The organism is Paenibacillus sp. LS1 (genome assembly GCF_026013365.1).
Classification (GTDB): Bacteria; Bacillota; Bacilli; order Paenibacillales; family Paenibacillaceae; genus Paenibacillus.
Genome location: NZ_JAPDOE010000004.1, coordinates 173,015 through 288,357, shown reverse-complemented (window position 1 = coordinate 288,357; position 115,343 = coordinate 173,015). Strand labels below are relative to the sequence as shown.

Below are 115,343 nucleotides of genomic sequence, written 5' to 3'. Positions count from 1 at the left end.
CCGGGGAGTGTTACATTTTGCTCAGTTACCTTCATGTATCCTTCGGTAAAACCTGACTTATCCTTCTCAATCTGGACGAGTCCGCTGTAGTGGGTAATTGGACCATACACTTCAATGCGATCCCCCACGTCAACTTGATTCTTCGCTCGGACTACAATGCCAGCTTCTTCGTCTTGAATATAATAATTCGTGAATTCTCCGGAGAGTTCACTGTACGTTACGACACCTGAAACGGCTACATTTGTATTTGGTGCAAGGACTCTCGCATCAGCAATGGATATGATTCCAGTCTCGTCTGCTTCCTGTACTTCTGAGTTATTCGTCTCAGCTGGTTCCTCACTTTCAGTTAAATCACCATCTTCGTTAATTGGTGACTCTGTCCCCTCCAGGTCTGACGATTCTTCAGTTGGGACTGCATCCGGTATGGAGGTCTCCTGCTCACTTGTTTGCGGTTGTTCAGTTACAACATTTTCCTCATCAGCATATGCAGTGCTACTTAATCCACCTATTGGTGCCGCACCTGTAATGACAAGAACGAAAACCAGAAACCCTTGTGCCCAACGTTTCACTTGCTTGTTGCTCATTCGTCCTACCCCCATGTTTTCAACTTGGCAATCATTTGTTCAGACAGCTTGTACATTAGTTCAAATATAAGATAACTGAATAACCGACTCATGTAAACATCATTTCTTCATTATGAAAGAAAATAGAACATGTACATTACATAAATAAATCATTTTCTCTTCTTCAAGGCTAAATAGGACTAATTTAAGATCAAAATTATGTCTTTTTGATCTTTTTGAGTCATGTTTATGTGCACATTAAACCATTTACGTTATATAAATTAACATATAAGATAAGAATCGTTTATTATTTCGACATTTAATGACAGCATCTATCTATCCCTTTTTAAGAAAAATCAGACTTAAGTCTTATAGATTTTCAAGACAAAGGCATAACAATACGACGATCAGGATTGATCGCCGTATCTTTATTTTGAAATTACCTACAATTATTTCTTCACCGTACTGTTATATTGTGCAATCTTGTCTGTAATTTGTTTGGCTGCGGCATCCAATGCTTCCTGTGGTGTACCTTGTCCATTCAGGACCGTTTCAATCGCTCCTTCGACAAGTTGTCTGGCTTCTGGGAATACACCCATTAATGCCCCGGATGTTGCTGTCGAATCCGCGGAAGCGTGCAATTGATCGACTGCTGTCTGGAATTGCGGGTACTTCGCCATATTATCCTTTAAAACTTGCTCATTGTAGGCTGCTGTCGTAATAGGGAAATATCCTGTCGCAACACTCCAATTTGCTTGTACCTCTGGTGTAGCCAAGTACTTGATGAACTCCCATGCCGCTTGCTGTTGTGCTTCGGATTTGTTGTTCATGATGTACAAGCTCGCTCCACCCACCACAACACCGCCTTCTTTGGCATCAGCTGGACGAGGCAAGAAGCCTGTTCCCAGTTCAAACTTGCCACCTGAACCTTCTACGATTTTACGCAAGCCAGCCGTAGAATCGAGGGTCATACCGATTTGCTGTGCGGTAAATGCTGCTGTCGTATCGTCTGTGCTACGTCCCAGATTGGAGAGGGTTTTCTCATCGATCATCTTTTTCCACCACGTTAATGTCTTCACTCCAGCTTCGGAGTTCAACATTGACTCTGTAGCCGCTTCGGTTCTTCCGTTTCCATTGTTTACATAATCTGCATTCTGGTTCGCAAAGAACTGTTCCATAAACCAGCCGTAGATCGCCATGGATGCACCTGGCTTACCGTCTTTCGCCAATGCTTTTGCCGCTTGTTCAAACTCTTCATACGTCTTCGGCGGGTTCTCCGGGTCCAGACCTGCTGCTTTGAACATATCCTTGTTGTAATACAGGATCGGGTTGGATGTGTTAAACGGCATCGCGTTCAATTTGCCATCGATGGTGTAGTATCGGATGATGTTCGGCTCCAGTTGGGACAGGTCGAACTGATCCTTGTCGATGAATTGTTGTACTGGTGTAATCATGCCCGAATCGATCATGAACTTGCTACCGATCTCGTAGACCTGGATAATGTCAGGACCGCTGTCTGAGCCCATGGATGCTTTGAGTTTGTTCAGACTCTCATCGTACTTCCCTTGATAGATGGGCTTCACCTGAATTTCCGGATGGCTAGCGTTAAAGTCGGAAGCGAGTTGATTAATGGCTTTCTCCCCTGCGCCAGACATGGAATGCCACCACGTCAATTGTGTTGTTTCAGCGGCGGCCGCTTCTGCTGGTGCGCCACTTGCCGGGCTGCTTGTTTCTGCTTTCGTTCCGCAAGCGGAGATGACCAACATGAGTGCAGCCAGCATTAATGTGAATGTTCCTCTTTTTTTCAAACGAAATCGCTCTCCTTTTATATGGCTCGCTTCAACATAAAATCTTGGAGATGACGCGGCGTGGCCGTTACGGTTACGAATCGTTCTTTCGATCGCTGTTATCCCTGGATTTTTTCCATTCCCCTTTGAAGGGGAAAATCCCGGAATAAAGGCGAACGCTTTGGCTTCTTCAGAATCGATTTCGTCCCCTCCACTACTACCGCGCTTTCTCCTCTCAAGATCTTATTTCAAGACGCGAGCCTTGTTTATTCGCTCCTGGTATCCAATCCTTAGACCTTGTACGAAGATACAAGGTTTAATTCAAAACCTCTAATCAAAACCTCTAAATCAAAATCTTTAGATCAAAATCTTTAGATCAAAACCTTCAGAGCTTCTGCTTCAATTAAATAGTTTCAAAACCTTACTCCTTACCCCTTCAGCGCGCCTGCGGCCATTCCGCGGACAAGCTGTTTCAACCCGAAAATCAATAACAGTAAGGATGGTAGAATGACCATCGCTGTTCCGGCAAATACCAGATTCCACGCTGTGGATTCCTGGAACTCCAGCATCGAGATTCCGATCTGTGCGGTTCTCATTTCCGGTGTGTTTGTCACCAGCAGCGGCCAGAGATACGAATTATACATACTTAAGAATGAATAGATTGCCAGTGTTCCAAGTGCCGGACGGGACAATGGCAAGACGTGCGATATGAAATAGTGAATATGACCACAACCGTCGATCCTCGCCGCCTCGAACAATTCCTTGGGTAGCTGCATGAAGAACTGTCTCAGCAGGAATGTACCAAACGCCGTTGCCAGAAATGGCACCGTAAGCCCCTGGTAACTATCCAGCCAGCCCCAGCTGCGAACCGTAAGGTAATTTGGGATCATCGTTACTTCCCATGGAATCATCATTGTTGCGACAAACATGCTGAAGATGACGTTTTTGCCTTTGAACTGCATCTTCGCAAACGCATAGGCTGCCATACTCGCTGTAATCAATTGACCAAGCGTCGTCAGTCCTGCGACAAGAAAGGTATTGCCGATAAATCGACCGATCGGAACAATATCGAACACTTCGCTAAAGTTGGACAGATCGATTGAATTTGGAATGATATGCGGCGGATAAGCGCTCGCATCTTCCGGCGTCATAACGGCCATGAAAAAGGTGTACATCACCGGATACAGCACAAGCGCTGCACAGATCGTCAGTAATACATACAACAGCGTTTTGGTCCATGTCGCACTCATTGGTAATGCACTTTCCTTTCTACCCATTTGAACTGGATCAGAGTCAGCAGCATAATTACCACGAACAGGATCAGTGCCTGCGCACTACCTGTACCAAAGCGGAAATTAACGAAGGCTTCCTGATAGATGGAATAGACGAAAACATTCGTACTGTCCATCGGGCCACCCCGGGTTAGAATGTTGATCTGACCGAACGATTGAAAAGCGCCAATGATCGATACGACCGTAACAAAGAATAACGTTGGTGACAGTAGCGGCATCGAGATTTTGCGAAACGTCAGCAAGGGTCCTGCGCCGTCAATCTTGGCACTCTCGTAGATCTCATCCGGGATGCCCGCCAAACCACTGGATAGAATAATGTAGTTGAATCCAAGATTCATCCAGATCGTCATGATGGAAATTGAGATCAATGCCCAATCCGGGCTGGTAAGCCAAGGAATTGGATCGATGCCTACTTTGCCAAGCAGATAATTCAGCATGCCCAGGGTCGGATGGAACAGAAACTTCCAGATCACCGCTGACGAACCGACGGATAACACCACCGGCAGAGAGAATACAAATTGGAACACACGCATTCCCTTGAATCGGTTGTGAGTCAGTGCAGCCAGAATCAGAGCAGCCAGCATACCCGTAGGCACTGTAAACAGGACAAATAGTAATGTCACTTTCATCCCTTGCATAAACAGTCCCGACTGGAACACCGCCTTGAAGTTATCCAGCCCCACGTAAGCCGCAATCTGTCCCGTAGGATCTGTGGAATGCAGACTCAGGTACACGGACTTAAACATCGGGTAAAACAGAAACACTGCAAACAAAAGCAGCGATGGTGCCAGGAAACCATAGGCCAGCATATTCTCCCGCATTCGCTGCACACGCAGCGAGACTGTCCGGCGCTCACTCGTACCGGATACGCGCCGTTTGGCGGCGGGCAAGCTGATCCGGTTATCAAGCTCACTCATCGGATTTTCTTCCCCCTTGTTTCACGCATTCAGTGTGTGTGAAATGCTACATCCACTTCAGCACCACGTTATCTAGTGTAAGAGTCGAATGTCACAGCAAAATCCGTTCTGAATCAACGTAACGTTAATCATGGACAAGGGGCTTTACGCAAATGTGCATCAATTCAAAAGCGAAATCCAAATCGGATTTCACGACAAAAAACCGCAAGAACTCCCCTGTTTGGAGATGTCCCTGCGGCTCGGTGTGTAAATGGAATATGAACATTTGCCTATTAATAAAAGCGGCTCATTTTACATTAATCTGTAAATCTTCCAAACGGGGTGAAGCGATTAACCCTTCGAGTTAACGATTAAGATGATATGGCACCGTGGTGACAATCACGTCTTTGTAATTGATCAGATAAGCCCGGATCATGAAGCTGGTCTGGTTGTGCAGTACATTTTGCCACCAGTGCTTGGTGATGAATTGTGGAATCAGAATGGTGATATGATCGGTCTCGGCCGTTTTCCACTCTACGGTATCAATGAATTTCTTCAGCGGCCCCATAATGCTACGGTACCTCGATTTGATCACGACCAGACGGACGCCTGGGTTCCATTCTTCCCACTTCTGCTCCATCTTGCGTATCGCCTCATCATCGAATCCAATGTACAGTGCGACCACGTGATCCGACATCGTCTGGGCGTAACTGATCGTATTCATGACGACCCGGGTAATGCCTGCAACAGGAATGACAATGGTATTGCCTTTTTTGGCTGGCTTATCAACCTGAATATCAATCCGCAGCTCATCGGCAATGTTGCAATAGTGACGGTGAATACGCATGAACACATAGACCACGAGCGGCAAAAAGATAAAGATGACCCATGTCTGCGTGAACTTGGTGAAAATAAAGATCAGGGTAATCGATAATGTAGTCAGCATACCGACTGTATTAACGAGCAGTTTCATCTGCCAGCCTGATGGTTTGACTTTGATCCAGCGAATCATCATGCCAAGCTGTGACAGAGTAAATGGAATGAACACCCCTACCGCATAGAGCGGAATCAGGCTTTCCGTATTCCCTTTGAACCCGACCACCAGCAGCGCAGACATCACACTGAGAAAAATAATCCCGTTGGAGAAGCCAAGACGGTCACCTCTGACCATGAACATATGGGGCATATATTTGTCTTTCGCCATCATGAAGGACAACAACGGGAAGGCCGAATACGCCGTATTGGCTGCCAGGAACAGGATCAGTGCCGTCACACCCTGGATAATAAAATACATCCACCCTCTGCCAAATGTAGCTTCGGCAATCTGGGAAATAACCGTGGCATGGGGATCAGGCTTCACCCCATAACCGAAAGCCAGCAACGTGATACCGATGAACATGGCTCCCAATATACAACCCATGAGCAGTAGCGTACCGGCAGCATTTTTCTCGGCAGGTTGCTTGAAGTTCGGGATCGCGTTACTTACCGCTTCCACGCCAGTCAACGCAGAACATCCGGAGCTAAATGCTTTTAGTAACAAAAAGATACTCACATGGGATAGACTTGTTCCGAATTCAGGTGCAGCTGCGTCCATCCCCCCGGCAAGAAATTTGATTCCGCCTGAGATAATCAGAACCGCAATCGAGAAGATAAATAGATAGATGGGGATCGCCAGCACAGACGCTGACTCCGTCACTCCCCGCAAATTCATAATCGTTAGAAAAACAATCATAATGAGTGCAATCACAACACTGTAGTCATGCAGCATAGGAAAAGCCGACGTAATCGCATCCGTCCCTGCGGACGAACTTACCGCAACGGTCAGAATATAATCGACCAGCAGAGATCCTCCGGCAATCAGACTGGATGTTGTACCCAGGTTATCCTTGGCTACGATATAAGCGCCGCCCCCTGTTGGATAAGCAAATATCGTCTGGCGATAGGAAAAAATTAAAATGACGAGTAATCCCAGCACGGCGATGGAAATCGGAACAGAGTACCACAGGGCGGCGAATCCGGCCGCAACGAGCACCAGCAAAATCTGTTCCGTACCGTAGGCAACGGACGATAGGGCATCCGAGGACAGGATGGCAAGTGCCTTCCATTTCCCCAATTTTTCTCCATCCAGTTCAGCCGATTTCATTGGCTTGCCTATTAAGATTCTCTTCATTTTGCCAAGCATGATCATAACTTCCTTCCGTCTCTCATCTGTGAAGCATTGTTATTATGCAAAATCGCAGAGCCGTTGACAATACGTCATTTCACCCGAATTTCGCCAGCGCGTGATAATGCATTCTACGATTCAATAATCGATAACAAAGCCATTCTTGTTCAGCAATTTGAACTTTTTTGAACCAAAATGACGATTGTTCGTCAAAAAAAAGGAAATGGCCTTCGGTTCAATGAACCAAAGACCACTTCCTTGATCTATGCGTTGACTATAAAACAATCCAGATTCCCTTAACTGCCCAGAATGCCGGGACGAGGGGTGACACCAAACGCTTGCGCCAGTGTGGTGAGCTGCTCATCCGTAATTCTCTGCCGGATCTCGTGACCAGCAACCAGCATATACACTTGAGCTGCCTTCTCAATCGTCTCGATCAGACCAAATGCTTCGTCAATCGTTGTACCTGTTCCGAATATGCCATGCTGCGGCCAGATGACCGCGTGATATTCTTTCATTTTCTCAGCCGTTTCGCGGCCAATCTCATTCGATCCAGGAATCATCCATGGAATGATGCCAATCCCATCCGGGAATACAACCACACACTCCGTGCACATCTGCCAGAGGGTCTTGGTGAATTTTGCTTCATCCAATTCGTGGATAAACGTCATAGCCAATACATGAGTAGCGTGATTGTGCATAACAACACGGTGGTTGGGGTCCATTTTCAGACGTTCAATATGGCTCATGAAATGCGTAGGCAACTCACTTGTTGGATTCGCGCCCGAATTCAATCCCCAGAGCACTTCCAACTCCTGTCCATCTTGCGATACACGCAGCAACCCCAGATTGCTCTCGGGATCAGCGAGTACATTTTTGAAATATTTGCCCGATGCCGTCACGATAAAATACTTGCCTGCCAGCTCCTTCACCGAGAATGCCGGTTTGATCTTGCGAATCACATGATGGGTATCGATATATTGGGCAACTTCCTCTTCCTCCAGCAGATAGCTGACATTACCGCCATTGCGCTCATCCCAGCCATTTTTCCACATATGTTGTGTAATCTCGGCCATCTCACGGATAAATGGAATATGGAAACCTGCAGCCTGCGTTGTTTCATTGGTAAGGGTCACGTTCATAATCATTCTCTCCTTATATTGAAAATAATATGGCTTGCCACGTACATAGTAAGTTCCTTTTTTCACATTCATTATACCTTTGTTTATCTTTGATAGTCAATAATAAACACAGAAATTTTCTTTTATTTATTTTTGTTTAGTTTTGTTTATTTGAAAATAAAACAAAAAAATACCCCACCGGCGCCCGGCGGGGTCAGTCACACATCTATTTAACACGAGAAGGGGTTTACAAGAGTTATCATACCTCTGCTACCTTAATAGAAGCTGAAAGCGAAATAAAAAAAGCATGAAAAGCGAGCTGAGCCGGTAAAGACCACGTACCTCTTTGGGAACGGATTCACGTTAAGCGGATAGGCTGAGGCCTGTCCATATTGAAAGAATACTCAAGGACTTTGAAGCGCATAGGATGGATGCATCTTACCAGTCGGTTCATACCGTTCGTCGCCTGTGTACTCGAATCCCAGCTTAATCAAAATGTGACGTGACACTTCATTATCCGGATGATGCCCGGCAAACAGTGCCTTCACGTTCATTTCGTCAAAAGCATAATCAATCACCGCCCGTGCTGCTTCCTGGGCATACCCTTTACCCCAGTGATCCCGGGTTAGATGAAATCCCAGTTCATAGATATCCTCTTCTGGAGAATATGGACGCAAACCACAGCAACCAACAAATACCTCAGACTCCTTCTCAAAAAGGGGCCAATATTGTACACCCGCTTCCTTCTGCCTCTGAATCTCCTGTGTTAATCGCGCTTCTACTTCATCCTCGCTCAGAAATCCCTTGCTGCTAATCCACTTGGCAACCTCATGATCGCCCCACAATGCAAATGCCAAGGCACGATCCCCTTCGTTCCACGTCGCACATTCCAACCGTTCGGTTTCAAATAAGATTGTTCTGTCCATCATCCACTAACCTCCTGTATGCCAACACAAGTCTGCGTGCCGCCTATACCTTAAATTAATCGAATGACCATCAGGGTAAACAAATATGTATAAAGACCCTAGTATAATATCACTTTCAATCCAGATGGTTCCACCAAAAAAAAGAATAACCCCTGCCGACATCATGTCCGGCAGAGGCCAATCTACTATATTACACCAATTAGAAATCTGCTACGGCGAATTGAATTGTTCCGGAAGCTGCGCCTCCAAGGTTCGCTTGTAATGCAAAAACCAGAACGTTGCTTGCCGTAATTGTAAGACTGCTGTTTACTGGAACCGTGTAAGTGACTACTGTTGCATCGACACGAGTTATTACGAGAGATACTGGAAATGGTCCGTAGTTGTTCACTGTAACGCTGGCATTGGTGCCTCCAGACAGGTTTTCATAGTAGGACTTACCTACGCCAGCTGGAAGATTGTAATACTGTAATGGTAAAAGGATGGCCATTGAAATCACCTCCTTTTGCTTTGATACGGTATTCTATGTTCAGAAACTAGTAAAGCCACGGTGAAATGACAGTGTTATAACGTCCATTTTTAATAGACACCATAGATTGATAGACAACTGTACGCAAAAAAAGCCCCACCGACCATCCGATGGAGCAAATTATGCATATTCTAATGAACAAGGTTTCTAGGCATACAGCATGAAAAAGTTCAGTTCATGACCCTGCTGCTTGAGGTAGTTATACAGCTGCGAACGGTGATGGAACACATGCGTTAACGTTTCAATCTGCCATTGCGCCTGCAAATGACCATGTTCCATATAGAAAGCTTTGGTAGAGCGGTTTAAATAATCTTCTTCACTCAATCCCGTGATATATGCTTTGTAGGATTCGAAATTGCTCCACAACGTCGCTTCCAGCTTCTCGATATCCTCGATTCCGGACAGGCTGTTCTCCACCAGACCAACCTCTGCTTCACCTTTCTCCTGCATAATGGCAAGATCCGATGCCGTGATCTGGATAAAGTGATGCACAAGCTCCACCAATGAACGCATATTCTCCTGTGGACGATAAGACCAATCCTCCGAACGGATCAAGCGAATTAACGAAGCCCCCGTCCGTACGCCTGTTTCCAACTCATTTAACAAATGATCCCGAATCTGCAATGTTCCATTCATATATGATGTCTCCCTTATCTTTTATTCTCACCATTTAAGTATAACCGACGGTTCTACAGATCTATTGTACAAATCGGACAACATCCTGCCATGTTCCCTGGCTGCCGTCAGCGGAGTCTCTCCATAAAACTTGCGAAATTGCCGAATCAGATGGGCTTGGTCAAAGAAACCATGATTCTGGGCAAGCATTGCCCAATCTGTCGTGTTCCCCTGATGAATATCACTCAACACACGATGAAAACGAACCACCTCACTGAATCGTTTGGGACTGATTCCGACCCACTCCGAGAACTTGCGATGCAGCTGTCGTTCACTGATCACTTCACGCATCGCCAGCTCCTGGACAGTCATACGTCCCCCATCTATAAAGATGCGGTGCAGCACGTTTTTCATCAGATCGTTCTCAGATGTGCTTGCCTGCACAGACAATGGACTCAAGTACGCGTTCATAACCTCTACCCGCTCTGCAAAACAATTCGTTTCGGCCATTCGTTCCTGAAGCTCGTTCAGCTTCTCTGGCCAACATTCCTGAAGGGCAACTCGCTTATCCGTAAACCATTCCAGAGGCATGCCATGGAAGACATGTGCTCCACCCGGGAAGAACCGCACACCAAAGGTGTAATCTCCAGCAGGGGAACCATCATCGGATGGCTCAGGTACAGCGAACGGCTGTGTATAATTGCCGCAGTAAGCATAGGAGTGCTCTGAACAGACCGGGTCATATGTAATCAGCATGTCCGTGCAACCATCCGGCAATACCCGGGCAGGGACAGTCATCACTGATGGCTCTCGACCCTCTCTCCAAATAACATCTGCATGCGTGTTCGGAAGAGATCCTGATTCCCAATAACAGGCCACATAAGCCATCAAACCGACAGCAGGTATTTTCTCAACATAATAACTATTAGGATACGTTCCATTCATCTGAATAGGCTTAAACATTGAGTGCAGGCTGTGATCCACAATTCCATCCTCCGATCACTAGAGTTGGCTAGACATTATGTATACATCTATCATACCATCAACCACAGAAATGAAGAAAAAAAAGTGCCCTACCGGAGGACAATCCGATAGGGCCAGTCACACATCTATTTAACACGAGAAGGGGTTTACAAGACTTATCTTACCTCCACAACCTTAATGGAAACTGAAATTGGGATGAAAAGAACATCAATTTTTCTAAAGTGTCTTGATCAGTATGGACGCAATCAACACGGATGCTGTTGTGACCGTTGTGAATCCACCTACCAGCATCGGCGTTAAAATCTCATCGAGGATGGCTTTGCGTTCATTTTCATCACGTCCAACCGAACGGCTTACTTCCTCACAGATAATGTAGTCCCCCGGAAAACCGAATAGTGCAGTCAATGCTACAGGCAGACCTTTGAGCGGGTCCCATTTGAACAGCTTGGAGCCAACAAATCCACCGATCAGCACCCCAACTACACCGATTGCGATAATGAACAACACTGGAATAATGGAACTCACCACCGCATCGAAAGTGATCGACTCCATACTTGTCATAACGACTACGATCAGACCTATCATCGCAATTCCCGATGTACTTGCTTTATCCAGAATACGAGATGGGAACAATCCGATCAGATGTCCTAGAACCCCAAGCAATAGAGCCCAGATACTGTAGCTAAGTCCTGTTACATTGCCCAGATAAATGGATAGACTGCCCATAATGAACAAGAGCAACAGCAGGATAGGTGCGGTCTGGAAACGCTGTGGAAGGAATGTTTTGGCATTCGCTTCTTTAATGTTTACCTGGCCTTCTCCTGCAACCTTGTTCTCAAAAGCGCCCTGCTTCTGCAGTTTTAACGCATATCTGCGCAACATATTGGTTGCAATCGGCATCCCCACGAGGGAATGAATCCCCAGAATAACAGCCGGAATTGTAATCAGATGACCCAGGTTCATCTCCTGCAACTTCGTGGTTGTGATCAGATAAGAGATAATGCCACCGACAACCGGACTTGATCCGGCAACAGCCGTAGGATAACCATAGAACGGGGATACGATTAACAAAATGAGACCTGTAGCTGTGAGTGATGCAAACAATGAGATCAGTATTGCTTTATATTGGGAACGTATTAATTTCAGCGGTATTAATGTCCCCATGTGTACAATCAGCGGAGCCACCATGAGAGCCCCGAACGCAGTCAGAGCAGAGCTGGAGACCGCTCCTTTGGGAAATAACCCCGCCCAGTTCAGCAGCAAATATCCGATCAGAATAACAAGCAAGGAAGGAATTCGCGCTTTGGACCAGATCGAAACCAGTTCCCCTATAGCTAAAATAACAAGTAATACTGTGGCGATATATATCGGTTGACTAAACATGGTGGCTTCTCCCCATTCTCTATGTTGTCAGTGCAGTTCAGTACACTAGAACCATCTATTTTATTTCAAGCGTTCACCTGATAAATAGACCTGTTCAATATTCTCTGTGTTTTCGAGCAGACCAATATCCGTCAACGGATTCACATTCAGTACCAGCAGATCAGCAGCTTTGCCAGGTTCAATCGTACCGATCTCCGCTTCCATCTGCATCGCTCTCGCCGCATCTCTCGTTGCGGCTACGATCGCTTCCATCGGCGTAAATCCAACATCTTCAACAAGCAATCGAAGTTCGAGCGCATTCCCCCCATGCTCAACAGGTGCACACGTGCAGAAGTCTGTCCCTACTGCAATGGTGACGCCTGCTTTACGCGCGATAATCATGTTCTCAATATGCTCTTGATATACACTTTTGGCTTTGCGAATGCCAAATTCGGGAACACCGTATTTATGCCCTTCTTTGATGATCCGATGTACAATGGCCAAAGTTGGAACCAGAACCGCGTTTTGATCCAACATCATGCCAATGCCTTCTTCATCAATGTAGATCCCGTGTTCAATGGTGCGCACGCCCGCTTCCAGCGCATTTTTGATTCCCTGTGTACCTTGCGCATGTGCAGCTACATAAGACTGTACCGCTTCCGCCTCATACACGATCGCCTTCAGCTCATCCATGCGGAATTGCGACCAGCGAGGGTCATCTTTCTCCGACAGTACCCCACCCGTGGAACACACTTTAATGAAATCCGCCCCTTCACGGAACTGCGTGCGTGTTGCCTTAATGACTTCAGGAACGCCATCACACACAGTGAACATATTCAGTTCCGTTGGAATCATATGAATATCTGCATGTCCACCCGTCTGAGAGAGCAGATGACGGGATGTTTTAATCCGCGGCCCCTTCACCACACCTTCCTTGATCAGATCGCGAATATATACAGCAACATGGCTACCGACATCCCTGACGGTTGTAAAGCCTGCGTTGATCAGCTTCGGCAGATCCTGAAGTGCTCTCCCCATCTGAAGTTCATTGGCTTCCAGCGCCACCGCAGCCATATTCAGATTTTTGGCCCCGTGCACATGGACATGGGCATCGATTAATCCGGGCATCACCGTTTTGCCTGTTACATCAACAAGCTCGGCATGTTCCGGAATTGGAACGGTTGCCTTCGCGCCCGCAGCTACGAATTTCCCGTTCTCAACCAGAACCACACTATCGGAAACAGGTTCTCCACCTTGTCCATCAATCAACAATGCACCTACAAAAGCAGTAATTTGACTCATCTGTACTCCACCTCTCTACTGTTGTACTACGATGAAATTGTATCGTGTTAAAGTTAATGACATTATATAAGTTGCAAATGTATAATGTCATTGTTGATAGCAACAGCATTCTAATATTAATTATGGTGATATACACAATACAAAATATAAATCACACAGCATAGTGAAGATCATGTTATATATGTAAGCATTTTGCCATGTGAACACAAAAGGAGTACGTTTGTTATGATTCATGAAGCGGTTCGCTCATTTATGGTTCAAGTCTTTGGGTCTGTTCCATACGGAATCTGGATCAAGGATGAATATGATTTCCAGTGGAATAACTGGCTGCGTGAAGGAGAGGTACCTGAGTATACAGATCAAGAACAGATTGAGTCATCCTGGAAGATTCTCAGGTATACGTTTGTTTTTTTGTCCAATATCAACATTCGTGTGGTTATCGATAGCCAGAAGCAACTTACTCTGCTACAGAGTGAACGTCTGGAGTCTTTGATTCGGGAAGGACTGCTGAAGCAGCAGATTGAGATGGAACGTGCACACAATGATCGATGGTTGACCGGACTGCGGGAGCTGACCTGTTCCCTGGAGCTGAACGACTTGTTACTCAAAATCATGGAGAATGCGCTGCATGTCATCCCCTCCCTTTCCTGCGGACTGTTCATGATGGTTGATCCGGACTCTGGCAAGATGATTCCTAGAGCCAAGGTCGGTTTTCAGGATAGTGTGTATCAATATCAGGGCGAGCTGGATGAGGGCATTACAGGAAAAGTATACGAGGAAGGCATTGGCCGAATGTACAGCACACCGGATGATGCCTTTAAAGATATGGGCAATGTCAGTCAGGAGAATGCGGATATCATTGTAAGTTCACTGCCTGACGGTATTATGGCCAAAGGACTGATCGCCGTTCCCGTGACAATGAATACCCACAAAATCGGGGTGATGCTGGTATACCAATTTGAACAAAACAGACGATTTGCTCCACATGATCTGAATGTGATGCAGGGATTTGCGGATCAGGCAGCCATTGCCATCTCCAACGCCACCATGTATTCAGAACTGCTGGAAACGAACCGATATCTCGTTAGCCGCAATGAAATCCATAATCAATTCACGGCACTTTCCATTGAACATGTGAGCCTTGGACATATCATTGAGACGGTTGGATCGATGCTGAAGCTTCCCACCTATTATGTGGACATGGCGAGAAATGACTGGTACCCGATCATTCCGGAAAGTGTCTTGCTAAGTGAGCTCGATATCTATACCGTTCTGGACAGTCAGTTTAACCCCATCACCTTATCCGGTGGAGCGGATCATAGCAATTATTACCTCTATCCCATTGTGAATGGATCTCTGGTGCTTGGCTGTTTTGCCATCCAATTAGATCATCCGTTAGGTCAGTTGGATCATGTGATTTTGGAACAAGGCGGAGCTATTGTGATGCTGGAGATGGTGAATACCTACTCACTCACCGAGATGTCCTATCGGAAAAACCACGATTTCTTCAGCGATCTGGTGCAATATAGAGAACCACAGCAGTTGGAAGCCCGACTTTCCAGCTTTCAGTTACCAGCTCATCAGTCCTTGTTCGTCGCTCAATTGCAGCTCTATGGGGAACATCCTGATATGAAAACAACTGAAAATTGGGTGCGCAAGTTGATTGGATTTATTGAAAAGGAGCTGGGCACCCGTGAACATCTATTGTTCAGTGCACATCACAAAATTACGATTCTGGCTGCTGCATCCGAGCCAAAGGTCAGACACTGGATCATCAGCAGGCTGGAAACGGCCGTGGAGAAATGGACCACCTCCAAAACCCCTGCCCTATCCATTGGCATTGGTGGACTTTATCAAGGTCTTGAATATGTGTCCAAAAGCAATGACGAGGCTACACGCTCGTTGTCCTTTTTGCTTAAACAGAACAAAGCGGGCCTGATGCTCTACGAAGAAATCGGGATCAATCGGCTGTTCTTGAATCAGGAACCGTCCGATATCGAGAACTACATCCATGAAATTCTGTCCCCTCTTCAACAGCAAAAATCAGGAGAGCTTGAACTCACACTCAAAACCTACATTGCTGCGAATCGATCTGTGCAAGCCACAGCCGAACGTCTGCATATTCATACCAATACGTTGTACCTGCGCCTACGCAAAATAGAGGAGATTCTAGGTGTTGATCTGAACGATTCCGAAGGTTGGATGAAGGTGTATCTGGCATGTCATTTAAGTGAAGTATACTCTGTTGCTCCTACCGCAAGTGGAGCATTGAAATTGTAACTCCATCAATTCAGTCCGTGCAGTTTGCGGAAACGCTCCGGACTCATACCTGTATGCCTTTTGAACATCGCACAGAAATAACTGGCATTCTCGTAGCCCACCCGATCAGCAACTTCATAGATTCGTAGCTCTCTCTCACTGAACATGAGTTGTTTGCTCCGATTGATCCGTTCCTGGTTCACGTAAAATACAGGTCTGGTATGGAGCGCCTTCTGAAACAGTCTGCACAAATATTGAGGAGACACCACCGCCACATCGGCCAGTTCCTTCAACGACAGTGAACGATCCAGATGCTCTGCAATATATCGCAGCACAGGCTTCAATCGCTCCAGTTCATCATTATAGTTGGCAGATACGATGAGTAGTGGCTTCAGATCCAGCAACAGTGCATATAATTGTTTGGAACACTCCACATCGTAATCTGCGTAATCCTTATCACCGCCATTCTCACCTCTAACCAGAAGTTGCTCCAGGCCATGCAGCAGCGTGGCTGTCCTGAGTCTGCATACGCGTGAACCGGTAATACCCGCATAAGATAATAGCTGACTGGCCTCTCTCCCCTGAAACGAGACCCACGCCAGCTCCCAGCGGTCACTGATGGGCATATATTGATGCGGGACATCAGGGTACAGAACAAAAACGTCACCCGGTCCGACGATATACTCTTCGTCTTGTATAATCAGTCTCCCCTGACCATGAATAATCTGGTGGATCTGATAATCCGGGAAACCCTCTGGACGCTCGGTTTCATATTGGTGTTCCCAGTAACCAACCGTGGTCATATAGATCGGCAGGCGAGCAGCTTCTTCTGTTTTACCAAAAAAAATCCGGGTATCCATCCAGTACACCACTCTCTCCGTCGTTAGTTTCATATTGTGATATATATGGGCAATATTCTTTATTTTCTAAGTATCAATTCAATTCTATAATGACAATATTATAACATTTTAGAAGGAGTTGCTGTTATGAGAAACAAACTGGTATACACCCCTCCGGCGAATGGATACCCGGAATGGAACAACAATCCCGAGATTTTTCAACTGGGCCGTCTACCGGCTCACGCTTCTATGATAGCGTTTCCATCTGTGGCAGAAGCATTATCCAATGAATCCAGTGCATCGCCATGGTATGAATCGCTGAATGGTCAATGGAAGTTTGCCTTTGCGGAGACACCGGAGCAACGGATTTCATCCTTTTATGAGAACAACTATGATGCCAGTGACTGGGACGAGATCGCCGTTCCTTCCAACTGGCAGCTACAAGGTTATGATTATCCCCAATATACGAATATGACCTATCCGTGGGTCGAGCGTGAGCCTGAACTGAAGCCACCCTTTGCACCAACAACTTATAATCCAGTGGGTTCGTACATCCGTACGTTTACTGTGCCTACAGACTGGAAAGACCGGCCTGTCCTGCTGCACTTTGAGGGCGTTGAATCCGCCTTTTATGTATGGGTGAACGGGGAACTGGTCGGTTATAGCGAGGACACATTCACACCCGCAGAATTTGATATCACTCCGTATTTAACGGAAGGTGAGAACAAACTGGCTGTAGAGGTATATCGCTGGTGTGATGCGAGTTGGCTGGAGAATCAGGATTTCTGGCGGTTAAGCGGCATATTCCGTGGTGTATACTTGCATTCACCTTCACCCGTTCAGATCGCCGATTTCTTTGTTCGTACCGAACTGAATGGTGCGTATCAGGATGCGAAGCTACTGCTGGATATGAAATTATTTAATCATAATGCCGCGCAGATCACTGCCGGATTGTCCGTTCAGGCACAGCTCTATGATGCACAACAGCAGACTGTACTGAAGCAACCACTTACTGCGGCCGTTACGTTCCAGGGTGAGGATGAACTTTCATTTAATTTGTCAGCAGAGGTTATCCAACCGCTTCTATGGAGCGCCGAGACCCCTCATCTATATACGCTCGTGCTTTCCATTCAGAATGAATCGGGCGAAACGCTGGAGGCTGTTCGCAGCCAGATCGGATTCCGCAAGTTTGAACTGAAAGACGGCCTGATGCAAATCAATGGCAAACGCATTGTATTCAAAGGCGTGAATCGTCATGAATTTTCCCCGGATAAGGGTCGAGCCATCGGGCGGGAAGACATGATCCGTGACATCGAGTTGATGAAGTCCTATAACGTTAACGCCGTGCGTACATCCCATTATCCGAATCAGTCACTCTGGTACGAACTGTGTGATGAATATGGCCTTTATGTCATTGACGAAACGAATCTGGAAACTCACGGCACCTGGGAATATGGGCAAAAGGAAATGAACGAAAACAATATTCCCGCGAGCAAGCCGGAATGGCGTAATAACGTAATCGATCGCTGTAACTCGATGTTCCAGCGGGACAAAAACCATGCGTCCGTTATTATCTGGTCTCTGGGTAATGAGTCCTTCGGCGGCGATAACTTCATCGCCATGTACGATTATCTAAAAGAAGTCGATCCAACCCGTCTCGTTCATTATGAAGGGACTTTCCACTATCGCCCTTCCGATTCGGCAAGCGAAATTGAATCGACGATGTATATCAGCCCTGAAAATGTGGAGAATTATGCTCGCATGCAGGGACCGAAGAAACCTTATATTATCTGCGAATACAGCCATGCCATGGGTAACTCCTGCGGTGGTCTGCATCTGTATTGGGATTTGTTCGATAAATATGATGTGTTGCAGGGTGCATTCATCTGGGACTGGGTCGATCAGTCCATTCGTACCACTACGGCAGACGGTGTCGAATATTTCGCTTATGGCGGAGATTTCGGTGAATCCCCTCATGATGGAAATTTCTGCGGAAACGGACTGATTCTGGCCGATAAGACGGTTACGCCGAAGCTGGAAGAAGTGAAGAAATGTTATCAGAACGTTCGTATGGAAGCCGTTGATATAAAAGATGGCCTGCTGCGCATCCGAAACCAGTTCCTGTTCACGGATCTGAGCGAATATTCACTCGTGTGGACAGTAACACACGATGGTGTATCCGTAGAGGACGGCACGCTGGATATCGCAGTATCTCCTGGCGAATCGGTTGAAGTCCGTATTCCATACACGCCATCGTCTGATTTGTTCAAGGAAGCGGTGCTGACTGTATCTCTGGTTACGAAAGTTGCAACCAAATGGGCAGGAATAGGTCATGAGATTGCCTGGGATCAATTCGTGGTATCTCCACGATTGCGTCCAATTCAACCGGTGTATCAAGGACAAGGTAATGCTCCGCAAATACAGGATCTACAAGATGAATTGAAAGTGGCTACAGGCCAAGTCACGTTGAGCTTCAATCCAGCTACTGGCGCGTTAACGTCCTATCAGATCAACAATCAGGAGCAGTTGCTCGCACCTGTCCGGCCGAATTTCTGGAGAGCCATGACAGACAACGATATGGGGAACCGCCTGAATGAGCGTTCTGCCTTCTGGAGAGATGCTCACGCTACCAACAGATTAATTCGCTTCGAGCACCATGCAGACGAGCAAGGCATTCTCGTGACGACCGATTATACGTGGGATTCACATCCGGGATGTACGCTGTCCATCACATACCGAATTGATGCGGATGGTGTATTGGAAATCAATCAAACCCTTATTCCAGGCGAGGGCCTACCCGATCTACCGGAATTCGGTATGCTGCTGCAACTTAATAACAGCCTGGATACAATCTCTTGGTACGGCAGAGGGCCACACGACAACTACGCAGACCGTCTAACCAGTGCACGATTGGGATATTACACAGGTGCGGTTCGTGATCAATTCGTTCGATATCTGAAACCACAGGAGTGTGGTAACAAAACGGATGTACGGTACGCTGAAATTACGTCAGCGGATGGTCAGCTTGGCCTTCATGTTGAGGCCACCATACCATTTGAAATCAATGCGTTGCCGTGGACACCGGAGGAACTGGAAGCAAACGACCATGTGTACAAATTACCACAGAGCACACAGACTGTGGCGCGTATCAATTACAAACAAATGGGTGTCGGCGGAGATGACAGCTGGGGCGCACGTACTCACGCTGAATACACCTTGCCAGCCAACCGCGCGTATCATTTCACCTTTACGGTAAGACCTGTATAACATCAAGCAAGCACTGCCGGCATACCGCCAGCAGTGCTTTTTTTTGTGGAGTGGTTAGTAGTATAAGTTTGAAGTTTTTCAACGGAACATTATAATGAATGAGGTGCAAGAAAGATTTTTACCAGCGATTACTCTATTACGAGGTGAGACTTTGCAATATCTTTTTACAATAATCTTAATTCTTGGCTTACTTTCTTTCTTGGTATTTCTTGTATGGATGATCCTATCCATGAGGAAGGGCAATAGGTTGCCGATCAGATATATTTTTCTAACGACGGCCTGTTTTGCGATTGCTTCAATAGGGTTGTATGGCATGCTGACTTTATCTTCAAATTCTACTCAGCTTGAAATAGATCAGCCTTCTTCACCCCAGATTAAACTTTCTGGCCTCTACATGACTACCAATGAATTTAAAAACAAGTTTAATGGCGCCGTTGGCAAATATCGACTGAATGGTTTGAGTATTACCCGCTTGGATATGAAAGACTCTTCCAGGCAGGGCACTGGCACTTTCGAGTATGTATTCAATGACGAATTGCACTTGGTTGGTGTAGTGAATGCAGATGAGAGCGTACAGGAAGTCAGGTTATACGCAACTGGTGATACGAGCGAACCAACGGGTGGAATTTTCTTGACCGCTATCGCCACACTCATTCTTACAACCAATAATGAGTACACGTATAACGATGCACAAGATGTCATCCAGGATATCGGTCTATTGGATCGCGATGTGAATCAGTCTGATTTTGATGGGGCGACAGTTCGAAATGGATTGGAATATCGCTACAGCGTACAGGATTCTGAGCACTCTACTTTTGAAATAACTGTTGCGAAATGAGATGCAATTGTTTAAAAAGGTAAAAAGGCCGCTCCATGAAGGAACGGCCCAACCTGTGGTATGTACTTTTTTGGATAATTCAGTAGTCACAGTCTTTGATCTAACATTTTCCTATTTTATTGAGTAGTAAGCCAAAAAATTAAAGTGATCACTATACAAAAAAGCGATGCAGGGTAAAATATCCATTTACTTATCTTATCTTTGTAAGTGACAATCCAACAAACAATGCATATCCAGGCGATTAATAGTTGCCATAAATCCAATGATGAACACCTCCACCATGCGAGAGTTATTCAAAAGTTACAATCTCGCTCTGATTGTTCCAACTCATTTTAAAGGTAATCGGATTTTTCATTTTCTCCGTCTCAGTAATTGTTCCCGACATCGTGAACGGTACCCCTTCTTCTTCAAGTGATTTCCCCTGTTGTGATAAATTGTTGCCAGTAAGGTCAAACACAAAATCCTTTATACGCTTTTCATCACCGATGTAGGTTATAGTATAGATCCCTGTCGATCTCTGAAGAGATATATTCCAGTTATCGCTCTTTCCGCGGATTATATCATCCGCACCACAAGCTGAGACAATAGATACAAGCACTATAACACAAAGAATCAATGGCAGTTTAAATAATTTCATAATATCCCTCCTTTTAGGAATATACCCAAAAATGTGAGTTATGATATTTGCTAATCATTCCTGATATCTAATCTATATAAGTTGAACTAAAGTTATTTACACAGACACTACGATGACAGAATAACCTTTCAATCACTTTATATAGTTTAATGTGACTTACCTTTGATATGGCTAACGATTCTCTGAGCATCGTACTTGACCCATCCCAACAATGCAGAACCTCGGGATGTTTGCCAAGGTAGTCCTACAAAGTACAGTCCAGCAACCGATGATACGCCTCTCTCGTGTATAATTACACCTTGGGAATCAAAAGCAGCATTGATATCGATCCAACCATCATTTCGCTTAAACCCAGTCGCCCAGATAATATTGTCTATTGGTGTCTCACTACCATCCTCATACTGGATGCGGTCATCTATTGCATTTACAGCACGTGGGCGCATGTTAACTTTTCCCTGGTTCATCAATTTTTTTAACTCATAGCCATAGACGTACTCAGGCTGATTTCGCAACCATTTTCCAACCATACGATCTGCACTTGCACGTAATACGCCAAGCTTTTCAAAATACCAGAATATACTTCGTTTCATGATATGCAAAGGCCTGAAGGTAATATTTCGAGCTATGGATATGTATACCGTTTGTTGTTCATCTGATGCTAATTCTACGGCGATTTGGGCACCTGAATTGCCTCCACCTACAACTACTGTTGTTCCAGGAAGCAATTGAGAGATATTTTTATACTCTGAAGAATGAAGCTGAATCACATGCTCAGAAAATGCTTTCGCAAAATGAGGAACATTCTTGGTCTGGAAAGGTCCCGTCGCAACGATAATATTGCGCGCTTCAATTATTCCATCATTGGTTTCAGCATAGTACACCTCATCTTGCTTCGAGAGACGAGAGATTAAACAGTTTAACTTTATAGGAAGATCCATTTGCTTGGCGTAACTTTCAAAATAATCTGCAATTTCATCTTTGCTTGGCAGGCCATTTTCATTTCCACTAAGCGGCATTCCAGGTAACCCGTCATACATTCGCGGGGTAAAAAGACGCAAGGAATCGTACCTCTTACGCCAAGATTCTCCGACAGATGAGGCAGCGTCAACGATTAAAAAGGTTAACCCCGACTGTTGAAGGTAATAACCTGCTGCCAAGCCGGCTTGCCCAGCTCCAATAACCAATACATCATACATATGTATCATCTCCAATATTGTCTATATATTAATATATGAGTACTTATTCATATGTTTATTTTACTTAACAACTGTCTGTTTAGCAATAGAAGAAAACATCACTACTTTTTTTGAAAAAATCAACATTAAAAAGACTCCCTCTCGGGAGCCATTACTTATTGCAGCGTAGGTTGCATGTAACTTAACTTTGATCCTAAGTATGATATGTTCTTTTGTTCGTTAGTTAGTTATTACCTGGTGTATCTATCGATGTCATCGTTCGCAGACTGATGCTCTCTTCTATGATAATCTTCATGCTGACGAACGTCGTTCTTTAATTTTGCTAAGAATCCCCATCCCATAAAGGCAAGTAACAGCACGGTAATCAGCGCATAAGCGAAGCTATATAGATTCATATAGAAGTTAATAAAAATTGCAGCGAGCATCAAGCCCAGAATCCATAATACCCACTTCGTACCCTTTCTCAATTCATTTCCTCCTCAAGTCGTTACTCATAACCTGTCTATGTATCACTGTACATTCGAAATCATAGAAACAAGGTTTCAATCTCAGTGCTTCCTACTCAGAGCACCTTAATATAATTATATAAAAAAAGACTCCCTCTCGGGAGCCTTTCATCTAATCGGCATTACAAAGGTTTTTACACCTTTATTACATCATGCCGCCCATTCCACCCATACCGCCCATGTCAGGCATTCCGCCACCAGCACCTGCTGGTTCTGGTTTGTCAGCGATAACTGCTTCAGTAGTCAGGAACATTGCTGCTACAGAAGCAGCGTTTTGCAATGCATAACGAGTTACTTTCGCAGGGTCAACGATACCCGCTTCGATCATGTTAACCCACTCGCCAGTTGCAGCGTTGAAGCCGATACCTGTTTGTTCTTTTTTCAGACGTTCCACGATTACGGAACCTTCTTCGCCAGCGTTAGCTGCGATTGTACGGATTGGTGCTTCCAGAGCACGCAGGACGATGTTTACGCCTGTTTGCTCGTCACCGGACAGAGCTACAGCCGCAACCGCGCTATATACGTTCATGAGCGCTGTACCACCACCGGATACGATACCTTCTTCAACCGCAGCGCGAGTTGCGTTCAGGGCATCTTCGATGCGAAGTTTGCGTTCTTTCAATTCTGTTTCAGTAGCCGCACCAACTTTGATTACTGCTACACCGCCGGACAATTTAGCCAGACGCTCTTGCAGTTTCTCTTTGTCGAACTCGGAAGTTGTTTCTTCCAGTTGTGTACGGATTTGGCTAACACGTGCTTCGATATCGGATTTGTTACCAGCACCGTCAACGATGATTGTGTTTTCTTTTGTTACACGGATTTGACGAGCTGTACCCAGTTGTTCCACAACAGCGGATTTCAGGTCCAGACCCAGTTCTTCCGTGATCAATTGGCCACCAGTGAGGGCAGCGATGTCTTGCAGCATTGCTTTACGACGGTCACCGAATCCTGGAGCTTTAACAGCTACAGCATTGAATGTACCACGCAATTTGTTCACAACCAGCATAGCCAGTGCTTCGCCTTCGATATCTTCAGCGATCAATACCAGGGGTTTGCCTTGTTGAACGATTTTCTCAAGCAATGGCAAGATGTCTTGCGTGCTGGAGATTTTTTTGTCTGTGATCAAGATGTACGGGTTGTCCAAAACAGCTTCCATTTTGTCCGTATCTGTGATCATGTAAGGAGAGATGTATCCACGGTCGAATTGCATACCTTCAACCACTTCAAGCTCAGTAGCGAATCCTTTGGATTCTTCTACTGTGATTACGCCGTCTTTACCCACTTTTTCCATAGCTTCAGCGATCAATTCGCCTACTTCTTCGTCAGCCGCAGAGATTGCTGCAACTTGTGCGATGGATTGTTTGGAATCAATTGGTTTGGAGATGGATTGCAATTCAGCAACCGCAGCTTTAACCGCTTTGTCGATACCTTTGCGGATACCAATTGGGCTAGCGCCTGCAGTTACGTTTTTCAGACCTTCTGTGATCAGCGCTTGCGCCAATACAGTTGCTGTTGTAGTACCGTCACCGGCAACATCGTTGGTTTTCGTTGCTACTTCTTTAACCAGTTGTGCACCCATGTTCTCGAATGCATCTTCCAGTTCGATTTCTTTAGCAATGGTTACACCATCGTTAGTGATGAGCGGGCTTCCGAATTTTTTCTCCAGAACCACGTTACGGCCTTTAGGACCGAGTGTTACTTTTACTGCATTAGCCAATGCGTCCACACCACGAAGCATGGAGCGACGAGCGTCTTCACTGAATTTAATGTCTTTAGCCATGTTAAGAAAACCTCCCTAGTTTTTGTTGGAAAATGGTATTGCTATATGGTTCGGTTATCCGATTAAATTTGAATTAGTCGAGAATCGCGTGAATATCGCTTTCTTTCATAATCAAATATTCTTTACCTTCGAATTTGATTTCTGTACCGGCATATTTGGAGAAAATAACGCGATCTCCTTCTTTCACTTCCAGAGCCACACGTACGCCGTCTTTCAATACTCCTGCACCAACTGCAATGATTTTACCCTCTTGCGGTTTTTCTTTGGCGGAGTCCGGGAGTACGATCCCGAAAGAAGTTGTTTGCTCTTGCTCCAATGGTTCTACCAATACGCGTTCACCTAAAGGTCTGATCATGAAAAATAGCCTCCTTTTGAAATTATATAACGTTACATTGTAGGTTGTAGCCATATGTATTAGCACTCGACAGTGTTCAGTGCTAACAACCAACTTTATGATACTCAACTTGAAGCATGATTTCAAGTCCTTTTGACGAATTCCTGCGAGAATTTACGTTGAATTTACACCAACACAACCAAATAACGCCCGATGTGCCTGGATAAATGTTGCAACTCGCTACTCTTATTCTACGAAATTCTTGAGCCCTTCTGCAACGTTAGCAGACATTCCCTTTCCCATTGTATCCATTGCTGAACATATTATGCCTGCTTGTCCTGCCTTGTGTGTGGGCAGTCTACAGAAATAGCCCGGATAAGAACAGACCGTCTTTTCCGGGCACATTACAGCTTATCCTCATTCAGCCCGCATGTTGCTTATCCTCGGCACGAACATAACGGGATTCGATCTCTTGATCGGCGGCAAGCTGCTTTCGATATACGATTGCGGATAGAAGCACACTGATCTCATATAACAGCAGTAAGGGAATCATCACCAGAAGATCGGATATGAAATCTGGAGGTGTAATGACCACTGCAATGAAGATCAAGACAAAATAAGAGACTCTGCGCATTTTGCGAAGACGAATTGGATTCAGTATCCGCAGTCCTGTCAGAAACATAATAAGTAAAGGAAGTTCAAATAATAGGGACACAGGCAACACAATGCCAAAAAGGAAGCTGAAATACTGTTTCATCCCGTAGGTCTCTACCAGCCCCATCTTCTCCGTAATCGCTGTCGTGAAGGCGAGTGCCATCGGAAAAATAACATAATACGAGAAAGCCATTCCTATAAGAAATAACAGAAATACATAAGGCACATACTTCAGCGTAGCTTTTCGTTCGCGCGGCTTTAGCCCTGGACTAACAAACTTCCAGATCTGATACACCGTAAACGGCAGCGTAATGATAAGTGAAAACAAACCAGCAATCTTCATGTAGATGCCAATCCCGTCCCAGAACGAGAAGGCATGCAATACAAAACCTTTTGCCGACTCTGACTTCGTCAGATATTGATATACCGGGTCCGCCACAAAAAATCCTGCAATCAGTCCCAGCACAAAAATGCTTAAAACGTAGATCAGCCGCTTCCGCAGCTCGCTCAGATGTTCCGTAATCGACATTTCTTCCATTTGCTGCGTCATGCCTGCCCCCCATTATTGCCAGCTTAAAATACAAAACCCTTCCGGCAGGAAGGGATTTCTCTTTCATTGCCGTCAAGATTATTCCGGCAGGCGTTTATCAGCAGGCTTGTCTGCAGGTGTGCTCTCAGCCGCCAGCGGTTTCGCTTTCTCCTGCTCTTTGCGATTGGAGGAGTCATCCTCAGAGATAATCTCGCGAGCGCCCTCTTTGAATTCACGGAAGGTACGCCCAACTGCACGTCCCAGTTCCGGAAGTTTGTTGGGTCCAAACAACAACAATGCAATCACGGCCAGCAAAATAAAACCCGTTGGTCCAATGGAACTAAACATTGATATTCCTCCTCGTCTTCAAGGTTCAGAGATGCGCATATTCTGCCATACGGTCATAGATGTCTCTGCTGCGTTCTTAATTTAAGCCCATCATACCACAGATGTAACCACTTACATAACCCGCAATATTCGCAAATAAGAGATATCATACCCGAGAGTCCGTACCCGCTTATTGCTTGAACTGCCCCGTAACCATCAGCAACGCTTCTGGAAGCTGATCCATAATGGCAGCCAGATGTTCATGCACACCCTTCGGTGTACCTGGCAGATTGACAATCAGCGTGCGTCCACGAATACCACATACACCACGGAACAGCATTGCAGAACGATTTTTGCTCATTACACTGTATCTCATGGCCTCTGCCATCCCGGGAACTTCCCGTTCAATCACGCGCCGGGTCGCCTCCGGAGTAATATCACGAATGGCCAGCTCCGTACCACCGGTAGTCAGCACCAGATCGGCGTGAAAATAATCCGTCATCTCAATCAAAGCCGCAATAATCTCATCGGGTTCATCTGGAACGATGCGATACTCCACGATTTGACCACCCAGCTCTTCTTCCACCAGTTCCCGAATGACTTGTGCACTCGTATCCTCACGTTCCCCGCGGGCTCCTTTGTCGCTGGCTGTCAGGATTGCTGTTCTCCACACCATAAAGATCACCCTTCTCCTCTATGAAAATAAATATTGCTTATCGGCTGTAATCGCCGTTTTTGCCACCACTCTTGGAATTCAGCATGGTTGGACCGATAATCATATCTTTTTGCATCGCCTTGCACATGTCATAGACCGTCAGTGCTGCAGCCGAGGCAGCCGTGAGCGCCTCCATCTCAACACCCGTTTTGCCTTCGGTTTTGACAGTGACTTCAATGTGCAATTCATCCACTCCGTTATCATGAAAACGAATATCCACACCCGTCAGTGCCAGCGGATGGCACATCGGAATCCAGTCCGACGTTTTCTTTGCGCCTTGAATCCCGGCAATCTGAGCCACAGCCAGAACATCACCTTTGCCGATTCGGCCCTCACGAATAGCTTCCAGTGTATCTGGATTCATCGTCACTTTCGTTACGGCCACAGCCGTACGTACGGTAATTTCCTTACCCGAAATATCAACCATCCGGGCCCGCCCCTGTTCATTAAAATGGGTCAGTTTTCCACCGGAAGCCTGGCCGTTATTCGCTTCTGAACTCAATCACATCACAACCCTTTATTCGATATGTAATATACCTTCGGTTGTTATCAACAGATCAATCCGCAGATCGAGCAGGTCCATCGGAATCTCATCCTGTAGCTGACCCGGCAATACCATTGCAGCCATCAACGGTTTCTTGTCCGTCATCGCACATTGTGCTGCAAGCGTCTCGGCAAAACGGTCATAATAACCGCCACCATAACCAATGCGCCCTCCATGTAGATCATAACCAAGCCCAGGTACCAGAACGAGATCGATATCAGGCCAATCTTCAGGTGAAAGAACTTCACAGGAAACCTTGGGTTCTGGTATGCCCCATATGCCTGGCTCCAAATCCTGTTCTCCGGTTACTTGCCTCAGTTCCATTCGTGGTGGATTTGCCAATACCTTCGGTGCTAACATCACATCTCCATGGTTCCAGCCCTCTTGAAACAGAAACGCTGTGGATGCTTCGCTTCCATAGGACAAATAACTGAATATGACGAATGGTCTGTTCACGACCTTCCGCTTGTCCTGTCTAAGGCGCTCCAGCTCACGCTTCATTCCAGCATTAATCTTAGTCATTGCCTGCTGACGCATGCTCGCATCCATCAGATCGCGGCTCTGTCTCAGTCTGGATCGAAGCTGGCTCTTCAGTTCCGCATGATCCTGCATATCCTTGAATAACCTCCTGTTGATAGGGAAGGTAGAAAAAAGCTCTAATTGAAAACATTTTATATGTTATGACCAGATGTCATCTTGTTGAAATGGTTAAAATGATTCATTTTCTGCAAAATCCTCATGTAATAACATGCCTTCTTTCAGTTTATCATTGATTGATCAAAAAGACTACATACCCCATGCGTTCCCAATCGGTGCAATTGCTCTGTATTTCATGTAAACTGGGATATAGTTGTCATATCAAGAACTGGACCTATGGAGGAACTTAATTTTATGCTGCTGCAAGTATCCGGAATTATCAAACGTTTTGGTGTCGATCCAATCCTGGACGGCGTGAACTTACAAATATTAGAACGCGAGCGCATCGGCCTCGTTGGTGTAAACGGTGCAGGGAAATCCACTTTGCTCAAAATTGTGGCGGGTGAAATGTCTTATGACGGAGGACAGATATTCAAATCCAAAGAAACGACGCTCGGTTACCTGGCTCAGAATAGCGGGCTGCAATCCGACCGTAACATCTGGGAAGAAATGATGAACGTTTTCGCTCACCTGACACAGGCTGAAGCAGATTTGCGTCAGATGGAACGCGACATTGCCGACCCTGCCCAGATGGAAGACGAGAAAAAATATGCTGACCTGCTGGAACGTTATGCGAAACGCTCCGACTGGTTCAAGGACCATGGTGGCTACGAGATGGAAACTCGCATTCGCAGTGTACTGCACGGGATGGGATTCGGCGAATTTTCGCCAGATACCCCTATTGCCACCTTGAGCGGTGGGCAGAAGACACGCCTTGCGCTTGCTCGTATTTTGCTTCAGGCGCCCGATCTGCTCATGCTGGACGAGCCTACCAACTATCTCGATATCGCCACCCTTACATGGTTGGAAGATTATCTGAGAGGGTATTCAGGCGCACTGCTCGTGGTATCCCATGACCGGTACTTCCTGGATCGACTCGTAACGACCATCGTGGAGATCGAACGTCACCGCTCCAAAAAATATACGGGCAATTACAGCCGTTATATGGAACTCAAAGCTGCCGAGTATGAAACTCAGATGAAGCAATATGAGAAACAACAAGGTGAAATATCCAAGATGGAAGATTTTGTCCAGAAAAATATCGTGCGTGCCTCGACGACCAAACGGGCTCAAAGCCGCCGCAAGGCCCTCGACAAAATGGAGCGCCTCGATAAACCGATGGGTGATCTGAAAAAAGCCCACTTTTCCTTCGAAACAGCCGTTATGTCCGGCAAGGAAGTGCTTCGTGTGGATCAGCTGTCTGTCGCTTATGACGAGGCTTCTCCATTGTTCCGTAATGCATCCTTTGATCTGCGGCGCGGGGAAACCGTTGCCCTAATTGGTCCAAACGGTATTGGTAAATCCACCATGCTGAAGTGTCTCACCGGAAGTTTACGTCCGGTAACCGGGGAGATCCAATGGGGAACGAAAGTACAGATTGGCTATTATGATCAGGAACAGACTGGGCTCAATCCGTCCAACACGGTTCTGGAAGAGCTGTGGAGTGCCTATCCCGGGATGGAAGAAGCACGCATTCGGACCGTACTGGGTAACTTTTTGTTCAGCGGTGACGATGTGCTCAAGAAGATTTCTTCCCTCAGCGGCGGCGAGAAAGCACGTGTATCTCTCTCCAAGTTGATGCTGAAGGAAGCCAACATGCTCATTCTGGATGAGCCTACGAACCATCTCGACCTGTTTGCCAAAGAAGTGCTGGAAGCTGCATTAATGGATTATGAAGGCACCCTGCTGTTCATCTCCCATGACCGGTACTTCCTCAACAAAATGGCTGAACGGATTGTCGAGCTTCATCCAGGTGGAACGGAACACTATCTCGGAAATTATGATGATTATGTGGAGAAGAAACAGGAGCTTGAGGACATCGCACGCGAAGCTGCTGAGGCACGTCAGGCTTCGTCCAAGAACTCGTCCAAATCCGATCTGAGTACATCCACAACCGAAAAATCCGGAGCTGCTTCATTCGAAGCGGAAAAACAGGCGAAGCGTGAAGAGCGTAACCGTCAACGCAAGCAGGAAGCTCTGGAACAGCAGATTGCGGAGTTGGAAACGAAGATTACAGAGCTTGAGGCACAGATGGCTCTACCTGAAATCTATCAGGATTATATGAAGCTGCAAGAACTCCAACAACAGTCGGAGGAGCACAAGACACAACTCACCAAGGCATACGAAGAATGGGAAGAACTAGCCATGGAGTAGTACGAATAGTAGAGACTCAGACCATGACTTGATCGCGTCCATACAAGTATAGTTGTACCACCGGCTGATTCCTTATTGGGATCAGCTTTTTGTGTGTTGAGGATGAGTATTGAAGCTCGGCACCTTATGTTCTATATGTTCCTTGAGATTGAACTCTGACATACGGAAGTTAGGGGAGCTGTTTTGACTTTTGTCAAATTTACTCGAATGAAGAGAAATAGTTTTATCCCCCTTTTCCTCACACTTATCCACAAGAAAGCAAGATAGCAAGCACATTAATAAGCTTAATTATACAGCGGTAGAATAGCCTTTTACACACAAAAACCATATTTATCCACTAAGTTATCCACTTTATCCACAAATTTGTGGATAGTAAGGAGTCATTTTATCCCCTAAACCCTTTTCGTTTCGAAAACTATACTGGTTTGACTTTGCGGTAGTTACCCACAAATTACACTGGATATGTGGATAACTATAGTCACACCTTGACAAATGCATTCTCCCACTCTTCAATGTTCCTCCATAATAAGACAAAAGCAGACCTTTGTCGTTCAAGGCCTGCCCGATGTTTATTTCCTATATTCCATGCCTATTTACATCGAATTGCAATTGCTACTATTGCCGCTATAGATGCAATCTGATCAAGATGTTTTACGCATGTGCTTCTTGTTCACTATGTTCGGAAGACTCGGCCTTCAGCCCGGCAGCATTACACGCCGCTACATAAGCAAGACCGGCAGCCATAACGATATCATTATGTGTTGCCGTTCCCCGGAACTCACGCCCTGCACGTTCCACGGTAACTACAGCTTCGGCACTTGCACCCTCTCCCCCACTCAAGGCATGCATCTCCATATCAACAAATGCAATATCATCGGAAATGCTCTGACCAATCGCACGGATGGTTGCATCCACGGGTCCCCCGCCAACGGCAGAGTAAGACTGTTCTCCAGCGCTTGTGCGAATACGAACGGCGGCCATTCGATCCGTCATGCTACCCGCCGTCACCTGCAATTCAACCAGTTCATAGTCCTGTGCAGGAATATTCATGGTCTGGCTAACCATCTGCAATAACTGGTCGTCACTGACCACTTTTTGCTGGTCTGCGGTTTCTTTGAACACCTCATACAATTGTTCCATCTGCTGCTCATCCGGCTCAAAACCGTATTTGCGAACCCGATCCTTCAGAGCGTGACGACCGGAGTGTTTGCCCAGAATAATCATGCTGCGCGGGATACCCAGCGCTTCCGGGTCCATAATCTCATAGGTGCTCCGATTCTTCAGCAGACCATCCTGATGGATGCCGGATTCATGCTGGAATGCATTACGTCCCACCACCGGCTTGTTATATGCAATCGGGAAGTGCATCGCACGGCTAATCTGACGGGAGGTCTCATACAACTGGTTCAGCTTAATGTTCGTCGTCGCTCCAATTGCATCTCCCCGAGTCTCCAGCGCCATAATCAGCTCTTCCAGTGCACAGTTCCCCGTCCGCTCTCCGATTCCATTAATGGTCACTTCAATCTGGGTAGCACCATTGGCAATCGCAGCCAAGCTATTGGCTACAGCCAGGCCCAGATCATTATGACAGTGAGCACTATAGCGAACCTGATCGCCGCCTCTTGCACCCTCACGTACCCGGCGGAACATCTCGCCATACTCATGTGGCAGAGCATAACCCACGGTATCCGGCAGGTTGATAATGCTGGCCCCTGCTTCAATTGCAACTTCAACCATCTCGATCAGATCATCCATCTTGGTACGGGCAGCGTCCATGGCTGTGAATTCTACAATGTCCGTGAACTGGCGTGCATAAGATACCATCTCATGAGCGGTAGCTACCACTTCACTGCGCGGACGACGCAGCTGATGCTCAATATGAATATCCGAGGATGAGATAAACAGGTGAATTCGGCGCCGTGCTGCATCCGCTGTTGCTTGAACAGCTGCATCGATATCACCTTTGACCGCACGCGCGAATCCACAGATCTCCACGTTCTGCAACTGTCTCGAAATCGCCTGAACCGCCGCGAACTCACCTGGACTGGAGATCGGGAATCCAGGCTCAATGACGTCGATGCCCAGAGAAGCCAGTTGGTGTGCCAGTTCGATCTTTTGCTCCGGTTGCAGACTCGCTCCCGGTGCCTGTTCTCCATCGCGCAGCGTTGTATCAAAAATTTCAATCATGCGTTTGTTATTAGTTGTTGTCATATCCATCAACCTCCAATTTTTATAATCGTTTCGTAACGTATCCACTAACGCAGAACACTCGTTGATCGCCGTCCCTGTTGTTATATATTTTGTTTGTAAACGCGTATGTTGTTTGTAGCTTAGTCCTTGGTGATCAGTAGTACCTGTTGAATGTTTAGTGCCTATACTTGTTGTTCAATGTTCATTACTCGTTCGTTGTATATCCTGCTTACCTTCATGACAGAGTGTACGTCGACTTACACCCTGACCTTCTGACTCTTTCAATCTCCATATGGTTCTTCCCATGCCCACCCTGCTGCCGGCAGCAAACACAAATAACCCGCCATCTCATATAAGAGACGGCGGGTTATTATCCCCTCCGCGGTACCACTCTCGCTTGATGGGCCAGGCTTGCGCCGGACTCCATCCACCTCGTCGTCTCCGAAATCCGCTGGATGTGCGTGCACGCACGACATCACTGGAATTCGGAGAAACACCCTATAACGGGGGTTAACCGTTGCTGTGTAAACACATGTTGTTGTCCATTAGGACAACTGGGCGATTGATATCGTCCCCACGCTTCCACAGCTCCGTTCCAGGGCGAGATTCGAATGATTCCAGCCACTGCGTCGCACCACCCCGCAGCTCTCTGAGCGCCTTATCCTTCTACTACTCCCGTTCATCACATTTATCATATGACCTAACTTCATACATCCTTATTTTGAAAATCAAAAAAAGCCTGCCACCTCATGCAATAATGCAAGAGACGACAGGCTGTTCACCTTCGCGGTACCACTCTTGTTGACTTCCTTCCTGTTCACTCAAGATTACCCTTGTATGCTCTCGCATACATCCGGATCACTTGAGGCAGCCTGAAAGCCCCCTCAGTTATCGTCAGTCGATCCTTGTAAAAACGGTCCTACCGACAACGGCCCAATCACGGAGGCAACCCGTAACCATGTACTTTGGGCCATAATCGGCCTTCGGATCCTCCCGGGGAGTCACCGTGTTCCATCGTTCCGCTTCCAGGTGAGTTTCAGGTTTCCTTCGACTGCGTTGCACCATACCGCAGCTCTCTAAGACCGGGAATGACCTTACTATTCCTGTTCATCGCGTTTATCAGTTCAGGAAGATAAATTCCTGTTTAAATTTGTAACTAATATACATTCTTCACATCCAGGCTGTCAACTCTTAATCTCAAACTGTCTGTTTATATGGACTGAACGGACCATTCCTCCAGGGAAAGTCCAGGGTCTGCTTTGGCATCAAATTCAGCAATTTCTCCCCGTTGCCATTTCAGATACGCAGCCACTCCAATCATGGCCGCATTATCCGTACAATATTCCATTGGCGGGATTAACAGTTCAAGCCCTTCCTTCGCACAACGCTCTTGTAACGCCGAGCGCAACCCCCGGTTAGCTGCAACACCACCGCATAATAACAGTTGACGTGAACCATATTCACGAACTGCTCTAACGGCTTTCTCCACCAACACTTCGACAACAGCTTCCTGGAAACCACGTGCAACCGCAGACGGCTCCAAGGTTTCTCCGCGCATTTTGGCCTGGTTGAGCACATTCAGTACAGCAGACTTCAGACCACTGAGACTGAAATCGTACGAACCCGCTTCCAGCCATACCCGTGGCAACGGCACTACATTCTCCGCTTCAGACGCCATCCGGTCCACATGCGGACCTCCCGGATAAGGACAGCCCAATGCACGGGCTACTTTGTCATACGCCTCGCCTACGGCATCATCACGAGTACGACCAATCAGTTTGAACTTGCCCTCGGATTCCATATGCACGAGTTCTGTATGTCCACCTGATACGACCAGTGCCATTGCCGGATATTTCAGTTCATGAGTAAGTCGGTTGGCATAGATATGCCCAGCAATATGATGTGTGCCAATGAGCGGTTTGCCCAGTGCCATCGCCAGCGTTTTGGCTGCAACGATTCCTACCAGCAATGCCCCCACCAGTCCCGGACCTTGCGTCACAGCAATCGCACTCAGATCACGCGGACGAATGCCGGACTGCTCGATCGCTTGTTCTAGCATCAGCGTAATGACTTCGACATGTTTGCGTGAGGCCACTTCAGGTACAACGCCGCCGAATGCCTTATGGGTTTCGATCTGACTTGAGATCAGATTGGATAGCACTTCTCTCCCATCCTTAACTACAGCTACCGATGTTTCATCACAACTTGTCTCCACCGCCAAAATGTAGGATGGTGCAGCATTTATTTTTTCATTGAGTTCGTTCATGAATCCAGTACGCTTCCTTCCTCTTCGCCGCTCCGGCCTGCAGACGGCAAGTTCGCCCACATAATCATCGCATCTTCCCCATTATCGGAGTAATACCCTTTACGAAGACCCGCCGATTCAAACCCTTTTTTCTGATATAAACGCTGAGCAATGCTGTTCGAGACTCTGACCTCCAGCGTCATTCGTTCCATCCCGAGATAAGCCGCTGTGCTCATTAATTCATCCAGTAACTTTTCACCAAGCTTGCGTCCACGGTACGCACCTCTGACTGCAATATTAGTAATATGGGCTTCATCCATGATCGTCCACATACCTGCATAGCCAATGGCCTTGCCTTCCAATTCCATCACCATATATTTAGCAAAATGATTGTGTGTCAATTCATTTTGAAATGCTTCTTCCGTCCAGGGCAGGGTAAAGGCCTCATGTTCAATCTCCATCACATCGGGAATATCCGCGAGTGTCATGAACCTGAACTGAAGCGTTGCTTCCTGCTTATTATTCGCCACGTTGTCCATCTGCTTTCCCCCTCCCCCTTTAGCCTTTGCGCAGCAGATTGGCTTCCGCTTCAGACAACTGGGTGTAGTTCGGCACCAGCGCATGCACGTCATCACGCTGACCTGCAAGCAGCGCGGCGGCGCCTAGGCGCCCAACCCAGCGGCCTTCCAGCTCATAAGGTACGAGCTGGAGCGCCGTTCCTGCGGGGCAGCGAAGCTCCGCCGCTGCCGCAGCATGAGGGCCCGTCTCGCCGACGAACCAGACGGCTGCGGGCCGCTCTTCCGGCGCCGCCTCCGCCATGCGGGCGGCGAGGGCTTCCAGCCATCCGTCCATCTTGCGGATGGCATCAGGCGCCAGACGCCGGGGCGTATCGCTCCCGGCGGAGGCAAACAGCGCGGTGCATGCTTGACCGCGCCGTGCATCCACAAGCGGAACGATCCAGTGGACCAGGGCAGCACCTGTGCTGCCCTGGTCCGCGGATGGCGTTCCGCCAGCCCCTGCTGAGGCATCCTCTGCCGCAGCTTCTGCCTTGGCGGCGAGGCCGCTGTGCCAGCCGCCCCAGGCGATGGCCTGAAGGCTGGACACCCCGGCCACGGGGATGTCCCACGCCCAGGCCAGTGTCTTCGCCGCGGTCACCGCAATGCGGATGCCCGTGTACGAGCCTGGGCCAACGCCGACGGCAATGCCGTCCAGCTGGCCAGGCTGTGTGCTGCTGGCGGCCAGCAGCTGCTCCATCACCGGTACAACGTGTACCGAATGGTTACGCTCAGCCCGTTCATTGCGTTCTTCCAGAAGCGCATGATCCTCCATCATCGCAGCTGCCATCACTGCGGTGGATGTATCCAACGCCAAAAACCGCTGACGCGGCTCTTTTTGTAAATCTTCCATCATCATTTGACTCCATTCTGTCTGAACTGTCGGCACATGGCTGCATAAGTCTCGCCGTACCCATCCAGTGTAATCGTTCGATCCTCCAGACCCGTTGTTTCAATCTGCACATGCAAGTGCTCTTGCGGCAGCAATTCGGGAATGATACTCGACCACTCCACCAGGCTGACTCCGGCTCCATAGAAATATTCATCAAGTCCAAGCTCATCCGCTTCTTCCAGCGAAATGCGATATACATCCATGTGATACAAGGGCAAGCGCCCTTCATATTCCTTGATTAGCGTAAATGTGGGACTGCTCACCACATCACGTACACCCAAATGCCAGGCAAATTTCTGTGAAAATGCCGTTTTTCCCGCGCCCAGATCACCATCCAAAGCAATCACCATGCCGGCGTTTGCCTGTCTGGCGAGTGCGGAAGCAAGTGCTTCTGTATCTGCAATGCCATGGGATTGATACACCCACTGCTCGTGCGTCTGATTCAATATTCGCCCCACCTTTGGCGGTCCAGCCGCCTGAGTTCACTTTGAACCTTATTATATCGGTCCCTTTCTTCCCCCGCAACATCCAAGGAGGCAAGAGGAAATATAACATGCATTATTAGACGTGTCTCAAAACTCGCTTCCTTCGAAGTTTCAGACACCTATTAGGAAAAAACAAAAAACCGGCACCTCTCGGTACCGGCCGTGCTATGAAATATTTCAGCTTTTATTTACTCACCAATTCCTCAAGCACTACGCTCTATCTGTATCTACTCCTCCAACCGATCCACACGAACCGTCTGGGTATTTCCCGGTCTGCTGCCAACCTGAACGGTTGCCATACCATTGGCTTCATCCACATTCTCGATCCAGACTGGATCTCCCTCCAGCGTAACGGCAATGGTATCCTTGGAATCATAGATTGCTTTGGCACGCTTTGCATCCATCATCTTATTCATATTCCCCTTCCGGATCATCATGTGACTCACGAACCATGCTATCAGTTGTACTTTCACCAATATGACCGTTATCTTCCGTAACCTGACCTCCACCTAACCCTTCATTCACCATCCGGTCAATGTCGAGCATGAATGACTCCCGGTCAAGGGGTAATTCTTCAGAAGTGACTGCTTCCCAATTCACAGCTGTAGCTGGTGTATAAAATTCTTCAGCGCTTTCGGCATCAGCAAGCGGATACGGAGTAAAAGCATGCTTGTGCGCTTCCTCTTCATCCCGTCTGTTACTCATTTCGGCACCTCCCGGCTTAATCATTGCGAGATCACTTCTTTTATGATCCCCGAGTCTCGCCGAACCATACGAATTCATTCGTCTATAAGACGATTATCCCTCGCAACAGATGCCCATACTATTAAATATAAATCCGTGTTCAAAAATCCAGTTTTCAGTACAGAGAAGATGGAATTTTTGAACAACCTTTTGAAAGGAGCCGATCTATGCATACCGTCTGGAAAGGTGCAATCAGTTTTGGCCTTGTGCATGTGCCTGTCAAAATGTTCTCGGCTACTGAAGACAAAGATATCTCCATGCGCTACATTCATAAAGTCTGCGGCAGCCCGCTCGCTTATGTTCGTCAATGTCCATCCTGTGAAGTGGACGTAAAGTGGGAAGAAATCACCAAAGGCTATGAATATGAAAAGGGAAAATTCGTACTTTTCGAGAAAGATGAATTGGAAGCGTTAAATGATTCCACCAGCAAAACGATTACGATACTGGATTTTGTTGACTTGACTGAGATTGATCCGATCTATTTTCAGAAAACATATTACTTATCGCCCGATCAGGCTGGAGGAAATGCCTATCAGCTCTTGATGAATGCGATGCGGGATACCGGCAAAATCGGCATCGCCAAAATTTCCATCCGCTCGAAGAGCAGTCTGGCTGCCATACGTGTGCTGGAAGATTGCCTTTCTATGGAGACGATTTTCTATCCGGACGAGATTCGTCCTGTCTCCCAGGTGCCCAACCTGCCAGAAGTGCAGAACGTGAATGAGAAGGAACTCACGATGGCAAAGCTGCTGATTGATCAACTTTCAACGCCTTTTGAACCGGGTAAATACACCGATGACTATCGCAGTAAACTGCTGGATCTTATTCAGCACAAAGTGGCTGGCGAAGAAATCAAGATTGCTCCAGCCAAACCTGAAGCCAATGTAATGGATTTGATGGCTGCTTTACAGGCAAGTATTGAGGCTGTGAAGCCCATTCCAGCTGACCCTGGGACAACAACTGCCAAGCCCAAGAAACGTGCACCACGAAAAACATCCGCTCAAGCTGTTGTCGGTGGAGAAACCGATGCACCTGCTCCAGCCAAAAGAAAAAAGGCAACACCCAAACCAAAGGGTTAATTGTCGCCCAGGCAAGAATGATTCCGTTATATGCCTATGCCCATGTAATACGTTCAACTCAGATCCGGCTTTTCAGTCGGATTTTTTTATTTTACGGAATTATTGAAACTATTCTTGCCGATAAAACTCCAGCTATCATCATAAAATACGATTGACGAAAGGTAATTTATATTTTATATTTACTTATGAAAAGTAACTTATTTATGAATATACAGTTATCCTACATTTTCTACTTCAGCCAAGTGACGAGTGCAATTCAATCATTCGATTCAACGCATATACGCAATCAAACGATTAGCCCAATTATCTAATGATCAAACAATCAGGAGGAAACCATTATGAATACGACGTATCAAATCCCTGCCACAACCCATCTGGGTGAAGTGAGTCTACGAATTAAAAATCTCGACCGTTCGATCCAGTTCTATACTGATGTGGTCGGACTGAAGTTGCTGGAGCGAAGTGGCAAAGTGGCTACGTTAACAGCGGACGGAAAACAGTCTCTGCTGCGATTGGAAGAACTGACGGATGGGATTACCTTGCCTGAACGCTCACACGCAGGCTTGTATCATTTCGCCATCCTGCTGCCGGATCGCACGTCCCTGGGTCTTGCTCTGCGTAATCTGGCTGCATCCGGTATCGAAATCGGCCAAGGCGATCACCTGGTCAGCGAAGCCTTCTATATCTCCGACCCCGATCTGAACGGGATTGAGATCTATGCTGACCGTGCGCGTGACACCTGGAAACGGGATAGCGACAATAATTACGTGATGGCAAGTGATCCTGTTGATGTGGAGAGCCTGTTTGCCATATCGGAAAATGAACCTTGGCAGGGTTTACCGGCTGGCACAGTCATTGGTCATGTGCATTTCCACGTCCGCAGCCTGGAAGAAGCTCGCAGCTTCTACACCGGCATACTCGGTTTTGATATCGTAGGTAACTTCGCCAACATGTCTGCACTATTTGTATCTGCCGGCGGCTATCATCACCATCTTGGACTCAATATCTGGGCAGGAGTGAACGCGCCTGTTAATCCGGATAACGCTACAGGAATTGACTACTTCACCATTGTTTACGCCACGAAGGAAGAAGTACAACAGGCACTTGAACAATTACGTCAATCCGGCGCAGCCGTTACACAAGTGGAAGATACCTGGTTTACGGTAGATCCACAGAATATCCGTATCCGTCTGACCACTGCAAACTGATTTTGATTGCACGTTAAAGTATACTTCTACCTAAAATCCAGCATTTTGCATAATTCGATCTCAATCGCTCACAAGTCACATGATCAAGCCCGGGTAACTGAGTTCTCTACATCACAGAGAAATCAGCTACCCGGGCTTTTTGGTTGCCTATTTATAAAACTGGAATGATTGGCGCATCCTATCCATATACACAGACAAGATATGTTAAGGAGATACCATATGATTGAAAAGGGGCGCTTGACCGTTAGGCAGCTCGCTTCACTAATGTTCCTGTGCACGATTGGGGAGCAAATTCTGGTCTTTCCTTCCATGATAACATCCTATGCTCAGCAAGATGCCTGGTTATCAGCCTTGTTGGGAGTCGCAGGCGGCTCCGGCATACTCTTCATTATGCTTGTTGCCTATAAACTGCATCCCCGGTTGAATCTGATTCAAAATGCTCTTCAAACACTAGGACCCTGGATTGGGGCCTTATTCAGCTCTTTTTATCTCTTTTATTTCCTGATCAGCACCTCAACGTTCATTAGGGAAATTGGCGATTTTATGTCTACCCAGATCTTGCCGGAATCTCCACTAATGATTTTGCATTTGGTTTTTATGTGTGCGCTTGTCTGGGGGCTTCTGTCGGGTCTGGAGATCATCGGTAAGAGTGCTGAGGTCTTTCTTCCTCTGATCGTGTTGTTCCTGCTTATTCTGACGGTGTGTCTAATTCCGCATGTCCGTGTGGACAACATCCAACCTGTGCTTGCACAAGGCTTTCATGGTCCACTCAAAGGTTTTGTTGCTGTACTCACATATCCTTATTGCGAGTTGTGCATCTTCATGATGCTCTTTCCCTATACGAAAAAGGAGCCCCATCTGGAGAAGGACATCATACTATCAGGAATCATTGGTGGATTGTTACTTACACTAACGCTGAGTATGTGTCTGCTCGTCATGGGACCCTTCATGACCCAGCATCACTGGTTTGCCTCATTCAACCTTTCACAGCAGATCAATATCGGAAACTTTATACAACGGATTGAAGCCTTCATGGCATCGGTCTGGATTATTGCCGTTTTCTTCAAAGCAGCACTGTTCTTTTACAGTTTTGTTTTGGGCGTCGCTCACCTGTTTCGCTTGTCCAGTCACCGCTCTCTGATCCTGCCGGGCTCGATGCTTATTCTCGCCATGTCCATTCTGATCTCTCCGAACGAGAACTTTTATCTCAAGGTCATCATTCCCTATTGGATTGACTGGGATCTAACCTGCGGTATAGCGCTTCCGTTATTGCTCATACTGGTGCATCACATGAAGTCCCGTTTCCAAAAATATAACAAACTTCCGAATTGACCTCTGCCGACTAGTTGCTATGAGAAAGGAGTTCTCCATGTTCAAACCGTTGATTCCGTTCGAACCCATATCCCGGGATACCCTGCCTACAGGACCGCAATGGATCGCTCAGGTCAAGTGGGACGGAGTCCGTATGCTTGCCTACGAGGACGGGCAGGAGCTGCGCTTGGTGAATCGCAGATTGCATGATCGAACTGCACAGTATCCCGAGTTGGTAGCACCACGTAATCTATGCTCCGCTTCCTCCTATATTTTGGATGGAGAAGTGATCGCACTGGACCCGGACACCGGAAAACCTTCGTTCTATCACGTACTTCGACGAGATCGCATGAGCAGGCCCGAAGGTATCGCCCAGGCCATACATCAGATTCCGGTTACTTATATGGTATTTGATATTCTGTTCTATGAGGGAAAATGGGTGACGGATCAGCCTTTGGCAGATCGACAACGGCTTTTGCACGAGGTTCTTAACCCCGCTCCCCATGTTCAGGAGGTCACCAATACGCTTAATGCCGCTTCCCTGCTTACGGTCATGAGAGAGCACCAGATGGAAGGTATCGTCTGCAAGGATCTCACCAGCAGCTACGGCATTCAAGGTAAGGATCAACGCTGGCAGAAGGTCAAAATCATGCATGATGTGTATGCCATGATCGGGGGAGTCACTTATCGAAGTGGTATTGTGAATGCTGTCGCGGTCGGTGTATATGACGGGCCTAACTTTGTCTATATTGGTCATGTCGGGACGGGCAAGCTGAACTCCAATACCTGGCGGGAACTCACGCATCAAGTCGAGCCTCTGATCAGACAGGATAGGCCGTTCTACAATGTACCAGAGCGCAGTGCGGAGACCACCTGGGTGGAACCACGAATAGGACTCAAAGTGCAATATATGGAACTGACTCATCATCGAACCCTGCGCCATCCCAGTATTCAGACCTTCGCGGATGTAACCCGTGAGGATTGTCTGGCGAACCAGCTTCTTGAGTGATGAAGAGATCGCTGCACGCATGTTTCAGCCCATGATTTCAACGATTGATTAGGCATAAAGGAGGTGTTCTGCATGGCCCCCAAGATTCAAGGAACCATCATAATAGAAGGCACAGAGCTAACGGTTACGAACCCGGATAAGTTATTGTGGCCGGATGCGGGTGTCACCAAAGCCATTTATCTGCAAAAGCTGGCCGCCCTGGCTCCATATTTGCTCACATATACAAGTAATCGATTGCTCACCACGATAAGGTACCCCCACGGAGCTGGAGGAACATTTTTCTATCAAAAGAATGCCCCTGAACCTGTTCCTGATTATGTGCGGACTGAAGTACACGATGGCATCCGATATGTGGTCATGAATGGACTCCCTGAATTGTTATGGCTTGGCAATCTGGCTGCACTTGAATTTCACCCTTCTCTGCATACTGTAGGAAGCCATCTGCCCTGTGAATGGATGATTGATCTGGACCCCTCTCAGGAGCATGAACCACGGATCATGCAAGCTGCACTCATCGTTGGCGAAACCCTGACTTCCCTTGGTCTGAGGTCCATACCCAAAACTTCAGGCGCAACAGGGGTTCAAATCATCGTTCCGATTATTCAAGGGATAACCTTTGATGAATTACGAGATATTGGCTATTTTGTTGGTAAATATGTCACTCAGAAGCACCCGGATATGTTCACACTGGAACGACTCAAAAAGGACCGTGGAGACCGGATTTATTTTGACTACCTCCAGCATTATGGGGGCAAAACTCTTGCGGCTCCCTATACACCTCGTGCCAAATCAGGAGCCACCGTCTCTACTCCACTGACATGGGATGAGGTTCGAAACAACGTCTCCATCCAGGATTATCATCTGATGAACATTGTTGAACGCCTGAATGACATTGGCGATCTGATCGCAGCTGTTGAACCCCAACCGGTTGAGCTCATTCTCAAGCACTTGAAGAAAAAATAGCCGACTCCCTCATCACAAGGGTGTCGGCTATTATCATTCATGCGTATATAAATCGCTAATGGATACCTTTTTTCTTGAAACGTCCGCCCTTCACATCATGAATGTTACCAATAGCCACAAAGGCTTGCGGGTCCCAATCTTCAACGATGGTCTTCAGCTTCGCTTCTTCCAAACGGGTGATTACGACAAAGATGATCTTCTTCTCGTCCCCGCTGAATCCGCCCTCTCCATCCAGGAAAGTCACACCACGACCGAGACGGTCTGTCAGGGCAGAACCGATATCACGATACTTCTCACTAATGATCCATACCGATTTGGACTGGTCAAGACCTTCATTCACAATATCAATCATCTTCATCGCAATATAATATGCAATCATGGAATACAGGGCATTCGGCCAGCCGAACACAAATCCTGCACCCGCGAAAATGAATACGTTAATGAACAATACGATCTGTCCTACAGACAACGGTGATTTCTCACTAAGCAGGATCGCCACAATCTCCGTACCGTCCAGTGAACCACCAGAACGGATAACGAGTCCAACCCCCACACCCAGGATCAATCCGCCGAATACAGCTCCGAGCAATGGCTCCCCTGGTGTTAATGCAGGAACATGGTGCAATAATGAAGTCCCGATGGACATGACCACGATCCCCAGCAGCGTGGATAACGCAAACGTTTTACCAATCTGCTTGTAACCCAGAATCAGGAAAGGCAAGTTGAGCAAGGTCAGGAATATTCCGAGTGGCAGATGTGTAAGCTCTGACACCATAATCGAAATACCTGTAATCCCACCATCAATAACACCATTAGGCACGAGAAACACTTCAAGCGATACAGCCATCAGTGCAGCACCAATCAGAATCATCACAATACGTTGCAGCAGCTTTAATGTAAACACCGAGCTTTTGACGCCCCGGTCAGGCTTGGATGTCAGTTCTTTAACCGTTACATTGGACATGGTATCCCCCCCGTTGGATCAGTATGTGAATCCATTTCATAAATCATTTAAATACTCCAAGGGGGAACCTACATATAGAAGTGCGTGTTCACAAAGATCGATTCTATACGTACCCTGTCAGTACGAGCACAAGCATCTAAAGGCTATATGAAATGGATTCAAGATTGTCTTAATTCCGGTTTACACTTTCAAAAGAGAGCAAAAGGGAGCCTGTTTTCCCGCAGACTCCCCTCCTTCGCCAAGACATGATTTATATATCTATTATATCATAAAAGATCAAATTTGAGCAAAATACTTAGCAAAAAGAAGATAAATTCACAAAAAGTGAACTTATCTTCAGAAATCTGCCCTAAATCGGCTAAAGAAGCGGAGAAAGCATCCGAGAAAGCATTTCTGCTCCTTTTTGTCCTCTTGAACGCCCCTGAAAAACCTTTAGGTCGATCTTGCTGCATTCCTTGAGATCACGTTCAAAATCAGCAACCAAACGATGAATCGGGGAGGTCTCGAACAATACGGCCGTCATTTCGAAATTACAGAAAAAACTGCGCATGTCCATATTGGCCGTGCCTACCGTTGCAAGCAACTCATCCACAATCATCACTTTGGCATGCACAAAACCTTTGCGATATTGGAAGAACTGCACACCTGCTCGCAACAGCTCCTCCACGTATGAAAGTGACGCCAGATGAACAAGCTTGGAGTCGGATTGATAAGGAATGATAATTTTCACATCGACCCCACTGACAGCAGCTGTTTTGAGTGCCTCGTACAGCGCAGGATCCGGGATAAAGTATGGTGTGGTAATGTAAATCCGGTCACAGGCTACCGAAATGGCGCCAAAACACATCTCCTGAATGGCATCCCAGTCCTGATCCGGGCCACTTGCCAGAATCTGAATTCGTTCTTCTCCACTACAGATATGAGGCGGGAACAATTCGGCAAGCTGTGGTTCGGTAATTCGTTCACCCGAAGCCAATTTCCAGTCGTTCAGGAACGTACTTTGCAGGAAATACACGGCATCTCCCTCGATCTGTACATGTGTATCCCGCCAGAACCCGATCTCCGGATACTTCCCAAGGTAATCATCACCTACATTAATGCCACCCACGAAGCCAACCTGTCCATCCACAACGACAATTTTGCGGTGATTCCGGTAGTTAACTCTTCGGTCAATCGTTGCAATGAGTGGCGGCAGAAAATAATGAAACTCCACACCTGCATCCTGCAGTTTGCGGATAAAACTCCAGCTCATCTTGTGACTGCCGAGACCGTCACATATAAACCGAACCTTCACGCCCTCCTGTGCCTTGCGAATCATGACATCTTGAAACTTCGTACTGATCACATCATCACGGAAAATGTAAAACTCCACATGCAGATGATGCTTCGCCTTTTCCATCTCCTTCAACATTGCAGTGAATGCCTCTTCCCCGTTCGTGAGCACCGTGCTGTGATTACAACCTGTGATGGGGCTCTCCGACAGATGGGACAACAGGTTAAACAAACGATGCTGATGGTTGAAACGATTGCCCGGCATCTGTTCAACATCTCCAATGATGTGGGCTTGTTCCCAGATCGTTTCCCTCATTTCCCGGAAGATCCGTGATCCACCTTTGCGAAGTTTTTTGCGTTTGTTATAGTCCTGAGCCACGAAATAATACACCACAAAACCAACCAACGGCACGCAGAACAAAATAAACAGCCAAGCCACAGCTTTGGCCGGATTCCGAAATTCCAGCAAAAGAATCGTGGCTGCCTGAAAAATAAATACGACTAATATAATGACCAGCCAGAACATTCGGCTTCCTCCTCAAGTGGCAAGCTTCATGACCTTGCCGTTCTCTCACTTACACAGCTTTGACGATTAAGCCTGCAGCTAATCATAGATACCCAATGTAGCCCCTGTTCGTAACGTTTGCTTAGATAAAACTTTACATAAGCACGTTGAGTACTTGATTCTGGTAATCCGAATTTCTGCGCATAGGTTGTATATTCTGACTGTGTTACCTTCTACATATCAGATTTATCACGAAGCAGAACCGCATTGTGACGCCAATCTGCTCCGTTCCCCTTCCAGACTCTTCCTCTTTTCTTCATGATAAGGTGGTCTTCTTACGTAAAATTAGATATAATACTCGTTAAAAACTTATTACCTAAAGGAGAAGAGCAGTGAATGGAAAGTGAGAGGTATGCGTTAAATTTAGTATTGGTTGCGTTGTTGATAGGACTTTCGGCGTTTTTTGTTGCAGTGGAGTTCGCTCTGGTACGGGTTCGTCCGAGCCGGATCGATCAAATGATTGCAGAAGGAAACAAGCGTGCGCTGGCTGTTAAACAGGCCGTTGCCAATCTGGACGGATATTTGTCCGCCTGTCAGCTTGGAATCACGATCACATCTCTGGGACTGGGCTGGCTGGGTGAACCAACGGTAGAGAAGATTCTCCACCCTGTGTTCGAAAGCATGCAAATTCCTGAGGCGGTTTCTTCATTCTTATCATTTGTTATCGCGTTTGCTTCCATCACGTATCTGCATGTTGTGGTTGGTGAACTCGCTCCAAAAACGATTGCAATCCGGAAAGCGGAGACTGTTGCACTGCTGACGTCTACACCTATCATCTGGTTTAACCGAATTATGTATCCTTTTATCTGGCTGTTAAACGGCTCAGCGAACCAACTGGTGAAACTGTTCGGAATCAAACCTGCTTCTGAACATGAAGATGCACACTCTGAAGAAGAGTTGCAGATCATTATTAATGAGAGCTTTGAAAGTGGTAAAATCAACCAAGCCGAGTTCGGTTATGTAAGCCGGATCTTTGCTTTTGATGAGATGTTAGCCAAAGAAATCATGGTGCCCCGGACCGATATGGTCTGCCTTTATGTGAATAGAACGAACGAGGAAAACCTGGAGATCATTCGCGAAGAACAATATACCCGTTTTCCAGTAGTCAATGAGAGTAAAGACGATATCATCGGAATCATTAATACGAAGCAATTCTTCCTGGAGCTTTACGGAAACGATGAACCTGTCGATCTGTCCTCCCTGATTCAGCCTGTATCGGCTGTTCACGAAACAACTCCTGTGAAGGACTTGCTCAAGAAAATGCAGAAGGATGGCGTACATATCGCCGTACTTGTCGACGAATATGGCGGAACTTCCGGAATTGTAACCATCGAGGATGTACTTGAGCAAATTGTTGGTGAGATCCGCGACGAGTTCGACGCAGACGAAGTGGAAGATATCCAAGTCATCAATGAGAACTATGTCATTATGGATGGCAAGGTTTCCTTATCGAAGGTGAACGATATGTTCATGTCCAGCCTGGATGCAGATGAGTGGGACACCATTGGTGGATGGCTCTACAGCCATCGTCCCGAGATGAACGAACAGGAAGAATATGAGTTCGAGAATCTAATCTTTGTTTTGCTGGAAAAAGACAAGAATCGGTTCTACAAAGTGGCCGTTGTTCCCAAGGAACCACTGACCATGTCTGATTACACCGATGAAGATGAAAAAGAGTCTCCTAATTTGGCTAAATAAAGCAACTTTATATACAATAAGAAGAGCACTTGCCTATGTTGGTAAGTGCTCTTCTTATTATTTCTCGCTCAATATGTCACTTTCCCATATTATTTTAATACCCACTTCGCAATATCATCAATAATGGCTTTGGAGACATTAGATGGCTCAGCGTACTCTTGACCAATCGAAAGTCCATCATAGCTGGATAACAGATGATTTACCTTTGGATAGCTGTTGTACGTTACATTGGAATGACCTTGAAGAGCCGATTTCCAGTTTTCGAATTGATTCATAGACACTTGCACATCATTTTCACCCTGTATAATAAGCATGGGGATATTTTGTGTTTTAGCCAGTCCTGAAGCGTTTCCACTTCAACCTGCTTATTGGTGGTTTGAGCAGAAAGATTATGTGCCTGCGGAAGATGATCTTTAGAATATTTAGGATCTTTAACGATCGCAGCAGCATTTTTATAAAAATCAGCTTGCCCTTGAATGACATCCGTGTCTAAACCAAGCTGCTTCATCCGATCTACCAATTCGTCCTGCTGCTCGGTAAGCACATCCGCAAAGCTACTACTTGGTGCAGCAAGCAGAATACTTCCTGCAATATCATGTTGTTTATCCTCAGCAATAATTAACGGCATTGCAAACCCGCCTTGACTATGTCCAGCTACAAAAATCGCTGTAGAATCAATATGTGCATTCTTTTTAAGCAATTCCACTGCATCGTTTACCTGATCTACGCTCTCTTGTTTTAATGTGAATTTAGGCTGTGAAGCCACCTTATAGGTATGCTCATACGTGACCTTATCGTATCTTAATACAGCAACTCCTTGTGAAGCCAAACCTACCGCAAGATCGCGAAACGGCTTTGCACCACCAATGGCAGCATCTTGATTGCTAGGCCCAGATCCGTGTACCAGAACGACAACTGGGAAAGGTCCCTCTCCCTTGGGCAAAGTTAATGTCCCTGGCAAAGCTAAATCACCCTGACCAACCGTAATGTCTTGTTCTGTATAGGTAGATGGGTCGTCGTAGCTTGGTTTTTGATACACATCTGGCGTAGCGGCGGCAATATGCAAATCATCCACAAGTCCGTTATGATTCATTCTGACCGTAATATTTAAACGAGTCAGCTCTGTTTTGAACGTATAGGTAACATTGCGATGCACTGTATTATTTTCTACGTGTTTAGCTATGGCTTCACTTGTAATTTTGCCATTTTGTCCTTCTAAAGCTCCCCACAGCTGACTCAACAACGTGGGTGACAACACTCCACTCACAGAGGTATGAACATACTTGGCAGCCTCCTTGCCCTCACCCTCACTTATAAGTGAAATGAATATGTCCTCAGGTGCTGCCTTCAGCGTCTCCGTAAGAAATTCCCCATCCATAAAGGTAATTCCTTTCGTTAACTGAACAGGATTGTTTAAGGGTCTGACTTGCCCATTTACAATCGCCTGTTTCTCTCCTACCTTTACTACAATCGTAATCTCATTTTTTCGTATTGTGATTTCTCCTGTTTTTTGTTGCCAAGATACCTCTGCCCCATTCTTTTCTGCAATCTCACGAATAGGAACTAGATTTTCATGACCCGCCGTTTTTTCAACTGCTGCTGAGATGGATGTTACCGGCAGGATAAGACATACAATAGTAAGAGAAAGTAATAGCTTTTTCCAATGGTTCATCATAATAAATCCTCCTAATTCTTTTTATGATATGCATAGATACCTGAGCATTTATTGGGTCAGGACTATACTTATAACAACAACAGCTATGATGAATAACAACAGCACCCAAGATAGTGGACGAGCGAAGTTAATCGTCCAGCCTATTCCATAACGTTTTTCTACAGTAAAAGAAGGATCATTGGCATTGAAGTAAATAAAACCAAGCTTCCAATGATCATCGTCATTTACAGGCTGCTCCTTGGATCGTTCGCGATCTTCCTGATGATTACGAATTTTTCCGCCGCCTTGTCTGCCTGTGAGAGACAGCCATACAGCACCTATCACGATCAGCACAGGGATGATGAAGCTCATACCTGTTAACAAGACCAGATTAGGGACGAACATATTGATCTGAATGAAGGCAAATAAAATGGTAAGAAGTAGCCCCGTTATGATCGTAAATAGGGACCATTTACGGCGGAATTGAATATTTTCAGCAGCAAATTTTGCAGGATTAGACGTAGTAAGCTGTTGTTTGCTTGTTTTAATACTCCAGTTCACCAACATCATAAGTGCAATGATTCCTAGCTGTACAAGATTAATAGCCAGTACCGAAAAGTAGGTCTTAGGCACACTGGAAGTGACATTGCCCTGAAAATCATATTTCATTGGAATGACATTAGGTAATGCCTCATAATTCAGGATCGAAATGATCGCAATGGCTACAATGATAGCAATGTGAATGAGGAACCAATAGTTGGAATAGGTAAGCTTATTTTGGCGGAAGGTGGTATCGATTTTAACCCTTTGAGGTGCTTCTACAGTTGTAAGTGTTCCCTTTATTTTTTTCATCTTGAAATGAAATAAGAGGTGTAGTGCTGACCAGTACACAATGAATATCATTGTGCAGATACCGGTGATTATTGCGGTTGACTCTTCATTAGCAGATCGAAGTAAATACAGACAGACAAGGATAACCATCCCGTTTCCGATCAGACTTACTGTAGCAAACGTACTGCGTAGCTTACGTAAGATGGGTGTGTGGTAATTATATTCACTTACCGTAACCCCAAAGCTAATGGTTTCCCTTGTCAAATAAGGTGTAAAGGATAGAAGTAAGGCTAATGGAGCAAAGATTAAGATGATAGGTAATATACTAAATAGTTGCATACATAACACACTCCCTTGATTCTTTATTCTCTGTTGTGACCCATCTTTACATCATCATACATTTGGTCTAATACCGCAGATAGCTCCTCTTTGGTCATTCCACGACATATCGCTTCGGCAATAATCGGTCTTAATTCACTTTGCTGCTTTTTCAAAAAATCATCCGTTAAACCAGGCATTCCATCAGGGTTTACCACGACTCCCTTTTGTCTATGAACAAGAATGTATCCATCTTGCTTGAGTAGTGTATACGCCTTGTTCACCGTGTGAAGGTTAACACCAATATCTGCTGCCAAATTCCGAACCGAAGGTAACGCCTCACCTAGCTGTAATTCACCACTAGCAATGCCTTCGATAATTTGATAAACCAGTTGCGAATAGATGGGCAGTTCGGATTGCATATCCAGTTGAATAATCAAGGGTTCACCTTCTTTTTGTTATCTGTTATATATCAAGTATAACAGGTATAACATGAGCGAGCAATACGTATGAAAATAAAAAAAAGCCGCATATCCATCGCGAGGGCAAGTTACCTGACCCTTCACCATGGATATGCGGCTTATCCTGTTGAGCTTATCGATGTGATTCAAGAGCAAACATTAGTGGAGACACACGACAGAGTTATATTTCTAATTCCATTTAAGTTTCAGTCTTATCTTCGACAATCCGATAATGGATTCTGCGAACTATAATTTTTAGAATCATATATAGCGGAATAACGATGATCATACCCAAAATATTTCCCAGATCGGCACCTACAAGCAAAAGAATAACGGTAGTCAGTGGATGAATATCAAGCTGCTTGCCGTAGACGTAAGGCGAGATCAGGTTATCCTGAATTTGCTGTGCGATCACAATAATAACCAGGGACCAGATCGCCATCGAAGGTGATTCGATAAACGCGACAATGACAACCGGGATAGCTGCCAGCAAAGCTCCCACATAAGGAATAAAGTTCAAAATAATCGATACAACGGTCAGCAGCAACGCATACGGCAAACCTAAGATGAGAAAACCGATGTACATCAGAATCCCCAGGGCTACATTAACGATAACCCGGCCAACGATATAGTTGCTTAGTGCTTCATCGATCTCATGGACGGTTTCTTCCCCATCCTTCCGATAATGTCTTGGCAACAATAAGGTCAGATTCGTTCCAAACTTACTGCCTTCCTTAAGCATGTAATACAACATGATCGGGAACGTTGCCAGAATGATAACCAGATTGGATACCACGGAGAATAACCCGGAGACATAATCGGTTACTTGAGTGATCCCTTGGCTCAGAACATCGGAAATTCGTGAGAATAGATTGGAATCATCAGGCAGATATCTGGAAACAAAATTACTCTCCTCAAGTGCATTCAACTGGTCGCTGAGTGAAGTAACCAACGCTGGAGCATTCTCCACAAAATTCATCAGTTGTTCTCTCAATGAAGGCCATACCAGCACACTGAAACCAGCAAGTATCAATGCAGTCACGACATAAATAATCAGAACTGACAATGCACGCTTGATCTTATGCCTTTCCATATAATCGACGAGCGGGCGCAGCAGATAATAGAAAAAACCAGCAATCAGCAGCGGAATGATGATGATGTGAATCAGTGAGGTCAGGGGGCTGAAAATAAAGTTTACTTTATCCCCCAGATACACGATGAGCAGCAGCAGAATAATCGCTGTGCAGATGCGGTAGAACTTGTTGTTTATCAAGAAACGTGATCCCTCCATGCGCTGCGTTGCCAAAGTGACTGCGGCGTTGATATGTATATCTAGTCATTTACTTATGAGAGCTTTTTTCATAAATCCCCTGAGCGTCTTCCAATCAGCAAGATAGAGATCGAAATGATCCTATTCGTCTATATCTTGTACCCGTGAGCGGTGAAATTCGAATTATGAAAAACGCTACTGATACTAAGTACCCTTAAATGACAGTCATGCCACAGCCGATGCTGAATATACACTTTTTTTCATCCCAAAATAGCATTGAAGCAAAAAAAAAGAAGCAGGCGTTAGCCTGCCACATCTCTTTTGCTGAATACAACCCAGGAAATCACCATGAAAATAACATAATATGCTGCCAGGACTGCAATGGAGAAACCAAGTGTCATTCCTGCACTCGGACCACCCATTAGTGCAAAATCCGCCCCGGAGCTCATGTATTTGCTAAGATCCATGTTGTTGAATAGAACATACTTGGCCCACTCATAACGGTCTGGATTAAATATGAGTGAGAAAATACTTTGCGAGAACATAATGAACAAGGATAATCCAATTGCAAGTGCGCCTGAACGAAATACAGAGGACACCATGAAGGCAATCGCAAGTGTAATGAACAGATCGACGTACAAATATCCCCATAGTGTCAGAGCATTCGTAGCCGGACTACTGCTTCCTCCCGGAGCATCATGCGAGAAAAGGATATAGGATGTTAACATCGCCATCACGATGACCAGCAATGTACTGACAATACTGAAGCCAATGACGGTCAGGTATTTGGAAGCGAGAACTTTGCTTCGTGACCATGGACGGATCAGCAATAACTTAATGGTACCCCAGGTGAATTCGCCCGCGACCGATTCCGCTGCAATCACAACACAGAAAATCGTGTTCAAGAAAAACGTAATCTGGATGGTCGTCACAGCCGCTTCCCAGTACAAAACTTCATTGGATCCCATGCCTTCTCGCAGTAACACTGGCATTAACAGCGAGATCAGTGCCAAAATCGATAACATGATCCAGGTACGGGGACGGCGGAAGATTTTCATATTTTCATTCAATATCAGATTACCGAAACTACCCAATGCCTCCACCCCCAGTGACTTGCAAGAATTGTTCTTCCAGGGTGTGAGTCACGTTACGAATACCGTATACCTGAAACCCTTCGCTAACCAGCTTGGCATTGATATCCGGAATCTGCTCGCGAGACACCCGTGCCACCAGGACATTGCCCTGTACAGTAGCACCCTGAATCAGGTCCGCAGCGCGGTCTGCATCATTCAACTCAAAAGCAACTTCAATTAATGCATCCGAACCTGCTTCAGCCCGAAGGTTTCTTACATCAATTAACTTGCCGTTCTGGATGATGGCTACGGTATCACACATCAGTTCCATCTCCGACAGCAAATGGCTGGATACGAAGACCGTAATGCCTTCCTCTTGGGTCAGCTGACGCAAATAATCTCTCAGTTCCCGTATACCCTGTGGGTCCAGACCATTGGTCGGCTCATCCAGTACAAGCAGCTTCGGTTTATGTAATATCGCTTGCGCGACACCCAGACGCTGGCGCATGCCCAGTGAGTAGGTTTTGACTTTATCGTGGATACGGGCCGTAAGCCCCACACGCTCAATCGTTTCCGCAATACGTTCTTTCGTAACTCCCGGCGACATGCGGGCAAAGTGAACAAGATTCTGGTATCCAGTCAGAAACTTGTACATCTCCGGATTTTCCACAATGGCTCCGACCTGCGCTACCGCCTGCTCAAACTCATTCTTCACACTGTGGCCCGAAATGAAAATATCACCTTTACTGATGGACATCAGTCCAACCATCATTCGAATCGTCGTTGTTTTTCCCGCGCCATTAGGTCCTAAAAAACCAAAAACCTGCCCCGGAGAAATATCCAGAGTCAGGTCGCTGACCAATGATCGGGAGGATATGATCTTGCTGACGCCCTGAATCCGGACGACCGGCTCCTGCTGCATTCAATCCCCTCCTTCATGGACGAGCATATAGCTCATGCCCGTTTCTCATATGCACATAGTGTATCATAATCTTTAGTATATTGTCCCGCAAACTGGGATTTCCCCTGACGTTTCACTTCAACTACACACGCTTCACAGCATCCAAGCGGCATTTCACTCCGGTAGAATCCGGTGCGAAATACGTGATTGCCTCCATAGCCCTCTTCCTTCATTTCGACAGAGCTTCTAGCGACCGACACAATCATCCCACAACTGACACAGTAAAAGCGGCCCGTTTCGATCAATGATATTCCTTCCCCTCACAAGGAGCTTAGAAGTCCCTGTTATTTGTCGTTAGACGCTGAAAATTGATACATTTTGTATCTACCTCGTAATTTACTTGACACCGGGACTAATGTCAAGGCTTTACAGCCATAAAAACAGGTGAAATACAAAAAAAACTCCATAAATGCGACAAAAGTCTCGCATTTATGGAGCATCGTGTTAGGTAAATGATACAATTCGGTGCAACGTATGGGTGAATATCATTATGACTTAATTTCAGTCTTTTTGACAATGATGCTTAATTATTCACTGTTGTTATCCTGCGAGGCACCCTCATTCTTCTCATTCGGATAATACCAGAGTAAAGTCCACTCATCGCCATCCTCTACCAGATAACAGGTCTGCACAATATCGAATTGTCCAAAGGTACCTGAGTACTTCTGAGTAACCCGGATTTTGTAGGCTTCTGAGAAAGGCTTCACACCATCCACCACTGTTACATCGAACTCGCGCTCCGGCTTCTCCATCTCCAGCTCAAAGGTTTCCACACCAAAATGCTGCATGAATATATGTGCTCTATTCTGTACATAAGCACTCTTTGGAAACCGCTCTTTCATCAAGGGATGAAACAGTTCCCACGAACTGCCGAAGTCACCCGTCTGCTCATATTTGTAGAACTCTTCGGCAACAGCCGCAGCTTCATCCGGTGTATCTGCCCGAAACAAATACGGAATGGTTCTACCGATCAACCATAGCAATATCAGTATGATCGCTATGAACCCGATCTTCTTGAGCAAAGCATTCCTGTTCCTTCTTCGCAGCATGTCCAGTCCTCCTTGTCCTCCATCCATATTTATGATGGATGGTAGACAAGTAGAAGCAGGTTTTGCAGACAGCATTTCCTGGGAAATCACGTTCTTTAGCGACGGGAGCGTCTAGTTGATCTTAATTTCCGATAGATCGCTACGCCCGCTATCCATAACATCACACCACAGAAACCACCCACCAGATCAACTCCCACATCTCGAATGGAAGCTGTCCGATTGGGGCTGAAACGTTGTATATATTCATCAATGGATGCGATCACGAGAACAGTAGCCAGTGCAACTCCTATACAAGTCTTCATGCGGCTTCTGCGATAACGCATCGCACAATAGACGAGTACAGCCAGGACAGCATAGACAAATACATGCGCACTTTTACGAAATATGAACTCAACAAAGTCATAGGGTCGTTTGTTCAGTGAATAATGATGCTCACCATAAGTGAACTGGATATCAGGCAGCGTTAACATCCACTGTATTTTCTCAGACCATTGATGAAGCCAAGGCTGAATCGTTTGCTGCTGATAGGATTGTGCGGACATGGACCAGATGAACAAAATCCATGACATAATCAGGAGCACCGAGATCAGGTATCCGTATCTTCTCCGCTTATGGTTATGTCGCCTACGCCGGGAGCCCTCCTCTATTAGGATTGTAATCACCACTTTCATATCTCTTTCTATACTTCTTATAGTGCGAGGTACAGATTATTGAACAAATGAGCCTGTAAATAATCCACGACCATTCGTACCTACATAGACCTTCCCATATGTCTGGCGATCAGCCTCCATCACTTGGGGCTCATTACCGAGACCGATGCCGGTCGCAGGTGTGATGTTATTCCAGGTAAGTCCCATATTATCGGAACGGAAGAATCCTTTGACCTGATTGACCGTGCCATAGATAAAGACAGCAGGATTAGCCGCTCCTGATTTCCCTTTTCCAAAAGCAAACAGCTCAGACGATTGTACATTTTGTATCTTGGTGAACGTAGCCCCGGAAGTGCTGGAAGCATACAAGCCCGCTCCCCCCAGACTCACCCAGACTACATTTTCCATTCCCGGTGCAGCCTCCACCTTGATTTTTTCACTCTGCGGTAATGCAGCTGCATTCGCCTTTGTCCAGTTAGCCCCGCCGTTAGTTGTTCGATATAAATGTCCAGAGGAATACACATAAAACTTATTGCCATTCGTTCGATCTGCCGCCAGCGTTTGATTATAGGTAAATATGGAATCTCCACCAGGATTATTTGGTGGAAGTCCACTCATACTTTGCCAGGTTACGCCCTTATTCGTGCTCCTCACCGCGTTACCGGTTTGTGGTAAATAAATAATCAAATTTGGATTCGAAGCCGAATAAGCTACACGCCCCAATTGGGAGCCGGCAGGAACATTCACAGAGGTAGTCGTCAGCCCATTATCGTTTGACACAAATAGCTTGGTGATGGTTCCATACCAGTCGTTACTACCCAAATATATGATCTGATTAGGATCTGCCTCGTGATAATCAATGCTAACCACTTCCTGCATTCCTGCAAGAGGAAGCTTCTTGATCGGGGTGTTATACACATCCGAATGCCTGAATCCAACTTGATCGGCCACACCACTAAATAAAGAAGCCCCGGAAGGTGGTGTCGCAGCTGTTAAGGCAACGACTTCCTCGTGTCCATCGGTAAGCGCATCCCATTGCGTCATCGGCTGTGTAATGTTATCTGTCTTAAATACCCCTGACCAGTCGGATGCATATACTCTTCCGGGATGATGGGGATCAAACACAACACTTGATGTCGCCGAAAAGAACATGTTGGAAGTCCACCATGGGGGTCTGTCGTTTAACGTTTTGTTCACGCTGGTCCAGGTTTGACCACTATTGGTGGAGCGATATAAGGGTAAGTTACTGCCGCCCGTTCGAACAGCAACCAGAATGTGGTTATCATTGGAGGGATCAATGCTAATGCCATAATAGGATGAATATGCTGAACTCGGGGTAATATTGGTCCATTGCTTTCCATTGTATTTCAGAACTCCACGGTTATCCGTAGTCACATACAAAATCCCACTTTTGGATACCGTCATCCGCGCTGTACTCTCTGGGCTATTCCTGATCAATTCCCAAGTCATCTGGCCATTGCTTCGTTTCATTTTGGAAAAGATTCCAATACCTCTTACTCCCGCATACACAACTTGCTCATGCTTAGCTGCTGGGTTAACTCCATATACAACACTCCGGATTCCCTGCCCTGAAAGCCCATAGGGGACCTCACGTACCTGGCTCCATGTATCTCCGCCATTACTGGATGTATATAATCCATCGTATCTTGTGCCCACATGCAGGTAGTTCGAGTTCAATGGATTGACAGCAATACTCTCCCCCATTGCCCTATGAATATTTCCATTCGACGCATTACGAAGATTCAATCCCGTTCGGGTCCATGTCAAGCCCCGGTCTATCGACTTCAGAATGTCACTGGGACTTCCATTCGCATACTTTCCGGCAGCAACATAGATGATATCCGGATTCTGCTGATCCAGAGCGATGCTATCTATCCCGTATAGATTACTTTGGTCAGGTTCAATATGATCCAATAAAGGAATCCACCTGTTATATTCGGGATCTAGCCGATAGACACCGCCAATATCCGTACGAGCATAGACCAAGTTGGGCTCTGTTGGGTGAACAACAACCGCTGTAACGTAACCTCCACCGCCAATGGGTATTTGATCCCATTGATAACTTTCAGCAGACTGAACAACATTCTGGGTTGTCGGAATCATAAGTGTATACATTAAAATGACGATCAATACCAATTTAGGCAGCCTGAACATACGCATGTGGTTCACCCCTTATCCATTTAACCGGAGTGTTCTTTGATCAACTGATGTATCCGATTCTTCTCTGACTGTTCCACCATATAGTAATATACTCCGTCGATCTTCTTACCTGTACCTTTAATTTCAACCGATTCTACATGCTCCAGCACGTTACGATAATTACTGAGCATCTGCTTCATTTCATCAAATGAAACGTCTGTTTTGACATGTTCGCTCACTTCTCCGAGCAACGACTCCAACTGAAATACAGTAGATATCTGAACGGTGTTTTTCAATACCTGTTTGATAATTTCACGCTGCCGATCATTTCGTCCCAGATCACCCTTGGGATCATCATACCGCATGCGTGAAAATCCCAGTGCACTCGCACCATCCAAGTGGACGGTGCCCTTCTCAAATCGATGACCCTCATATTCAAAGGCAAAAGGATTGTGGACATCTACCCCACCAACCAAATCGATGACCTTAGCGAATCCTTCCATATCCACCTTCAAATAATAGTCTATGGGTACTCCGAGGAATTGTTCAACCGTCTGCACAGACATGTTCACACCACCAAAGGCATAGGCATGGTTGATCTTATCCTCTGTTCCATGCCCCACGATGCTCGTGCGCGTATCCCGGGGGATATTGAACATGAGTATCGATTTTTGAGCGGGATTCACACTGAGCACGATCATGGTGTCTGAGCGTCCGCGATCATTGGCTCGCTCATCCACACCCAGAATCAGGGCGTTGAAAGGTTCCTGATTCTCCATGTCAATCGGGAACCTGCCTCCTCTGTTATCCACAATAGATACCTGTTTGATGGGGTCCCGGGGCTCATAGATGTTGTCTGCAGCTGATTTCACATGAAGGTACAGATAGATTGCGTAACCAAGTACAATGGCTATCATAAGGATGAGAACTGCCAACGAAATTTTGATCCCCAGTTTGAGTTTCATGTTCATGCCTCCGGTTACAGAACTGCGGTTTTTCTTCCATCAATATTCGTTAATCCCGGGCGACCTACAGAGTAATATTGAAAAGCAGTATCCTTGATCTGGTCTTCTTCATAAATATTTCTTCCATCAATTAAAATCGGTTGCTCCATATGCATTGCCAGTTCGGTCAGATCTACCTCCATAAATTCCTTCCATTCGGTGAGGACACAGAGTGCATCAGCACCCTCGGCGGCTTCCATTGCACTAGAGGTCCAGGTTATTGATGGTGAATCAACCTCCTTTCGGAAATTTTCCGTAGCAATGGGATCGTAAGCTTTAACCGTTGCTCCCTGATCAAGCAGACGCTGAATAATTTCAACCGCTGGTGCATCACGTACATCATCCGTGTCCGGTTTGAAAGCAAGACCCCAGACTGCAATTTGTTTGCCTTCCAGTACGTCTAATGCCTCTTCCAGTTTACGAATCACATTGAATCGTTGATCCTTGTTCACTTCCACCACGGATTTCAGCAGTTTGAAGTCATAATCTACATTACCTGCAATTTGAATCAGGGCTTGTGTATCCTTAGGGAAACAGGAACCTCCATATCCAATGCCTGCCTTGAGAAAAGATGCACCGATTCGTCTGTCGTACCCCATTCCTTCAGCAACCCGACTGACATCCGCTCCTACCTTTTCACAGATATTAGAAATTTCATTGATAAAGGAAATCTTGGTTGCCAGGAAAGCATTGGAGGCATACTTAATCATTTCCGCCGAACGAATATCCGTTACAATAATCTGATCGGTTAGTGGCTGATGCAGTTCCTTCAACGTGGTGACCGCTCTCTCACTGTTTGTTCCAATTACAATTCGGTCAGGATACAATGTATCCTTCACAGCCGTGCCTTCCCGAAGGAACTCAGGTACCGATGCCATGTCGAACGGATGACTCGTCAAACTGCTGATCCATTCCTGAATGCGATCATTGGTTCCGACAGGAACAGTGCTTTTAGTCATTATTATTTTATAATTATCCATAAAAGAACCAATTTCTCGCGCAACAAGCTCAATATAACTCAGATTCGCTTCCCCATTCGGCAGTGATGGTGTTCCTACCGCGATGATAATGATATCTGAACGATGGATGGCATCCTGAATGTTGGTGGTGAAGGTCAGCCTGCCTGCTTTCATATTGGAAGTCATGACTTCCTTGAGTCCCGGTTCATAGATTGGAACATGACCACCCGTCAGCATAGTCACTTTTTCTACATTATTGTCGACGCAGATCACGTTATTTCCCAGTTCTGAAAAACATACGCCCGATACCAAACCTACATAACCTGTTCCAATTACCGTAATATTCATTCCAACATCTCCCCCATATCATAAAGTCTTGGTTAAACGTGCTTCATATAAGTCTGAACAATGTCCTGCCATTCGGTGGATACTCTAACGATATCTTCTTCAATCAGCTGACTTCCGATCTGTACTTCGATGATCTCCAGCTCAGTAACCGCTCTGACGGAATGAAGCATGCTTCGATCGATAATTACCGTATCTCCCTGGCTGATCGTTCGACGCTTGCCATCCAGAATCAGCTCCCCTGATCCCGATACAACCGTCCATACCTCATTGCGGAGCAGATGATATTGATAGCTCAGGTTCTTCCCGGCACTAATGCAGATTCGTTTGGTGAGAACCTCGCCGCCGGTTTCATTTCTCGTATAATCCAGCACCCGGTAGCACCCCCATCGGCGCTCCTCATACATGGGGCGTTGATCCTCGTTTTTCACGATCTCTTTGATTCGTGGACTTGCTTCTTTGTCACTGACCAGAATGCCATCCGGACTCACAGCCACCACCACACCGGACAGCCCCAAGACGGCAACTGGAATGTTCAATTCATTGATCAGGTGAGTATCGTGCGAATCATCTGTAATCCAGCCTTTTCCTACCACCGAAGTTCCCATCTCTTCCGTAAGTGTGTTCCACGTGCCCAGATCCTTCCAGAAGCCGTTGTAAGGAATGGCAATAACCTGATTCGCCTTCTCGACAACCTGGTAATCAAAACTGATTTTCTGCAATCGTCCATATTGTTTCAGCATCTCGTCGTACTGTATGGGCAACTCCATCTCAATGAGTAAATTGATCAAATACTCCAGCTTAAAAGCAAAAACCCCGCAATTCCATAATGCAGCCTGCTCAATCATGAGGGCTGCATCGGATTCGCAGGGTTTCTCCTGGAACTTCGCTACATGAACGTATTCGTTGCCACTTCCACTGGAAGATGAGGATTGCGGAATGATATATCCGTACTTCTCTGACGGGTAGGTCGGCACCACTCCCATTAAGGCCAGATCGGCACCTGACTTATCGAGCATCTCAGGTAAGGTAGCCAGAACCTCGAAGAATTCCTTTTCAACAAATGGATCTACTGGCAATACAGCAACCGTTTCACTCAGACTCACGCTTTCCACCGAGTACAGATAAGAAGCGGCGAGTGCAATGGCAGGAAACGTATCTCTGCGCTCCGGCTCCACGACTAGTCTCACATCATCTCCAAGCTGTGAAGTCAAAATCTCGACCTGTGGCAGACTGGTTGCAATTAACGCCTGTGATGCAAGTCCCGCATGATTCAGTTGCCGCCATACCCGTTGTACCATCGATTCCGGGTTGCCATCGGGTCCATGAAGCACTTTAAGAAATTGCTTGGATCTTGAATCGTTGGATAAAGGCCAGAGACGCTTGCCCGAACCACCGGATAACAAAATACTTCTCATAGGGCTGCTCCATCCGAGAGCACAACCGCCCCAGATCCTTTACCTGCCTTGGCTGGTTGGTTATATGTGCTGGTCTGACCAGCTTCCAGTCTGCCTACCGGATTGTTCCGCGTCCAGGCTGTATAATAATTCGAGTTCTTGCCATACGAATTGTCCAGCAGGATGTTCGGTTGGTCCAGAAGACAAGCCAGAATATGTCCGTGCAGACGAGATGTCGTGACGGTTCTGTATTTATTGAATTCCTTTACGGCCGTATGTACCATCCGATCAGAGTATTTGTACCACAACCAGCGGGCGAGAGCGTTGCCTTTCCCTGATTTCAACCGGGATGAGATCATGCGAATGATCTTCCGGTCTACCCGGCTGTACAATGTCTCCCAGTCTTTAAACGTGGCTTTGGGCCCACTGATGGATTCGTAATGTACCTGATTCTGGGTTTTCTCAATATCTTTCCGAAAGAAATAGAGCATCTCGGCAACAGGTTGGCTTTTGGACTTGAGAGGCCACAACTGATGCGCCATATCCGGAGAGAGATACACGTTCGTTTGCTGAAACTCTTTACTCGCAATCTCATAAGATAATGTATCCCGGACAAAAAAGTGTACATCCTTATGACGATTGAATACCTGTGCTGTCTTTTTTAATTCAATATCACTTTTGTAAAACATCGTCTGAGGCAGAATGACAATCCGGTGATTCGGATGCTGGGCAATCATTCGTTCTCTCAATTTCTGATGAGCCGGGTACAGATCGCCAAAGTTACCTCCACCGTGCAGCACGATCGTGATACCTTCCGGTACCTTGAGGGACAAAGGGCAATCCAGGATGCTGTATCTGGCAAGTACATTAATATGATTGTCTCGGAAGAAAGCTTCCGTACCTTTCATAATCAACAAGTCTCCACCATTGCTGTGAACCGGGTAATCCAGATAATAGATATCGGTACGCGGGGGAATGACCTTCAGAATCTGAAGTAAGTGTCCCTTCAACTCTTCCATGGGATGAATATTGTTAGTGCCCAGCATCTCCATCTCCTCCTTGGGTGACTCTTCTTTTTTTATTCAACCGTTCAACTAGGAAAGTAATATCCTTCTTGTCAAAAAACATGCCACTGAAATTGACTTTAAACGCGATCTTCATCGCTGCAACGGTGACCAACATACGCACGATCGAGCCGAGGAGCAGGGCAATGGCGATACCGTTGAGTCCCCATAGGGGAGTCAGCACAAAAAACAGCCCAATCGTGACTGACAACGCAATGAGTTGTCTGATCATAACCAATCCCGGTCTTCCCAAAGCATTGAATGCAGAAGCAAGAATCCAGGAACCACCGCCAATAATACATTCAAACGCCAAAATATAAAATGCCTGACTCGCCTCCAAAAATTCCTTACCGAACAAAACACCCATCAACCAATTCCCTATAAACATGGTTGGCACAACGATGATCGTCATGATAATTAAAGAGAGTCGGAATGCTCTCCCAACGGTACGAATGACCTGATCCTGTGGTAATCCGGTGACCTTTGGGAATACAACACTGCTTATTGCATTTTGCACCGCATTATAGATGCGAGATAACGCAAAGACGACGGAATAGAGTCCGAAATCTCTAGGCGTGAGCAGAGCCAATATAATAATCTTGTCGAACTGGGTGTAGAGGGTGCCGAGGAGTTCCACACCAAAAACCCGACTGCCGTAACCAAACAGATTTTTGGCTGCCTTTCGATCGATCGCCTTGGTAAACCACTTAAACTGCAGGCTATCTCTGAGCGTATATGCTGCCCATGCGACAACAATCACTGAACTCGCTATGGATACAAAAGAAGCCATTCCAATGCTCATCGCACCAAGCAACCATAACGAGATCATGACAATCACTTTCAGCACCGGATTATATAACCGTATCCCGTTATAGACCTGGAACCTGTCACGGCTCTGCGACAGAGCAGATAACAGATTAATCAGGATCAGCACAGGAATACTGGTGACGGTAAACCAGCGGGAAATCGCAATGACCTCTGGCGGATAATCCGCCATCCAGGAAGGCATATAGATCCAGGCAATCGCTCCAAGGATAAAGCTAATCGGAATTTGGACCATGAAGCTAAGTCGCAGATATTCAGCGCTTTTTTCCGCAGCTTCCCGTTTCAGGTTATAGATAATCGAGGTTGGAAGTCCCCAACTTACCAGGCCAATGAGAAATGTCGGCCAGAACAAGATCGCCGAAAAAGCTCCCTTACCTTCAACACCAAACATCCGAGAAGTAATAATCGAAGTAATCGTGGTAAAAACCATAATAATGACGTTTGTTCCACTGGTATGCACAATGGTCTGTAACAGACTGTTGCCTTTTAAGAGTTTGGGGAGCGCGAGTTGTGACATGAACTATTCCTCATTCCTTACTGTTATATCTGAGTATCCCGATGATCAGACCGTTCCGGTAGCAGATTTGAGCCAGTTGCCGGGTGAAACGCTTCGGACTGTAAATGCATAATAAGGCTCGAATAACTCCTTGCGCCAAACGGATAGCGTGTTTTACTGTTCGAATCGTACCCTTGTCTTTTTTGCGAACAGCATCACTGACGCCTTGCCAGAAGACACGTCGCAAAAACCAGTTCTTGGTCGTTCGTTCTTTGGATACCTTGTGTTGAACGGAGCCGAAGGGCGTATAAAACACTTTATGCTGGACCCTGATCCGCGCGATTAGCTCACTCTCTTCATTGGATAACAGGTTCTTCCCCACTCTACCCAGGTCCTCACGAAAAGGCGCGATGTCCTGAAAGAGCTGTGTACGAAACGCTACATTCGCACCGAACGGTATCGATGGATTAGGCATCTCAACCACATGGTCTGCATAATCCAGAATGGTATACAGCGACAGGTTCTCGCTAGGAATCCAGTCTGGCTTCTGGCTCTCCCAGAGAGGTTCAATCTTGCCCCCCACACATCCGATGGAAGTATCACTTTCGAACACGTCAACGATATGTTGGATCCATAACGGAGATGCGATAGCATCATCGTCTAGAAAAAGGATGTACTCGCCACGTGCTTCACGGATGGCTCGATTCCTTGCCGCCGATAAGCCCGGCTTTTTCTCCAGAACATACTTGACGTTATTTACGCCTTCGCTCGCCTGAATCTCCTGCACAAGCTGAACTGTACGATCGGTCGAATTGTTATCGATCACGATAATTTCAACGTCATATTCAACATGTTGCCTGATGGCACTATGAATGGATTCACTCAGATCATAGGCTCTGTTATACGTGCAAATGGCTACAGTGGCTTTCATTCGATCGTCCCCGCATCCTCATTGATTTAGATCGTATAGAGCGAAATCGTTCGCTTCGCGATCCCTGACCATTCCAACTTATCTAGCATAGATTGGAATCCATTGCCTTCCCTGAACTCGTCATCCTTGGCACGGATCTTTTTCATGGCTTCTTCCAGCCCCTCTTGATCCGAAGGGTCATATAATACTGCACAGTTCTCGGGCAAGTACTCTTCCATGAGCCCCATTCTTGGGGCAACGACAGGTTTACCAAAAGACAGTGCCAAAATTGCACTGCCTGATGTCGCAATATTTTTATACGGAAGAATCATCGAATCAATGGCTTCAAAATAATCCGAGTACTCCCCATCCTGAATAAAATTGAAATACGTGTGAATGCGATCCGAATGACCTATTGAATCCTCCAGATCATAGTCAGCAGCCTTCTTGCCAGCAATCAACAGATGAGCATCCTTCCAATCCAGATGGTTGAACGCCTTGATTAGATCATCCACCCCTTTATACGGCGAAACCTGACCAAAAAAAGCAAAGACATAGTCATTTGCCGGGATGTTAAAGAGGTCTCTGATGTTCTGCCCTGTTCGTCCATATACCCCCTGATAATGTCCATGAGGGATAACTTCAATCTTGTGCTCAGGCACATGAAACGTCTCACTTACGCTGCGAATAAGCGGTTTGCCCATCACGATCAGTTTGGTACAATTCCGCACCAGAAACGTCCTCATCCAGTAATCATGCCACGTTTTGCCACTGTTATGCGGCCATATGTTATGAACCGTCCAGAACAACTTCGCACCCTTTAGTCGCACATACATAATCATGAGAATGAAAAATATGGACTTGATGAATGTCGAGAACGCGTTGTTTCCTTTGTAATAAAAACTTGGCCAGTGAAAATGAAGTACATCATTTTTACGGACATGTTTTAAGTCTTTTTTGGAAAAATGCTTCACATCCCATCCCTGATCTTCGATGGACTGTGATAATAATTCGTTGAATTTGTTCGTCTTGATCATTTTGGGCAACATGTAAACTACAGGTTCACGCATGACTACACCTCTGCTTTAGGCTGTTCCTTTATACTCTTCTTTGCTCAACGCTTCGCTACGGAACTGTTTTCTCAAGCGATAACCGACCAGTATGGTCCGGATATTGCGCTTGAACAACGTGAAATTTTTCCACCATGGATAAAGAGCCAACGTATTTTTGAGAAAAAGAACATTTCGCTTCGGGTTCTTGGACCACTCCATCATGCGATAATGATGAAGTTGACGCCTCTTTTGTTCCTCGCTCATATCCTTGTAATACTTGATCAGCACTTTTCGTTGTCCCTGAAACTTTTTCTTGGATGAGGTCGAGATGCGTGGACCCTGATGGATATAAATATGAACAAGGGGTTCCCTGATATTGATAGCATGATGTCCTCTTTGCAGAATACGAAGATAGAAATCATAGTCTTGTGCCGAGGTTAATTGTTCATCAAACATGACGGAGCGTGCCAACTGGGTCTGCACCATAATTTTGGAGGTTTCACCGATCCAGTTATAGGTCAGCAAATCCGCATAGAATACGAGATCACGGGATTCAACCGATACCTTCCTGCGAGTCACCTTGTGATCCTGATCCACATAGACAAGGACTTTACTGCAAAAACAGAAGAGTCCTTTATTTTGCTCCAGGGCTTGAGTCTGGGATTGAATTTTATCAGGCAGCCACTGATCATCATCGTCCAGGAACGCAATATATTTTCCATTGGCACGTTGTATCCCTAAATTTCGGGCATGATTGGCACCTTGAGCATATGGAACCTGGATATATTGTATTCTGTGATCTTCCTTGGTCCATGCTCTGCATACCTCTTCGGTGTGATCCTGTGAGCCATCATCAACAATAATAATTTCCAGAAAGGGATAGGTCTGCTCCAGCACACTTGCCATAGCCTTTTTCAACAATTCAGCGCGATTATGCGTTGTTATAATACAACTTACCAATGCTTCCATAGAACCACCTTTCCCTTGAAACTAGGACACTTTCATGTGCACCTTGTCATAAATGGACGATAAATTTTCAATGAGACTGTTCATATTGAACTTGGATGTGACCAGTTCCTTATTGTTCAATCCCATCTGCATTCTCAGTTCCTTATCCAGAATAAGTCTCTCCAGCACATGGGTCAGAGCTGCAACATCCCCTGGTTCAACGAGAAAACCATTCAGCTCATCTGTAATGACTTCCGGTATGCCACCCACCCGAGTAGAAACAATCGGCAAACCTTCATTCATAGCCTCCAGAATTGCCATCGGAAGCCCTTCATGATAAGAAGGTAGAACCAGCAGATCCGCATGGTGAAGCAAACGTTCCTTCTCCTCGCCTCTAATCCACCCTGGCACTTCCACGTATTCTGTGATGCCGTAACGTTCAACCAGCGCACGAACTTCATTAACTTCGCCATCACCAGCCAGTGTAAATACTGCTTCGACCCCTCGTTGCTTCAATAGTTGAATAGCTAACAGGAGATCATACACACCTTTTCTCTTGCCAAGACGGCCCATGAACAAGCATCGTGGAATCTGACGTTCTTCTCTAACCGGAGGTTCTTTAATGAATACGCCATTATAGAGCACTTCGATTTTGGACTCAGGCACGATCTTGGAAAAAAAACTCTTCCATGTATACGACAGTACAATTAATTTATCCACTTGATTCAAGACATACTTGCATAGCTTCTGTTGCAACGGATGCCGATTATAGAAAACATCGAAACTGGAAGCATGAATATGCACAATCACCGGCACCCTGAATATTTTACGGCCCACGAGAATGAACAACGCTTTACGATAGAAACTCCCGTTATAAGACATATGAATATGAATCATGTCCGGTTTGAATGTAACGAGCTTCATGAGAAATTGAAGAAAGCCTTTAATGAAGATAAGTAGTCGTGCGAGCACGCTACCCGTAATGTAGGTTTCAATCCGCTGTAAATGGTACTGCTCAGCGATCAATGAATTTTCAATATTTACAATGACACTTACAATTCCGCCCATGTCCTTCGTAGAAGAACCTATGACCAGCACCTTAGGTTTCATCATTCCACTCCTTTTGAATCGTAACGAACCCATCCCATCAAAGAGAATTAATGTAACCCTTAATAGAGGAGAGCAACTGCGAGTTACTTTTCACATAGGGTTGAAAGTCGAGTTTATCAATATTGGCAATTAATGCGTGGAGTTCATCCTCGTTCTGAGCTACCGAAATATACCCTTTATCTTGAAATACCTTCGCGATCTCCAGTTGATGATTATCCACATGCTCCCCATGATCCTTCCGCCTTGGCATCACGATTACCTTTTTGTTCATCTGCAGTGCACTGGTAATGACCCCTACTCCCGCATGGGCCAGGACAAATTCACTTTTCTCAATATGCTCATTCATCTCTTCCTGATTAAAAAAAGGCTTTTGTTGATAATGAAGCGGCTTATATTCACTGTAACCGGATTGCACAAGAACCTCCGAAGGCATCTGCCCCTCCTGGATGAGATTGTCGACGGCTTTCAGTAGTCGGTTAAACTGGAATCGCTGTGTTCCAAGCACGACAAAGATCAAAATAAAGCCCCCCTATACTTCGCGTTCGGATAAGCCTCTTGAAGTGTCTCCCATTGGATATAAAATTCATCGGCAAACTTGTATATCATTCTCCCCGTCAGGGTTGGCGAATATATTTTGGCGTAACTTTCCACAAAAACAAGCTTAGCTCCCATCAATTTCCCGAGTAAACATAGAGGATATACCGCTCCGGCTCCAGTGGTAATCAGAACTTTCGGGCGTTCTTTCAGCAGAATGAACAACGAAGCTATGATATTGCGCAGCACAATAAACAGAAACAGGATATTCTTTCGCTCCTGCTGAGACAGGAAATAGGTTCGATTGGAAAGATTCAGTTTACTGCTCGCTTCGCTTTTTTCCGTTACCAAAAAGTAATCATGATCTTCTACCGCAGGAATTAGATTTAACAATTGATTCAGATGGCCTCCTGTGGAACTTACTAGACAGACTTTCATTGCACGATCTCCTTTCGATGGACAAGCTCCTCGGGATGATCAGGGACAACACGTTTCTCATCACTGATCTGATATAACGCATTAAGATACACACAAAAAGGAGCAATTAAATGAATGGTGGACAATGTATTGTCGACAAAAGAGTAAATGGAGAAGCCCACAATCATGCCAACAAAATAAGGTTTCACGAGGCGATTCAACTTGCTGTACACCTTTTTGTATACAAATAATAAGGCTCCAAAAATCAGCAAAGCCCCCACCAGTCCTCCATCATAATAAAAGCGGATGTATTCGTTATGGGGAACGGTAAAGCCTGAAAAGATACTGCCATCATTGGCAACTAAAGCAGAACCCAGTCCCTGACCAAAAATGGGGTACTCATTCGCTTTTTTGATAAAGAAGGCCCAGGCAGAATCTCTACCTGATAATCCCTTGCTCTCTTGCCTCAATTCATAATTGTCCCACTGTAAAAAAACCATCACGGAGACGGCTGCCAAAAATAAAACAACAGGAAGAAGAGCACTCGTTCTACCCTTCACAAATTTCCTTACATGGTCAAATAAATACATACACACGATGGGGATCAGCGCAAGTAAGGGTCCGCGGGTTCCCGTTTGAATCAAAATAATAAAATGCGTTAGCGTAAGAGCATAATTCAAGATCACCTGATTTTTGTATCGAATCTCCATCAGACAAACACAGATGGAAATAAAACAAAGCATCCCCAAATGTGCCGCAATATTGGCTCCCTGTAAACGACTGACGCCTGAACCCTCCAGATTGGTGATGGATAACATACCCGTTTGCTGCAGGATGAGACCACCAATCAAACTAAACACCGGAAGCCAGGCCAGAACTCTGATGATCCTTTTGCTAACATCCTTCGGAAAATTCACCATTAGTAACAGGAAGGGCACCACTAATCCCAAAAATGCTTTAAAGGGATCAAGTGGGCTCATCTTGCCTGGCATCACGGATAAAAAGTAACTCTGAACAAAGAGATACCCTACAGCCAAAGCTGGATAAATGAATTGTTTTTTCAGTCCATATCTCAAAAAGATAGGGAGTATGAAAAACAGGATCAGCAATTTGTAAAAGGAAGAAGCGTCAAAACCCATCATTTGCATTCTGAAGATTTTGTCCATGGATAGCGAGAATGTACCGATGACGATCATATAGACCCAACTTGGATGTTTCATATAAATCCCAAACAGAATCAGTAGGGCCAATGCCATGATCGAAATGATCGGTAAGTATACTGCCATGCCAATAATGATCAATGAGGAAAGAATGATATATAACGTATTCCCTCTAGAAGAAGCAAAATAGTCTGTTCTTTGCATATCTGCTATGCCACCTCAAAGCCAGAATCGTGTTTCAAAACGCATCCTTCGAACCAACCAGCACCTTGAACGTTCTGAAGATAATTTTGATATCCACCATCATGCTGCGTTCACGAGCATACGTCAGATCCAGCTCCACCATTTCTTCAAAACCAACACTATTGCGACCGCTAACTTGCCATAATCCCGTACATCCCGGAATCAACTGCAGGCGCTGTCTGTCATAGGAAGTGTAGTTCTCCACTTCTCTGGGCAGAGCTGGTCTGGGTCCAACGAGACTCATCTCTCCTCGGAACACGTTCCACAACTGTGGCAGCTCATCCAGACTCGTTTTTCGAATAAACTTGCCAATCCGTGTAATACGGGGATCGTTCTTCATTTTGAACATGTTCCCATTCACTTCATTCTGATCAATCAGCTGTTCCAGCAGATCTTCTGCATTCGCCACCATGGACCTGAATTTGTACATATGAAACTCTTTCCCATTCTGTCCAACCCGTACCTGACGAAAAAAAACAGACCCCTGCGGGGCCTCGATTTTGATCAGTATTCCGATGACCGCAAACAAGGGGCACAAAATGATCAAACCTATGAAAGAACCCAGCAAATCGAGCATTCTTTTCATAAATAGATACACTTTATCTGCATTTTGTCCTGCCATCGTTGATGCATTGTACCCCAGACTTGGGTCCATAACGATCTCCGCTTCCTTCGTTTGGGGAGATGGACTCATTCAAACTCCCCCCCGGCTATATGTTCTACCGACTCTTTTTCCAGAATCTGTTGCAGAGCTTGCAGCATTGGAATTCTAAGTTCCTGTTTTTGCAGAGCGAAGTCAATGGTCGTCAAAATGAATCCCAGTTTCTCGCCCACGTCATAGCGTACTCCCTCGAAATCGTAAGCATACACTCCTTGTGTCTCATTTAAACGCTGAATCGCGTCCGTTAATTGAATCTCTCCCCCTTGACCAATCTCTTGTTGCTCCAGATGATCGAAAATCTCTGGACTCAGTACGTATCTCCCCATAATCGCCAGGTTGGAAGGCGCTGTGCCTTGGGCAGGTTTCTCTACGAACCTGAGAACCTCTGTCAAACGGCCATCCGAGTGTAGCGGGTCTACAATACCGTATCTGTCTGTTTGTTCAGCAAGTACGGTTTGTACGCCAACAATGGAATGTTGAACCTGATCATATTGATCAATCAGTTGTTTGGTGCATGGCACTTCCGATACGACGATATCATCTCCGAGCAACACGGCAAAAGGTTCGTCACCGATAAAGTTACGTGCACACCAGACAGCATGACCAAGTCCTTTGGCCTCTTTTTGTCTTATGTAGTGGATATCCACATTAGAAGATTTGCGGACCTCTTCCAGCAGGCCCAGTTTGCCTTTTTCCAGCAAATTGTGTTCCAGTTCAAAAGCGTTGTCAAAATGATCTTCAATCGCCCGTTTCCCTTTACCGGTTACGATGATAATGTCTTCAATTCCAGAGGCAATGGCTTCTTCAACGATATACTGTATAGTTGGTTTGTCCACAATAGGGAGCATTTCTTTGGGCATCGCTTTTGTGGCTGGCAAAAAACGTGTACCCAATCCAGCTGCAGGAATGATTGCTTTTCTCACTTTTTTCATAAATACCACCCTATCCTCTTTTTTTTTAGTTTGATAAAAGTTGAACCAGGGCATCTAACCCGTCCTCACGTCATACCTTCGACGATTAACGTCTAAGGTTCATTGAACCCACAGCATGACCGAGTGCCTACAGTGATAAAGGTGCAGTAGACATTACCTGTTTCTTCGGGGACATCAGATGGAAGTTTTACTTCTCTCCGTAGCCCACCGGAACTGCAGCGTTTTTGATATTGTTCAAGATTGCGCCCAGAATCCGTGCGTTCACATGTTCCAAAGCAGCCTTGGTCTTCTTCACCAATTCCTTCTTGACCTTGCCTGAGTTCACGACCAGCAGCACACCATCACACAGCGAGCTCACAATGAGTGCATCCGTTACCGCCAGCACCGGCGGCGTATCAAACATGATGACATCATATTGATCCTCTAATTTCTCAATCAGCTTTTTCATCCGGTTGGAACCGATCATCTCGGATGGGTTCGGCGGAATTGGGCCTGACGTAAATAGCTGGAGATTGTCGATATAGCTTTCTCTGAGCACCTCTTCCACACTGTACTGATTGGACAGCACGCTGCTGAGACCGACATGATTGGGTACGGAAAACACTTGGTGCAAAGAAGGATTACGCAGATCCGCATCAATTAGTAGAACTTTCTTGCCTTCCTGAGCATAGGTCACCGCCAGATTGCTAATGGTTGTAGTCTTTCCTTCGCCGGCTTCGGCCGAAGCCACCATGATTTTTTTGATATGACTGTCGATCGAAGAAAACTGGATGTTGGTCCGTAATTTACGGTATCCCTCCGAGATTTGAGATTTGGAGTTAAAATAGGTCACCAGACTGTTATTTTCATTGGTTAGCCGCGACATATTTGCCATCCCCCACTTTCTGTTGAGATACGTAATTTTTCGTATTTTTCAGATCATCTTTTTTCATTTTGGATATCACGGTAAGCACAGGCAGCCCCAGCTCTTTTTCCAGTTCAGTTTCGGATTTGAATGTATCGTCCAGATAGTCCAGCAGAAATACGAGTGCAATCGCAAGCACAAGACCTGCGAACAGGCTGACAATAATGCTTAATGTAGTTTTCATATTGATTGGAGGTACGTTGCTATCCACTTTTGCTTCACTGAGGATAGCCACATTATCGATTTTCATGATCAGGGGGATTTGAGATTGGAACACGTTGGAGATGGCATTGACCGTTTTTGCGGCTTTTTCGTAGGTAGTCCCTTGTACAGTTATGCTCATCACTTGGGATTCGCTGGCTGTAGAGACGGAGGTGCTATTCATGAGCTGTGCAGAGGTTAAGCCCAAGTCTGGATACGTAGTAGCGACTTTATCCATAATGGCGGAAGATTTAATAATTTCTCTGTAAGAGTTAATGAGTTTGATATTGGTTTGAATCATGCTGAAATCCATCATCGCCTGACCTTGAACGGTAGAGGTCTGGTTCACGATCAGTTTGGAACTTGCCTCATAGATGGGCTGAGTGAAGAAAATGCTTTTGACCCCTGCACCCACACCGGCTATTAACGCTATTGCAACAATCAGCCACAGTTTCTTTTGTAAGAGTCGAAAATATCCTTTAAGTTCCACTTTCATTCCTCCTATATGTTGTGATCAAACCTATGTAACTACCAGATGGACAGCAGCCATTTGCGAGGTTTCCAGCGTTCTGTGACCAGGCTCGAATTCGATAGAATGTGGGATGCATTCTCTGCCAGCTTTTTGACGGCTTCAGGACCGAATCGACGCTCGATGATCCGCTCTCCTTCACTTATGGCAAACGTCCTTTTGCACGTATCATGTGCATCTGATGAAATGAAATGAAACCCGTTTTCTTTGCAAAAATGAAAACACCACTGCCGAACTTTTCGACCGAAAAGCCCTGTGAAAGATTGAGCCGTGAGCTGACATAACCCACCTTGACTCAAATAATCAGCCAACAGCTTTGGCTTCTTCAAAATGACACGATTGCGTTCCGGATGAGCAATAATAGGGGTAATTCCCGCTATTCGTAATTCATGCAGTATCCTGGGGAACTGTGAGGGAATATGACCAAAGGGCAGTTCCAGCAACATGTAACGACTTCCGGCGAGTGTGCAGCACTTCCCTGCATATAAGTCTCCAATCAGGTTGTCATGCACCCTGATCTCCTGTCCGGGACGGATCTCCAGGCGAATATTACGTTTGCGAAGTTCTGCGTGAAGCAGGTTCACGGCCTGATTGACCACCATCGGTTCATTGTTGTATTGCCCGTTCAGGTGATGCGGAGTAGCAATAATGGAGGTAATTCCTGAGGCTGCCGCCTTCTCAGCCATCGCAACGGACTGCTCCATTCGAACAGGACCATCATCCAGACCGGATAATATGTGGCAGTGCATTTCAACCATATCCAAACTTCCTGAAATAGTATGATCCCCCTCGCCCCTTTATTCATTGCGCAAATGCTTTTGGTGTTAAAGAACTAATGCATAACGCTATGAAATATAGTAAAATGGCGTTAAGTACATGTTTTATTCAGAAAATGTTAAGATTCGACTTGGAATTATACGGTGAAATTAATGTAATGATAGGGTTTTTGCAGAGCCCTTTGCTCTGTCGCCTTTTCATACTGAAAACGGGAAACCGTCGGAAACTGAACTTCAGTAATCATTGCGTTTAACTGTCCAGTTATATATAGTTTCTGTTCGTGCTGAATATGCAAGTTTGAATGATACATTGTGAGCTCTCCGAAGGGCTGTTTCCATTGCAACCTTGCGTGAAGTCTTACACATACATGGTGATCTTCAACATCCAAACCAATGAGCATTTCTGATGATACTGGCAAGTTCAAGTCGCTCAGGAAGGTAATCGCTTGCGTGTCCATTCCAAGTAACAGAACGGGGCGTCTTTTGCGGTCTACCATTTTCCCATGAAACTCCTGAATGTACATATGGACATTTAATTTCATATCAGCCCATTCCTGAATTATTGAATTCATGGTTTCATTCCTTTAGAATGGATTAGCCTACATGGACTGCCTCTACTTCCTTCTCACAGGTATATGGTGGAGGCAACAAGGAGATACTTAAAATATTCCAAATGATACATTTTGTAACTCCATACGTCCAATTTACGATACAATACGTATCATGTCAAGCGGTATTTGGACATGGTTCTTTTGATTTACGACAATTTGAGATGTCCTTAGACAGACCTATTTACAAATGGAAATGGGTTATAAGGAAAAGCATGAGGAGATACTCTTTTGCAGGAAAGCTGCCCTGATCAAAAACTTGGCTCAGGATTGTTTCAATATATATTTGATGTCGTTCAGGGGGAAATAGCTTATGAGCTACGGAAATCGCATTGCTGAATTAAGGGAACAGCGGGGACTTACTCAAGAAGAACTTGCGAGCTCCATTCATATTACAAGAGCTGCTCTCTCCCACTACGAGAAGAACCGACGTAAACCGGATTTCGAAGTGTTAACGAGACTTGCCGACATCTTTGACGTGTCCATTGATTATCTCATTGGACGTACGAAGCAAAGTGATGTCGAGATGGATGAAGACGTACGTGAATTCGTTGACACCCTGGAGTTATCGGACAAGGAAGTGCTGGAGCGCTTCGATCTGATGATTGATGGTAAGTCCTTAACGGAAGAAGAGGCACGTCGTTTTATTGCTTTTGTCCGAATGGAACGCAGTATGGACTAAACCCGAAAAGAGGACCCAGTTTCCGAGAGATGTTATCTCTGGCTGCTGGGCTTTTTTTGTGTCTTGAATTCCCTCCATTCCATGGTTGTCTATTGTGTCAAGGACGCTTGTTGTTGACGGAGGATACGAATTGGTTCCAACGCTCCGGGTCGATTCCGCATTGCAGTAAAACTTTCATGATGTCCATCTGGGTTGCTTCGACTTGTTTACCTGTCGGCTTACGATCGCCCCTGTTTGGATGCTTCATATTCATTCCGCTAACCTCTCTTATCTTTATACTTTCCCTGCACTCCAAAACTAGCCTTATTATACTTGAGAAAGTTCCTCAATGTTGTCGTCTCATGGCGATAACGTTTTTTGAACGGGTTCTAATTTTGTCGAAAGCCAAATAGGAGCTATATGGTGCCGGAATGGCAACCCTATAGCTCCTATTATTCTTAATACAACCTGTTGATGCACTTACACTTGAACAAGAAAGGTATTAGCCTCCAGCACGTGCAAGTTCACGCATATTCGCTTCAAACGCTGCGAGCAATGCTGCTTCTCCAGTCAAACCTGTCGCCTGAATCCGTTCAATCTGCTCGGTCATGCGTTTGAAGTCCTTCGGAATAACCCGAACGAACTGATTCACCGCATCTTGCCAGTTATCCAGAATGCGCTGACCGGCAGCACTTCCTGTGTTGGCAACGTGACGTTGAATCATGCCTCGAAGATCTGCACTTTCAGCCACATCTTCGATGCGCTCCAAAAGAACCATTTCCAGATTACAACGTTTCAGGAATGTGCCTTCCGGATCATACACATAGGCAATACCTCCGGACATCCCTGCTGCAAAGTTACGACCTGTATCGCCGAGTACAACGACACGTCCACCCGTCATATACTCACAACCATGGTCGCCGACACCTTCAACGACGACTTTGGCGCCCGAGTTACGTACAGCAAATCGCTCACCCGCAATACCACGGATATACGCTTCACCACTTGTTGCGCCGTAGAGAGCCGTGTTACCGATGATGATGTTGTCTTCCGCCTCGAATGTTGCTTTCGGAGAAGGCATCACGATCAGTTTACCACCGGACAGTCCTTTACCCACGTAGTCATTGGAGTCCCCTTCAACGGTCAAGGTCATACCTTTAGGTACAAAGGCCCCAAAGCTTTGTCCGGCAGAACCGACAAATTTGAATTTAACCGTATCTTCAGGCAATCCTGCGAGTCCATATTTGCGTGTGATCTCACTACCCAAAATGGTACCTACTGCACGGTTAACGTTCGTAATTGGAAGTACCGCTTCAACCGGTTGACCGGATTCAATTGCAGACTGTGCAAGTGGCAGCAATTCCTGCATATCCAGCGTTTCTTCCAGTTGGTGGTTCTGATGCTGTGTGCGGTAACGTGTAGAGCCTTCCGGCATTTCAGGCACGTGCAGCAATACAGACAGATCCACACCTTTTTTCTTCCAGTGATCTACGGCTTCTACCGTTTCGAGGCAATCTGTACGTCCAACCATTTCCTGAATGGTACGGAAACCTAGATCAGCCATGATCTCACGCATATCTTCTGCAACAAATCGCATGAAGTTAACCACATGAGCTGGATCACCCATATAATTTTTACGCAACTCTGGATTCTGTGTCGCTACACCAACCGGGCAGGTATCCATTTGACAGACACGCATCATGATACAGCCAAGTGCAACGAGTGGTGCTGTAGAGAAACCATACTCTTCGGCTCCAAGCAAGGCTGCAATGGCAAGGTCACGTCCGTTCAACATTTTGCCGTCTGTTTCGAGGACGACACGGTCACGCAGATTGTTCAGCATCAACGTTTGATGTGTCTCTGCAAGACCCAGCTCCCAAGGCATACCTGCATGGCGAATCGAACCTTGCGGTGATGCACCTGTACCACCGTCATAACCGCTGACGAGGATAATATCGGCACGGCCTTTGGCTACACCAGCTGCGATGGTACCCACGCCCACTTCCGATACGAGCTTCACGTTGATCTCAGCACGCGGATTGGCATTTTTCAAGTCATAGATCAGCTCCGCCAGATCCTCAATCGAGTAAATATCGTGATGCGGTGGTGGTGAGATCAGACCTACGCCCGGTGTTGATCCACGAACTTCAGCAACCCAAGGATACACTTTACGTCCTGGCAGCTGTCCGCCTTCACCCGGTTTTGCTCCCTGTGCCATTTTGATCTGAATTTCGTCGGCATTAACCAAATAGTTGGATGTTACACCGAAACGTCCAGATGCGACCTGTTTGATCGCACTGCGACGGGAATCCCCGTTGCTATCTTTAATGAAGCGAGCCGGATCTTCTCCGCCTTCACCCGTATTCGATTTACCACCAACACGGTTCATAGCGATGGCAAGATCTTCATGCGCTTCTTTACTGATCGAACCGAAGGACATCGCACCCGTTTTGAAACGACGCATGATATCTTCTACAGATTCAACTTCTTCAAGTGGAATGGAAGCTCCAACCGGTTTCAGCTTCAGCATGGAGCGAATCGTCAACAGTTGATCATTCTCACCTTGCACGAGCTTGGAATATTTTTTATACAGCTTGTAATCCCCAGTGCGTACTGCGTGTTGCAGGGTATGAATGGTTTGCGGATTGAACAGATGCTCTTCTCCGTCGTTACGCCATTGATAATCCCCACCGGAATCCAATACTTTATCGTTACCGTCTTTTTCCGTAAAGGCACGGTTATGATGTGTCAACGCTTCGGCTGCCACTTCTTCCAAGCCAATTCCACCGATACGGGAAGGTGTCCAGGTAAAGTAACGGTCAACGAAGTCTGATTTCAGACCTACCGCTTCGAAGATTTGAGCTCCACGATACGATTGAATCGTAGAGATCCCCATTTTGGACAACACTTTAGTAACGCCTTTGGTAGCTGCTTTAATGTAGTTTTTCACTGCTTTCTCATGCGAGATACCACGCAGCAATCCTTGCTGAATCATGTCATCCAGCGTTTCAAAGGCCAGATAAGGATTCACCGCACTTACACCGTAACCGAGCAGCAACGCGTAGTGGTGAATATCACGTGGCTCTGCAGATTCCAGCATAATGCTGACTTTTGTTCTGGTTCCCTGACGAATCAGATGGTGATGCAGACCTGCTACAGCAAGCAATGCAGGAATGGCAGCATTCTCGGCATCCACTCCACGGTCAGACAGGATCAGAATGTTATGACCTTTGTCGATGACACGGTCTGCAGCTTCGAAGAGAAGTTCCATCGCTTTGCGAAGTCCTTCTGCTCCTTCCGCCGCGGTGAAGAAGATTGGAATCGTCATGGAGCGGAAGCCTGGGCGACGCACATGGCGAATCTTCGCAAAGTCTTCATTGGATAATACCGGTGTATCCAGACGAATCTGGCGACAGCTCTCCGGTTCAGGGTTGAGCAAGTTACGCTCAGGACCAATCGTTGTTGCCGTAGACGTTACAATCTCTTCACGGATTGCATCGATTGGCGGATTGGTTACCTGGGCGAACATCTGTTTAAAGTAGTTGTACAGACGCTGTGGACGATCCGACAGCACAGCCAGCGGTGCATCATAACCCATCGAACCGGTAGCTTCCATACCTGTTGTTGCCATCGGCTCCAAAATTTTACGAAGCTCTTCAAATGTATAACCATATGCCAGCTGAAGCTGGGTCACGTTATCATGTTTTGGATCAGGAAGTTCAGGTGCTTCCGGCAACTCGCTCAAATCCATCAAATGCTCATCAAGCCAATCCTGATACGGATTCTCAGCTGCAATGATTGCTTTTACTTCCTCATCCGCAATGATGCGGCCTTGTTGTGTATCCACGAGCAACATCCGACCTGGACGCAGACGGTCTTTGTACAGGATCTCTTCCGGTGCGATATCCAATACCCCAACTTCAGAGGACAGGATAATACGGTCATCCTTGGTTACATAATAACGAGCTGGACGCAAGCCATTACGGTCAAGCGTTGCACCAATTTGCAAACCATCTGTAAAGGCCATTGCTGCTGGTCCATCCCAAGGCTCCATCATTGTGCTGTGATACTCATAAAATGCCTTTTTGGCAGGGTCCATGCCCTCATCTGTGCTCCAAGGTTCAGGAACCATCATCATGGCTACGTGTGGCAGGGAACGGCCACTCAAATACAGGAACTCCAGCGTGTTATCGAACATGGCTGTATCTGAACCGTCCGGATTGATAACCGGTTTTACTTTTGCGATGTCGTTACCGAACAACTCGCTCTCGAACAAGGATTGCCGTGCATGCATCCAGTTCACGTTACCACGCATCGTATTGATCTCACCGTTGTGGATCATGAAACGATACGGGTGGGCACGTTCCCAGCTTGGGAAAGTGTTGGTACTGAAACGGGAATGCACAAGTCCAATAGCCGATTCCACGAGTTCTTCCTGCAGATCCAGATAGAACCCGCCAACTTGCTCAGTTGTGAGCATGCCTTTATATACAATTTTGCGACAAGACATGCTCGGAAGATAGAATGAACCACCTTCTGCTTCATCTGCCGAATAACGAATAGCCAGCTCAGCGCGTCTGCGAATAACATACAACTTACGCTCGAATCCAAGCTCATCCTTCACATCTGCGGATCTTCCAATGAACACCTGACGTACATAAGGTTTCGCTGCAAGTGCAGAACGGCCAAGCATTTCATCAAAAGTAGGAACATCCCGGAAACCCAGGAACGTCTGTCCTTCTTCTTCAATAATCTTCTTAAGGCTCTCTTCATGCGCACTGCGAATGGCAGGGTCCTGGGAAAGGAACAACATCCCTACGCCATAGAATCCCTGTTCAGGCAATGCAAAACCGAGGCGTTTCGCTTCCTCTGCAAAAAAGCGATGTGGAATCTGAATCAGGATACCTGCTCCGTCACCGGAATTCGGTTCACTTCCCTGTCCTCCACGGTGCTCCATGTTACTAAGCATAGTCAGTGCCTGACTAACGATATCGTGTGAAGGTACTCCTTTGATGTTGGCAACAAAACCCATTCCGCATGCGTCTTTTTCGAACTGCGGGTCATACAGACCCTGCTTTGGAGGTAATCCGATGTGTCTCATGGAACGCAACCTTTCTATAATGAAGTATTTCGGAAAGATCAAGAACATAGGCAACAGGCAACAATGAAACGGGAGGAGCTGGCCTTTCGCTTGCGATAGAGCCTGCTAGATAGAAGAGGCGACAGCATGAGACTGTCAAAAGTATGTGCCTGCTATTGGGCAGAAGCCATTAAATGAGATGAGCTGATCCGGACGATCCGGCGAACAGCATGTATAAATCAACACGCAGCCGCTGGCACGGCTACTGATAAGGAGCGACGTTTTTTGATATAGTTCTATTATTTTAACACCGACCTAACATCAGCGCAATTTAAACTTTTTAATACCTCTGATAAGAAATGTTTTGCAGTACAGCTTTACTGTAGTGACGTTTAAATTCATCTCTTTTTCGAATAATTATACACTTTTTATGCCAGAGTACAACTGAATTAAATTGCTGACAGAAGAAAATCGTTCCATATGTGGCCTGCGTTTAAGCATAATTCCACCAAATTGTCACCGCTTGATCCAGCGAATCTTTGCTTCTCTATGCATTTGTATACAAAATAGCCTGTAACCCCTTTTTAGGGTCACAGGCTATTTGCACTATTTGACTACTATATTGCATAATTTCGCTACATGAAAATAAAGTTTTTTTTCAAGAATATCTCCCTGCTAAAGATCAGGTTGGACTTATGCTGTCACAACTTGACCAGAATCAGCCTGTTCGACTTCTTTTTTCGGACGTCTGCCATTCCACAGGAAGTAGGCCAGCGTCAACACGATCGATACACCCGCATAGATACTAAGAATTCCTGCCTGATGCCACATCACATCCAGATTGCCACTTGATACAACAGCCTTGAAGCCCATAATGCTATGCGTCATTGGCAACCAAGGGCTAAATGCCTGAAGCCATGATGGAATCAGTTCTACAGGGAAAGTACCTGCGCTAGCCGCAAGCTGGAAGACTAGCAGCAGAATGACAACATAACGTCCAGGCAGATCCAGCCAAGTTACAAGTGCCTGAACGATAAACATGAAGGTCAGCCCCGTAATAATGGTGAACAGATAGAACAGCCCTACGCTGTGTGTCTCCAGTCCAAGACCGTATAACATGAAGCTTGCCACGATAACCGATTGGAAAATGCTCACGGAGCCAAATACCAGTGTCCGGCTAACAAAACGATTCCAGCCTGTTGCACCAGGTACGGACGTTTCCCGCATTTTCAATACAATCGTCGAAATCAGCGATCCCACGAACAGACCGATGGACAGGAAGAACGGTGTCAATCCTGTACCATAATTGCTCACGTTCTCGGCTGTGTTCTCCGAAGAGTTCACAGGTTCAGCGAACATGTTCACCACATCATCCGTTTTCTTAACTTCGGATGTTTTCTGTGCGGCATCATTCAACTTGGTTGCCAGTTCACTTGAGCCATCTTTTAACTCAGTAAGACCGTCAGCCAGTTTGCCTGCGCCATCACCCAGTTGCTTGGAACCATCCGTTAGTGAACTAACGCCACCACTGAGTTTACCTACACCCGTTTGCAAAGCTGTCGTACCTGTACCCAGCTGCTTGGCACCATCTGCAAGCAATGTACCGCCACTTGCAGCATCGCCCAGTTTGCCACTGAATTGCTTCAGACCATCGGAGAGTTTCGCTCCTCCTTGACTAAGCTGTCCGGCACCAGCCAGCAATTGTTTTTGACCATCCACCAGCTGGTTCGCACCAGCCAGAAGTTGCTCCTGACCTCCATGAAGCTCGGCTGCACCCACAGCCAGCTGCTGGTTACCCTGATGCAACTGATCTGCACCCTGTGCCAGCTTCTGCTCGCTCTCATGCAATTGTGCACTGCCATCAGCAACAGCTTCACTTGCTGCAAGCAGTTTCTGTACATCCGCATTTTCAGCCAGTTCTGGATTCGATGCAGCAAGCTGTTTCAATCCGGCGGCTACACCCTGTGCGCCATCAGCAACCTTGGAGCTGCCATCTACAGCCGATTGCAGGCCTGTTGCCAGTGTACCGCTGCCCTGAACGGCTGTTTGCAGACCATCAGACAGCTTCGCACTGCCCTGTTCGGACGATTGCAAGCCAGCCTGCAACTTGTTTGTGCCATCCAGTGAAGACTGGAGTCCAGTTTCCAACTTGGCGCTGCCATCCTTCAACTGATCGGCTCCGCTCTGAAGCTGACTTGATGCTGCTGCCTGAAGCTGTTGCAGACCGGAGACAAGATTCGATGTTCCACTTTCAAGCTTGGTCGCCCCTGTGTGTAGCGCGTTAACACCATCACTTAATGGAGAAAGTCCTTCCTGAAGTTCAAGCGTGCCCGAAGCGAGCTTCGCCAAGTTATCCTTGAGCTTCACGGCACCATCATCCAGTTTACCTGCTCCCGTATTCAGTTCCCCTGCTCCGTCGCCCGCCTCCGCTAAACCATCGGATACCTCGGAGAACTTATCGAGTAATGTCTCTGCATAGGATTCCGTAACTTTGGCCGAGACCTTCGCTTTCAGATCCTTAATAGCAGTCTTACCGATCTGTGCACCGACAAAGCTGTAATTGCCATTGGGTTCATAGATCAGATCAGCCGGCTCGGGCTTGTCATTGAGCAACGTTGTTGCCTGAGATGAGAAGTTCTCCGGAATTGTAATTTGCATATAATATTTGTCATTACTCATGCCTTCTTTGGCTTGACTGGCACTGACAAAATCCCATTTGAAATCTGCATTTTTCTTCAGCTCATCTACCAGATCACTACCCACATGGAGGGATTTGCCCTCCAACTCAGCGCCTTTATCCAGATTGACAACGGCAACCGGCATCTCATCTACATGACCATACGGGTCCCAATAGGCCGCCAGATAGATGCCACTATACAGGATCGGTATAAACATAATCGCAATAACAGGGATCAACACCTTCGGGTTTCTCACGGCCGATCCCACATCCTTGAAAAACACGGATAAAGATTTCATGTCATTTTCTCCCCTTAATCTCTCTGCTCTGTGAGCAGGAATAACCATAATGAAATACAATGTCGCATTCCAGAAAATATACTGAAACACGCAATGACCACTTTCCCCAAACGGTCACTTTAGAGCAAAAAAACAACCTGTCTTCCGACAAGTCTCACTGCTTGATACGCGTAAAAACCCTTATATTATAGTAGATTAAATTCGGATTACGTTACAGCAGCAATTCCTTCCATTAAGAAAAGGCGAAAGTAAGTCTTAATTTCCTCTTTGCTCAGCGGTTGATGTTGTTTGCTCCAGTCTGAGGTGAGCGCAATGTACAGGCGAATCATCATAAAAGCGACAACTTGTGGGTCACAATCCCGAATCTCTCCATTTTCTTTCGCTTTCACAAGCTCCCGAGCCAAAAAATCGGAGATCACTTTCTCCACTTTGTCCAAACCTTCCTTGGCCTGCAGTGTACCAAAGTCCTTCAGTTCCTGAGATAGCTTAACAAGCAGATCGTGATCACGACGAAACTCCAACAATGCATCCAGTACACGAAACAGATTATCGAAAAATGCACTTTCCTGATGTACTTCACGATGTGCAATGTTCTTCATTTCCTGAATCACTTCTACCAGGATCTGATCAAACAATTGTTCCTTATTCGTGAAAAACGTATAGATCGTTCCTTTGCCAACATTCGCAATCTTGGCAACCTGATCCATCGTCGTTGCTTTGTATCCAAACATGGCAAACGACTGGGCTGCTGCATGTATCACCTGCTGTCTCCTGTCAATCGGAGCCATCTAATCCCTCCTTCATTCTGATTCATTGTTCAAACGTTCCATATAAATGACCAAAAATACAATTCAGTCATTCGGTCAAAAACTACAATACCACCTTCGAAAACAGATTGCAACCCTAACATTTAAAAAATTGTGTTAATATTTTTTAACCTAAATGCAGTGGAAACTCCTTCTGTCGTCGTCTATAGTGTAAGATGACTCAAACAATACGCACATAAATGAAGTTAGGCTGTCTCAGAGTAAGATATATAGTGTAAATATTCATAGAAGAAACATGATTTTGCGTTTCAATGTATATTCATGTAGTAACGCAATCCATAGCTAGAATAAACGATGAATATTTTAATCTTGAATTTAAACTTATGAATAAAGGTGAACTCATGCGAAAACCAAGAGTGCTCTTATTATCGGAAGGATTCGGTACCGGTCACACTCAGGCCGCTCATGCGCTGGCACATGGCATCAAAAAAGTCAGTCCACATGTTCACAGTCGTGTCATTGAACTAGGCAAATTTTTAAACCCAACGGTGGCTCCGCTAATCTTTTCTGCATATCGAAAGACATTGTCGGTTCAACCCAAACTGGTCAGCCTGTTGTACCGCACCCAGTACAACAAATCATTAAACGGCTTTACCAAACTGGCGTTACACCGAATTTTCTATACACAGACGGCGCAGGTTGTATCACAGCTGAAACCGGATGCGGTGATCTGTACCCATCCTTTTCCAAATGCAGTGATCTCTCGGCTCAAGCGCCAGGGTCTGAATATTCCACTCTATACCGTCGTGACGGATTATGATGTGCATGGAACATGGATTAATCCGGAAGTGAACAAATATCTGGTCTCTACCCCTCAGGTCAAAGCATTGCTTGAGATCCGGGGTGTCGATCCCTCTCACATTCAGATCACAGGAATTCCTGTGCATCCGGACTTCTGGGAAGCAGGCGACAAGGTGAAGCTGCGAGAAGAGTTGGGGCTTCAGAACATGCCTACCGCGCTTCTCATGGGTGGAGGCTGGGGACTTTCTTTTGATGAGGATCATATGAAAGCTCTCACGTCCTGGGCAGATCGTGTGCAAATGGTCTTCTGTCTTGGAAGCAACGAGAAAATGATCGCGAAAATGAAGGAAATGCCTTGCTTCCAGCACCCTAATATTCGCATCCTGGGATATACACGGGAAGTAAGCAAACTGATGGATGTATCCGATGTGCTGATCACGAAGCCAGGTGGCATGACATGCACTGAAGCGCTAGCCAAGGGTCTACCGATGCTGTTCATCCCTCCGCTGGCAGGTCAAGAGGAAGAGAACTGTGAATACTTTGTACAAGCCGGATACGGTCAGGTCATTCACTCTGCCGACGTAATCACCAATCGTTTTAGACAATTATGCGAGCAGGCATCCTCTCAAGCTGAAAGCCCGCTGAACGTAGCCCTTAATTCAGGCAATCGTTCAGCCTATGATCCAACGTGTTGTGCACAAGCTGTCCATGACTTATTATTCCCGACAACATCCGAAGTCACAACAACGCCCGTGGAGCGCTTCACAGCCGGAATTGCTGCCACGTCCTTGTCAGGTACCAGAATGCCATTCTGATGCCTCTATGGACCTATAGAACAGCTCTCACGAGGTGTTATAGGGGACAAGACAAATACTCCTTATATACAAAGAAGGTTCCCTTCCGTCATTTTGGAAGGGAACCTTCTTTTATTTTCGCTAAATCCACCGTATGATTTGGCAGAAAAAAGGGTAATTTAGAGTATAACGATATTTGAGAATAACGAAATAAAACTACGATTCAGGCTTTTTCAAGGTCTGTGCGATGCACACACAGTTAACTACCCTGCCTGTTTGCAGAATTTACGGGTCAATTACTTGTAAAAAGTATGATGACCGATCGTTTTTACTTTTTTCTTCGAGCGGGCAACTGTCAGATCGTCGGCAAGCGTCAATGACAAGAAATAATACGTATCATCGGCAACTTCCTTCTTCCCATTCAGCGCAGCATTGACTGCTTTGATACTGTCCTCATTGGGAACCACACGTTTCAAACGTCCGTTCGCTACAGGACTGAACTGGGATTTCTGATGGATGACCTTGTAAATGGTATCGGGAAAATTGGCTGACCGCAGCCGGTTTAAGACAACATTGGCAACTGCCACCTTGCCTTCGTACGGTTCACCTTCTGCTTCTGCCATGACGATTTTTTGCAGCAGATGCAGTTCTTTATCGGACACACTGTATGACCAGGTTGCAAGTTTCGAGTCTTCCTGGTTCAAAAGTTCGGTCCGCGTAAAGTATAGTTTTTGGGGGGGAGTTGTTACAGCAGCTACCGCTTTGGCACGTTCCACTTTGGCCAATTTCAGTGCAGCTTCTTTTTTGGCTTTGGCCGCAGCTACAGCTCTAGCTTTGTTCTTGGCCTTGGCTTCTTGCAATTCCTGCTCTTCTTGAGTAGTCGTAAGCCAGTTCTTCGCTGGCAGAGTTTCAGTCCACGCTAAGGTTTGGGCAGACAGATTAGAGGACAGACTTGTCCCATCTTCCATCATACGCCTCTCTTCTTGCGTAGATGATTGGTTATTTTGCACAGAAGCCGCAAGTTCGGTCATCTGTTTACTATCACTAGCTTCATTCCACTTCCCCGTCGCCTGAACGACATTTACCCCCACTATACATACAAGCAGCACTGATAACATCGGTGCTACCCAACGATTCTTGCTTATAATGTTCATTCGAAGATTCCTCCTGTCGAAACAATTCCCTAATCTAAGTAACCCAAAAAAAAGAATTTGAATAACGATGGCTAATATTACATAGGGATAAACGTAATGTCAATGTGATTTTATGGCATAAAAATGATTTTCAGGAAAAAGAGAACGTATCCACGACCTCATACATTGGCGATTGCCCAAGCCTTGTCACATAAAGTACAACGTCCTCCACCATCCATGAATTAGCACCTGTGGAATGTTCCGGAAGCACTCCGGATACCCCTTTATTCTCATTACCTGGAAGCTGCCCCAGAAACTTTCTGGCGATTGTAATGTGCGGAGCAAATGGTCTTAATTCAGCTTCATACCCAAGGGTTGAAGTAGCCTTCACGATCTCTTTTTGTAACGAAAGCAATGGATTCACCTCTCCGCTAACACCTTTCCAGAGCACTTTAGGGGCTTCTTCAAGCCCAAATGTGCCCCAGCCCGATAGCTGAAGTTCGAAAGCCCGGAATCCGGCTACTGCTGAGCGCAATGCTTTTCGCAGATGTCCAATATCACTAACGAAGGTGTCCCCCAGAAATTGCAAGGTTATATGAAAATCTCTATGATCTGTCCATTTACGAAAATCAAGCTTGTTCTGTACAAGCCTCGCATCCATCTGAAGAGACTGCTGAACAGCTACAGGAAGACGAATCGCTACAAACAATCTTTCCCGCCGGGATGCATGATCCTGATATGATTGGTTATTCATTGCATACACCTCTCTAAAGTTCGCTCTATTATTTCATAACTATACATATTGTTTCAAGTTGGGTAAGTATAGAGTGACACAAAGATCTGATTTTGCAAATAAGGCTAGATTCCTGCATTTTCCACCGTAATGCACATCCAACATCAAATCTGATACACTTCAATTATCAAACTCATCAAACTATATATCTCAGGAGGACCACACATTATGGGTAAAATTGTATGTTTTCCATCTCTATCCGAAGAACAGCAACAACGCATTCAGAATGCTGCGCCGGGATACACCCTGAAATTTGGAAAAGCCAAGGAATTGGACCCCGCTGAGTTGAAAGAGGCTGAGATTATTTTCGGCTGGTCACCACTCGTCACTGAACATGCTCTGAAACAGGACAGCCTGCTGAAGTGGGTCCAGGTCTGGTCCGCAGGTGTGGACAGTCTCCCCTTCGCGGATTTGCAACAAAAGAATGTTCAGGTCACCAGTGCAAATGGGGTCCACGCGATTCCAATCACCGAAATCATTCTGGGCATGATGTTATCCCACAGTCGCTGGCTGAGACAAGCCATGTTGCATCAACAACAGTCCGAATGGAAAGCTCCTGCCAAACCACTGCCGGAACTGCATGGCAAAACAGCGGTCATCGTTGGTGTGGGTGAGATCGGAACGGAAACAGCCCGCATTCTCAAAGCACTCGGCATGCGCACAATCGGAGTTCGCCGCTCAGGTAAGGATGTCCCCAATGTGGATCAAATGTACGACATGACCGGTTTACATGAAGCCTTGAACCAGGGCGATTATGTAATTAACATTCTACCGTTAACTGATGAAACCAAACATATATATGATCAAACTGCATTTGAGCAGTTCCGATCCGGTGCCTGCTTCGTCAATGTGGGCCGTGGCCCCAGTGTAAAAACGGAAGCCTTGCTGAATGCACTCCAAAACGGCCAGGTTGCCTTCGCCGCACTGGACGTGTTTGAAGAAGAACCCCTTCCGGCAGACCACCCGCTATGGGGCATGGATAACGTGTTGATTACGCCTCATATCGCAGGAAGTACAGAGCAATACGCAGATCGAGCAGTCGATATTTTCGTCAAAAATTTGGAAGCTTACGTTGCTGGCGATACCCTTCCGATGAACCTTGTGGATTATAGTCATAAATATTAACACAAACACCCGTTCCCATGCAATATTGTGCAAATCAGATCAACGCTATACATTGAACTAAAAAGATTTAGACTTACAACTCCGATGACAGAACAACCTTCCGATCACTGTTATTCCCAGATTTTTTGATTCACTTTTATAAAAGTGAAAATCTGTGAATAAAGGCGAAGAGTATGCTTCCGATGCAGCTTTCTTACAGAAAGCTTTTAGCTCCGCTTCTTCAGTTTTTTCTGTCCTCTCGTTCTCGTCTAAACAGTTAGTTCAATGGATATTGTAAGCAATAAAAAACTCTACCTCTGGAAATTTCCTCAGAGGTAGAGTTTTTGTTTTTTTACGCTTACATACACAGCCAAATATGACGTATAAACGTGCCTTTGTGTACTGTACGATACTCTTTTACCACCCATCCCGCTTCCAACAAGTGCTCTTCTACCCACTCTGTGGAAACAACTACTGCACGTTTTGCCAATCTGCGCAAACTCTCCAGCATGGCTCGTTGCTCAGCATCTGGAAGTACAGAGCAGAGATTATAAGGCATGTCCAAAATTGCTGCATCATACAAACCTTCCAGTTCATTCATATCTCCCAGTGTGATTCGATCCGAATCATGTCCATAATGCGGCAGATTGATACGTGCACCTCGGACAGCCAGAGGATTCAGATCGTTACCTTTTGCATCAATTCCCATGGATAAAGCTTCAATTACAACCGTTCCCATACCACAGCACGGATCAAGCAAATAATGGTTTTCCACCTTCGGAACAGCAATATTAACCAATGCTCTGGCGAGCGTGACGCCTAATCCAGTCGAGTAGTTTTGCGGCTTTTGCCGGTGAATTTGCCAAGATCGATCCGCTTCTGTCCACTGGCCCAAGATCCATTTTTCTCCTGTTTGGATTAGGCCGAAAGTCACCTTAGGTTGCTTCATCTGTGCCTTGCCTTTAATGCACATACCGACTTCTTTTTCCAGTTGACGAGACTGTTCATAATCAGGGGCATGATCGCCTTCTTTCAGACAGACTACCTTAAATGTCTCATCTGGCAGCAGGTGAATATCTTTGGCAAGAGGAAGCAGATCCGTCACAGTGTCCCCTTCGCCGATCACGTCCAATCTGCCGTGGATAAAAGGACTACGTCCAGGTGGAATACATCGTTCGGACCACACATACGAACCCCCGTCTGAGCGAATCTCCGAACTCGGTTCGAGCAGTGTGTCCAGCTCCAGCGTGCATAATTCGCGTTCATTCTCGTGGCAAGCAAAGGTGTAGATGTATTTCCCAGAAACAGGGTGAATACCAGGTAATTCTTCAGACAAAATTATCCTCTCCTTCCTGCAAAACTCATGTTTTCTTCTATATAAATACTAGCTATTGAAGACATAGCGAATATCGGCTGTTACGTTAGCTTCAGGTAGTCATTGTATACAATGTCAGGCTCCTAGACAACTATCATTTCCTTGCTCGTATCTAATAGTAAGAAAAAAATAAGGCATTCCCATTATTCGGGAACACCTTACTTTATTTGAGATTATAACCAATGAAAATCGAAGCGATCTTGTCAACTTACGTTATAGGTCAACAGTTCAAAATGATGCTGAATTTCTACGAATCGCCGTCTGTGTGTGTCCAGTTTCTTCTATTAAAAGAAGAAGGTTATATTTTTAATTTTTCAATGGATGTAAGCAGATCTTCAGACAATTCTTTCAGACTTTGAATATTGCCGCTAATCGTTTCCATGGAACTAACCTGCTCTTCTGCCGATGCCGAAACTTCCTCCACACTGGCTGCCGATTGTTCCGAAACAGCGGAAATCTGCTGACTGAAATCATTCATGCGTCCGCTTGCTTCCTGCATGCCTGCGAGGCCATCCGTCATGGTGCCGATAACACCAACCATACCTTCCACCGATTCATTAATTGTACGGAACAGTTGACCCGAAGCAAGCACATGTTCCTGACCCAGTTCGGTTTCCTGAACGCCCGTGCGCAATTCTGCAACTACCCCTTGTGAATCCTGTTGAATATCCTCGGTAATCGCCGTAATCTCTTCCACTGAAGTCTGCACAGCCTCAGATAACTTCCGCACTTCTGATGCCACTACGGCGAATCCGCGTCCACTCTCTCCCGCACGTGCTGCCTCAATGGAGGCATTCAATGCCAGCAGGTTGGTTTGGCGTGCAATGTCGTGAATGACCTGAACCAGCTTGGAAATATCTTCATTTTTACGATTCAACCGTTCCATCTTGCTCATGGAAGCCGAGACCGAACCGGATATCTGTTGCATCTGCTGCACCGACTGTTCCATCGCCTTGCGACCATTCAGCCCTTGCTCCAGTACAAGATCGGACATGACGCGCAGCTGGCTGCCTTGTTCCGTATGCTTCTGGATGTGATCATTCAAAGCTTCAACCGTACGTGCGGATTCCACGGCTGTCTCTGCCTGGCTTTCCGCCGCCTTGGCTGACTCTTCCATTGTCACAGCAATTTGCTGACTACCAATCTTAACCTCTTCCGAAGAGATTGCCAGTTCACCGCTCTGTCGATTGACAGCTTCCGCAATTCGTCTGACGCTCAGCACCATGGAAGTCAGGTTACCTTTCATGTCATTCACCGCTTTGGCCAGCACACCGACTTCATCTTCATGTTTGGTATGTATGTCCTGAACATTCAATTGGCCTTCTGCAATCAGTTTCACCGCACTAATGACACGTAGCAGCGGTTTTACGACCTGTGAACGAATAATCGGAATACTGATCGCTGTAATAACAATCATGATGAGAACTCCAAAAATGATGAACAATCTGCCATCCTGCACAGATCTGATCGTTTGAGCAGCAGCAAGATTGGACTGTTCCTGATTGTATTCCACAAGATAATCCAGATCGACTTGCATCGCGTCAAAGGAATCAGCACCTTTTTCCGACACTTCCTTCGCCAGCTGTGTCTGCCCCTCATCACTCAACTTGATCGATTGCGTATTAATCTTGAGATATGCTTCCCATTTATTCTTGAACGCAGTCCAGTGTTCGAGTTCATCGGGAGACTTCTCCTGCTGATCATAGATTTTAATCGCCTGCGTCGTTTCACGAATATACTTGGTACGCTCTTCTGACAAGAATACCTTGTCCGATTCATCTGCGTCAAAGTGACGATAACTTAGTGACAGGACATGCTCTGTGGTATAGTTTAACCGGTTAATTTGCTGGATTGATGGCATCCAATTGTTCGTAATTTCGTTAGTGTTGGATTCAATTGAATTCATCCGGGTGACAATCGTGACACTCAAAACAATTAAACAGAGGATTAACAAGTAGAACGCGATGCTGATACGCAGACCGATACTCTTGATCTTGAATCTGCTGAACATATGATTTCCCCCTTGACCTCTTCGGCCATCCCGAATTCAGGTGTTTTGTCATTGTTTTTCCCTTCTTTTGACCTCTTGTCAAAAGTACTTATCTATATTATATCGATAGGAAAATAGACGTAAAGTATTATAACATTATTTTGTTAGAGAGATGCTTTATTTTGTAAAAGATTGTTGAATTTTAACAACGTCCAAAAAAAAGCTACAGCATACGGCAAATTCCCGATCTGCAGCTCTTCAGATTGTTCGGATTTCAACGGACTGGCATCATATAGAGGATGCGTCTACTTCATGACCGCTGTCTCATGCTTAGCCAGCAATCGGTATGAATCCAACCTTCGCTCGTAATCCGGCCCAGCCGTAACCAGCAACAAACGCTCCGTATCCAGTCTACGGCTGACTTGTTGCAATTGATCCCATACTTGCTCAGGTGTACCTGTATAATGCCGTACTGCTTCGTTATGGTCATCAACGCCTGTATCATTCGTGTTCGAGGCCGAGACCGTGCTGGAATTCTGCTCGGGTGAACGTTCTTTTCCATCCGCCTTGCGTCTCTCCGCCATGTCACGACTCCATGTCAAAGCATCCGTCTCTGACTCGGCACACAATACGCTAACGGCCACCATAACCTCCGGCTCCTTCATGGTTGCACTGGGTATGAACCCTTCACGGTATCGCTTTACAGCCTCTGTACCATCGGCATCGCTCATGAATTGACCAAAGACATACCCCATGCCAAACCGTGCCGCAAACTCTGCGCTCTTCACATTTGTCCCCAACATCCAAAGCGATAACGGAAGCTTGGGAATCGGACGAGCTGTCACGGGATGATCCTCGTACATATAGCGGTCTTCGAGCAGTTCCGTCAGTGCTGCGAGCGATTCAGGCAGCTTGGACACATGCTGCAAGTAATTGCCACTGAGTGCCATCGTCGCATGGGGTCCACCACCAGGAGCGCGTCCGAGCCCCAGCTCAATGCGCCCCGGATAGAGCGCAGCAAGCAGACGGAACGACTCCGCCACCTTGAGCGGGCTGTAATGTGGCAGCAGGACCGCACCGGAGCCAAGTTGAATCGTTGTTGTCCTTGCTCCGATGTGTGAAAGCAGCACTTCGGGAGAAGCCGAGGCCAGTTCAGCCATATCGTGATGCTCTGACGTCCAGTATCGGGCGTATCCCCACGCCTCAGCATGTTGCGCAAGTGTCACCGATTGTTGAAGCGCCTGTTCCGCTGTCGCATCATTTAACCTTGGAACAAGGTCAAGTACGCCTAGACTGAACTTCTCACTCATTCTCGTAGCCAAGCGTCTCATCTCCCTTTATCTTGGTTAACTCTAATCCAGATCGTAGATGGAACCCACCTTCAGACCGTAGAGTTCATTGTATATTTTCTCGGCAAATGCATCGGTCATTCCTGCAATATAATCGATCACCATGTGTTCCCAAGTCCAGATCGGCTGGGCTTTGGCCTGATCCTTCTCATACCGTTGCAGCCAGTCAGAAGGAATAATCGATTTGGACGTCTCCGGATCGAGGAATGCATCCCATAATCGCTTAATCATCCACTCACTGCGCTTCTGTAGCCGCTGCACACGCAGGTCACGAATCATGGTCACCCAGGCAAAGCTCTTGAGCACACTCACCGTACGCAGCATGTCGAGGTCTTCAGCCCCTTCACGGACAAAGGTTACCTTCTTCCAGTCACCGTCGTCAATAACGCCCAGACTGCCTACAAAAAAGCTCACCCAGTAGGCTTTCACCTCACGGCGGGTACGCGAGTAATCATGCTCGCAGAACGGCATCTTTTCATTCCAGATGCGTAGGAACGAAGCGAGTACCTCTTCTACCTTTTGCCCAATAGCTTCTCGGGTCCATCCGTTCCAGAACAGATCCTCCAGCGTCGTAATCTTATCCACAATCAATCGATTCACATGCGGATCTTGCAGGAAATGCTCATGAACTTCAATTTTGCCTGCTTTGATGCCATCCTCCAGGTCATGCGAGGAGTACGCGATATCGTCGCAAAGGTCCATCAGCTGTGCTTCCAGCGTCTTCTTGCCTGCCGGCACGTTCCAGCGATCACGGATCTCACGAATATATTGCCACTCATGATGATACATGCCTTTCTTGCTCTCGGTGCCTGGGTACGGATATTTGTTAATTCCCAGCAATACTGCATCAGACAGATTCAGTCCGTCGATATCTTCACGTTTCTCCAAGTGCATAATGAGACGGAAGTTGTGCGCATTGCCTTCAAAATGCTCGTATTTCCGCTTAAGCTCGGCACGCACCTCGGACTCCACCTTGGGAACTTTGGCGCCGCGGCTTTTCTTCATGATTTTCTTAGCCTCGGTGTTGATGAGGTCATCCAGTATGCCGTCCAATACTTCTTCACCTTTATGTCCAAAAGGCGGGTGACCGAAGTCATGTGCAATTGCTGCGCACTCCACCACTTCTGAATCAATAATAAGGCCGGGGTTGTCCGCGCGGTCCCAGTCTACCTCAGGAAAACGGCGAATCAAACTTCGGGCAGCCTCTCGTGCAATCTGTGCCACCTCTAGGGAATGGGTCAAGCGAGTACGATAATAATCACCCGTTCCTGCGCCAAACACCTGCGACTTGCCCTGTAACCGACGGAAAGTCGGTGAATGAATGAGTCTGGAATAGTCCCGTTCGTAAGCCGCACGAGATCCATCCAATTTGGTTAATTCGGGATATTGTCTATGTTCTCTCAGATCGTTCCATTGCATGGGGATCACTCCTAGCCGACTGTCTCTATTTTGAGTGATTATACACAACATCTGTGGTTTCGAAAAGTAAAACCTGTCTGTGATTGTCATCTCTTCTTACATCATCTTGTGATGAACAGTCATCTTCTCTTATTATACCCTGTCAGACTATCATCCGTGCATCTAAATGATAATGATTAATATTGAACTCACACTAACATGACTAATGGTGAAAAAAAGTGCCTTATACAGTTTGCGTGGCCGTTCCGGTTACGGATCGTTCTTATGATCGCTGTTGTCTCCAGGTTTTCTGAATTCCCTTTACTAAGGGAAAAACCTGGAGACAGCTTATGCTTTCGATGCAGCTTTCTGCAGAAAGCTTTCAGGCGAACGCTTCGCTTCTTCAGAATCGATTCCGTCCCCTTCACTACTTTTGCTGTCCTTTAAATACAATAATGGTATTCAACAGTTATCTCGCTAAAATCGAGTGAAGATCAAGTTCAATTTAGAATAATATCATCCATCACTAAAATTATAGTCTGCCTTCCCCGCGCCCTCCCCGTTGTGGGTAAAAACAAAAAACCGACAGGACGGAAATGCCCTGTCGGATGAATATGGTAGATGCGGCGAAGTAATTCAACTTCTAGCCTTAATGCTCACACAACTTGACTCTTGAAGCTGCGAGAATTTTTGCATCATGGATATTATCGCACGCTTGTACGAAAGATTTTACACCATAACTTTACAGATATCGTTGGTGAACTCTACTGGATCTTGAATTGGCAATCCCTCGATCAGCAATGCTTGATGATACAGCAGGCTTGTGTAAAGGTTCAGCTTTTCCTGATCCTGTGCGAAAGCGTCTTTCAACGATTTGAATACATCGTGATTCACGTTGATTTCCAGCACTTTGTCGGCTTGTACGTTTTCACTGTTCGGCATAGCTTTCAGGATTTTCTCCATTTCAATCGTCAGCTCACCTTCAGTGGACAAACATACCGGGTGGCTTCTGAGACGTTTGGAAGCTTTAACGGCTTTAACTTTACCGGCCAATTGAGCTTGCATTGCTTCAAACAACTCTTTGTTGTCATTGTCCTGAGCGTCCGTTTCTTCTTTGTCCGCGCTATCTTCGATACCCAGGTCACCACTGGAGATAGATTTGAATTCTTTCTCCTTGTAGTTCGTGATCATCTTGATTGCGAACTCGTCGATGTCATCGGTAAAGTACAATACTTCGTACCCTTTCTCAAGAACACCCTCGATCTGTGGCAGCTTCTCAATACGGCTAATGGACTCACCGGAGGCATAGTAGATGTACTTCTGATCTTCCGGCATTCTAGAGACGTATTCGTCCAGGCTCACGAGTTTGCTCTCTTTGGAAGACGTGAACAACAGCAGATCTTGCAATGTATCCTTGTTCACACCATAGTCGCTGTATACGCCATACTTCAACTGACGGCCAAACGCTTGATAGAACTTCTCGTAGTTCTCACGCTCGTCCTTCAGCAGGCTTTGCAGTTGACTCTTGATTTTGTTCTTGATGTTCTTCGCAATCAGGCTAAGCTGACGGTCATGTTGCAACATCTCACGGGAGATGTTCAGGGAAAGATCTTCGGAATCCACCATACCTTTGACAAATCCAAAGTAGTCTGGCAACAGATCCCCGCATTTATCCATGATCAGTACACCGTTGGAGTAAAGTTCGAGGCCTTTTTCATACTCTTTCGTATAGTAATCAAACGGCGTGTTCTCCGGGATAAACAGGATTGCATTGTATACCACTGCGCCATCTGCGCTGATGTGCAAGTGTTTGAGCGGTTTGTCAAAACCGTAGCGTTTTTCCATATAGAAGTTGGTGTAATCTTCTTCGGTCAATTCGCTTTTATTTTTACGCCAGATCGGCACCATGCTGTTCACGGTTTGTTCTTCTTGGTATTCCTCGAACTCATTCTCCGTGCCCTCTTTTGGACGTTGACCCGTTACATCCATCTTGATCGGGTAGCGAATGAAGTCGGAATATTTCTTGATGATGGATCTCAGGCGGTACTCTTCCAAAAATTCGTCATACGAATCTTCTTCGGTATTTTCTTTGATCGTCAGGACGATCTCTGTACCTACAGAATCCTTCTCAGCTGGTGTAATGGTGTAACCATCCGCGCCTTCGGACTCCCATTTCCAAGCCTCGTCGCTGCCCAGTGTTTTACTCGTTACGGTCAGCTTGTCCGCCACCATGAATGCCGAGTAGAAACCAACCCCGAATTGTCCGATGATGTTATGGCCGTCTTTAGCTTCATTTTCTTTCTTGAACGCCAGGGAACCACTCTTCGCGATAACCCCCAGATTGTTCTCCAACTCTTCCTGCGTCATCCCGATTCCGGTATCCGTCAGTGTGAGCGTGCGGTTTTCTTTGTCGATCGTGAGCTTGATGAAGTAGTCCTCTTTGTTGAAAACGAGCGCATCGTCCGTAAGAGCTCTGTAATAAATTTTATCAATGGCGTCACTGGAGTTGGAGATCAATTCTCTCAAAAAGATTTCTCTTTGGGTGTAAATGGAGTTGATCATCATATCCAGCAAACGTTTGGATTCTGCCTGGAATTCTTTTTTAGCCATGAGTGGTTGGACTCCTTTCAAATTGGATATCGAATGATTTGATTGAAAATAGAAAGTAAATCCTGAGTTTTTCATGCAAAACGCTACAATGCTACAAAACATTCAAATCGCTTGTTCCGCTAATTATGGGATTCCCTTCTCAAACTCAGCACTTCAGTTATTGTCGTTCTCTAATAGCCGTTCCGGTTACGGATCGTTCTTTTGATCGCTGTTATTCCCAAATTTCTTTGATTCCCTCTAAAAAGGGAGAAATTCGGGAATAAAGGCGAACGCTTCGCTTCTACAAAATCGATTCCGTCCCCTTCACTTCCGAGGTGTTCCGACAAATAACTTAATGATGCTGAGACATTTTCAAATGGGAAACTCCATGAGCAGAAGATACATTTCGATTTCAGAAAAACTTTTCTAGCCACTTCACGCGCATGTCATATCCCAAGGTGAACTTTATCTATTATCAAAAACAAAATCATTCCATATGTAGTCGTGTAGTAAAAACATCATCTGTTAGCACTCTAATGATCGGAGTGCTAAACCCTTCCTTTTATATAACATATGGGAAAATTGGGTGTCAATACGAAGGCGGTTATTTTAACAAAAAGATCGAATACCCCTTCAACTTTTACACATCACCAATTATTTTAACGTAATCCCGCAGGCAATACAAAAGCCGACTCGAACCAAAGTTCGAACCGGCACGGGGAAAGACATTTACGGTTAGCGTTAGAAACTACTACTTTTTCGCCATTTTCGGATCAAGGGTATCGCGTAGGCCATCGCCCATTAGGTTGAAGCCGAGAACGGTCAACATGATGGAAACGCCGGGGAAGATTAGTGTCCACGGTGCTTTTTGTATAAACTGACGGGAGTCCGACAGCATTTTACCCCATTCCGGGTCGGGTGGTTGCGCTCCCATGCCCAGAAATCCAAGTGCAGCGGCCTCGATGATCGCCGTCCCAATTCCAAGTGTACCCTGCACGATCAGCGGAGTAAGACTGTTGGGCAAGATGTGACGAAACAAGATTCGCCCGTTGCCTGCTCCAAGCGTTCGTGCCGACGTTATGAATTCCTCCTGTCTCAAGCTAAGTACCCGTGAACGCACCAACCTTCCGTAGGTCGGGATGTTCACGATGGCGATGGCGAGCAGTGCATTTTGCAACGACGGGCCCAATATCGCCACAATGGCGATGGCCAGCAAAATCCCGGGAAATGCGAGCAAAATATCAAATAGGCGCGAGATGAGCATATCTGCCCACTTTCCATAAAATCCGGCAATCAGACCAAGCAACGTACCCGCGATAATGGAACCAATGACGGAGAAGAAGCCCACCCACAATGAAATACGCGCTCCATGCAGCACTCTGGAAAATACATCACGACCCAGATCATCCGTACCAAACCAATGCTCTGCCGAAGGGGCCTGAAGCCGATCCGCCAGCACCTGTTCCTTATAATCGTAAGGAGCGATGTACGGTGCGAGGAAGGCCAACAGGATAAAAAATACGATAATGATCAAGCCAGCAAGCGCAAGCCGATTTTTCCGGAACGTTCTCCACGCTTCCCGCCATGGACCGGCTGTGCTCGCTGTTGCAGCATCAATGGATGGTCCCGTGTTGGTCGATAATTTGGCCATGCAGTGTCTCCTTTCTTGGATATGATCGATTGATGGAGTTCCTATTTATAACTAATTCGAGGATCAAACACGGCATAGAGCAAGTCCACAATCAGATTAATCACCACGAAAAAGAACGCCACGATCAGAATGCCACTCTGGATCACCGGATAGTCCCGCGAACTAATCGCTTCATATATATAACGTCCCACGCCAGGCCAAGCAAAGATTGTCTCGGTCAACACTGCACCCCCGAGCAACGATCCGGTCTGGATGCCGATAACCGTGAGCACGGGAATAAACGCATTTTTAAGTGCATGTCCATATACGACAAAAAACGGACCCAGTCCCTTCGCCTTCGCTGTACGAATGTAATCGGAACTCATCACTTCCAGCATGCTGGAACGGGTCATCCGGGCAATAACGGCCATCGGAATCGTACCCAGTGCAACACTTGGCAGAATCAAATGTTTCGTTACGGTCCACAACTGATTCCATTGTCCGGCAATCATCGTATCCAGCACGTACAAGCCCGTAATGGCTTCCACTGGATCACGTGCATTCATGCGTCCAATGGACGGCAGCCACTGCAACTTGTTCGCAAACAGCCATTGTTCCATCAGACCTAGCCAAAAGATCGGCATCGATACCCCCACCAAAGCAATGACCATACAGCAATAATCAAACCAGGAGTTGTGCTTCCATGCACTGACAATCCCGGCATTCACCCCAATAATGACAGCAAACAACATACTGGCCATCGTTAATTCAAGGGTTGCTGTCAGATAAGGCACAATTTCCTGGGCAATAGGCACCTTGGTGCGGATGGATGTTCCCAGGTCACCTTTAAGCAAATCGCCCAAGTAGGCGAAATATTGCTGGAACCAGGGTTTATCCAGTCCGAGCTGGTCACGAAGGGCTTGCTTGGATTGTTCGGTTGCCTTTTGCCCAAGTATGGTCTCGGCCGGGTCACCCGGGATGGCGTGGATGATGGAAAAGACAATCAGGGTCATGCCCAGCAGCACGGGCAGCAACACAAGCACACGTTTGACAATATAGCTGTTCAATCCTGTTCACCTGCCTTCGACATATCGTGCAAAAATAAAAAGCGCCGGCAGAAACGCATGCTTTGGATAGTTACGTCCGGATGTGGATTCTGCCAAGCATTGCGTCTCACCAGCGCTTTGTAAGAAAGAATAATTAATGCGTTAGGTTCATATTCAGATACAGATACAGATAGAAATAGAGATAGAGATAGAGATTCAGTTTACCTCTACGTTATTCGAAGTAAGCACCAGCATAAGATTCGCTGCCCAGCGGGGATGGTACGAAACCTTTCAGGTTCGATTTACCCGCCAGAATTGGCGTAGTGTGCACAAGTGGAATCCACGGTGCGTCTTCCTTGATAATCACCTGCGCTTGCTTGTATAACTCTGCACGTTTCTCCTGATCTGTTTCTTTCTGCGCATCCGTCAGCAACACATGCAACTCTTCGTTAACATAGAAGCTGCGGTTGTTGCCCGGAATGGCGTCTTTGTCCAGCAACGTGTAGAGGAAGTTATCCGGGTCACCGTTATCACCCGTCCAGCCGAGCATGTAGATATCGTCTTTCTCACCGGCTTTGGCATCATCCAGATACGTCGCCCATTCTGGGGATTCAATGTTCGTGGTCACACCAATTTTCTCAAAATCAGCTTGGATTGCTTCCGCCACCTTCTTGCCATCAGGCATGTACGGACGGGATACCGGCATCGCATAGAAAGTTACCGGTTCAGGCAATCCGTCAGGGAAGCCAGCCTCGGCCAGTAAAGCTTTTGCTTTTTCCAGATCATATGGGTAATCCTCAATGGTATCGTTGTACCCCCACAGCGTTGGCGGCATCGGGTTAACAGCAGGCTCAGCTTGTCCCGCAAAGAACGCATCGATAAGGGCCTGCTTGTTCACCGCATGATTGAGGGCTTGTCTGACTTTGACATTATCAAATGGTTTCTTCTTGAAGTTAAAGCCGATATACGCCACGTTGAACGGTGGACGCTCGATCTTCTGTAACTCGCTGTTGCCTTCAAGGATGGACAGATCGTCCGGGTTCAGGTCTTCCATGACATCAATCTCGCCGTTTTGCAGGGCATTGAAGCGAGCCGTGTTATCAGGAATTGAGCGCACGATCACTTTGTTCAGCTTGGGCAGTCCTTCTTTCCAATAATCCGCGTTTTTCTCCAGGGTAATGGAGTCGTTACGCTTCCACTCTTTGAATACAAATGGGCCGGTGCCCACAGGCTCGCTCTTGAAGTTTTCTTTTTTCTCCTGAATCGCGGTTGGGCTGGCAATGCCAAATGGCGTCATCGCAATATTTTGCAGGAAAGGAGCTTGTGGCTGGTTCAATGTGAACTCCACCGTAGTCTCGTCCGTCGCCTTCACTTCCTTGATCACACGTCCATCCTCTGGACCAAACATGGAATCGTAATAATCGAAGGAATCTCCTTCGAATTTATATTCACTAGCCGGATCACCCCAGCGGTTAAAATTGAACACAACAGCCTCTGCGTTGAAATCAGTTCCATCATGGAATTTCACACCGGACTTCAGCTTAAACACATACTTGAGTCCATCCGCCGAAATCTCCCAGCTCTCAGCTAGTCCAGGAACGACCTCTGTTCCACCTTCCTTGTAGTCCAGCAACGAATCAAACACCTGATGTCCAATCTTCAGCGACTCCCCATCGGTTACAATCGCCGGGTCGAGCGCTACGGAATCCCCACCACGCCCCATAATCATCGTATCCTGCGCTACCGTTTCGGTTGGAGGGTCGGTTCCTTCCGCCGGAGCAGGCGTAGTCTCCCCACTCTCGTTACTGGAGCAACCAGACAACACCAATACGGTACTCAAGGCCATCGTTAGAACACCGGACATCCATTTTTTTCTCATTCGCATACGTACAACACCCTTCCCTGTCTCATAATGTGTGTGATGCTGGCATGAAAGATCTCCAATGTTGGCAATCGGTTTGGTGCTATGTATCATATAAAAGGCTTTAGATGCCTGCGATACCTGAATTAATGTTCTGGGAAAAGTAATCCATGTATATGAAATGTAAAAACAGCATGGGATGCGTATGGAATACAGGTAAATATCATATCGTGCACATGGATTGAGGACGTTGTTTGATTACTTTTATAGAAAAAGAAACCGTTCAACTATGTATCTTCTGAGATGGATCCTATGGAGGTGTTGCGTTTTATTTGAACTTAGGTCAATAAGCAACAGCGAATGGGTACGAACTGGTATGTGTAAATTTAAGTCGGAAGATCGAAAATACGGATGAAAGAAACTCAACATAGGCTAGGTTGTTTGATGAATCGTGTAAGTTGTTTAATACGGTGGCTTTCAATTGCAGATTGGATGTGTAAAACGTATGAGCGAGTCATCTTGAGATGTTGGATTGTACAACGGGAGACATTACAATAACTTCGTATGTTATGGTTTTGTCATGATGAGGAGGATTGTGTAAATAAACCGTAGTGAAAAACAATTTCGTGTAACTTACTTTACATCACATTAATCAATTAGACAAGGGATTTACAGACATAAGTCTTCAACTTTATTATATGCGTTAGTATTACTTACACAAAACACAAAAAAGGAACACAGTTCGACAAAAAGCGTCCCGTGTCCCTTCTCCATTCCATCCACATTGAGATAAAATCAACCTGTCATTTGCCAAGAATCAGCTCACTTTTTAAACAAACCTCTGCGATGCATCACGGTGATAAAACGGTAAAAATCATAACTCGCCCCATTATCGATGCTGAACAATGGATTTTTGGTGTCATATGCAAGTGCTGCATCCACAGCTGCTTTCGCCCATACTGGAACTTCCATTTGCTGACGCGCCTGCAGTTTATCAACCTGGGATTTGAGCGCGTCAAATGCTGCTTTCTCTTCGGCTGTCATCGGTTCGCCCCCTTTCGGTGGTACGGTTGGTGGATTCGGATGACTTGGATTCATTGGATTGGATGGCTCCGGTGGTTTTGGAGTGGCTGCCGCGTATCTTGCTCTGAGCTGTGCCGCTGTTCCCTCGAATTCATTCATATCCACGTTGCCGCTAATGCCATTCACTTTGCCTGAATCCGTATACTGCCAGAACGTCCAACGCTTCCATGCCGGCTGGTCGTCCGGTACACGGGTGTTGCTGTAACGCGCGATCCACAGATCATATGAGCTGAGTGATGTGTCAAAATTCCCGGCAAATGAATTGCCCGTGTATATGATCGGTTTTACACCTGTCAGACGTTGTAATTCGGTTAAAAAGGCTTTGGCAACTGTATTCATCTGCGCTTTGCTCAGGTTGCCGGGGTTGTTCTCGTAGTCCATGACGGGTGGAAGTTGTAACGCTTTGGCGCCTCCCACTTTGTTAAGTGTATTGGCGTAATGTGCCGCTTCTGCCTTGGCACCATCGGTCGATGTCGCCCGGAAGAAATGGTACGTACCCACCAGCATGCCCGCCGCCAGTGCACCTGTTACATTTTTCTGATAATTGGGATCGGTATACGTCTGTCCCTCGGTTGCCTTGATAAATACAAATGTCATGCCACTTGCCTTCACTTTGGCCCAGTCAATATTGCCTTGGTACCGGGAGACGTCAATGCCCTGTGTGTTGCCTGGACTTCTCGTTTGCATGTTTCTCACACCCTTTATGCGGCAAATTGCCGTTTGTATCAGCATTTTACATCATTCGATTCAAGCGTTCCCGGGTACAAGTATAGACAGACTAAAGCATTCTGATTATACATTGCTGATTGGATGTCACTCTCTGGATTGATGCAAAATACTCCTATAGTTAATGCGGTTGGATCAGGGGTTGCTTGTGTGCGTGTCCCTTGTTGATGGTAATAGCTATGTTCAATGAGTATCTATCATCTTAGGAAAACATATCAAGCCGGTACGCGACCGTTCCAGATACGGATCGTTCTTATGATCGCTGTTGTCTCCAAATTTTTATGATTTATTATTCTAATGGTGAAAATTTAGAGACAAAGGCGACCGCTCCGCTTCTTCAGAATCGATTCCGTCTCTTTCACTACTTGTAGGCTAATGGTGCAGAATTTCGACTCTGTAGTGCTCTATATCTTGCCACAGGACAATTTTGAATGAATACTGAGCCTTTACTTCGTTTCATCTCTAATCTGTTGATCAACGTCCTCATGATCTGACTGTACAAAAGATTCTCTGGAATCAGGAGTATAGTTACCTGAGATCCCCCCGGATCCCCCTTTCCCTTTAAGCACTTCAATGGCTTGCCGAATCACAGGCGGAATCGGAGCGCCCAACTTGCCCCCGTTTTCGATAATGGACAACAACTCGTTTGCGATATAAAAAAAGGCGACCGCATCCCTGAACAAATGTCCGTCTCCCAGAACACCGTCCACCAGATGAGCCACCGATACCATTGCAAATATAAATACCTTCCGCGCAATGCCGAACATGCCGACATTACTTTCTAACTTGCCACTCATACCCGCCGCTGCGATGCCCGTTAGGTAATCGAGGATGACGAAAACGAGCAATACGCCCAGCACGCCTGACCAGCCTCCGAAGAAGTAGGTTACTGAGCTGCTCATGAGTGCAATTCCCCATTTCCATAGGGTGTCCCATCGTTCCATGGTTTCACCTCCTTTTTCATGCACATCAATTTATTGGGGGCTGATTCGTTTTAAGCTTATCAATCATCTTAAATATGAGCATTACTCAAGTGAGTGCCCTGTACAATTTTGCGCCCGAAGACTAATTACAAAATTATCAGGCCCTATCCCATATTCGTACATGAAAACGAAACTAAATGCATCATCAGTAGCTTTTCTTATCAATTCGGTCAGTCCGTTTATGTGTACGCCATAAGCTTAATTAATGTACAAATAAACGGAAATTTAAATCATTCAGTTTATAAGGATATGGTTGCAATAAATTGAAGCCATAAGCTTCTGCCCATCACGGGATCGGATCGGCTCCAAGACTAAAAACAAAAAAATTGGCCACGCTTATCTTAAACGTGGTCGTTATTTCTATTTTCGCAATAATCATCCGAGATCATTGGACAAAGAGGTTACCTCATAATCGCTTTTTATACGTCTTCTTCGTTGGACATATGGAATATCTACCAATTTGCTAACACGATGGATATTTTTATCAAATACTTTCATTGTCATATTAGGCATACACAACTCATTCAATAAAGACAACTTGATCGCCTGGTTTAAAGGTCTCATGAATTCAAAGAACTCCACATGGGACCGCCTCCCTTTAGCGACTGCACCGAAACCAACATCAATCAAAACCCGTTTGGTGATCTCCAGAATGAAATTCCCTCGGTTCAGCAGATACATACATGATGGTGCGAATGAGATTGCAGGGACAAAATCCCCAGCTACTCCGAATCCGTCATTTCCATCGTTACAGAAGCTAAGCAGATCCTGATATGTCTGCAACTGCCCGGTCAAAGACGAATAGGGAAATTTGGGTTAAAGGCCTTGAGGTTAAAAGTTCCTTGGTTAAACCTGGTCCTCACATCTCCATAAAAAATAGCGTTCCGATGTCGGAACGCCTGTCACAAGATATTCCCGCTTTGATCTAAATCAAGAGCAGCAAGCACCGCCAATACTTCGGTCCGGTTTTGTAACGGGACGTCTTTAATAGTAATTGCTCCTTTTTGAATTAAGCGAACATAAATTTTTACCATCGTACTACTTCACCTCCAATAGCATAGAGTGAATTTCTATTAAAGCCATCTGCAATTCTAAATTCTCATCTTTCAATTGTCGAATTTCTTTTTCGTAATCCATCAGCACGGGCTGAGAAGTAATAAATTCGTTCTTCAAGGACTCATAATCTTCGGCGGTCAGCACGATAACATCCTCGTGGAATCCTACAACTACTTCTTGTGTTGTTCCCAGCAAGCAATAATTTCCAGACAACGGATATACCTGTGAGCCTGGAACGAATAAATCTATATTCAGTCCCTTGTAATCAATAACTCCATTATTACTTACAATATTAACAATCTTTAAATACACCATGATAATATCCTCCCTATTATCTATTCATCAAAGCATTAATCAACATTCGGTAAATATCTTTGTTTGAAATCGTTTTGCTGTAGGTGACTGCCCACGTTGAACCGTTAAATGATATAGTTCCCATTGATGCAGATCCACCGAACATTATAAGATCATCATTGATCAAAAAAGCCTGAGATTCAGCAGATACAGATGTTACCCTAGCGACTTCCGTATATACGCCTTCATAAACAGATACAGTACTGGTATTATCATACACCCTATACAATTTACCAAGACTTTGGTTCCAGATGCACGCCGCCAATAAGAACCCGGCAGGACTAGATAATGACGAGATCAGCATTGTTCCCGTGTATGCAAAAAATCTGTTGGATTGTAAAATACCATTCTTGCTTGCAAATGTCCTTCCTGTAGTTGGGCTGCTATATCCGCTGATTGTAACGGATAATGACGATAAGAGAGTACCATTTTTATTGAATTTAGTTATTAACATACTAGTAGTTGAAGCAATTGAAGCTGAAAGTATGTTGCCATCAGAATCAATATATGGCCTGCCGTCAACCTTGATATTTAAATTAGATGTATCCGCTGGCATATTAGCCATGGTCCACGCGATGTCCGCCTGAGCAAACGTATTTGCGTTCCCAACTATTCCGAAGATATTAACTCCGCTTTTGATATTAGATGCAATCAAATCAGTATCCCCTAAAATAGTCCCTCCGGACGTATATCCCTGTGGAATAGTTTGGTTAGAAGTTCCTGGGATGAGTGTACCCAATGCTCCGTTATCGGGCATGGTTCCGATCTGGTCCCCGTTCTCATTGTCAAATGTTGCTCCAGCTAATACTTGCGCGGGTTGAGCTGTACCATTACTCGACCCGCTATCGGCTAAAAAATCCGCTCCAACTTTTCTAAACGTATAAGGTCGTCCTGCTAACAGCTTACCAGCAGCATACGCTACACCTTTTTGGTCCTTGAGCGCCACCACACCAATACCGTTAATATTAAGTGTTGGCGTTGCGCCATTATCAACATGTGGCACGATAGTAATTGCGAATCCATCCGGTAGCGAAGTTGGAGCAGGACTGAGCGTAACGACATAAGCCGTTGCTGCACCAGTTGTCACAGCATATCCTGGTTGCCGGATGTAATCCTGTACAATAGCGCTGTAGTCATCCGTATTGAGTAAACGCTTGAGTGTCGGTACAAATGATGCACCCGCTGTCGTGGAAATTGCGCCCATATCGAACATCCACGCCCCCTCCAAACCTGTACCAATTCTAAAAACAATGCCCCTAGCTCCCATTGTCGCGTGGGTATTTCGGTAACGATATACAACGCCAGCCGTATCCAAATAACAGTTATGGCCATATAGGACATATCCCCCGCTACTAGCACTGACCTCGCCCCAATTGCTTATGCGTACTGGTCCAGTCAGTTCGCCACCTGATCTTGGCAAACTTGTTAGGATTGCTGCCATTCTCGCATCATTTATAGCCTTTTCTGTGGCAGCCACTGTCTCAGACGATCCATCCGTCCTACTAGACAACTGCACCTTACCCTTCTGCGTCAAAGACGCATCGGGAACATCTATATCCCCTACCGCTTCACGAAGTTCCTCTAAATCTTGCTTAGTCGCAACACCCTCATCAACCTTCTCCCAGTTCTGATCCAGATACTTGTCCAGATCAAAATAGGTCGTTGATGGCGAGGAACGATCAATTTTATTCAAACCCAAATTCGGTGTTTTTGGTTCATTCATTTAAGCTCCACCTCCTGCAAATTTATCCTGCCGAGTCTGTTCGATCTCCTCCAGCGTCATGCTTTCAACCTCCGCAATCGTCAAATACCGCAGACGATAGTCCACGGTCATATGTGCTGGTTTAATATCCTCAATCGCTGCCTTCAGATCGTCCAGATTGGGCGGCAAGCCCCATGTGTCGATGAAGCGGATTCCGATCAAGTATTCCTCAGGCGACACGGATACATCAATCCCGCCACTTTCGTAGGCCTGCGCCACGTTCTTGAGCATCGAACCGGAGACTTTGCCACTGCCGCGCATTTTGGAAATGATTACGGATCTCCGCTGATCATCCGGCTTGGCTTGATTCGTCGGAATCTGTAGATCCCGCTCATAACATTCCAATGCCCAGGTCGCAGACTCCGGGTAGAATTGGTCCAGCACACTTTCCAAACCCACCGTAAGCTTGTCCAGTTCAACACCTTCGGTCTCTGTAAGAAGCTGCATCTCCAGCACATTTTCATACAACGGGGGCAAAAGAGTCATTAATACGTCCGCTTTACTCATGTCACCTTCACCGTCCCAAGAACAGCTACTGCGCCGGGGGCGATCTCCAGATTGGACATCCCACCATTCACCAGCAGATCGCTATAATCGATCACTGGCGGGATATCCAGAATGACATTCGCAATCCGTGTCCAACGAACCAACGGATCGGCAAACGCCAGTTCTTTCAGATACGCCGTAACTCCCGTTTCAATCAGTGTCTTCACGCCCTCGTACGTTGAACCAGAAGCAAGCGTGACCTGTACCTCCACATCAATAGGTACTTCTTCTGCTCCCACCACTGTGACCACGGGTCCAATTGGAGCAGCACCTTCGCCCATTCCATCCTGGGATGGATCGATATACTCCTGCACCGCCTTAATGACCGCCTCAGCAGGTGTTTGCATTTCATTATTCAGCAATGCCACTTTGACAGTACCCGGACCATCCCACAGTGGAAAAGCTTTTGCTTTGCCCACACCGGAGTTTTCCCGTGCCCATAGCTCATACTGATATTTGTTCGCACTCGTGACCGGACGAGAAACTTTGTCCTGATAGCGATCATATAAGGCCTGATCCGTTTCCTCGTCTTCGCCAGGAACCAACAACTGTGTCAATTCAACCGTCGTCAAGCCAGCAATATAATCGATAGGCAGCAGCGCCCCCGTATATTCATTTCCTTCCGCTCCCGCGACCTCACATTCCAACACATATCGCCCTGCCGCGATGCGCTCCACAATAACGTACACCCGATCCCCCGTAGAAAAACGACTCTCCAAAGGAACTTCAACAGGCCTCCCTTCGTTATCTCGGAAACTGCCAACCCAACGTGCCTTCGTGGCCGCTTTCCGACTAGTACCAGACCAAGCCACCGCGCGATCCAGATACTCTCCGGAAGCTGTATCTGCAAACTTCAGATTGGCGTTCACATCCAGCTCGATATACATCTGAGCCATTTCCGCAGCTGCTGGCGCAAGCGCGTCATAGATAATGCTGCCTTCACGTTTATCCACACCATCTGGTACCCTATCCAGCATTCGGTTTAAAATAACTTCAAACGTCTGCTCTTCATACATCCATGTTCACCTCCGTCTCCTCCCTGAAGCTGCCAAAATCTGTTTCCACGGTAAAAGATACCCGCACTCCATCGGCCTCGTGGACAAAATCGAACTCGGTTACATCCGAAATTCGATCATCCGGAAGCAATGCTTCGCGAATCCAGCGTTCCAGTTCCGATTCAACCATGGATCTCCCGGCCATTCCTTCCCAGGACCATTCCATGCCGTAGTCCGAGGAATAGATTAGATGCTCGTAGCGGCGTGTAGACAACGCTTTGTACACCGCCTGTTTTACCGCATCTTTTCCATCCAGTTGCAGTCTTCCAATTCGCTGTCCTGAAGCTTGAAACACATACGTCAGACTTGGAAGCACAGCAGCCTCTTCCTGATCTTCTGCGCTAATCTGCGCACCCTGTGGAATCATGGATTCACCAGCCGATCCAGCACGACAAAGCTGTCCCCGCCTTGAACACGTAATAACAAAACATGGTCACCCACGGTCCAAGCTTTGTTCACTACGGATTCTGGCAGTACCAGAAAAGGCTCAGCCAACGCTAACCGTTGTTCAACGGTTATCTCCAGCGGCTGAGTGTTTGTCACGCTTCCGTACATTACCTGAACGGGAGACTTGGCATCTACAGCGGCCACCGCCGCCTTTTTAATCACGTCCAGCATCATTTATCGTCACACCACCTTCAAATCCAGTGACATCGTGTGCACGCCGCCTTGTACCTTATGCGTACATTCGTCTACCAGAAAATATTGATTGATCTTGAGTTCATCGATTTGGATGTTGACAAAACTGCCTGCTCTCACCTTGAAATCACCAAGCGCATCCACTTTCAACGTCTGCGTCTCGCGGTTACGGAGGGTCATCAGGGTCTTCAGCATGGCATCAATCTGACCTTCATTCAGGCCGTCATCCGCTTTTTGGTACAAAAAAAGCAGCCCCCATTGACGGATGCTGCCTGAATCCTGATGAACAAACGTTTCTCTTTTTCCCGTATCTTTGTTATCCCGATACAGCTTGATCTTGTTATACGTCTGGTCGTCAATCGACCTTGTATAACTGTAATCCGTGAGCAGACTGTTATCCCCAATGACAAAACCATAAGGCATCTCTTCCACATCCCGAAGCACAAGCTTGCCGAAATCATCGTAGAAGATATAGTTTTTACCGCCATAGATCAGCGTTCGGTCGAGCGCCTCACAGATCATGTCGATCAGCTTTTTGTTATCAAATAACATGCGAGGAATAACATATTTCGGCTGGATCAGCTCGCCTACCTTCAACTGAAAGTCGGTAGCAATTCGTTTGATCACATCCGTAGCGGTTGCGTTAACGAACTTATACGTCTGATTCGCGGTTAGATAACGAGTCTGGTCGTAGGCTTTGATTTTGACACTTTCGTCCTTGCCGCTATCCACCGAGAAGATATATCCGTAAAATATGCCTACCTCGTTGCTGATATATTTCACGACATATCCATTCTCATAGGTGAATTTCTTATTCTGGTACAGACTGCCCTTGATCAAGGTGAATTCCAGAGAGGAAGGCTTGCCGATACGGGAGGTTTTGTACGTAATGTCACCGGCAATTTCGCTAATGTCCCAGATGTTGCCCTGCTTGTCATCCAGTAATAACCGTTCCTTCATGTTTGCCAGCTTATCATCCAGCCTAATCTGCTCTTGCATATTCCCTCTCCTTTCACGGAAGCTTGATCACAAGTCCAATCGGCAGCTTCTTCAGTTGTGCATCTTTGATGCTATTCAGCTTCTGCAGCTCTTTCCAGCGAGATCCATCTCCCAAATGAGCTTTGGCTACAGACCACAAGGAGTCTCCGGCTTTGAGTGTGACAGTCTTGGGCTGAATTTTTTCATTGGGCCGGAAGGCTTTGGTTTTTGTTTTCGAAGCAGCCGTTTCCTTGCTGTCCTTGAGTGGCACTACTTTTTTGGCGGCATAAAAAATGAACTGCTTCAGCTTGATATCATACTGGATATCCCCCACCGTACCCGCTGTCTCCTTCCAGTCGAAGCTCTCAATGGAAACAGCCATATTAATGGTGTACCTTGCACTGGAAAAGAACAGCCTGACGGGTCTGCCCGTCTGCATCCAACGGATGATCTTTTTCACATATTCATAGGGATCACGGTAAAACTGCTTCTGAATTGCCGGATGTCTTGCATCGTAGTTCAGATGATACGGGCTGTAGTCTGCTGGAAAAATCCCGCTGAAACTGACTTCACGCAACTTCGGCGACTTGATCACGTTAATTTCACCCAAAGCGCTAACGTTAAACGTACTACCGTCTCCCGAATCCGAAAACTCAATGCTCTCTGGTGTCACCGGGAAAAACATGTATTCGGAACGGTTATTGAAGCTTAGTTGAATATAATATTCCACTTATCCATACACCCCCTGAGCACTGGAGACGATCTGACTGTTCAGTCCATCGGTGATTTTGCTGATGATACTGTCCACGTCATGTCCACTGTTAATATCGCCCGTGGTGACCTGAACGGTTGGCGTCAGACTGACGAATCGCTGAATCGCCTGCATCTCGGCAAGCTCACGCATCAGTTTCAAGTCCTCGCTGGTTACATCCACTGTGCCGTCCACGTCACCGATCTTGTCCACCTGTCCGATATTGTTGATTTTGTTGATGTTACTCATGTTGTTGTTGGGAACAACGGTGGGAGTAGGTGCCGTTGGCATCGATGGTATGGGAGGTGTTTTGGGTATTTCGGGTGTGAAGTCTTTGCCAAATTTACCTGGTAAATCTTTATCCTTAGAATCCGCATTCGAGGTTGAAGAGAAACCAGAAAGTAAATCCTCCGCAACCTTCTGACCATCTTCAAAAGCTTTAGGATTGTATTCTCCGTCCATTTTGAAAAATGTCTTCACATCTTTGTCACTCGTAGGCTCCCAGGATTCGAGGCCTTTCTTCCACTCCTTTATTTCCTTGCCACCCAAACTGATATCAGAATCTTGAAACAAACCAATATTGAAACCAAAGGTTTTGTTAACAAGTTTGATCAGACTGTTAAGTCCACCATTAATTCGTTCCATGGCATCTTCAATTACAGTTACGACGTTATAGAATATATCAAGAATGAAAATCCCCGTATCTTTAAATAATTTCTGTAAAGCATACATAGGAGCTCTGAAAACGTTGAAAATCGCCTCCCCCAGCGAAGCGAACAAATTCCAGACTGTAGCCACAACTACGCGTACGATTTCCCCAAGCATCATAAATGAACCTATGATGACTCCCAAAATCTCTGTACCTGACATCCCCATCATATTCAGGATTCCAATAACTGCCGCAATCGCAGCAATTGCCAAAAGAATCGGCCAATTCAACAATAACCACGCAGCAACGAGACTATAGACTTGTGCGATGACCAATGCCAGTACAACAATAGCCAATGCCATCAGGATGGGCTGAATGATATCCCAGTTCTGCTGAATCACGGCTGCAAGGTATAAAATGCCGTCTACCAGCATCGTCAACGCGTTTGCCGCAACCGTAAATGCATTACTAAGCCATTCAATAATGCCAGTGAATTCACCATTGGCAAAAGCCTCATTTAAACGATCAAGTAAAGGTGTCAACGCAACAAGAGCTGCCTGTCCAATCTGGCCGAGAACCCCATTAAACTGATTAACTAATGCATTCCACTTCTGCAACGGTGAATCCAACATGGTATCGAAAGCCTGTTGAGTATAGCCTTGCTTTTGCAAAATGACATCCAACTTTTGAATAAACCCATCCAGATTGGATGAATCGATGGTTTGTTGCAGACCCGCTCCGCTAAGAGCTTCAGCAGGAATGTTAAAAGAATTGGCAAGTTCACCGTTGTCTCCGTTCATGGCAGCGACCAAGGCACTGGATGCATCTGACATACTTTTTCCATCTGGAGAAAGCATACTCAACCGTTTAGTCATATCTCTCAGTTGGTCAACCTGATCCGTATTCTGTGCATATGGGATGAGAGATAGCGCACCTTTCAAAGCATCCGTAACATTCTGTCCACTCTTGAAAGCTTCCCCGCGATAGCGATTAAAGATCGTCTCCCCCTGAGCATCATCACCAGTAGCAGCCATATAGCGATGCTTCAAATCCTCTTCCTGCGCCGCTGGAACAAGAACCGCTTGCCCTGCTGATTTCATCATACTGATCCAGGCTCGCACTCGCTGGGCACCTTCTGTAAAGGCAGCATTTACCTTAGCCTGTTCTTCTGGCACACCTTGTAACAGTTTGGATGCCATTGCAATACTGTTCAATCGAGCAGAATTAAACATGGCACTTATAGCAGCAGGTAATTGTTGAAATTGCGTTAATATTCTAGTTGAAGTAAAAAACAGTCTTGCAAACATAGCCTGCATTCATTTCTCCCTCCTTTCCTTTTTATTTCTTCCGGGCGCGGCTCTTGGACCGTTCTTTCTTCTCTTCCTCCACCCGGATGGAGATCATCGCATAGATGGCCGCTCGTTCTCGCATGGAGAGGGCCATTAGCTCATGCGGCAAAATGTTTAATTCGTGGAGAGCGTAATAAGCCAGATTGGCTTCGGAATCGCCCTCTTTAATTAGTTTTTTACGTCATCCACCAGTTCGTTCATATCCTGATTGAAGCCGTTCAGCTTCTGAACCTGTTCACCGAGCGAAGCAAATTCCCCAGGCAACAGCATTTTCCGCAAAAGCGATTCCGCCCCCATCACGCCATATGAACGCTGAAGTTCTGCGTTTTTCAAATCGGGATAAACTACACTTGCGCTCATCAGGCGAGCCATGTAATCATTCGCATCGATGTCGGGTGTGTAGACACCGTTCTTGCCCTTAATTTTGCGGGTAGCCGCTTTGCGGCATTCCTGGTTTTCGTCCTCGGTCATGCTGCGCAGTTTCCAGGCAACCGGCTCGCCTTTCTCGTCTTTGAATCGGGGGGATACGATAAACTCCTCCGTTGTATCTGTTGCTGCATTTTGGGCAAAA

General features: G+C 46.2%; 101 protein-coding genes and 2 other annotated features (2 of these 103 running past the window's edge). Of the genes, 13 read left to right on the top strand and 88 right to left on the bottom strand.

Translation table 11 applies throughout. The features are described from left to right. From OM416_RS18470 to OM416_RS18415, 12 genes are all read right to left on the bottom strand, one after another. Positions 1–584: the 5' portion of an S-layer homology domain-containing protein gene (locus OM416_RS18470; protein WP_264931899.1), read on the bottom strand. 4,567 nt of this gene lie to the left of the window's left edge; the window shows 584 of its 5,151 coding nt (coding positions 1–584); the start codon lies at positions 582–584; its stop codon lies beyond the left edge, outside the window. A 428-nt stretch (positions 585–1,012) separates the two neighbouring features. Continuing rightward, positions 1,013–2,371, bottom strand: coding sequence for an ABC transporter substrate-binding protein (locus tag OM416_RS18465; protein ID WP_413775805.1), 1,359 nt, complete (start codon positions 2,369–2,371; stop codon positions 1,013–1,015). 407 nt (positions 2,372–2,778) lie between these two features. Beyond that, positions 2,779–3,600 carry a carbohydrate ABC transporter permease gene (locus OM416_RS18460; RefSeq protein ID WP_264931898.1) on the bottom strand — a complete coding sequence of 274 codons (822 nt, stop codon included), beginning with the start codon at positions 3,598–3,600 and terminating at the stop codon, positions 2,779–2,781. Continuing rightward, positions 3,597–4,559 carry a carbohydrate ABC transporter permease gene (locus OM416_RS18455; RefSeq protein ID WP_062833088.1) on the bottom strand — a complete coding sequence of 321 codons (963 nt, stop codon included), beginning with the start codon at positions 4,557–4,559 and terminating at the stop codon, positions 3,597–3,599. Before OM416_RS18455 ends, OM416_RS18460 begins: the two co-directional genes overlap by 4 nt. Positions 4,560–4,902: 343 nt before the next feature. Then, positions 4,903–6,720: an APC family permease gene (locus tag OM416_RS18450; protein ID WP_264931897.1), complete on the bottom strand. Its 1,818-nt coding sequence runs from the start codon at positions 6,718–6,720 to the stop codon at positions 4,903–4,905. A gap of 278 nt (positions 6,721–6,998) precedes the next feature. Beyond that, a complete protein-coding gene (rhaD, locus tag OM416_RS18445) occupies positions 6,999–7,844 on the bottom strand; it encodes a rhamnulose-1-phosphate aldolase (RefSeq protein ID WP_264931896.1) in 846 nt (281 codons plus the stop codon). A 383-nt stretch (positions 7,845–8,227) separates the two neighbouring features. Next, entirely contained in the window at positions 8,228–8,752 is a 525-nt protein-coding gene (locus OM416_RS18440; protein WP_264931895.1) for a GNAT family N-acetyltransferase, read from the bottom strand. Between the two features lie 196 nt (positions 8,753–8,948). Then, entirely contained in the window at positions 8,949–9,236 is a 288-nt protein-coding gene (locus OM416_RS18435) for a hypothetical protein (RefSeq protein WP_264931894.1), read from the bottom strand. A gap of 186 nt (positions 9,237–9,422) precedes the next feature. Next, positions 9,423–9,911 carry a DinB family protein gene (locus OM416_RS18430; RefSeq protein ID WP_264931893.1) on the bottom strand — a complete coding sequence of 163 codons (489 nt, stop codon included), beginning with the start codon at positions 9,909–9,911 and terminating at the stop codon, positions 9,423–9,425. Between the two features lie 27 nt (positions 9,912–9,938). Further along, a complete protein-coding gene (locus OM416_RS18425; RefSeq protein ID WP_264931892.1) occupies positions 9,939–10,874 on the bottom strand; it encodes a helix-turn-helix domain-containing protein in 936 nt (311 codons plus the stop codon). Between the two features lie 216 nt (positions 10,875–11,090). Further along, positions 11,091–12,257: a hypothetical protein gene (locus OM416_RS18420; protein ID WP_264931891.1), complete on the bottom strand. Its 1,167-nt coding sequence runs from the start codon at positions 12,255–12,257 to the stop codon at positions 11,091–11,093. 60 nt (positions 12,258–12,317) lie between these two features. Next, the gene (locus tag OM416_RS18415) at positions 12,318–13,538 is read right to left on the bottom strand and encodes a metal-dependent hydrolase family protein (protein WP_264931890.1); all 1,221 of its coding nucleotides are present in this window, start codon (positions 13,536–13,538) and stop codon (positions 12,318–12,320) included. Positions 13,539–13,763: 225 nt separating this feature from the next. Here OM416_RS18415 and OM416_RS18410 point away from each other — a divergent pair, with 225 nt between their 5' ends. Continuing rightward, positions 13,764–15,818 carry a helix-turn-helix domain-containing protein gene (locus OM416_RS18410; protein WP_264931889.1) on the top strand — a complete coding sequence of 685 codons (2,055 nt, stop codon included), beginning with the start codon at positions 13,764–13,766 and terminating at the stop codon, positions 15,816–15,818. A gap of 5 nt (positions 15,819–15,823) precedes the next feature. On the opposite strand, the gene OM416_RS18405 is transcribed toward OM416_RS18410, so the two are convergent. Beyond that, entirely contained in the window at positions 15,824–16,657 is an 834-nt protein-coding gene (locus OM416_RS18405) for a helix-turn-helix transcriptional regulator (protein WP_264931888.1), read from the bottom strand. Positions 16,658–16,783: 126 nt separating this feature from the next. Between OM416_RS18405 and OM416_RS18400 the strand changes: the two genes are divergently transcribed. Both OM416_RS18400 and OM416_RS18395 read left to right on the top strand, forming a co-directional pair. Beyond that, positions 16,784–19,903 (top strand): glycoside hydrolase family 2 TIM barrel-domain containing protein, encoded by a 3,120-nt coding sequence (locus OM416_RS18400; protein ID WP_264931887.1) that lies wholly within the window; start codon positions 16,784–16,786, stop codon positions 19,901–19,903. Positions 19,904–20,150: 247 nt separating this feature from the next. After that, on the top strand, positions 20,151–20,741 hold the full coding sequence (locus tag OM416_RS18395; RefSeq protein ID WP_264931886.1) for a hypothetical protein: 591 nt from the start codon (positions 20,151–20,153) through the stop codon (positions 20,739–20,741). A gap of 289 nt (positions 20,742–21,030) precedes the next feature. Here OM416_RS18395 and OM416_RS18390 read toward each other — a convergent pair whose 3' ends face one another. The 10 genes from OM416_RS18390 to OM416_RS18345 form a co-directional block, all read right to left on the bottom strand. Then, positions 21,031–21,378 (bottom strand): hypothetical protein, encoded by a 348-nt coding sequence (locus OM416_RS18390; protein ID WP_169480153.1) that lies wholly within the window; start codon positions 21,376–21,378, stop codon positions 21,031–21,033. Positions 21,379–21,524: 146 nt separating this feature from the next. After that, entirely contained in the window at positions 21,525–22,583 is a 1,059-nt protein-coding gene (locus tag OM416_RS18385) for a flavin-containing monooxygenase (protein WP_264931884.1), read from the bottom strand. Between the two features lie 221 nt (positions 22,584–22,804). Further along, positions 22,805–23,041 (bottom strand): hypothetical protein, encoded by a 237-nt coding sequence (locus OM416_RS18380; RefSeq protein ID WP_264931881.1) that lies wholly within the window; start codon positions 23,039–23,041, stop codon positions 22,805–22,807. Between the two features lie 184 nt (positions 23,042–23,225). Next, positions 23,226–24,860 (bottom strand): chaperonin GroEL, encoded by a 1,635-nt coding sequence (groL, locus tag OM416_RS18375; protein WP_264931879.1) that lies wholly within the window; start codon positions 24,858–24,860, stop codon positions 23,226–23,228. Between the two features lie 73 nt (positions 24,861–24,933). Beyond that, complete coding sequence (gene groES / locus OM416_RS18370) at positions 24,934–25,215, bottom strand: co-chaperone GroES (RefSeq protein ID WP_024630746.1); 282 nt, start codon at positions 25,213–25,215, stop codon at positions 24,934–24,936. Between the two features lie 400 nt (positions 25,216–25,615). Next, on the bottom strand, positions 25,616–26,398 hold the full coding sequence (tatC, locus tag OM416_RS18365) for a twin-arginine translocase subunit TatC (protein ID WP_264931871.1): 783 nt from the start codon (positions 26,396–26,398) through the stop codon (positions 25,616–25,618). A 78-nt stretch (positions 26,399–26,476) separates the two neighbouring features. Beyond that, positions 26,477–26,725 carry a twin-arginine translocase TatA/TatE family subunit gene (gene tatA / locus OM416_RS18360; RefSeq protein ID WP_036668966.1) on the bottom strand — a complete coding sequence of 83 codons (249 nt, stop codon included), beginning with the start codon at positions 26,723–26,725 and terminating at the stop codon, positions 26,477–26,479. 169 nt (positions 26,726–26,894) lie between these two features. Beyond that, complete coding sequence (locus OM416_RS18355) at positions 26,895–27,380, bottom strand: molybdenum cofactor biosynthesis protein B (protein ID WP_017690080.1); 486 nt, start codon at positions 27,378–27,380, stop codon at positions 26,895–26,897. 37 nt (positions 27,381–27,417) lie between these two features. Further along, entirely contained in the window at positions 27,418–27,921 is a 504-nt protein-coding gene (moaC, locus tag OM416_RS18350; protein WP_303048966.1) for a cyclic pyranopterin monophosphate synthase MoaC, read from the bottom strand. A gap of 15 nt (positions 27,922–27,936) precedes the next feature. Continuing rightward, positions 27,937–28,575, bottom strand: a complete 639-nt coding sequence (locus OM416_RS18345; RefSeq protein ID WP_264931867.1) for a 5-formyltetrahydrofolate cyclo-ligase — start codon at positions 28,573–28,575, stop codon at positions 27,937–27,939. A 279-nt stretch (positions 28,576–28,854) separates the two neighbouring features. Between OM416_RS18345 and OM416_RS18340 the strand changes: the two genes are divergently transcribed. Further along, complete coding sequence (locus tag OM416_RS18340) at positions 28,855–30,813, top strand: ABC-F family ATP-binding cassette domain-containing protein (protein ID WP_264931865.1); 1,959 nt, start codon at positions 28,855–28,857, stop codon at positions 30,811–30,813. A 651-nt stretch (positions 30,814–31,464) separates the two neighbouring features. Here the strand turns inward: OM416_RS18340 and OM416_RS18335 are convergent. The 7 genes from OM416_RS18335 to OM416_RS18305 all read right to left on the bottom strand — a co-directional run bounded on the left by OM416_RS18335 (position 31,465) and on the right by OM416_RS18305 (position 37,884). After that, positions 31,465–33,024: a 2-isopropylmalate synthase gene (locus tag OM416_RS18335; RefSeq protein WP_264931863.1), complete on the bottom strand. Its 1,560-nt coding sequence runs from the start codon at positions 33,022–33,024 to the stop codon at positions 31,465–31,467. Between the two features lie 331 nt (positions 33,025–33,355). Continuing rightward, positions 33,356–33,695: a binding site (T-box leader), on the bottom strand. A gap of 67 nt (positions 33,696–33,762) precedes the next feature. Continuing rightward, positions 33,763–34,123 (bottom strand) — a binding site (T-box leader). A gap of 90 nt (positions 34,124–34,213) precedes the next feature. Continuing rightward, positions 34,214–35,269, bottom strand: coding sequence for a tRNA (adenosine(37)-N6)-threonylcarbamoyltransferase complex transferase subunit TsaD (gene tsaD / locus OM416_RS18330; protein ID WP_264931861.1), 1,056 nt, complete (start codon positions 35,267–35,269; stop codon positions 34,214–34,216). After that, entirely contained in the window at positions 35,266–35,787 is a 522-nt protein-coding gene (gene rimI / locus OM416_RS18325) for a ribosomal protein S18-alanine N-acetyltransferase (protein WP_036668955.1), read from the bottom strand. The genes tsaD and rimI overlap by 4 nt, the downstream gene beginning before the upstream one ends. Positions 35,788–35,806: 19 nt before the next feature. Beyond that, the gene (tsaB, locus tag OM416_RS18320; protein ID WP_264932097.1) at positions 35,807–36,655 is read right to left on the bottom strand and encodes a tRNA (adenosine(37)-N6)-threonylcarbamoyltransferase complex dimerization subunit type 1 TsaB; all 849 of its coding nucleotides are present in this window, start codon (positions 36,653–36,655) and stop codon (positions 35,807–35,809) included. A gap of 2 nt (positions 36,656–36,657) precedes the next feature. Further along, positions 36,658–37,140 (bottom strand): tRNA (adenosine(37)-N6)-threonylcarbamoyltransferase complex ATPase subunit type 1 TsaE, encoded by a 483-nt coding sequence (gene tsaE / locus OM416_RS18315; RefSeq protein ID WP_017690089.1) that lies wholly within the window; start codon positions 37,138–37,140, stop codon positions 36,658–36,660. Between the two features lie 266 nt (positions 37,141–37,406). Continuing rightward, positions 37,407–37,583, bottom strand: coding sequence for an H-type small acid-soluble spore protein (locus OM416_RS18310; RefSeq protein ID WP_026081228.1), 177 nt, complete (start codon positions 37,581–37,583; stop codon positions 37,407–37,409). A gap of 4 nt (positions 37,584–37,587) precedes the next feature. Further along, positions 37,588–37,884 (bottom strand): hypothetical protein, encoded by a 297-nt coding sequence (locus OM416_RS18305; RefSeq protein WP_175623716.1) that lies wholly within the window; start codon positions 37,882–37,884, stop codon positions 37,588–37,590. A 206-nt stretch (positions 37,885–38,090) separates the two neighbouring features. On the opposite strand from OM416_RS18305, the gene OM416_RS18300 reads away from it, so the two are divergent. The 5 genes from OM416_RS18300 (at position 38,091) to ligD (ending at position 43,493) form a co-directional block, all read left to right on the top strand. Then, complete coding sequence (locus tag OM416_RS18300) at positions 38,091–39,002, top strand: Ku protein (protein ID WP_264931855.1); 912 nt, start codon at positions 38,091–38,093, stop codon at positions 39,000–39,002. Positions 39,003–39,340: 338 nt separating this feature from the next. Further along, positions 39,341–40,210: a VOC family protein gene (locus OM416_RS18295; RefSeq protein ID WP_264931853.1), complete on the top strand. Its 870-nt coding sequence runs from the start codon at positions 39,341–39,343 to the stop codon at positions 40,208–40,210. A gap of 219 nt (positions 40,211–40,429) precedes the next feature. Further along, a complete protein-coding gene (locus tag OM416_RS18290; protein WP_264931850.1) occupies positions 40,430–41,542 on the top strand; it encodes a GerAB/ArcD/ProY family transporter in 1,113 nt (370 codons plus the stop codon). Between the two features lie 37 nt (positions 41,543–41,579). Then, complete coding sequence (locus tag OM416_RS18285) at positions 41,580–42,530, top strand: RNA ligase family protein (RefSeq protein ID WP_264931848.1); 951 nt, start codon at positions 41,580–41,582, stop codon at positions 42,528–42,530. Between the two features lie 72 nt (positions 42,531–42,602). Continuing rightward, entirely contained in the window at positions 42,603–43,493 is an 891-nt protein-coding gene (gene ligD / locus OM416_RS18280; RefSeq protein ID WP_264931846.1) for a non-homologous end-joining DNA ligase, read from the top strand. 55 nt (positions 43,494–43,548) lie between these two features. Here ligD and OM416_RS18275 read toward each other — a convergent pair whose 3' ends face one another. Further along, complete coding sequence (locus tag OM416_RS18275; RefSeq protein WP_062833061.1) at positions 43,549–44,457, bottom strand: YitT family protein; 909 nt, start codon at positions 44,455–44,457, stop codon at positions 43,549–43,551. Positions 44,458–44,815: 358 nt separating this feature from the next. Beyond that, a complete protein-coding gene (cls, locus tag OM416_RS18270) occupies positions 44,816–46,255 on the bottom strand; it encodes a cardiolipin synthase (RefSeq protein ID WP_264931843.1) in 1,440 nt (479 codons plus the stop codon). Between the two features lie 375 nt (positions 46,256–46,630). On the opposite strand from cls, the gene OM416_RS18265 reads away from it, so the two are divergent. Continuing rightward, positions 46,631–47,992, top strand: a complete 1,362-nt coding sequence (locus tag OM416_RS18265) for a hemolysin family protein (RefSeq protein WP_062833059.1) — start codon at positions 46,631–46,633, stop codon at positions 47,990–47,992. Positions 47,993–48,081: 89 nt separating this feature from the next. On the opposite strand, the gene OM416_RS18260 is transcribed toward OM416_RS18265, so the two are convergent. The 29 genes from OM416_RS18260 to OM416_RS18120 all read right to left on the bottom strand — a co-directional run bounded on the left by OM416_RS18260 (position 48,082) and on the right by OM416_RS18120 (position 75,383). Beyond that, the gene (locus OM416_RS18260; RefSeq protein WP_264931839.1) at positions 48,082–48,279 is read right to left on the bottom strand and encodes a hypothetical protein; all 198 of its coding nucleotides are present in this window, start codon (positions 48,277–48,279) and stop codon (positions 48,082–48,084) included. Continuing rightward, a complete protein-coding gene (locus tag OM416_RS18255) occupies positions 48,264–49,667 on the bottom strand; it encodes a stalk domain-containing protein (RefSeq protein WP_264931836.1) in 1,404 nt (467 codons plus the stop codon). The genes OM416_RS18260 and OM416_RS18255 overlap by 16 nt, the downstream gene beginning before the upstream one ends. Before the next feature lie 48 nt (positions 49,668–49,715). Next, entirely contained in the window at positions 49,716–50,816 is a 1,101-nt protein-coding gene (locus OM416_RS18250) for a DUF1648 domain-containing protein (protein WP_264931834.1), read from the bottom strand. Positions 50,817–50,839: 23 nt separating this feature from the next. Further along, the gene (locus OM416_RS18245; RefSeq protein ID WP_264931832.1) at positions 50,840–51,235 is read right to left on the bottom strand and encodes a GntR family transcriptional regulator; all 396 of its coding nucleotides are present in this window, start codon (positions 51,233–51,235) and stop codon (positions 50,840–50,842) included. Between the two features lie 220 nt (positions 51,236–51,455). Beyond that, positions 51,456–52,529, bottom strand: coding sequence for an AI-2E family transporter (locus OM416_RS18240; protein WP_264931830.1), 1,074 nt, complete (start codon positions 52,527–52,529; stop codon positions 51,456–51,458). 299 nt (positions 52,530–52,828) lie between these two features. Continuing rightward, a complete protein-coding gene (locus OM416_RS18235) occupies positions 52,829–53,620 on the bottom strand; it encodes an ABC transporter permease (protein ID WP_264931828.1) in 792 nt (263 codons plus the stop codon). Then, positions 53,613–54,521, bottom strand: coding sequence for an ABC transporter ATP-binding protein (locus tag OM416_RS18230; RefSeq protein WP_062833055.1), 909 nt, complete (start codon positions 54,519–54,521; stop codon positions 53,613–53,615). The genes OM416_RS18235 and OM416_RS18230 overlap by 8 nt, the downstream gene beginning before the upstream one ends. A gap of 32 nt (positions 54,522–54,553) precedes the next feature. Next, on the bottom strand, positions 54,554–54,805 hold the full coding sequence (locus OM416_RS18225) for a hypothetical protein (RefSeq protein WP_139331896.1): 252 nt from the start codon (positions 54,803–54,805) through the stop codon (positions 54,554–54,556). Positions 54,806–55,087: 282 nt separating this feature from the next. After that, the gene (locus tag OM416_RS18220; RefSeq protein ID WP_145146426.1) at positions 55,088–55,609 is read right to left on the bottom strand and encodes a hypothetical protein; all 522 of its coding nucleotides are present in this window, start codon (positions 55,607–55,609) and stop codon (positions 55,088–55,090) included. A 95-nt stretch (positions 55,610–55,704) separates the two neighbouring features. Beyond that, complete coding sequence (locus tag OM416_RS18215) at positions 55,705–56,178, bottom strand: VanZ family protein (RefSeq protein WP_264931823.1); 474 nt, start codon at positions 56,176–56,178, stop codon at positions 55,705–55,707. A gap of 138 nt (positions 56,179–56,316) precedes the next feature. Next, the gene (locus OM416_RS18210; RefSeq protein ID WP_264931821.1) at positions 56,317–58,440 is read right to left on the bottom strand and encodes a YCF48-related protein; all 2,124 of its coding nucleotides are present in this window, start codon (positions 58,438–58,440) and stop codon (positions 56,317–56,319) included. A gap of 20 nt (positions 58,441–58,460) precedes the next feature. Beyond that, positions 58,461–59,384 (bottom strand): LCP family protein, encoded by a 924-nt coding sequence (locus OM416_RS18205; protein ID WP_264931819.1) that lies wholly within the window; start codon positions 59,382–59,384, stop codon positions 58,461–58,463. Positions 59,385–59,398: 14 nt separating this feature from the next. Then, positions 59,399–60,730, bottom strand: coding sequence for a UDP-glucose dehydrogenase family protein (locus OM416_RS18200; protein ID WP_264931817.1), 1,332 nt, complete (start codon positions 60,728–60,730; stop codon positions 59,399–59,401). Between the two features lie 32 nt (positions 60,731–60,762). Next, a complete protein-coding gene (locus OM416_RS18195) occupies positions 60,763–62,145 on the bottom strand; it encodes a sugar phosphate nucleotidyltransferase (RefSeq protein WP_264931815.1) in 1,383 nt (460 codons plus the stop codon). Continuing rightward, the gene (locus tag OM416_RS18190) at positions 62,142–63,170 is read right to left on the bottom strand and encodes a polysaccharide pyruvyl transferase family protein (protein ID WP_264931813.1); all 1,029 of its coding nucleotides are present in this window, start codon (positions 63,168–63,170) and stop codon (positions 62,142–62,144) included. The genes OM416_RS18195 and OM416_RS18190 overlap by 4 nt, the downstream gene beginning before the upstream one ends. Continuing rightward, positions 63,157–64,530 (bottom strand): lipopolysaccharide biosynthesis protein, encoded by a 1,374-nt coding sequence (locus OM416_RS18185; RefSeq protein WP_264931811.1) that lies wholly within the window; start codon positions 64,528–64,530, stop codon positions 63,157–63,159. Before OM416_RS18185 ends, OM416_RS18190 begins: the two co-directional genes overlap by 14 nt. 10 nt (positions 64,531–64,540) lie before the next feature. Continuing rightward, complete coding sequence (locus tag OM416_RS18180) at positions 64,541–65,440, bottom strand: glycosyltransferase (protein ID WP_264931809.1); 900 nt, start codon at positions 65,438–65,440, stop codon at positions 64,541–64,543. 26 nt (positions 65,441–65,466) lie between these two features. Then, entirely contained in the window at positions 65,467–66,489 is a 1,023-nt protein-coding gene (locus tag OM416_RS18175; RefSeq protein WP_264931807.1) for a glycosyltransferase, read from the bottom strand. A 15-nt stretch (positions 66,490–66,504) separates the two neighbouring features. Then, the gene (locus tag OM416_RS18170) at positions 66,505–67,440 is read right to left on the bottom strand and encodes a glycosyltransferase family 2 protein (RefSeq protein ID WP_264931805.1); all 936 of its coding nucleotides are present in this window, start codon (positions 67,438–67,440) and stop codon (positions 66,505–66,507) included. 21 nt (positions 67,441–67,461) lie between these two features. Then, entirely contained in the window at positions 67,462–68,532 is a 1,071-nt protein-coding gene (locus tag OM416_RS18165; RefSeq protein ID WP_264931802.1) for a glycosyltransferase family 4 protein, read from the bottom strand. A gap of 34 nt (positions 68,533–68,566) precedes the next feature. Next, positions 68,567–69,046 (bottom strand): PssE/Cps14G family polysaccharide biosynthesis glycosyltransferase, encoded by a 480-nt coding sequence (pssE, locus tag OM416_RS18160; protein WP_264931800.1) that lies wholly within the window; start codon positions 69,044–69,046, stop codon positions 68,567–68,569. Beyond that, positions 69,043–69,501 carry a PssD/Cps14F family polysaccharide biosynthesis glycosyltransferase gene (gene pssD / locus OM416_RS18155; RefSeq protein WP_127551231.1) on the bottom strand — a complete coding sequence of 153 codons (459 nt, stop codon included), beginning with the start codon at positions 69,499–69,501 and terminating at the stop codon, positions 69,043–69,045. Before pssD ends, pssE begins: the two co-directional genes overlap by 4 nt. Beyond that, positions 69,498–70,844, bottom strand: a complete 1,347-nt coding sequence (locus OM416_RS18150; RefSeq protein WP_264931797.1) for an O-antigen ligase family protein — start codon at positions 70,842–70,844, stop codon at positions 69,498–69,500. The genes pssD and OM416_RS18150 overlap by 4 nt, the downstream gene beginning before the upstream one ends. A 34-nt stretch (positions 70,845–70,878) precedes the next feature. Next, complete coding sequence (locus OM416_RS18145) at positions 70,879–71,577, bottom strand: sugar transferase (protein ID WP_413775804.1); 699 nt, start codon at positions 71,575–71,577, stop codon at positions 70,879–70,881. Beyond that, positions 71,574–72,476, bottom strand: a complete 903-nt coding sequence (gene galU, locus OM416_RS18140; RefSeq protein ID WP_264931795.1) for a UTP--glucose-1-phosphate uridylyltransferase GalU — start codon at positions 72,474–72,476, stop codon at positions 71,574–71,576. Before galU ends, OM416_RS18145 begins: the two co-directional genes overlap by 4 nt. A 187-nt stretch (positions 72,477–72,663) precedes the next feature. Further along, on the bottom strand, positions 72,664–73,341 hold the full coding sequence (locus OM416_RS18135) for a CpsD/CapB family tyrosine-protein kinase (protein ID WP_264931793.1): 678 nt from the start codon (positions 73,339–73,341) through the stop codon (positions 72,664–72,666). Next, positions 73,322–74,077, bottom strand: coding sequence for a YveK family protein (locus OM416_RS18130; protein ID WP_211175593.1), 756 nt, complete (start codon positions 74,075–74,077; stop codon positions 73,322–73,324). The genes OM416_RS18135 and OM416_RS18130 overlap by 20 nt, the downstream gene beginning before the upstream one ends. Positions 74,078–74,109: 32 nt before the next feature. Beyond that, complete coding sequence (locus tag OM416_RS18125) at positions 74,110–74,868, bottom strand: tyrosine-protein phosphatase (RefSeq protein WP_264931789.1); 759 nt, start codon at positions 74,866–74,868, stop codon at positions 74,110–74,112. A 155-nt stretch (positions 74,869–75,023) separates the two neighbouring features. Beyond that, entirely contained in the window at positions 75,024–75,383 is a 360-nt protein-coding gene (locus OM416_RS18120) for a hypothetical protein (protein ID WP_264931787.1), read from the bottom strand. Positions 75,384–75,807: 424 nt separating this feature from the next. Between OM416_RS18120 and OM416_RS18115 the strand changes: the two genes are divergently transcribed. Then, complete coding sequence (locus OM416_RS18115) at positions 75,808–76,176, top strand: helix-turn-helix domain-containing protein (RefSeq protein ID WP_169480192.1); 369 nt, start codon at positions 75,808–75,810, stop codon at positions 76,174–76,176. Positions 76,177–76,273: 97 nt separating this feature from the next. Here the strand turns inward: OM416_RS18115 and OM416_RS18110 are convergent, their stop codons facing one another. From OM416_RS18110 to OM416_RS18095, 4 genes are all read right to left on the bottom strand, one after another. Beyond that, complete coding sequence (locus OM416_RS18110; RefSeq protein WP_167350832.1) at positions 76,274–76,429, bottom strand: hypothetical protein; 156 nt, start codon at positions 76,427–76,429, stop codon at positions 76,274–76,276. 228 nt (positions 76,430–76,657) lie between these two features. Beyond that, on the bottom strand, positions 76,658–81,256 hold the full coding sequence (gltB, locus tag OM416_RS18105) for a glutamate synthase large subunit (RefSeq protein ID WP_264931783.1): 4,599 nt from the start codon (positions 81,254–81,256) through the stop codon (positions 76,658–76,660). A gap of 672 nt (positions 81,257–81,928) precedes the next feature. After that, entirely contained in the window at positions 81,929–84,211 is a 2,283-nt protein-coding gene (locus OM416_RS18100) for a YhgE/Pip family protein (RefSeq protein WP_264931781.1), read from the bottom strand. A 206-nt stretch (positions 84,212–84,417) separates the two neighbouring features. Continuing rightward, a complete protein-coding gene (locus OM416_RS18095) occupies positions 84,418–84,999 on the bottom strand; it encodes a TetR/AcrR family transcriptional regulator (RefSeq protein ID WP_264931779.1) in 582 nt (193 codons plus the stop codon). Between the two features lie 380 nt (positions 85,000–85,379). On the opposite strand from OM416_RS18095, the gene OM416_RS18090 reads away from it, so the two are divergent. Then, positions 85,380–86,594 carry an MGDG synthase family glycosyltransferase gene (locus tag OM416_RS18090; protein WP_264931777.1) on the top strand — a complete coding sequence of 405 codons (1,215 nt, stop codon included), beginning with the start codon at positions 85,380–85,382 and terminating at the stop codon, positions 86,592–86,594. Between the two features lie 275 nt (positions 86,595–86,869). On the opposite strand, the gene OM416_RS18085 is transcribed toward OM416_RS18090, so the two are convergent. Next, complete coding sequence (locus tag OM416_RS18085) at positions 86,870–87,727, bottom strand: cell wall hydrolase (protein WP_264931775.1); 858 nt, start codon at positions 87,725–87,727, stop codon at positions 86,870–86,872. 130 nt (positions 87,728–87,857) lie between these two features. Continuing rightward, positions 87,858–88,460, bottom strand: coding sequence for an RNA 2',3'-cyclic phosphodiesterase (gene thpR / locus OM416_RS18080; protein ID WP_264931773.1), 603 nt, complete (start codon positions 88,458–88,460; stop codon positions 87,858–87,860). 207 nt (positions 88,461–88,667) lie between these two features. On the opposite strand from thpR, the gene OM416_RS18075 reads away from it, so the two are divergent. Then, positions 88,668–89,624 carry a D-2-hydroxyacid dehydrogenase gene (locus OM416_RS18075; protein WP_264931771.1) on the top strand — a complete coding sequence of 319 codons (957 nt, stop codon included), beginning with the start codon at positions 88,668–88,670 and terminating at the stop codon, positions 89,622–89,624. 337 nt (positions 89,625–89,961) lie between these two features. Here the strand turns inward: OM416_RS18075 and OM416_RS18070 are convergent, their stop codons facing one another. The 21 genes from OM416_RS18070 to OM416_RS17970 form a co-directional block, all read right to left on the bottom strand. Further along, a complete protein-coding gene (locus OM416_RS18070) occupies positions 89,962–90,939 on the bottom strand; it encodes a TRM11 family SAM-dependent methyltransferase (RefSeq protein ID WP_264931769.1) in 978 nt (325 codons plus the stop codon). 337 nt (positions 90,940–91,276) lie between these two features. Then, positions 91,277–92,989, bottom strand: coding sequence for a methyl-accepting chemotaxis protein (locus OM416_RS18065; RefSeq protein ID WP_264931766.1), 1,713 nt, complete (start codon positions 92,987–92,989; stop codon positions 91,277–91,279). 284 nt (positions 92,990–93,273) lie between these two features. Then, complete coding sequence (locus OM416_RS18060) at positions 93,274–94,299, bottom strand: MsnO8 family LLM class oxidoreductase (protein WP_264931764.1); 1,026 nt, start codon at positions 94,297–94,299, stop codon at positions 93,274–93,276. Positions 94,300–94,320: 21 nt separating this feature from the next. Continuing rightward, entirely contained in the window at positions 94,321–95,736 is a 1,416-nt protein-coding gene (locus OM416_RS18055) for a deoxyguanosinetriphosphate triphosphohydrolase family protein (protein ID WP_264931761.1), read from the bottom strand. Between the two features lie 708 nt (positions 95,737–96,444). Further along, the gene (htpG, locus tag OM416_RS18050) at positions 96,445–98,325 is read right to left on the bottom strand and encodes a molecular chaperone HtpG (RefSeq protein ID WP_264931759.1); all 1,881 of its coding nucleotides are present in this window, start codon (positions 98,323–98,325) and stop codon (positions 96,445–96,447) included. A gap of 730 nt (positions 98,326–99,055) precedes the next feature. Next, positions 99,056–99,955, bottom strand: a complete 900-nt coding sequence (gene nikC / locus OM416_RS18045; protein WP_264931757.1) for a nickel transporter permease — start codon at positions 99,953–99,955, stop codon at positions 99,056–99,058. A gap of 41 nt (positions 99,956–99,996) precedes the next feature. Beyond that, positions 99,997–101,001 (bottom strand): ABC transporter permease, encoded by a 1,005-nt coding sequence (locus OM416_RS18040; RefSeq protein WP_017690144.1) that lies wholly within the window; start codon positions 100,999–101,001, stop codon positions 99,997–99,999. A 211-nt stretch (positions 101,002–101,212) separates the two neighbouring features. Then, positions 101,213–102,859, bottom strand: a complete 1,647-nt coding sequence (locus OM416_RS18035) for an ABC transporter substrate-binding protein (protein WP_264932091.1) — start codon at positions 102,857–102,859, stop codon at positions 101,213–101,215. Between the two features lie 804 nt (positions 102,860–103,663). Then, positions 103,664–104,611, bottom strand: coding sequence for a glycoside hydrolase family 25 protein (locus OM416_RS18030; RefSeq protein ID WP_264931754.1), 948 nt, complete (start codon positions 104,609–104,611; stop codon positions 103,664–103,666). A gap of 485 nt (positions 104,612–105,096) precedes the next feature. Continuing rightward, positions 105,097–105,594: a holin family protein gene (locus tag OM416_RS18025; RefSeq protein ID WP_105408333.1), complete on the bottom strand. Its 498-nt coding sequence runs from the start codon at positions 105,592–105,594 to the stop codon at positions 105,097–105,099. A gap of 941 nt (positions 105,595–106,535) precedes the next feature. After that, on the bottom strand, positions 106,536–106,667 hold the full coding sequence (locus tag OM416_RS18020; RefSeq protein WP_264931752.1) for a CD1375 family protein: 132 nt from the start codon (positions 106,665–106,667) through the stop codon (positions 106,536–106,538). Positions 106,668–106,671: 4 nt separating this feature from the next. After that, positions 106,672–107,004 carry a hypothetical protein gene (locus tag OM416_RS18015; RefSeq protein ID WP_264931750.1) on the bottom strand — a complete coding sequence of 111 codons (333 nt, stop codon included), beginning with the start codon at positions 107,002–107,004 and terminating at the stop codon, positions 106,672–106,674. A 16-nt stretch (positions 107,005–107,020) separates the two neighbouring features. Further along, positions 107,021–108,766 carry a phage tail protein gene (locus OM416_RS18010; RefSeq protein WP_264931749.1) on the bottom strand — a complete coding sequence of 582 codons (1,746 nt, stop codon included), beginning with the start codon at positions 108,764–108,766 and terminating at the stop codon, positions 107,021–107,023. After that, positions 108,767–109,312, bottom strand: coding sequence for a YmfQ family protein (locus tag OM416_RS18005; RefSeq protein WP_264931748.1), 546 nt, complete (start codon positions 109,310–109,312; stop codon positions 108,767–108,769). Beyond that, entirely contained in the window at positions 109,309–110,367 is a 1,059-nt protein-coding gene (locus OM416_RS18000) for a baseplate J/gp47 family protein (protein ID WP_264931747.1), read from the bottom strand. The genes OM416_RS18005 and OM416_RS18000 overlap by 4 nt, the downstream gene beginning before the upstream one ends. Beyond that, positions 110,360–110,773, bottom strand: coding sequence for a DUF2634 domain-containing protein (locus tag OM416_RS17995; protein WP_063564533.1), 414 nt, complete (start codon positions 110,771–110,773; stop codon positions 110,360–110,362). The genes OM416_RS18000 and OM416_RS17995 overlap by 8 nt, the downstream gene beginning before the upstream one ends. Beyond that, positions 110,770–111,027: a DUF2577 family protein gene (locus tag OM416_RS17990; RefSeq protein WP_175383663.1), complete on the bottom strand. Its 258-nt coding sequence runs from the start codon at positions 111,025–111,027 to the stop codon at positions 110,770–110,772. Before OM416_RS17990 ends, OM416_RS17995 begins: the two co-directional genes overlap by 4 nt. A gap of 6 nt (positions 111,028–111,033) precedes the next feature. Then, entirely contained in the window at positions 111,034–112,044 is a 1,011-nt protein-coding gene (locus OM416_RS17985) for a hypothetical protein (protein ID WP_264931746.1), read from the bottom strand. 13 nt (positions 112,045–112,057) lie between these two features. Further along, on the bottom strand, positions 112,058–112,753 hold the full coding sequence (locus OM416_RS17980; protein ID WP_264931745.1) for a LysM peptidoglycan-binding domain-containing protein: 696 nt from the start codon (positions 112,751–112,753) through the stop codon (positions 112,058–112,060). Next, positions 112,754–114,739 carry a hypothetical protein gene (locus OM416_RS17975; protein ID WP_264931742.1) on the bottom strand — a complete coding sequence of 662 codons (1,986 nt, stop codon included), beginning with the start codon at positions 114,737–114,739 and terminating at the stop codon, positions 112,754–112,756. It abuts the gene before it with no gap. Positions 114,740–114,940: 201 nt separating this feature from the next. Then, positions 114,941–115,343 carry the 3' portion of a phage tail assembly chaperone gene (locus OM416_RS17970; RefSeq protein ID WP_036611390.1) on the bottom strand. Its footprint extends 20 nt past the window's final position, so 403 of the gene's 423 nt are visible here — the last part of the coding sequence; its start codon lies off the right edge, out of view; its stop codon occupies positions 114,941–114,943.

Coding starts and splice junctions, on each gene's coding strand:
- OM416_RS17990 (WP_175383663.1), bottom strand. CDS start 111,027: ATGATGCTGGACGTGATTAAAAAGGCGGCGGTGGCCGCTGTAGATGCC.
- OM416_RS18145 (WP_413775804.1), bottom strand. CDS start 71,577: ATGAGTCCATCTCCCCAAACGAAGGAAGCGGAGATCGTTATGGACCCA.
- OM416_RS18135 (WP_264931793.1), bottom strand. CDS start 73,341: ATGTCGCGGCTAACCAATGAAAATAACAGTCTGGTGACCTATTTTAAC.
- OM416_RS18385 (WP_264931884.1), bottom strand. CDS start 22,583: ATGATACATATGTATGATGTATTGGTTATTGGAGCTGGGCAAGCCGGC.
- OM416_RS18210 (WP_264931821.1), bottom strand. CDS start 58,440: ATGCGTATGTTCAGGCTGCCTAAATTGGTATTGATCGTCATTTTAATG.
- OM416_RS18115 (WP_169480192.1), top strand. CDS start 75,808: ATGAGCTACGGAAATCGCATTGCTGAATTAAGGGAACAGCGGGGACTT.
- OM416_RS18200 (WP_264931817.1), bottom strand. CDS start 60,730: ATGAATATTACGGTAATTGGAACAGGTTATGTAGGTTTGGTATCGGGC.
- tsaB (WP_264932097.1), bottom strand. CDS start 36,655: ATGGAAGATTTACAAAAAGAGCCGCGTCAGCGGTTTTTGGCGTTGGAT.
- OM416_RS18100 (WP_264931781.1), bottom strand. CDS start 84,211: ATGAAATCTTTATCCGTGTTTTTCAAGGATGTGGGATCGGCCGTGAGA.
- OM416_RS18285 (WP_264931848.1), top strand. CDS start 41,580: ATGTTCAAACCGTTGATTCCGTTCGAACCCATATCCCGGGATACCCTG.
- OM416_RS18065 (WP_264931766.1), bottom strand. CDS start 92,989: ATGTTCAGCAGATTCAAGATCAAGAGTATCGGTCTGCGTATCAGCATC.
- tsaD (WP_264931861.1), bottom strand. CDS start 35,269: ATGAACGAACTCAATGAAAAAATAAATGCTGCACCATCCTACATTTTG.
- thpR (WP_264931773.1), bottom strand. CDS start 88,460: ATGAATAACCAATCATATCAGGATCATGCATCCCGGCGGGAAAGATTG.
- tatC (WP_264931871.1), bottom strand. CDS start 26,398: ATGACGCAGCAAATGGAAGAAATGTCGATTACGGAACATCTGAGCGAG.
- nikC (WP_264931757.1), bottom strand. CDS start 99,955: ATGGCCAAATTATCGACCAACACGGGACCATCCATTGATGCTGCAACA.
- OM416_RS18440 (WP_264931895.1), bottom strand. CDS start 8,752: ATGATGGACAGAACAATCTTATTTGAAACCGAACGGTTGGAATGTGCG.
- OM416_RS18275 (WP_062833061.1), bottom strand. CDS start 44,457: ATGTCCAATGTAACGGTTAAAGAACTGACATCCAAGCCTGACCGGGGC.
- OM416_RS17975 (WP_264931742.1), bottom strand. CDS start 114,739: ATGCAGGCTATGTTTGCAAGACTGTTTTTTACTTCAACTAGAATATTA.
- OM416_RS18085 (WP_264931775.1), bottom strand. CDS start 87,727: ATGAACATTATAAGCAAGAATCGTTGGGTAGCACCGATGTTATCAGTG.
- groL (WP_264931879.1), bottom strand. CDS start 24,860: ATGGCTAAAGACATTAAATTCAGTGAAGACGCTCGTCGCTCCATGCTT.
- tatA (WP_036668966.1), bottom strand. CDS start 26,725: ATGTTTAGTTCCATTGGACCAACGGGTTTTATTTTGCTGGCCGTGATT.
- OM416_RS18015 (WP_264931750.1), bottom strand. CDS start 107,004: ATGGTGTATTTAAAGATTGTTAATATTGTAAGTAATAATGGAGTTATT.
- OM416_RS18410 (WP_264931889.1), top strand. CDS start 13,764: ATGATTCATGAAGCGGTTCGCTCATTTATGGTTCAAGTCTTTGGGTCT.
- OM416_RS17985 (WP_264931746.1), bottom strand. CDS start 112,044: ATGCAAGAGCAGATTAGGCTGGATGATAAGCTGGCAAACATGAAGGAA.
- OM416_RS18415 (WP_264931890.1), bottom strand. CDS start 13,538: ATGAGTCAAATTACTGCTTTTGTAGGTGCATTGTTGATTGATGGACAA.
- OM416_RS18255 (WP_264931836.1), bottom strand. CDS start 49,667: ATGATGAACCATTGGAAAAAGCTATTACTTTCTCTTACTATTGTATGT.
- OM416_RS18450 (WP_264931897.1), bottom strand. CDS start 6,720: ATGCTTGGCAAAATGAAGAGAATCTTAATAGGCAAGCCAATGAAATCG.
- OM416_RS18265 (WP_062833059.1), top strand. CDS start 46,631: ATGGAAAGTGAGAGGTATGCGTTAAATTTAGTATTGGTTGCGTTGTTG.
- OM416_RS18055 (WP_264931761.1), bottom strand. CDS start 95,736: ATGCAATGGAACGATCTGAGAGAACATAGACAATATCCCGAATTAACC.
- OM416_RS18220 (WP_145146426.1), bottom strand. CDS start 55,609: ATGCTGCGAAGAAGGAACAGGAATGCTTTGCTCAAGAAGATCGGGTTC.
- OM416_RS18310 (WP_026081228.1), bottom strand. CDS start 37,583: ATGGATGCAAAGCGTGCCAAAGCAATCTATGATTCCAAGGATACCATT.
- OM416_RS18295 (WP_264931853.1), top strand. CDS start 39,341: ATGAATACGACGTATCAAATCCCTGCCACAACCCATCTGGGTGAAGTG.
- OM416_RS18175 (WP_264931807.1), bottom strand. CDS start 66,489: ATGCGTGAACCTGTAGTTTACATGTTGCCCAAAATGATCAAGACGAAC.
- ligD (WP_264931846.1), top strand. CDS start 42,603: ATGGCCCCCAAGATTCAAGGAACCATCATAATAGAAGGCACAGAGCTA.
- OM416_RS18455 (WP_062833088.1), bottom strand. CDS start 4,559: ATGAGTGAGCTTGATAACCGGATCAGCTTGCCCGCCGCCAAACGGCGC.
- OM416_RS18340 (WP_264931865.1), top strand. CDS start 28,855: ATGCTGCTGCAAGTATCCGGAATTATCAAACGTTTTGGTGTCGATCCA.
- OM416_RS18205 (WP_264931819.1), bottom strand. CDS start 59,384: ATGAAACTCAAACTGGGGATCAAAATTTCGTTGGCAGTTCTCATCCTT.
- OM416_RS18120 (WP_264931787.1), bottom strand. CDS start 75,383: ATGGTAGACCGCAAAAGACGCCCCGTTCTGTTACTTGGAATGGACACG.
- OM416_RS18165 (WP_264931802.1), bottom strand. CDS start 68,532: ATGATGAAACCTAAGGTGCTGGTCATAGGTTCTTCTACGAAGGACATG.
- OM416_RS18460 (WP_264931898.1), bottom strand. CDS start 3,600: ATGAGTGCGACATGGACCAAAACGCTGTTGTATGTATTACTGACGATC.
- OM416_RS18335 (WP_264931863.1), bottom strand. CDS start 33,024: ATGACAACAACTAATAACAAACGCATGATTGAAATTTTTGATACAACG.
- OM416_RS18035 (WP_264932091.1), bottom strand. CDS start 102,859: ATGAGAAAAAAATGGATGTCCGGTGTTCTAACGATGGCCTTGAGTACC.
- OM416_RS18110 (WP_167350832.1), bottom strand. CDS start 76,429: ATGAATATGAAGCATCCAAACAGGGGCGATCGTAAGCCGACAGGTAAA.
- OM416_RS18435 (WP_264931894.1), bottom strand. CDS start 9,236: ATGGCCATCCTTTTACCATTACAGTATTACAATCTTCCAGCTGGCGTA.
- htpG (WP_264931759.1), bottom strand. CDS start 98,325: ATGGCTAAAAAAGAATTCCAGGCAGAATCCAAACGTTTGCTGGATATG.
- OM416_RS18405 (WP_264931888.1), bottom strand. CDS start 16,657: ATGGATACCCGGATTTTTTTTGGTAAAACAGAAGAAGCTGCTCGCCTG.
- OM416_RS18400 (WP_264931887.1), top strand. CDS start 16,784: ATGAGAAACAAACTGGTATACACCCCTCCGGCGAATGGATACCCGGAA.
- OM416_RS18090 (WP_264931777.1), top strand. CDS start 85,380: ATGCGAAAACCAAGAGTGCTCTTATTATCGGAAGGATTCGGTACCGGT.
- OM416_RS18420 (WP_264931891.1), bottom strand. CDS start 12,257: ATGTTTAGTCAACCGATATATATCGCCACAGTATTACTTGTTATTTTA.
- OM416_RS18025 (WP_105408333.1), bottom strand. CDS start 105,594: ATGGAACGATGGGACACCCTATGGAAATGGGGAATTGCACTCATGAGC.
- OM416_RS18060 (WP_264931764.1), bottom strand. CDS start 94,299: ATGAGACGCTTGGCTACGAGAATGAGTGAGAAGTTCAGTCTAGGCGTA.
- OM416_RS18290 (WP_264931850.1), top strand. CDS start 40,430: ATGATTGAAAAGGGGCGCTTGACCGTTAGGCAGCTCGCTTCACTAATG.
- OM416_RS18390 (WP_169480153.1), bottom strand. CDS start 21,378: ATGAAATTATTTAAACTGCCATTGATTCTTTGTGTTATAGTGCTTGTA.
- OM416_RS18190 (WP_264931813.1), bottom strand. CDS start 63,170: ATGCTGGGCACTAACAATATTCATCCCATGGAAGAGTTGAAGGGACAC.
- OM416_RS18250 (WP_264931834.1), bottom strand. CDS start 50,816: ATGCAACTATTTAGTATATTACCTATCATCTTAATCTTTGCTCCATTA.
- OM416_RS18195 (WP_264931815.1), bottom strand. CDS start 62,145: ATGAGAAGTATTTTGTTATCCGGTGGTTCGGGCAAGCGTCTCTGGCCT.
- pssD (WP_127551231.1), bottom strand. CDS start 69,501: ATGAAAGTCTGTCTAGTAAGTTCCACAGGAGGCCATCTGAATCAATTG.
- OM416_RS18150 (WP_264931797.1), bottom strand. CDS start 70,844: ATGCAAAGAACAGACTATTTTGCTTCTTCTAGAGGGAATACGTTATAT.
- OM416_RS18095 (WP_264931779.1), bottom strand. CDS start 84,999: ATGGCTCCGATTGACAGGAGACAGCAGGTGATACATGCAGCAGCCCAG.
- rimI (WP_036668955.1), bottom strand. CDS start 35,787: ATGGACAACGTGGCGAATAATAAGCAGGAAGCAACGCTTCAGTTCAGG.
- OM416_RS18215 (WP_264931823.1), bottom strand. CDS start 56,178: ATGTCATGGATTTTGTTCATCTGGTCCATGTCCGCACAATCCTATCAG.
- OM416_RS17995 (WP_063564533.1), bottom strand. CDS start 110,773: ATGATTCCACAGGGTGCGCAGATTAGCGCAGAAGATCAGGAAGAGGCT.
- OM416_RS18000 (WP_264931747.1), bottom strand. CDS start 110,367: ATGTATGAAGAGCAGACGTTTGAAGTTATTTTAAACCGAATGCTGGAT.
- galU (WP_264931795.1), bottom strand. CDS start 72,476: ATGAAAAAAGTGAGAAAAGCAATCATTCCTGCAGCTGGATTGGGTACA.
- OM416_RS18355 (WP_017690080.1), bottom strand. CDS start 27,380: ATGGTGTGGAGAACAGCAATCCTGACAGCCAGCGACAAAGGAGCCCGC.
- OM416_RS18125 (WP_264931789.1), bottom strand. CDS start 74,868: ATGGTTGAAATGCACTGCCACATATTATCCGGTCTGGATGATGGTCCT.
- gltB (WP_264931783.1), bottom strand. CDS start 81,256: ATGAGACACATCGGATTACCTCCAAAGCAGGGTCTGTATGACCCGCAG.
- groES (WP_024630746.1), bottom strand. CDS start 25,215: ATGATCAGACCTTTAGGTGAACGCGTATTGGTAGAACCATTGGAGCAA.
- OM416_RS18030 (WP_264931754.1), bottom strand. CDS start 104,611: ATGCAAACGAGAAGTCCAGGCAACACACAGGGCATTGACGTCTCCCGG.
- OM416_RS18010 (WP_264931749.1), bottom strand. CDS start 108,766: ATGAATGAACCAAAAACACCGAATTTGGGTTTGAATAAAATTGATCGT.
- OM416_RS18170 (WP_264931805.1), bottom strand. CDS start 67,440: ATGGAAGCATTGGTAAGTTGTATTATAACAACGCATAATCGCGCTGAA.
- OM416_RS18020 (WP_264931752.1), bottom strand. CDS start 106,667: ATGGTAAAAATTTATGTTCGCTTAATTCAAAAAGGAGCAATTACTATT.
- OM416_RS18075 (WP_264931771.1), top strand. CDS start 88,668: ATGGGTAAAATTGTATGTTTTCCATCTCTATCCGAAGAACAGCAACAA.
- OM416_RS18345 (WP_264931867.1), bottom strand. CDS start 28,575: ATGCAGGATCATGCGGAACTGAAGAGCCAGCTTCGATCCAGACTGAGA.
- OM416_RS18230 (WP_062833055.1), bottom strand. CDS start 54,521: ATGCAGCAGGAGCCGGTCGTCCGGATTCAGGGCGTCAGCAAGATCATA.
- OM416_RS18300 (WP_264931855.1), top strand. CDS start 38,091: ATGCATACCGTCTGGAAAGGTGCAATCAGTTTTGGCCTTGTGCATGTG.
- rhaD (WP_264931896.1), bottom strand. CDS start 7,844: ATGAACGTGACCCTTACCAATGAAACAACGCAGGCTGCAGGTTTCCAT.
- OM416_RS18130 (WP_211175593.1), bottom strand. CDS start 74,077: ATGAAAGTGGAACTTAAAGGATATTTTCGACTCTTACAAAAGAAACTG.
- OM416_RS18430 (WP_264931893.1), bottom strand. CDS start 9,911: ATGAATGGAACATTGCAGATTCGGGATCATTTGTTAAATGAGTTGGAA.
- OM416_RS18005 (WP_264931748.1), bottom strand. CDS start 109,312: ATGAGTAAAGCGGACGTATTAATGACTCTTTTGCCCCCGTTGTATGAA.
- OM416_RS18180 (WP_264931809.1), bottom strand. CDS start 65,440: ATGAAAGCCACTGTAGCCATTTGCACGTATAACAGAGCCTATGATCTG.
- OM416_RS18305 (WP_175623716.1), bottom strand. CDS start 37,884: ATGAGTAACAGACGGGATGAAGAGGAAGCGCACAAGCATGCTTTTACT.
- OM416_RS18185 (WP_264931811.1), bottom strand. CDS start 64,530: ATGTCACAACTCGCGCTCCCCAAACTCTTAAAAGGCAACAGTCTGTTA.
- cls (WP_264931843.1), bottom strand. CDS start 46,255: ATGTTCTGGCTGGTCATTATATTAGTCGTATTTATTTTTCAGGCAGCC.